This is a genomic window from Candidatus Bathyarchaeota archaeon (assembly GCA_026014805.1).
Classification (GTDB): domain Archaea; phylum Thermoproteota; class Bathyarchaeia; order Bathyarchaeales; family SOJC01; genus JAGLZW01.
This window is the reverse complement of sequence record JAOZHR010000025.1, coordinates 1-92584: the sequence shown is the minus strand read 5'-3', so window position 1 is coordinate 92584 and position 92584 is coordinate 1. Positions and strand designations below refer to the sequence as shown.

Sequence of the window (92584 nt, the reverse complement as noted above, 5' to 3'; positions counted from 1 at the left end):
AGGCTTAGGAACCTACGGACCGCGAAATATAACAGCAGTCGCGAAACAACTCGGCTTACCTGAAGCAACTCTGCGTAGAAGACTAAAACAGATGCTCCCCCAAATTTTTTTACGAGCCAACGTTTACCACACAAATATTGGCCTCAAAAAGGTAATTGTCTTTGCAGAAGCCTTTCAAGGCTATGAAAATCTTCTTTATCACTGCTTGGATGCTCATGATTATCTAATCTATATCTCTCGATGCTTTGGTGCATATGAAGGATGCGTTGCGATTTTTGCCGTTCCAACAGCGCATTGCGCTGATTTTGAGCAGTTTCTAGGAAAATTAGAAGACAAACGAGTTGCTACAAATATCCGATATCACTGGTCAACCTGCTTTCAAACCGTTAATCTAAAATGTGATTGGTACGACAACGATTCAAAAAGTTGGAAGTTTTACTGGAAAGGATGGATTGAAGAGGTCCTAACCGAAGGAACTGAATTGCCCTTCACATTAAAGGATCCCCCAGAGTACCCAATGAAGGCTGATAAGACCGACATTTTCATTTTAAAGGAACTTGAAGCAGACGCCACAATATCTCTCAAAGAGATGGCTTCCAAATTGAAGACCAGTGTACCTTTAATCAAATACCACTTCGACAAGCATATCATTGGTCGATGTTTACTTGAGGATTTCCAAGTCATCTATTACCCCTTTGACAAATCGATATCCAACGGTTTCTTTTTCATGTTCAGGTTTGACAACTTGGAAAAAATGTCAAAATTTGCGCGTTCATTGTTAGACAAGCCTTTTGCTCTTTCTATGGGCAAGGTTTTCGGAGAACCGTCACTATTCGCTTATATTTATCTGCCTTTAGCAGAACTCAGAAGGTTTTTAGATAGCTTAGGGGAATTAGTTAGGATGGGTTTCTTGCATAGATATGAATATGTACTTCAAGACATGAAAATGACCCAACGCTACTCGATACCTCACAAATTTTTCAAAAATAAGTCTTGGCAACATGAGCAAGAAAAATACTTGAAGAAAGTTGATGATCTGATAGCAATGGAAACATTTCCGGTAGAAGAGAAAAAACGCGGAATTGCTCCCTATCTTCGAAAAAATGTGTCATTTCATCAAGCGTACAGCTAACGAAGAGAAAAAAGTGAACTACATTGATTTCATTAGGTAGTTCAGTATAGTTAGTTTCTGCATTTCCGTGGTTCCTTCGTAAATCTCCATTATTTTCGCGCAGCGATGGAAACGTTCTAAGTGATAGTCTGCGAGATAACCGTATCCACCATAGACTTGCATAGCCTCGTCTGTAACTTCCATTGCAACTCTGCTGGCATAAGCCTTAGCCATAGACATAGCCATAGGACTAACCTTTCCTTGGTTATAAAGCCAAGCAGCCTCGTAAGTCAGCAGTCTTGCTTCTTCGATCGTCGTTGCCATATCCGTTAGTCTAAAGGATATTGCTTGAAACTTAATTATTGGAGCACCGAACTGTTTTCGGTTCTTGGAGTATTGGAGTACTTTAACTGTTTTGGAAGGCTTTCAGTTTTTCAACGATCTCTGAAGGGATATTAATTGCTTTTCGAATTTTTTTATCTGCAGTCGCCACCACCACGTAGCCCTCTGCCACCAAAACATCAGTATCTTTCTTCTTAACAACAAATCTATACTTTATCGTTTTTTCCTTGATTTCCTCCACCGATAACGAAATCTCCAGTACATCACCGAATCTGGAAGGTGTTTTATATTGGCAGAAGGCTTCAATTCTCGGAAGCCAATATCCACATTCTATGATATAATTAAAGCTTAAGCCTAGATGTTCGTAAAACTCTTCCTCTGTTCTCTCAAAGAGTCGAAAATAGTTTGAGTGATGGACAACTTGGGCGGCATCAGTGTCTGACCAAGTAACACGATAAGTTGTCTTGAATACAGCCATTGTTTTTCCCTTTATTACAGGATCAAGCACATGTGTTTACTCATGTAGAAGAACTCTGGCAATCACGTTTTTCTGCATCTCAGTGGTTCCTTCATATATTGTAGAGATTCGAATGTCACGATAGTAACGTTCAATATCATAGTCTGCAAGGTAGCCGTACCCACCGAAGATCTGCATTGCCTCACTTATCACCATTATGGCATTTGTTGTTGCTATTGTCTTCGCCATGCAAGCCCATTTAGGAATGATTTTTCCTTTGTCTACGTGCCACGCTGCCTTGTAAACTAAAAGTCTTGCAGATTCTATGTTAAGAGCCATGTCAACCAGTTTATGCTGAATTACCTGGAAATCAGCAATGCGTCGTCCAAATTGCTCCCTTTCTTTTGCGTACTTCAACGCGCGCTCAAAGGCTCCTTGAGCCATACCCACAGATTGTGCAGCAACGTTTATTCGACCGACATCTATGAATTCCATGAAGTGATAGAAACCCTTATTCTCCTCGCCAAGAAGTGCTTCCTTAGGCACGTGTACATTATCAAATACGTATTCTCCTAATGTCGATGCTCTAATCCCCATTTTCCCATGGAGTTCGTTGCTATCAAATCCTGGTGTCCCGTTTTTTACGATGAATAAACTTTGGCCTCGGTGTCTCGCTTCGGGATTTGTCTGACAAAGAACAACAGCGTAGTCGGCAATGGTGGCATTTGTTATCATTGTCTTTCCACCGTTTATTATGTATTCATCTCCATTTTGCACTGCGACTGTGTCAAGAGTTGTGATGTCGCTACCATGGGCTGGTTCGGTGAAGGCTCCTGAGGATACCCATTCACCTTGTGCTGTTTTTGGTAGGTATCCCATTTTTTGTTCCTCTGTACCGTATTCCATAATGAGGTCGCTACCAAAGAGGGCAGAGAACATGGCTGATCCTAGCGTTGAGTCTACTCTGCAGAATTCCTCTTCGATTAGCACATATTCGAGAAGACTTAATCCTTGACCTCCATACTTCTCGTCGAAATAGCAGCCAATGAAACCTAGTTTTGCCGCTTTTTTATATATTTCTTGAGGAAATTCGTGTTTTTGGTCAAATTCTCTTGCTATTTCTGGTTGGAATTCGCCTTCTGCAAATTCTTGGGCTGAGGTTTTGATGGCCTTCTGCTCTTGGGTTAATTCGAAATTCATTTCTACACCTCATTTTGACGTTTTAGCATTTTTTTTATCTGTTATTGTAACACAATCTTATATAGGTCTTCTAGTCCCTCTCATTCAATCACATGTGGGCATAGTCGGCACACGCTTCGCAAGGACTCTTCAATAACTAGGAAATTTTTATTATTGCCTAAGGCTATTCTATGCGAATAAGAGAGAGGAAGCATTATGTGGCTGAATCTGGGTGAAATCTTGAGGATTCACGCGAAGAAATTTCCTAAGAAGATCGCAGTTAAGGACTGGCGTGAAAAGACTAAGACTTACTCTGAGCTTGATTTGAGAACAAACAGACTCGCGAACAGCTTGTTGAGTACGGGTTTGCGTAAGGGTGACAGGCTTGCTGTTATGCTCTATAACAGTGTTGAGTTTGTGGAGGTCTGTTGTGCTTGTGCGAAGATTGGTGTGGTTGTTGTCACGGTTAATTGGCGTTTCGTTGGTCAAGAAGTTGAGTATGTGGTCAATAATTCTGACGCTAGAGCGATGATGTTGGATGAAGAATTTTTTGATTGTGTAAGCTCGGTTCGCTCCAACCTTCAAAACATTAGTGAAGAGAGTTTCATAGTGGTTGGTAAGACTGCTCCCGAGGGCTACATTAACTATGAAAAATTTATTGAAGGCTCTCTTGATAACAAGCCATATGTAAAGGTCGACAGCAAAAACACATGGTTTCAGATATACACCTCAGGAACTACCGGAATACCGAAAGGTGTTGTTCGCTCTCACGAATCATACATATCGTTTTTTCTAATTAACGCGGTTGAGTTCGGGTTTTCACAAGATGATAAGGGTATGATAGTCATGCCCTTGTATCATGTAAACTCAACTTTCTATGGTCTACTATTCCTATATATAGGTGCATCCCTTTATGTCGGTCGGGACAAGGGTTTTGATCCTGTTGATTTTCTGCGTGTGGTAGATGAGGAGAAGGTGACCTTCATCTCGCTGATACCAACCCATTATCATTTAATATTGAATGTTCCTGAGGATGTGAGGAAGAAGTTTGATTTGAGCTCTATGCGTAGCTTCTTGTGTTCTTCAGCGCCTGTCCGGAGCAAGATAAAGAAGGGGATTCTAGAATGTTTTCCCAACGTCAGGTTGTATGAGGCTTATGGCTCTACGGAGGCTGGGCTCGTCACAATTCTCAGACCTGAGGATCAGCTGAGGAAGCTGAGTTCAATGGGGCGAGAGGGTCTCGGAACCGATGTAATTAGGCTTCTAGATGAGAACGGGAATGAGGTGCCTGTTGGCGAAGTTGGAGAGTTATATTCTCGAGGCCCGATGATGTTTAATGAATATTACAAGATGCCTGAGAAGACGAAGGAATCATTCCGAGGGGATTTTTTCACTGCAAGGGACATGGTTAAGCGTGACGAGGAGGGCTACTACTACATCGTCGATAGGAAGGACAACATGATAATAACAGGCGGAGAACATGTTTATCCCTCAGAGATTGAGGAAGTTATTTCTAAGCATTCCAAGGTTTTCGATGTTGCTGTTGTTGGTGTGCCTGATGATAAGTGGGGTGAGGCTGTTAAGGCAGTTGTGATTTTGAAAGAGGGGCAGATAGCCACCGAAGAGGAGATTATTGAATGGTGTCGTGGAAGGATGGCTGGATATAAGAAGCCCAAGTCAGTAGATTTTATCTTACCGTCCGAGATGCCAAGGACTACAACTGGAAAGATACTGCACAGAAAACTTCGAGAAAGATATGCCAATAAACTTTGAAGCCGTATGCTTTATCCTCTTTATTTCTTCCCACTCAACACTTGAAGGAAAACCTCAACGTTTCTCTTGACATGAGCCTCATTGTAGTTTCTCCAATCTGAAGAATCTACATCAAGTATGAGGCTTGGGACCACAAGTTTCTCGTAGATTGTATCCTTCACTATTGTTTCGCCTATAGACATCATTCTGCAGCCCCAGTTGGTTGGCAAAATTACGCCATCAGCCTTGAACTCTTTCACGAGATTTTGTATCAAGTCAATTTTTCTGTCTATGCTGCAGTTCGCGAAGTTTGGCAGATACTTCTTAGCTAAGCTTTCCAAAGGTTTGGAAGAGTCTAGCCTTCCCATCCAAACATGAGAGAATGTTTCAGCGACAACAACTGCGCCTAAGCTGTTGAGGTATTCAAAGAATTTGAGGTTAAACCAAAGTGGCAAGTTGTCCCATAATAGTCTGTATTTTTCATTTTCTATTATGCCAAATTTGTTTTCTGCTCGTTTCTTAACTTCGTCGCGCAACTTCTCATAGAAGTCAACTGCCATCTGGGTACTTGGAATGCTAAGCATGAAGAAAACTGCAGAGAACGCATTGCGAGCACCCATCGGAGTAGGAATTGTTTTTCGATAATTCTGAATTTCTTCCCAAAGTTGACTTGTGCGGTCTGAAAGTGCTATTTTTTCCTTCAATTTGTCTTTATCCAGTTTTGTGCCAGTTTGCTTCTCTAGAAAGTCAATAAGCTCTTCTAGCTGTGAAATATAGAATTTTACGTGTGTCTTTTCAAGATGCTCCGAATCTGCTCCACTTATGTTGTATGGTACATCTAAAAGAAATAACGGAACTTTATATTGTCGACTAACAAACTGAAACCATTTAAAATGTGTGTCACAGGCACCTGTTGACGCAACGAGAAAATCAGGCTTAGGCATACCTCCTTCAGGCAAATTATCTGTTTTTTTAAACAGAGACCCAATCACAACTCTTGCATAAGAGCAGAGGTCTTTAGAAAACCCCTTGCCCTCGGCAATTTCGCAGAATTTTACTGAAACTTGTCTAGCTGCACAGAGAGAAGCGTAGTTTTCGGGCCAAACTGGAAAAACATCCATGGCAAGCAGCATTTCAACTGGAAAAGTTGAGGCAACCCATGCAACTGGTTTTCCCTCGGCCTTAGCTTTGTGGGCATCTTCGTAGAATTTCTTCACATAGTTTCTGTAAAAACCTCTGGTTGTTTGCAACCTTCTTTCTGGCTTAGCTTCTGTCATGCTTACTCTATTCCACCCACCATTTCTATGAAGGCTTCGATTCTCGTCTTCAGCTGGGCTAAGCCACTTAGAGAATGCTCCCACTCTAAATACAAAACTGGCAGACCCAGAGCCTTCAGCTCTTCCATAAGTTGGGGAGCATCAAATAGATGAGTGTCACAAAACTTCAGAACAAAAATTATCGCTGCCTCAACATCAAACCGTTTCGCCATCTCAGTTGTGTGCCCAAATCTTTCTTCACCCTCAACCATGAAAGACGACGGAATCTTGTTTAGATACCTTTCAGCAATGGTGTGCAACGGATCACCGTCAGAATCAACGAGATCCCAAAAATACCTTGAACCCGTACACCAATCATCGGCAACAACGCTGCCGCCCACAGCCTCAACAATCTTAAGCAGCTCTGAGTTATCCATAACGCTTCCAGAAACAAGCAGTCTTACGCCGCCTTTAGGCATCTCAGCACGATTGGAAACTTCAGTTAGCAGATGGTTCAGCAACTTGTTATGTTCCTCTTTTGACGTCACCATGCTGGAAAGGACAATTTCTAATGCTTCAACCCCAGAGATCAGCGGAGGATCATTCATCCTCAAATCATAAACTTTCTTCAAAAAAAGCCTGTTCTCGTTGTAAACTTGGATTGCATTCTTTAGCGCACCATCAGAAATTGTTTTTCCAAAAGCCTTTTCCAATGATGTCTTAAACCTCAAAATTTCTTCATAAAAGAAGTTGTGCGCCCTTTCGGTTCTCGTGTGCGGGGTGTTTATAAAGTGTATATATGGAATTTTAATATGGTATCTCCACATGTCAAAAATTTTGTTTCGGTTATCGCAGCTGCTTGATGCAACAAATCCGTCTAGATAGTCGTTGTCTCCTTTTAGAGATGAGTTGAAACAGCTACGTGCAAAAGAGCATGTGTTAATTGGCAGGTAGATATCAGCGAGTTTTGTGCTTTCAAGATCTCCAAAAACCATGACAGGTAGCGCATTTGCCGCGTAGATGAGCTCTTCTGGAGTATAGGTACAACTCCAGCCAATTACATGTTTGCCTTTGGTTTTCCAACTTTTCGCTATATCATGTCTTGTCAAAACCAAATTTCTGAAGGGACTTAGAACATTCATTAGTGATACTCCTTCGGCAGTATTGTTCTCAAACGGTTCGAACAGGAATGGACATTATCCTTTTATTTTAAGGATTTGGGTTTGATGCTGTCTAAACTTCATTGAACATACTTCTAACCATTTCAATATTGATTTTCTATGGTTTTCAGCAAGCTTGTGAATGTGGAATTGACAGGTGTTGGAATTCCATATTTTTCTCCATAGTGAGCTATTGCTCCGCTCATGAAATCAACTTCAGTTAGGTTTTTGTTCTCAACGTCTATAAGCATGGACGGCTTATGAGCTCCACCCTTTTCGAGATATGATGTAAACCGACTTAGGGAACCCTTGCCGAAGTCGTATCCATCTGTTTTTGCCACTTCTAGTCCTTCTTCGAGTATTTTTACTGCAAGATCGCGAGTATGTTCGAATTCTATTGCTTCTTTCATGGTTTGTCCAGTTACGGCGCAGATTGAGCAAAGAGCAGAGTTCAAGATGGTTTTTTCCCACACGTTTTTTTTGATGTCAGGTGCTTCATGTGTTGTCAGTCCAGAGCATGTCATCATGTTGGAAATGTATTTGGTTGTCTCATCAGTGGTGTATTCTCCCTTGCAGAAAGCACCGACATAATTTGGCGGTTGGAACCAGTTCATCTTAACATTTCCGAGACCTATCGTATTTCCAGCATAATTGATGACCACCCGATATGCGGTATCGATTCCTAGACTTTTAGTGATGAATTGTTCATTGTCGAGTCCGTTTTCGAAACTAACTATCTTCATTTCAGGTTTGTATATTTGTTTAATTTCTGGGAGAATTACTTTCAAAATGCAAGCTTTTGTTGCTATAAAAATTATGTCTGGGTTTAACTTGGAAAATTCAGACATTGAACTAGTAGTTTTATCTATTTTAGCGGTTAGTTCTTTGATTCCAGATATATGCAACCCTTCCTGTTTTATTGTGAGTAGAAGCTTTTGCACAATGTCTTCAACAATAATGTCTTCTCCGGCTTTAGCTAGGTGAGCAGCTAGAATAGAGCCCGCAGGACCTAAACCGATAATTCCAATTGTTGGCTTTTTCCCTTCCATACTGAGACCACAAAATAGAGTACTTGAAGTAAGATTTATTTCTAACCTATTGAGACGAGGATTCCATTTTTAATTTGAGGCCACTTCCTAACATTTTATGGTTAAGACGTTTGCACATGCATTTTTTCTACATATTTCATAACGCCTTCCACGCTTTGAGCTAACACAGTTTTGCTTAAAATTGGATGGTTTTTGATGTGTTCCCTAGCTTTCTGAAGAGCTGTATCGCTTTCTATTAGTCTTTTACTTATCGCCTCAAGGTTTTCACCTTTTTCTATACTTTGCTTTGCAATTTCTTCCCAAAGTTTAAGCTGTTTTACGTAGGCTCGAAGTTTTTCGGTAGAATTGTATGCTTTTCCAAAGTGGCTATAATACAAGAACCTAGATTTCAAGTTAACTAGCTTTTTCAAGGATGCTAAAGCTATGTCTAAACGGTAGGGCGAAGGTGTTGTTGGCACAACCACGTCAAATTTATTTAGGTAAATACCAGCAGCGTCTCCTGGGAAAATCCCTTGACTTAGTGTTTCATAATAAGCCAAGTGATGCGAAGCATGTCCAAGAGTTTCGATAACCTTTAGCTTAACATTGTTTCCCATATCAAAGGTCATACCATCAGTTGCCGCAATAATCCTTTCTTTCGGAACGGGTTCAGGTTTACCATACATTTGGGCTAGTCTTCCAAGGGCTTTTCTTGATTGAGTCCAAAGATTTTCCGGATTTGCTGCGTGGGGGGTCCCTCTTTTATGGACAATAAGCTTAGCTTTCGGCAAATGCTTCACCAGGGTTCCAACGGCTCCGCCATGGTCCAGATGAATGTGTGAAACCGCAACGTAGGCGACTTCCTCAGGTTTAACATTTAGTTTCTTTAGGCTGAATAGCAAGTTCTGCACTGTTGATACAGGACCCGCTTCAACTATTGCTGTATTCTTTCCCGTCAAAACGTAGCTGGCTATGAAATTCTTAATTCCAGCAGGTTCAAGGTCTATCAAATTAATGTGTTCGTCAACTTTTGTAATGCGCATTCTTTGCACCATTTGTTGCGTCAAGTGAATTGTTAAGGTCGTTGGTTACTGCTTTAAACATTTTCATCTCTAAGATTATTTTGCGCATTTGCATGTAGTCTTCTACTACTGAACAAGTCTCATCTCATAAAGAACATTGAACTTAAATACGGCGAATGTAGAAATAGACTTCTTTAAAATTGTAGAGAGTGATGGACAATGGAAATTAAAAAGGTGTCAGTTTTAGGTGCTGGATTGATGGGGCATGGAATTGCTCAGGTGTCGGCGCAGATGGCAAAATATGAGGTTACGATTAGAGACGTGAAGCAAGAGTTTCTGGACAAAGGCATGGGAATGATAAGAAACAGCTTGCAGAAATTCACACAAAAACAAGTGATATCCGAACAAGACATGAGCGATACATTGAGGAGAATCCATACAACGCTCGATATGAAGGAGGCTGTAGAAGACGCCAATCTCATAATCGAAGCCGTCCCAGAAAAGCTCCAAATCAAAAAAGCTGTCCTCGCAGAAGCCGACAAATATGCAAAAGGAGACGCCATAATGGCTTCCAACACCTCTTCTATCAGCATAACTGAACTCGCCTCAAGCACTCAAAGACCTGAAAAGTTCTGCGGCATGCACTTCTTCAACCCGCCACAACTAATGAAGCTGGTGGAGATTATCCGCGGGGCAAAAACGTCAGACGAAACTATTGACACGATAGTTGCTGTTTCCCAAAAAATGGGGAAAGAAACAGTTGTTGTCAAGAAAGATTCCGCTGGTTTCATTGTGAACAGAATTCTCGTTCCTGCCTTGAATGAAGCTTTCAATCTTGTATGGGAAGGAGTTGCAGAACCAGAAGACATAGACAAAGCGATAAAGCTTGGATTGAACTGGCCGATGGGTCCGTTGACCTTAGTTGACTATCTTGGCATTGACACGACATTAGCTATTGCGGAAGTCTTGCAGAAAGAACTAGGTCCGAAGTATAGCCCCTGTCCCTTGTTGCGGCAGATGACAAGAGCGAACTTGTTGGGAAGGAAAAGTGGAAAGGGCTTTTACGATTGGAGAAAGAAGTAGAAACATAGGAGAGGCATTTGATGGAATTCAAAAACACACTCTACGAGAAGAGTGAAGGAATAGCCACTATTACTATCAATAGACCACAGGCACTCAACGCTCTAAACGAGGAAACGCTTCTAGAGATTTCGTCAAGGATAGCCGACGCGAGACAAGACAAAAACACAAAAGTGGTGGTCATCACGGGAGCGGGAGACCGAGCATTCTGCGCAGGCGCCGACTTAAACGTGATGAAAGGCGCAGGCGCGTATAAGGGAATGCACCTTTCACAGGTCGGACAAAAACTAACCTTGGAAATAGAAGAACTTGAAAAGCCTGTCATTGCCGCCATAAACGGTTACGCTCTTGGAGGCGGCTTAGAATTAGCCATGGCATGTGACCTCCGGATTGCCTCAGAAAACGCGAAATTGGGGCAACCGGAAGTAAACGTTGGCTTAATTCCAGGATGGGGCGGTACACAACGTCTTCCACGACTTGTAGGAAAGGGAAAAGCGAAAGAAATGATATTTACAGGAAAAAGAATTGACGCAAAGACTGCTGAACAACTCGGCCTAGTGAACAAAGTTGTGCCCCTTGAACAGTTGAAATCGACTGTCAAAGAACTTGCCTCCGAACTCATGAACAAGCCACCAATAGCCATCGAGTTAGCCAAACAGTTGATTAACAACAGTACAGAAACCGACTTGAAGATAGGATTAACAAACGAAGCAGAAGCATTCGGCGTTCTCGCCTCCACAGAAGACTTCAAGGAAGGAGTAAGTGCGTTCCTCGAGAAGAGAAAACCCCGATATAAAGGAAAGTAAACTCTATCCTTAAATAATGACACTTGATTCTCTTCCCCTTAAATAACTGAGGTGTTCTGGTGAAGAAAGTTGCCATCGTAGGCGGAGGAACCACAAAATGTGGCAAACGCGAAGCTACATGGAGAGAACTGGTACAAGAAGCGGGAAAGGCGATGTTCGACAACATTGACAATATCTCTCCAAAAGATGTTGAAGCACTCCTTGTTGGAGCCGCTCAACCCGAAAGATTTACGTTTCAAGTTCACGTCGCCCCTATGGTTGCTGAGTACCTAGGTATGACTCCGAGGAAAGTTATTGCAACCACTGAGCTTATGTGTGCATCTGGGCAAGCAGCTATTCGGTATGCATGGGCTTGCATTGCGAGTGGCATGGCTGATGTGGCGGTTGCCCTTGGCGTGGAGAAGATGTTTATGCCAGACATGGCTGAGGCTCAGACGAATATGACATGTGTGTTGGATCGAGAGTGGGATGGTGTCAACGCAATGTCGGCCCCACCGTTCTTTGCGATGACAGCTCAGAGACATATGTACGAGTTTGGAACTACGAAGGAGCAGATGGCGCTCGTTTCTGTGAAGAATCATCATTATTCAACAATGAACCCTATAGCTCAGTTTCAAAAAGAGTTCACAGTTGAGAAAGTGCTTCAGTCACCGATGATCTCTCCTCCACTAAACTTGTTCGATTGCAGCGGAATAACCGATGGGGCTGCAGGGATTGTTTTGGTTCCTGCTGAAGACGCGAAAAAATACACAGACACTCCCATGTACATTATTGGATCAGGACAAGCCAGCGTAGGAAATGCAGTAAATAACTTAGCAAGCATCACCGAGTGGGTTCCCCTTAAAATGGCTTTCAAAGAAGCTTTGAGAACAGCAAAAATCACGATAAACGAAATTGACATCGCCGAGTTACACGACTGTTTCACGATATCAGAAATAATGGAATACGAAGCATTTGGCTGGTGTGAAAAAGGTAAAGGCGGAAAATTCATCGAAAACGGCGAACCCTACATAGGCGGAAAGATAGCTGTGAACCCAAGAGGAGGACTACTCGGTTGCGGGCACCCATTAGGCGCCACGGCAATTCTCCAATCCATAGACATACTGCAACAGTTCCGTGGAGAAGTACCCAAAGGAAGATACGTTAAAGGCGCAGAAACAGCTGTCGCCCATAACTTGAGTGGAGCAGCTAATGTGCACAGTCTCATGGTTTATTCGAGGGACTAAAGTATGGGAAACGTAGAGTTTGAGAAGATAAAAAGACCAGAGAACATAAAACTTCCGTACATTCTGGATTTCTATCCGCTGGAAGACGAGAAAAACACAAGAATCAGTCAGTTTTTCAAGAATCTCAAAGAAGGCCGTTTAACAACAACGAAATGCAAAGAATGCGGCGAACTTTTGTGGCCTCCCAGAGTTGTCTGTTCAGGTTGTCTGTCGGACGAGCTGGAGTGGGTAGACTTGGGTGTTGAGGGCGAGCTTTACGCTTTTACAGAGATGAGGGCGGGGGCTCCCTTAGGCTTCGTTCAGGATGTGCCGTTCTGCATTGGCATGGTTAAGATAGGTGGTTTACTGATATCGGCACGAATTGACAATGCGAAATATGAGGATTTGAAGATCAGCGAAAAGGTTCAACTGAAGATTGTGGAACTTGAGGACGAAAGAGTCTTCTATCGGTTTCAGAGAATTAGCTAAGCTTTTGTGAAGATGTTCTGAAACAGTTTGCCTATAGTCTTCTGCGGTTAGTAGAGATCGTCAATATCTACATTCTGCCTCGGTAGCTTCCCATGTCTCTTGAGGAATTGCTGAAGAAGCTCGCTTTCTCTCGCGGTAAACATCTTTGCTTCTTCGTAAAGGAAATGCGTTGCTTCACGGCTAGTGGTTAATTGCTCCTGAAGTTCTTTTCTTAGTTTCATCGTTCCCTTTATGTAAATAATCTCTTTTTTCTCGTTTAAGAGTTGGTAAACACCTTCTCCTTCTGGAACAACTTTTAAGCCTTCTTCCGTTAATGGCAACCATTTTTCTGGAGGCTGGGGGGCTTGCTGAATGCTTAATCTCAAATCGCATCTTAGACATCGACTTGCCTCCTCTCGAGCCATTTTCTCGTTGTATCCGAGTTCGACCTCAAAGAAGTTTCTCCTCCGCTCTTTAACAGGCAAGTTAGGAATTTGAGCAGACTTTTTGTAAGCGAACTTCTCCACCTTCCCAAGCCAAGGATTTGGTTTTTCAACTTCCACAAATCTATCATCAATTACTCCTGTTCCCCCAAGGTACTTGTCAATGGCGAAGGCGCCCTGCCTACCCGATGCCAAAGCCTCGACTATTGAGGTCGGACCTATCGCAATATCCCCACATGTAAACACGCTTGGAATGCTGGTTTCCATTGTAGATTGGTTCACCTCAACTAACCCAGATTCTGACATCTTCAATGGATTTGCTGGCTGCCATGAAAAATCTGGGGCTTGCCCTATTGCAAGTACAAGCATGTCAGTTTCGATTGGCATTGTTTCTTCTTCAACGAAGGATGGATTAAATTTTCCTTCCTCATCAAAAACTGAGAGACAACACATAAGTTCAACTGCAGCCACTTTACCGTCCTTGCCTAAAATTCTCTTGACCCCGTAGGAATTGTGAATTTTCACTCCTTCTTCAAGTGCTTGCTGAACTTCCCATGGAAAGGCTGGCATTTCTTCGGTTTTCTCTAGACAAGCAGCTTGTACGTCGCTAGCTCCAAGCCTCAAGGCTGTTAAGGCAACGTCCATTGCCACATTACCGCCGCCGATCACCAGGACTCTTCCTTTTAGGCTTGTGGTTTTACCAAGTCTGACATCCCTTAAAAAGTCGAGTCCACCAATTATACGTGCTAAGTTGGCGCCTTCAACTTTCAGCTTTCTGCTTGCTTGCAAACCTACAGCCACAAGAACCGCTTCATAGCCTTCCTTTTTGAGAGCTTTGAGTGTTAAATCTTTTCCAAAAGCAACACCAGTCTTTATTTCTACACCTAAATTGACGATTTCTCGAATGTCTTTTTCAATGATTTCTTTTGGTAGACGGTATTCTTGAACACCGTAGCACATCATGCCGCCTGGTTCAGGCATAGCTTCGAAGATGGTAACTGAATGTCCCAGTCTAACCGAGTAGTAGGCTGCGCTCAGTCCTGCTGGGCCAGCGCCTATTATGGCGACTTTTTTTCCCGTTGGCTTTGCAGTCTCTAATTTTTCTTTCCATATTTCTGTGTCATTTTCCATTGCAAAACGTTTTAGGCTGCAAATTGAAACAGCTTGGTTGACCTCTTGGCGTCTACAAACGTTCTCGCATGGACGGGAGCAAGCGTGGGCTAGAACATTGGGTAAAGGCAACTTCTCTCTTATGACAGCCGCAGCTTCAGCAAATCTGCCTTCGGAGATTAGTTGGATATATCTTGGAACATCAACGTTTGCTGGACAAGCATATTTACATGGAACTAAATCGGCTTCACGTCTTGCGGTCTTTAGTTCTTTATCCCTTAACGCTCCTGTGGGGCAAACCTCTACACAGGCCCCGCAGAACCGGCAATCAGAATCCATAAGCGTTGGCGCCACCGTTCCAACGAAAACCTCCCCATTTTTGTAGACGAAACCTAAGGCGCCAACACCGCGAAGCTCTTGGCATGCCCTGACACAGCGGGTGCATCCAATGCAGAGATTGTAGTCACGTGAGAAAAGGGGGTCATTCTTTATCACAGGAAGATTTTGCGGGATATACCTGGAGGTGTCCTCTCTGATTCCAATGTATTCCGCAATGCTTTCTAGTTCACAGTTGCCAAATTGCGGGCAGCAACGCTCCTCCACTGGAACGTTTGTTGAGCAAGGCTCTGTTGTACAGCCTTCCTTTTGAGCACAGATAAGACATGCATGTGGGTGCCTAGCTAAGATGCGCATTAACTGAACTTTTCTCTCTTCGCGAACTTGCTCTGTGTCAGTGAAGACTTTCATTCTATCGGAAACAGGTGTACAACATGCAGGAACGAGTTCTTCTTGACCCTTAACTTTGACTAGGCACAGTTTACAACCTTCAAATTGCCTATCAGAAAATTCACTTACAATTTTCTCGTTGCCACGACATATAGCTTCTATGGATTTAGCTTCGTTAGGTGGTGGCAAATCTGGATGATGACAAAGGGCGGGGATGTAAACATCTATTCTTATGGCAGCCTCAAGAATGGTTTCACCTTGTTCCGCCTTAACCTCGACGTCGTTGATGAAGAGCTTGACAGCTTCTGGGATAGGCTTTCCCTACCAAGAATGGGTTATCGCCTTAGGCTCACATGCTAAGACGCATGGAAGTCTTCTTTCTCCGCTTACTGGCTTGCAAGGTCCACAGCTATACTTAATTTTCTTGCGCTGTTCTTCGGTTACTGCTACCATTAATCCGCCTTCAAGGTCAAATTCGTTCTCGATTAACTCAAAAACGCCATTAGGACATGCATTGACACATTTTCCACATCCGTTACATTTGTCGGTGTCAATAATGATGAAGTAGTCTCCGGAACCGTCCTTATAGCCATAATGAGCTTGCATTTTGTCTTCTCCTTTTAACGTAAGCCTATTTCTTTTTCATAGAGCGCCTTAGCGAATAGTGCAGCTCCCATGGCTCCAGCTAGAATTGGATCTAACTTAGGCTCAAGGGGCTTTATTCCAAGGTTTCTCTCAAGCCTAGAAACTATCCCGGTGTTTTTCGCAACTCCTCCTGTGACTACGAAATCTTTTTCGATTCCAACTTTTATCAGGAGGTCAATTATTCGATTAACCATGGCGAGGTGGTAGGCTGCTGCAACCTTTTCTTTCGACCGTCCTTGCCGTAGTAGAGCCAGAGATTCAGCTTTTGCAAAAATTACACACGTGTTACTTACTGGTGGCGGCTCGTCTTCCACGTCTAACGAAGTTTTTCCAAGCTCTTCGATTGGCACTCTAATTAGATCAGCGAAAACCTCGAGTCCCCTCCCTGTCCCGGCTGCACACTTGTCGTTCATGAGGAACGACATGACCTTTCCCTTTTCGTCACATCTGATAGCCTTGCAGTCTTGTCCTCCAATGTCAAGCACTGTTCGAACAGTTGGTCCGTAGATGTAATGGGCTCCTCTTGCGTGACAAGCAATCTCTGTTATTGTTCTCTTGGCGAAGGGAACATTCACTCTCCCATAGCCAGTTCCAACAACGTAAGGAACATTCTCAGTTTTTAACTCTGTTTCCTCAAGAGCCCAGTTCATGACTTTGATTGCTGTTTCTTCGCTCTCTCCACCTGTTCTCATAGCTGCGTAAGAGTAAAGCTCTCCGTCAAGCATAACTACGGCCTTGCTGCCTACGGATCCTATGTCAACGCCTGCTGTGACTACTTTTGTATCGTGCCAATCCATGTCGGGCATTGTGTACCTGTATTCTCGCCAACGCCAAAACTCTCTAGATTTTTCACTCATCTATTTGGCCTCCATTTCAAGTGCAAGCAAAGCTGCCCCAAGGGCACCCACATATTGGGGATGTTCAGGAACAATGATTTCTGTATTTAACTCCTTCTTCAGAGGTGGCAAGAAACCCGGGTTTAGCGCCACGCCTCCAATTAGAGCTACATCCTTTTCTACGCCGACTCTAAGAACCATTGAGGCTATTCTGCCAGCCATGGCATCATGTATTGCCTTCGATATGTCCTCCTTTGAAGTCTTTGAGTGAATGAGGGTCACGACCTCTGACTCTGCGAAAACACAGCATTGGGCGTTCATCGGTATGGCCTTCGTAGATTTTAGTGCAAGAGGGCCCATTTCTTCAACACCCACTTCTAACGCCCTAGCCATGGTTTCCATGAATGTTCCAGCCCCTGCAGCACATCTTTCATTGATGACGAAGTCTCTTACCTTTCCGTTTTCACCCACTTTTACTCCTCTTCCTTCTTCAGCTCCAACGTCAATTACTGTTTTCACTGTCGGAATTAGATGGTAAGCCCCTTTTGCGTCAGCGATGACCTCTGGAACTATTTCTCCGGCGTTTATCGGAGGTTTCATATGGATAGCTTTTCTTCCCATTCCCGTGGCTACGACGTGAACAATCTGGTCACGTTTTAGACTCGTGTTGTCCAAGGCTTTTTGAAAAACTTCAGTTGCTGATTTCAAGATATCAAATCCAACGATGCCGTTAGCATTTGCAAGAATGTTTTTCGCATCTTCAAGGAGCACTATTTTCGCGTATTTTGCTCCGACATCTACTCCGGCTGTTATCATTTTTTTATTCCCTCAGTTTTTTTAATCCCATACTTTCAAAGAAGGTGGTTAGGCGTGCTAGGGTTCCTGGAAGGTCGAATTCTCTTTCGTCGCCCATGTTCCCCTCAAAGGGGAAAACTGGCACGCCTGCTTCTACTAGGCCGTGACGGTTTTCAGCTATGTGAACGCTTAAACCTTCGCAGCCCCTATTGTAGTGCAGCAAGACTGCGTCAACCTTCCACTGTTTTACAATGCTTAATATCATCTTTGTCTTTGCTTCTGGTAAGTAGAAGTGCGCCCATTCCGGTCTGTCAACTGTCCATTCAACGATCATTCTTAGGGCCTCTTCCCTTGTTTGTGGCTTTCTTGGCGGAAGGTCTTTTGTCGCCCATGTTCCATCTGGGCGATACTTCCACATTCCAATCAGTCCATAAGTATAGAGGGACCCAAGCGAAACAACCCCGTATTTCTCCATTTCCCTGAAAATCCGTAGGAAACCCCATGGAGGCTGTGTGTCAGTGATCACTCGGAATCTCTCATTGGCCACGGCTGCTATTCCCCTTCTGACTCTGTCCTCAACCTCGGCTTTCAGCTTCTCGTAGAAGGTAACACATTCGGGGCGATGCTTCATAAGAGTTCCCATGACATATAGCGAATACATAGATTTTTCATCCAAAGGAGCTGGGACTGCTTGGTTTAAGGTGCAAATATCAGCCCAGAGTCTTGTTGCATTAATCTCGTTCCAAACAGCCTCACAAAGCAATTTATCGTCATACTCTCTTTCAGTAACTTTCTCTAACCATTCGACTCCATCATTTAGCTGCTGAAAAATGTAGTTTATCTTGTATTCTTCAAGAGGCTTATCCATCGGATAACCAACTGAAACATCTACACAATACATAGGTACTTTTTTGCCCTTCTTTTCCTCAAGCCACCTTGCAACTTGATACCATTTTCCGTGGCTGCAGCAGATGTGATCTTGCCAAATGAAGTCTGGAGCTGGATGCTCATCAATTACTTTTCCATCAGCAAGAATGTATTTGTCGAGTAGAATAGAGCCCCAATAGTTTCTCATGTAGGCGCAGAGGGTGCGTGGAAAGCCTGCTGCCTCGGTGGCTTCGTGGCATTTAGCTGTGAAGTCCTTGAAGAAGGCTATTGTTGCTCCGTAAGGTTCGCCCGTTAAGCTGTAGACATCTTCGCCGAGTCCAGCTGGTATGGAGCTGAAACTCCAAGCACCGCCAGCCCAGCGCACACCGCCTTTCTCATGAGCGTTTAGATAGTTCTCATAGTAGCTCTTTCTTAGGTTCTTGGCCTCATTCCAACACTTCAATTGTTCAGTTGGAAATTTTTTCATTGTTTCTACCATCCTTTTCACCTCTCAAGACAATTATTAAAACAAGTCCTCCAACCCCGTCAGCGTTTCTAGGAATGCTTCTACACGGGTTCTAAACTGTCCCCAAGGAACCGTCACATCAAATTCTAAGGGGTAGATGGGTACTCCTATGGACTTTAAGGCTTCTTTCAAAGGAGGAATTTCGATTCCATGTGGGTCGCAGAATTTGTTCTGTATTACGAGAGCCCCTTGAGCCTTGAATTCTTGAGCTAAGTTTACAACGTGTTTAACCCTTGTGAATTCTGGCCAGTCTTTGCTTGGACACGGCACCCTGTCTATGTAGCGTTCTGCGATCGCTCCTAGTCTGTCTTCTGAGGGACTTACATTGTTCCATAGGTATCTGCTTCCAGTACAATGCTCATCGATTACAAATGTTGCGCCTAGATTCTCCACGTTTTGCATGAAGATTCTGTCGTCGTCTTCGCTTCCAATTATCATCAGACGGGCACCGGGGTTTCGATTTAACTTTCGGTTTGGAAGTTCTCGCAGCAGTTGCTCCACAAGTTTGCTGTGCTCTTCTTTATCCACCATCTGGCTTGAAAGCACCATCTCCATGGCTTCAAGGCCGGTTATCTTCGGGTTGTCGAGTTTTCGGTATTCATAGATTTTCCGCATCAACTCCCTGTTTCTGTTCATTGTTCTTATTCCCCTGTCAAGATCGCTGTCGGTAACCTTCCTGCCAATCCACTCTTCTAGCGAATGCTTGAATTTTGCCAACTCTTGCGTAAAGTACGGTGTTGCATGAGGGTTTTGAACGCTGTGGGGAACATATATGTAATAAGCGTAGTCGACTGGTATGTGAAGCCGCCAAGCATTGAATGCCTGTCTCAGGTGAAGACAAGCTTGACCTTCAACGATTCCGTCCAAGTAATCGAATTTTCCCTTCAAACCTTGGGCTAAACAGTCACGGCACAGGTGGCAAAACATTGCGAATATGTAGGGTTCGGTAACGGTTGGTGGTTCATGGCTGCCAAGAATTCTGACATGTAGTATGTCGGCAGCATAGAGAATTTCTTCGGGCACATAGGTGCAAAAGTAACCTATGATCTTGCGATTGGTTCTCTCTTTCCATTCTTTCGCATATTCATGTCGATTATCTATCCAATCCTTAAACTTCTGGAATATTTCTTCGACCAAGCGAGCACTTCCAAGCACGTTATATAAATTGGAAGAGAAAAATATAAAATCTCCGCATTTATATTTTTCTGAACCCACAAACAGCCTCAGTTCTATACGAAGGCAAATCATATTAGGCAAACCAGCAAACTATTTTTCACAATTCGGAGGTTATACTTTGAGTCAAGACTTCAAAAACATCATTTATGAGGTAGAAGATGGAGTTGCCAGAATCACCATTAACAGGCCGCCACTCAACGTCCTAAACGTAGAGACAATTCAAGAAATAATTGCAGCGCTAGAAAACGCGGATGGTAACAAGAATGCATACGTAGTGGTCATTACTGGTGCTGGTGATCGCGCGTTTTCGGCAGGAGTTGATGTTAGTGCTCATCTTCCAGAAAAAATCGGTAGGACACTTGACCAGTTTCACAAGATGTTCCATCTACTAACTGATCTCCATAAACCAACAATAGCCATGGTTAATGGCTTCGCCTTGGGCGGCGGTTGCGAGTTGGCGATAGCTTGCGATATGGTTGTTGCTTCTGACAAGGCCCAGTTTGGACAACCTGAGATCAAAGTTGGAGCGATAGCCACAGTAGCAACGGTGTTACTACCCAAACTGATTGGAAGAAAACAGGCTTTGGAGTTGATATTCACTGGTGACACAATCAGCGCAACAGAAGCGCAGAAAATCGGTTTGGTAAACAAGGTTGTCCCACCTGAGAAATTGGCTGATGCGACTAATGAATTAGTAAATAAGTTGAAAAAAATGAGTCTAATAGTGCTACAGATGGTCAGAAGAGCGATTTATCAAGGAATCGATTCAGATTTTAAGGAGGCGTTAGATGGTGTAACTGATATTTATTTGAAGCAGCTGATACGGACGGAAGATGCCGTGGAAGGCTTGAAAGCTTTCTTAGAAAAAAGAAAGCCGGAATGGAAAGGAAAATAATAACATCTTTGTTGGCAGCACGCAACCCTTCGATCGTTGGTCTAGAAGTCGGGAGTGAGAACAACTCTCTTCATCAACTTTCTAGCGTGGGCTTCTTCAAAAACTTCTTTGATTCTGCTCATTGGCCGAGTTTCGGTGAAGGGTCTGATCTTGATAGTCTTGTTTAGGATCAACTTCAATACTTTCGGGTAGTATTCGGGCAAACAGCCCCAAGTGCCTATGATCTCGGCGTCGAACGCCATCAACCTTGAGATGCTATACTCGTTCTTCTGCATACCAAATCCTATTACAATGAGCTTACCGATGAAGGACAAGAAGTTGAGCGCTATTGCTTGTCCAGGAGCGGTTCCAGTCACCTCAAAGGTTATCCAACCATACTTGCTAGGAAGGTTATTGACTTTGCAAAGCTCTCGAAACTCGTCACGAACGATTTTTGCGTCTTTGCCCGTGGAGTTTATGACAAAGTCAGCACCGTACTGAAGGGCTCTTTTAAGCTTCTCAGGATTGCGAGCAATGCCAATTACGGTCTTGGCGCCAAAAGCTTTAGCCATCTGAGCCACGTAACTGCCAACCCCTCCTGTAACACCAACCACAACCACGTTGTCTCCCTGCTTAACCCCAGCTCTCATACACGCCTGATAAGGAGTTGTCACCGCATCAGCAATCACCGCTAACTCAGCCAGTTGAAAATCACCACGATCTTCTACCATGCACAAATCCGCAGAAGGAACGGGTACGTGGCTGGAGAATCCTCCGTAGATCCCTAAGCTGTTTCCAGGCATCCGCTGAGACAGACATCGATTTCCTCTTCCCGCAGCACAAATAGGACAGTTGTTGCAAGGCATAACGGCAGGCACGATAACCTCGTTTCCTATTAGCTTGTTATCGCCAGCCACCACAACACCGCTTATCTCATGCCCCAAGGTGAGAGGCGGCCTCGTGACCGTCGGAACGCCGTCATAAAAGTATCCAAGATCTGTGTGACAAACTCCACACCCCGCGATTTCTACTAATGCTCCACCTGGTTGAAGTTGTGGGACGGGGATCTCAGTAAGCTCCAGTTTGCCCTCAATAACTTCGCCAGTTTCTCTGTTTTTAGCCCATGGTCTTGTCATCTGCCAAGTCTGTATTTTGTCAGGTATTTCCATCATTTTTTCTTGTTCCTTCTTCATATTTAAAAAAGTTTGGAATCTTTATTTTTCTGCTGCTTTTTCGGTTGATTGACTCTTCGGCTTAGGCAGCACTGCCTCATACATTTCTTCGTCCGCAAGTTTTCCCTGTGCGAGCAGTTGGCGGAACTTGATGAAGTCGATCGTGTTCTTGCCCGTGATCTTTCTGGTGTTGAAAGCCTGGAAGCCTAGAAAAGCCTCGTAGTTCATGTTGGCGGCTAACCAGTGGCGGTTGTAGTCTTTTGTGTGATTCCAGAAGAACTTTTTCTTGGCTCGGATGCTGTCCATAGCTTTGATCAAGCAGCCCGGAAAAAGATTTGCAAAGGTCCAAACTATTTTGTTTACCTCTTCGTCCAAGAGCTCAAGGCTAATCTTGTTCTGTTCTCTTGCCTCTTTGATATAAGCCATAGCTTTCTTGTATTCTTCGCCTGTTTTGAACTCACCAAATACGATTTCGCCATCTCCCACGTACTTGTCTAGGATAACAGATGGGTTGCGAACCCATTTATCTCCGTCCTTGATTACTGGAACCACTTTGCTTATCAATCCAAGTCTTTTCATCTTATAGGCACTCCACATTTCACAGGAGACACAGTTCCACATGGCATCTTCAATGCTTAGATACCAAGGCAGGAAGTCTGAGGAGCCACCGTCTGGTGAAGAGCCGTGTCTAGGGCCAGCTTGTCCGAAAATTGCCAAGTCGGAAGTAACAGCCAAGTCACAAGCCATTCCGATTTCTTGTCCGCCAGCGACACGCATACCGTTTATTCGGTTAATGACAGGCTTTTTACACATCAGAATTGAATCTACCATGTGATTAAAAAGTTCCATGTATTCACCGTATTCGTTAGGCCGCATAGTGTAGTACTCAGCATATTCTTTGGTATTTCCGCCAGTACAGAACGCTGACGACCCAACTGCCGTGAAGACTATTGCCACGACGCTTCTGTCTAATGAAGCATTTTCAAAACCCGCTATGACTCCCTTCACCATCTCTGTCGTGTACGAGTTGTACTGTCGAGGATTGTCTAAGATAATCCAAGAGACAAATAAATCCTCGACTACCTTTCCTTCGGGGTCTTTTAAGGATCGCTTCTCGTATACAATGCGTGGAGCAGCATCTCCCCAATGCTGCGTGCCGTGGAGACCATGGTTCTTAAGTTCGCTTTCTCTGGGTAACCAATTCAATCCCAAATAATTCACTATCCCTTTTTCATTTAGTGGCTTATAACATTAGAAGGGTGTATATAAAAATTCAGTATTTATATTTGCGTTTCAAGGTTGAGGTTCAATCATCACGTTTCTTCCTGTTACCTAAACGGTTGGAGTAAGAACCCTGTTCATTCCATCATCTGCAATGGCGACCGAATAACCAGCTATTCTTCGCAGATCTCGGCATATCAATCCCATTGTAACAGCAGTATCAATATCCTTAACTTTTTTGATAACCTCTTTCAAAAGCTTCTTCTCCTTTTTTCTAACATCACCCATCTTGCGGAGAACGTGAACTGCAAGTTTCGTATCTTTCTTCAAAAAGGATTGAACAGCGTCTTTTTGCATGTTGTATGCTAGTTTAGATACTTCTTCTACCAAATTCAAGATCCCTCGGCTTACTTTTCTTTTGTGTTCAAGCGAAAGAACATGTCTGGCAATTTGGGAGCAATGATAAACCAGTCTGCTGAGATCTCTTGCCATCAGTGCAAAAGTGACACATTCCTGACAACCTCTTATCCCTATTTCTTTAGCAATTGCTTTACTTATGCTAGCCAGAGCAACTTGCCTTATCGTAAGCCTGTAATGCCTTAAGGCTTCTCCACTGCGCTCGATAACCTCTCTTGCAAGGGGAAAATCCCAATTTATCATTGATTTTACAACATCTTCTTGCAGGTGCAAAGAGAATGTAGAAGTCTTGCTTAGAAGTGATTCCAAGCGGAACGCAGCAGGATCAATCAAGACTTGAAAGCTTATCCTATTTGCTCCTTCTTCGGAAACCTCTACGCCAGGCATTGCGAGACGCAAAAGCTTCAGTTTTCTCTTCTGTTCGGCAGGAATAATTTCTTTAGAAACGATGTCAATTCGATCTGTTCCTTGGATGTAATAAGTGGCAATATTGTATTCTAGTGCCTTAATGTCAGGAAACTCTTCTAACTGAAGCATGACTTTCAACGGTTTTTCCGAAAGTGCAGTTACGGGATATACACTGAGAGATCCGTCATTTTCTTCTGAAATAACCATTTGCTGGCCTCTTTTCAGCCTTCTTGTATCTACCCATTTTTTGGGAATTGAGAGAGTGAAGCTACCTCCCTTTATTTTCTGTAATTTTCTAATTTCCAAATGTTCTACTACCCTCCGGGTTGCGTGTGCAATTCTATAAGTTATATAAATATGCTCTCAGTAATATTAATTCCGCAACAATTAAATTCAGCCCCACAACCCTAATACTTTTAGGATTCATCAACTTGTGAAGCTTATGAACGCTCATATTAAGATTCAGTTCTACGCCATGTTCAAGGAGATAGTGGGTAAAAAAGAAATCATCCATGACATTTACTCAGAGACCACTCTTGGAGAGGTTCTCACAATGTTGGCAAAGAAATATGGCAAAGACTTCGAAGAAACCATTGACAAAAAAACTGGGCAAGTTGATGTTAACACACTTGTAATGTTAAACGGTCAAAACATAAGAGATACAGATGTAAAATTGAAGGAGAACGATTTGATAATAATCACAATCCCTGTCGGTGGAGGTTGATAGGTGAGATAGAATGAGTGAGGTTAGATGCTTAAACTGCCTAAAGAGATTCCCTGTTCAATCAAAAGCAGAGACAGCAATATGCCCAAACTGCAAAACAAAATATCGAATATCTTGGCCGACGCTGAATCAAGCCAAAGTAAGAGGACTGGCCTAGGTTAACATCAGTCAGGTGATGAAAAATGGTTTGGAACAGAAAAGTAGCCTACGTAAACCTGTCAACAGGAAAAATTTCTCAAAAAACTGTGCCTAAAACAATGCGGACCTTGTATCTAGGCGGTAGAGGCATTGATATGTACATGCTCTACAATCATTTAAAGCCAAAAATTGACCCGTTGAGTCCTGAAAACGTGCTCTTGGTGGGAGCAGGACTGTTGGGAGGAATCCCATGTCTAGGTTCAGGACGATGCGACATCGCAACCAAGTCTCCCCTCACTGGGGCTGTCGGCGACTCCAACGTGGGCGGCTTCTTTGCACCCGAACTGAGATTCGCTGGCTTTGACCACCTTGCAATCACGGGAAAAGCTGACAAACCCGTTTATCTTCTAGTGAAGAACGATGAAATCAGAATAAAAGATGCCTCGCACCTTTGGGGAAAAGACACCTTTGAAACACAGACAATCATAAGACGAGATGAAGAAGATGAAAACATCAAATCTTTAGTCATCGGTGTTGCCGGCGAGAACTTGGTTAAATTCGCTAACGTGCGGACTGGAATGAAGAACTCTGCTGGGCGAACTGGCATAGGCTGTGTGATGGGCTCGAAGAATTTGAAGGCAATTGCGGCTCGAGGAATCATCCCGCTCGAGTTTCATTATCCTGACGAACTTCTTGAGTATTGCAGGCAAATGAATGACATGATAACGAGCACTCGATGGTCGAAAGCGCAGTCACGTTGGGGCACGATGATAATTTACAGCAACACAAACACCACAGGCTTGATCAGAACCAGAAACTTTCAACTCAACCGGCTGGAGGATGGTCAAGACTTGGAGCCTGAGAACATAGACCGATACTCCATTGGCACTTCTGGATGTTACGGATGCGCAGTGCACTGTCGACACCGCTACGTGCTCAGAGAAGGACCATACGCGCCCCTTTTTGGTGAAGGCCCAGAATACACGTCGTTAGGAGCCTTTGGAACGATGGTTGACTGCAAGAAAATGGAAACAATTCTCGTCGCAAATCACTTAGTCAATAAGCACGGTCTTGACACTTTGGAAACTGGAGGGCTAATAGCGTGGGCTATGGAACTTTACGAGAAAGGAATACTCGACGAAAAAGTGACTGATGGGCTGAAGTTGGAATGGGGTAACGAAGAAGCCATGTATGAGATGATACGTAAAATCGCCCACAGAGAAGGGTTCGGAAACACGCTGGCAGACGGATTTAAAGGAGCAATCGCCAAAATAGGAAAGGGTTCTGGGTACTATGCAATTCAAATAAAGGGTATGAGCAACCTCCACTCAGACGAACGTCCCACGCCAAGCTTTGCCTTAGGCATCGCAACCTCCACAAGGGGCGCCGACCACCTGCGAAGTCGCCCCGCAATAGATATGTACGGCTTACCAGAAGATCTTTTGAAAGAAACATACGGTGGCCCCGTGTCTGCAGACTATAATTCTTATGAAGGAAAAAGCCGAATGGTTTGGTGGCAAGAACTCCTCTATGCCGTCACAGACTCCATCGGAATATGCAAGTTCCAAACCGTTTTCTGCGCCGTGCACGCCCCCAAATGGAAAGAATTCTCGAAACTTATTCAACTGACAACTGGAATGGAAATTTCAAAGGCACAGCTAATGAAAATCGGAGAAAGAATCTACACGATCGAGAGATTGTTTAACCTGCGGGAAGGCTTCTCAAGGAAAGACGACGATCTGCCAGAACGTTACTTCAAAGAGCCCACACCAATCGGGCTACCCGTTGCAAGAAACAAGAAGATTAATAGAGAAAAGTTCAACAAAATGCTAGATGAATATTACGAACTCCACAGCTGGGATAACAACGGCGTTCCCACGACGGAAACGTTGAAAAAGCTTGGTCTTGACAAAGAACCGTCAAATCTTGTATGAGGTGGTTTAGTTTGCAAAAGATGTTAGCTATCGATCCTGAGAAATGCACTGGATGCAGACTTTGCGAAATAGCATGTTCGATTTATCATGAAAAAGCGTGTGCGCCCGAGAAGGCTAGGATTCACGTTACAAATTGGGAGAATGAAGGGATCTATATTCCGATGGTTTGTCAACAATGTGATGTCCCAATCTGCGAAATTGTTTGTCCTATGCATGCTGTAAAGAGGGATTCTGAAACTGGGGCGGTGGTTATAGATGATAATTTCTGTGTTGGATGCAGGTTGTGTGTGCAATTCTGCCCGTTTGGTAGCATTGGAGTGGATAATAAAACCAAGAAAATCACCAAGTGTGATCTATGCGGCGGTGAACCTGTCTGTGTCAAGTTCTGTCAACCCAAGGCTTTGCTGTATCTTGACCCAACCACACTGAGCATGAGAAAAAGAAGAGTGGCAGCCGAAAAATTCTCTGATTATCTAAAAAAGATGCTAACTATTATCTAAGAACCAACTTTAACTATGGCGTAGTCAACAATTTCGGCGAAGTCACAAATTCTGACTGGAATCAAGTTTCTAATCGACGCATAACGCAGATTCATTTGACACGTTGGACAAGCAGTTGCCAAAACATTTACGTTGAGCGGAACCACATCTTTTGCCAACCGGTTAAACGCTGAATTCATGCTAGCCCTATGGTTATACGACCAAAGCCCTCCGCCACCACCGCAGCACCTTGCAAGCTGCCTATTTAGTGACATTTCAGTAAGTGATAGGTCTGGTATTGCCTTCAAGACGTTGCGTGGAGCATCGAAAACCCCGCTGTGCCTGCCTAGAGAGCAAGGATCGTGATAGCTAACCCTAAAATCCAAACTTTTCAATTTAAGCTTTCCATTTTTTATCAAGTTTTCGATAAAGTGTGATGAGTGGAGGATTTCACATGGAAGTGAAATTCCCAAAATCTCTGGATAAAGCTTCGTGAAAGTGTAGTAGCATCCTGCACAAGGTGTAACAAGAGTCTCAACTCCTATTTTTTCAATTTTTGATAATACATCTTTTGCAACCTCTTTTGCCTCATCCCAAAGTCCTGTTGAAAACAGGACATATCCACAGCAGCCCTCCCTTTCCCCAAGCATCTTGAAATTAACGTTCGCATGGTTCAAAATTCTTAAAAAGGACTCAGCGGTTTTTGGGGTTCTGTCTGCCACCATGCATCCCACCCAGTATAGAACTTCGGCTTTTTCAGGCTGAGGTTGAAAAGCAAAGTCCTTCATCCATGAAAGGCGACGCTTAACAGAGACCGCTCCAGGGTCCCCAACTTCTATGATGTTTTTGGCTGTTTCGTGGAAAATGTCTGGCGCCAGTCCTTTTTCGGCGATTTGATGTCGGATTGCCAGTATGGCATCATTAAGTTCAAGGTCTTCAGAGCATTGGGCAAAACATAAACCACACTCAGTGCATGTGTATAGTATGTCAATCATCTTTTTGGAGATGGCGAGTTCTCCGTTTTGGAGACCTCTAATTATGATGGCTCTTCCCTTTGAAGACCACGTTTCAACTCCTTCAAAGGATGACGTGACTGTGCAATAACCGCTACAGGTTTTACATTCTTCGCATTTTGCGAAGTTTTTCTCCAAAAACAAGATTTTCAGGCCGAGGGCTAAATTTCTAGGGCTTCCATGCCCTCTCTCACGAATTTCATTTAAAATTTCTGCTGTCTCACTTATTTTTGATGGAACTCTTTTCAGTTCTGGAACTGGAACGTCATCTATTAAGATTAGCAGCTTCCTTATGCTTTGGGTATTAAGCGGTGCACCTCTCTTGACAACTGTGAAGCCCCTTTTCCCAGCTAGTTCGAGAATTCTTTGAGCTTCTTTAGATGAAAGTGTCTTAACAACTATGTCTGGCACTGGGTTTTGTTTCTCAAAGATTTTTTCAAAAGAATATACATAGAGGTCTTCAAGGTCTGTTAGAATCTGTTCTGGTTTCACTATCTGTTTTAAGTGTTCAATCACTTGCTGCGTGTCCATGTCTCCACTTTAAGCATGGCTTTTGATATAAATTCTCTTAGGATTGCGTTTACCTTGGGGTGTTCCTCTTCAGGAAGGCTTACTTCTCCTTGAAGTAGGGCATAACTTTCTCCGCGAAAAGCTGGCAGGTTTCCTTCAGAATCCTTGGTGAGACCTGAAAATTCATTACAAAGTGGCGACAACCAGCTTTAGCGAACTCGTCAAGCTTGTCTATGATATCATCGGGCGACCCAAAGAGGAAGGGTGACTTTTCAACGACATCATCTGGCAGCTCCCTAGACTTCGCCAGCCAAGATTTCCCGTCCCGCGGAAAAACAAGTTTAAATGTCATCTCAAAGTCGTATGTAGGAGGTTCGAATCCAATTTTTTCGAGTATCCTCGGCCTTGATAATAGCATCATCTTACCAGTCAGCATCATACTCTTTCTAGCGGTTTCTGCGTCCTTAGCAACTACTGCGTACATGAAATGGGCAGGCTCTATACTCGAAGGATCTCTCTCATACTTCTTCGCTGTTTCTCGTATTTTTTCGAGGTTATTCTTATACTCTTCAGGCACCAAGTTTGCAGGCAACCATCCGTCGCCATATTGGGCTGTCACCCTCATGGTTCTCGGTGAACTTGCAGCAATAAATATTGGAACAGTAGACCGATACTCTGTTTCAGAAATCGGTACCGCGGGTTTAGGTCGTAGGAAGGCTTTCTTCAACTCATAGTATTTCCCTTTGAAATCAACAAAATCTTCAGTAAACAATCTTCGGATAATCTGGATAGCCTCAATCGTTCTTCCCACTGGCTTGTCATAAGGAATGCCAAAAGGTACCAGGTTCATCGCCTCACCTAGGCCTATCCCAAGTATCGCCCGACCTTCTGATAAGACATCACAAGTCGCTGCCATTTGAGCTAAAGCAGCAGGATGATGCCGGTAGGTGTCGCTCACGCCAGTAGCCAGCTTGATTTTTTTCGTTTGTACAGCAAGGGCACAAAGAGTGCTCCAAGCGTGTAGAGCATCCCAACGCCTTACTCCGGTAGCCACAAGGTGATCAGGAATCCAATAGGAGTCGAATCCGATCTTCTCTGCCAACATGGCAGTATCGCGTATGACTTCCCAAGGATAGTTAGGGCATTCGACACCGAACTTTATTGATCCATAGGCTCTCATGTAAATACCCAGTCCATGATTTAATGCATTAAACTTAAACCTTTTTCAGCTCGTAGGTGATTCTGCCATTGGGTAATCGGAGTGGCGTGAGTCGGAGATCCATGCCGATGCGGATTTCGTCTCCATTTATGTCTTTGCTCAAAAGTGCATATACTTTTACACCTTCTTCACATTGTGCTAAGGCAATAGTATAAGGCAAATCGTCTTGGAAGCCAGTTGGTGCGAAATGAGCCAAGGTATATGTGAGTAGTTTACATCTTCCGCTTAACTCCTCCCACGTCATGTCCATTGACAAATCATCTGGGCAATCAGCTCTAGGAGGAAAGTAGAGTTTTCCACATTTGCTGCATCTGGTTGCCATGGTTTTTCCTTCCTCTAAGTACTTCACAAAATCCGCTACCTTAGTCTCTGAAACATAACTTATCTTCCCAAACTTGCTAAAACTCATGAAAATCACCTTCGCAGTATCGTCACATTTCCATACAATCCAATCCCACCAATGTTATGGACTAGACCGATTTCAGCGCCGTCAACCTGGGTTTTGCCGGCTATTCCTTGGAGTTGGAACACAATCGTTCTGATTTGCGAACCCCCGGTTGCACCTATTGGATGTCCTTTAGACAGCAACCCTCCATCAACATTCACAGGGATCTTGCCCCCAATGTACGTTTGTGATTCATCAATTAGCTTACCTCCCTCGCCAGGTTTGCAAAAGCCCAGGTTTTCATATGCCATCATTTCAGCTATCGTAAAGCAGTCATGCACCTCCGCCACATCCACATCCTTTGCCTCTACATGAGCCATCCTGTAAGCCTGCTTTCCAGCATTAATCGCACAGTCAAGACCAGTTAAATTAGTCCTACTCGTTGTGGATAGAGTATCGCTTGCAGCGCCTATCCCTGCCACCCAAACCGGGGTGTCCGTTATCTTCTTGGCCTTTTCTTCACTTGCCATGATCACGCACGAAGCGCCATCTGCGTTTGCGCAACAGTCAAACATCTTTAATGGGCTTGCTATAACTCTAGCTTCTAGACACTCTTCCAACGTTACTGCTCTTCGATACATAGCCAAGGGGTTTAAGAGCGAGTATTTTGCGCTTTTAATCTTAATCTTTGCCAGCTGCTCTTCAGTGGTTCCATATTTTTGCATGTGGGCGTGGGCGAACATTGCATAGCCAGCTGGCATCATGGTGCCGAAGGGTGACTCCCATTGTATATCTGCGCCTCTACCCATCCTTTCTTGGACTTCTGCTGAGGATATTTCTGACATCTTTTGGAAACCGATTACTGCAACTATATCGTGAAGTTTGGATTTTACGAAGCTGTACCCAACTTTTACCCCTGTACTGCTTGAAGAGCAAATAGACTCGGCGTAGAACGTTGGCTTGGGGGTTAGACCGAGATATTCAGATATCAGTCCAGCTGGGCTTCTCTGCTTATCATACTCTGGAGCGGAACAAATCACAGAGGTGTCTATCTCCTTAGGTGCGAGATTGATGTCTTCGAGAGCGTCCCTGAATGCCTTGAAGCACAGCTCTCGAATACTTGTCCCGCAACTTCTACTAAAAGGGGTTTGCCCCACTCCTACAATTGCAACACCCATTTCATATCTCCTCTAGTACTGATAAATTTGCTGAGTACATATGTGCGTGCATCTTAGATGTTGAGTTGCTTCTTAGCCCACTCAGGGAACCATTTATAATCTTCAAGCGGTTTTGCTTCTTTCAACCCTTTGTATGAGGCTTTTGCCAAAGCAATTCTTCTTTTTCTGTCACGATGGAGTTTAACGAGTCCTTTGGCTTCTAACGCGGTTATGATGCTGTCAAGCTTTTCATCTGTCACGCCTGTTAAGAGTGCTTTCATGTCGTTGCGGCTCATGTAAAGTCCTGGGTTTACTTTGTAGTCTTCTGCCAGCATTTCAAGCACAGTTTTTTCATTAATTTCTGTGATAGGTGAGAGGCTTAAGGTTGAGATAGGTACTCCTAATGTAGGATGCATGTGACGGTGCGGCATCTTCAGCTCCTCAGCCATTGTGCGTATTCCCTGTCTGAACAGAACCATTCTCATCACTTCGCTGGTTCCGGCGCCTAATTTGTTGACTTGGGTGTCTCTCATGAGTGCTTCAACTGGGTAGAACCGTGTCCAACCATCTCCGCCCATAACCTGCATCGCGTCAATCATATGTCTCTCGTAGGCTTCTGACGTGTAGAGCTTGGCGTTCGTTGCTTCCATCACGGCGTCTGCTTTCACGTCCATAAGATGTGCTGAGTGATACACAAGTAATCGTGCGGTCCGCAGTCTCGCAAACATGTCGGCAATTTTGAATTGATTAATCTCAAAATTAATTGACGGTTGTTTGAACTGAATACGTCTTTCTGAGTGACCAACAGCATATCGTATGGCTTCTCGCATAGGACCAAGCATCCCAGCTGCGAAAAGATTTCTCTCAAAGTTCAACCCGTCCACAAGAATCGTCCAACCCTCGCCTTCGGCTCCCAAACGAGAACTCATAGGCACCTTTGCATCATCAAAGTCCAAGTATCCATTGGGAAGTCCAATCCACCCTCCCAACTCGTTGATTCGCTCAAGGGAAAATCCTGGTGTATCTTTCTCAACGATAAATGCACTAAGATGCCTATACTTTGCTCTGTCTTCGGGATGGTCGCTGGTCCTAGCATACACACAATAAATGTCGCCCATACCTGCATTGGTAATAAAACGTTTCTTGCCATTAAACACATAGTGGTCGCCCTCCTGTGTCGCCGTCGTTTCGATGCTTGCCGCATCTGAACCCACACCGGGTTCGGTTATACAGATGCCTCCGAGCATGCCTTTTGCAACTTGGGGCAACCACTTTCGCTTTTGTTCTTCATTGCCAAACTTTATGGGTTGTTCTACACCGCCAAACATGGTTACCGAATAGGCCGCTGTCAGTGCAGCACATATGCGACCAAGTTCCTCCGCAATGATGCAAGAGCCCGTTACGCCAAGTTCTATACCACCATATTCTTTTGGAATGAGAGCACCGAACCACCCCTTCTCTGCTACTTCTTTAAGAAGGGTTGAAGGAAATTCTTGGGTCCAAGCGACTTCTTCTCCTTTCGACAAGTTCTTGTCGGCGAAAGTTTTTGCTTCTTCAGCCAGTTTCTTCTGCTTTTCATTCCACCATGGAAATATCTCCATCAAATTAAACACGACTTTTGGAGTATTAGAATGAAACATTGCTACACTTAAAACTTGCTAGACATCTGATGGCTTTTGAAACAAACTTTCGTTTCTTCCTCATGAAAAAACCCAAGAGAATGCTTGTGGTCAGGAATGCTGCTATGGCAGTGATTACGCCAACGGCCATTTCTGACCCCGTTTCAGGTATTGGTGGCGCCATTCAATCTCCTCCCAGTAGTAGCGGGTTTTTATGAAAACTGCTAGAACGGCCACTATTGCAAGCAAAGCATGCCCCCAATAAGCGTACCAGCCACCTAAGAAATAAGCGATTACTGGAATTAGAATAAAGCATAGCGCTATAATTAGTAAAAGCCCATAGATTTTTCTCATGCAGATTCCTTCACTTTTAAAAGAGTCATACTCTAATTATTTAATTCTTTAAAAGAGTAATCCTTCTCACAATAATTTTCTGACTAGTTGATTTGAACATATTGGCATGAAGAAGAGAAAGATGAATTGCGAATTCTGAAATCTTAAATCGACAAGTTTTCATACGACATAAATCAACTATTCCGGTGCCCACTTTGCCAAGAACTAGCTTTCAAGTTAGACGCTTTTGGGTAATGGAAATTCGTGCTTGCACTTTGGACACTTTGCACTGCTACATTGAACAACAGACGGGCATCCTGAACATGCAAAAGCTCTTCCATAACTAATGTCAAAGGTGAAACCGCATTTTGGACAACGAACTAACTGTTTGACTTTGGACAACCGTTTTTTCTCCTTTACGAAGCGCATATGAAAAAGCCTTATGCTGTTTTAAAAGTTTTCGCGTTGACACATCTATTCTCCAAAAAAGCAAAACCGAATGCTGGAAATGTTTAAGAGCGAAGTTAAGCAATCCTAAACTATCAGCAAATGGCGTGATGACAGGAAAAGTCAGGTAAGGGACAATGTCAAAAGCTTCCAAAGTAGAGAGGATGAATCTCTATAAAGATCATTTGGTTCAAGTGTTTCTGAGCAAGTTTCTAAGCGGAGAAATTGCAAAATTAGGCCCTGTTTTTGATCCAAATCGCGGTTACAAGTATCCTCTTATTGAAGCAATTTTAGGAGACTCTGCGAAAGTTGAAGACTTTTTGGCCGAATTAAGCAAATTTGGAATTCTAAAGAGAGAACTGTATGATAAAATCCTGTTTTGCCCCTATTGCAGCTCGCCAAAAGTCTCAATACATTATAATTGTCCCCATTGCAAATCGTTCAACATTAGAAAGAGCGCCTTGATAGAACATCTGCAATGTGGGTATATTGACACAGAAGAGCCCTTCAAAAGGGGAGACAAGCTTGTTTGCCCAAGATGCAGCAAAGAACTGGTTAAGCCAGATGTTGATTACAGAAAAGCTGGAATGTGGTGCACATGCAATGACTGCAAAAAGAGCTTTGACATTGCCGTTCCATCTCATTTCTGCCGAGACTGCCACAAAAATTTTACTTTTGAAGATGCTGTCTACGAAAACGTTTACTCATACAAATTAAGCGACGAATCAAAAAAAGAGGCTTCACTTGGATGGATTCTAGTCGCACCTATAAGAGAATTCTTGGAAAGTCATGGTTTCAAGGTGGAAACGCCTGGGTTTTTGAGAGGAAAGTCCGGTGCAAGTCACATGTTTGATATTACGGCTTTTAGGCAAGATGTTGCGAAAAACATGACAGTCATAGACCTTGCCACTTCGTCTGAGGATGTTATCTCTGAGCAGCCAGTAATCGCCATGTTTGCCAAAATCTATGACGTTACCCCTGACCACGCATGCTTAATTGCAATTCCTAAGACAACTGAAAACGGGAAGAAAATGGCAAAACTCTACAACATCACCTTGATTGAGGCGAAAAGCCCGAAAGAAGCAATAAAAGCTTTGGAAAGCAAATGCAATAAGCTAAAAAATAATTCTTAGCTTGGTGAGTAAACAGCGATATTTCCCCGCTCAGTTGTGACTTTTACGAAATAGGAATCATCTGGCAATGAAATATCTGTGCGGATGTAGTTTATTGATTCTCCTGCATTGATATAAATTTCTGTCACATATCTTGTGTGAATTGTGGAGTTAACAATCCATAATGAGATTATGTGACAGGTCAAAGCTCCTTCGCTCTTGAAGGAAAAACACGTTCCTTCAATAAGCACTCTAACAGCTAGAAAGTCTATATCGATAGTTGTTTGATTAATGTCAGCGCCTTCGTCGTGGAATTTGATGTTCATTATGCCATCTTCGCGTATATAACCCAGCCATTCGTCAGTAAGGTCTACGGTGTAATAGTCCCATGCTGTCGTAGATAGATGTCCTGCAGTAGAGTTGAATCCATTGTCGCTGTATTTTCCAGAGGTCCAGTTATATGCCTTTAGATACCACCTTTGCCCAGCATCACTTGCTCTATACCTTAACCTAACTTCTACACCTTTCACCTCTGTTAAGGAGTACGTAGAGATATCCATCGTGAAAATTCCATTTATGTCAACAATTGCACCATGGTTGACAACTACCCAAACCTTTGTTAGCCTGACGAATCTGTCTTCGAAACTTCTGGCAAAGGCTCCTGCTTGCAAAGAATTAACTTCATCCCAAGTCCATGGTGCCCCCGAAAGAGGGTTTGTATCGTACTGTGTGTTCAAATTCTGGTAAGATGTCGTCAGAGCTATGTTTTCAGACGTATGATCTGTGTCATGCGTTCTGATTAGTGTTCTGATGTAAGATGCAGGTCCTAGGACATTGTTGTGTTTTGCTCTTATGTACACTCTGACCCAATTGATGTTTCCAGAGCCTGCGATGTCCTTCAAGCTGTACACTTCTCTTCGCCAACTTTGAGTCGTTGTTTGGACATAGGAATTGTCGTCGTCAGGAGGGTCTTCGTTGCAGCAGTTCCAATGTGCCGTTTCTGTAGGAACTTCTGTGCCCCATTCTGCATAATGTCCAGCAGCATTTGGGTGGATTGTTGTCTGGTTTTCTTCTTGAAAAGTTTCGTATGAATTGTCAACAGCAGTTGTATCTTGGTAAGTGCTATTGATGTGGCTGCCAATGCTTACTGTATATTCGCTTTGCGTTGTGAACCATACTGAGCTGTTTATTCTCGCAACATCTGTGATTTTGAGCTTCTCTTGCATTTTTTCCCAGTCAAGCTGGTTCATCTGATAACTCCACAAGATGACGTTAGAGGCCACTATCACTAGAATGACAAGGCTTAGCACTATAACTATGATGTTGCTAATGCCACGCTTATTGCGTCTAAACCTATGAAGGTGCCTTATAATAGTCGACAATTTTCGTTCCTCTACTAGTCACTACGTTTATATGCTGCACGCCACCAGCATCCCAACTGAAAGTAACATTTAGCCATCCATGATCCCCAACTTCCAGCGTGAGCGGTGTAAAGGATTGGCTTGTGAAGTCCACATACACCGATGACACTTCAATCGCCACTTTTCCTATATTACGGAGATAAATCGAAATTCCATCAGGTGTAAACCATACATCCTCTGCGACAACGCGTTCTCCCATAATTTGATGCATGTTGTCGGTTATCACATAGGTAGCTGAAGCCGCCAAAGACATGGCCGCCACAGCCACAACAGTAAGTAGAACATTACTTAGAACAGGCGTAACTCCACGCTTATTCCTTAAAAATCGCCTCATCACAATCACCAAGTAAACAGTTTCAAAGTAGCATATCCAGTTGCCATGAGAATTACACTATGTTTCAACCCAGCGCTTACGGTTCCTTCACCCATTTTTCCAGCAACTAATCCGCCGAAAAACGCTTGCATAAGGCTCATGTGGAAGAAAATGCGCCACGCTTCTTCAGAAGTTAATGCGGAAAAACCGATGATTGGTGAACCGCCCATTTTTACGAAGAACGTTTTGAAAAGCAATACTATAGTAAAAACGAAGACAAAAAATGCAACATAAATTATTGCGATGTAAGGTCTTGTTTGAGCCTTTCGCTCCTTCTCCATGTTAAGAGTGGATTGAATAAAGCTTTCCATCGGAGCAAAGACCTTCTCCACGCGCCCTCCAGATCGGCTAGCCTCAATAATCAAAGGTACAGTCCTCTGCACTAGAGCAGTGTCAACACGCTTACCAAACTCTTGAAATGCCTCTTCAAAAGATAAACCCCAAGACATCTGATTCACCATTTTCCTTAACTCCGCAGTTAGGGGACCATAATTTCGTTTTGAGGCTTCTTCCAAGGCTTGAGGTAAAGGCATACCTGTCTGTTGAGCCTGAACAATGCTTCTAAACAAGTCGGGCAAGTGTTCGTCTATTGATTTTTGCCAGCGGTATTCTAAATAATTTAGCACTGCAGTAGGAAATACAGCAACTACTGTAGCGAAAAAAAGATACTCGTCAAAAAGGGGTTTTCCCGCTAATGTTATGACTGCTGTCGCTACTATAACGAGACCTAAACCGATAGAGACTGCCCAAGCGATTTTCTTTTCCCGTGTTTCAACTTTTAGCACTTTCACCACCGTGGCGTAAGAGCATCCAAGATTATTATGAAGATGACTGAGCCAACAGGTAGGACAATGTATGTTAAAAGCATCAACAGCAAGGTTGGATTCATTATTCCGAACCCGGCGCCTCCAAGCATAGCCATAACCGATAGCATCACAACGAAAATAAGCGGTCCTGCTACTAGTAATGTTACATAGAATTCCGAAAGCACTCCAAGAGTATCTGAAAACTTTCGCAAGGTAATATTTTTAAGCTTCATGTTTTGTCGCGATCTGTCCAACAAATAAGACATTAAATTGCCGCCAGAGTATATTGTTGCTATGAAGCCTTCAAGTAATTCTCTAAATCTCTCAGAAGGTGTGCGTCTTGACGCATTCTCTAAAGCAGTGATTATGTCTGCACCAAAAAGTTCCACATCTCGAACGATGATTCTTGACTCATCAACGACAGCCAATCTCTGAGGAATATTTGAGAGAGCGCGAAACATTTTGGCAGGCGGTATGCCTGCACCTGCTAGAATTGCCAAATAACCCGTTGCAAAAGACATGCTATCATCTAAGTTTCGTTTAATATTGTCGGCTCGGTAAACAGGATAAATGTAAAAGCAAATGATAGTTATAGCGCCCGCAAGCAAACCACCACCTACGCCAAAAAGAAGGGATGGAAAGAACTCTATCTGTAGGATAAGATGCAATGTTGAAGGAACAAAAAACATTGTGAAAACAGTAACTACTAGGCTAGTTAGAAGAGTAAGGCTGACGTAGGGCTTAAAACTTATCTTCATGCCAGATCTATGCAGACCAATAACCATGTCTCTGAATAAAGGTAAAAAACGATTTGTTCTTTCTCCCAAAAGATGGTAAGCGAAAAGTTCAGGCTTCCACTTTGTTTGCTCTATATTCTCCGTTGATTGGCCAAAGTGACTTAGGGGCGAAGAAATTTTTAAGCGAATTTTGTCCATAATGCGTTGGCGTATCTGGTTTACTGACTTCTTAAGACGAGTAAAGCTCATTAGCTGCCCATCCTTGCCTTTCTATACATTCGATCAGGGTTTGCGTAGTATTCTCGGATAACGTTGGCGACTTCGGTGTATTTTCGTATGTTTTTTCGAACCATCCACTCCAGAACAGCTTTTCTTCTTTCCAGTTCTCCACGAATCTCTTCTACACTAATTCCTGTTTTTTCCATGTTTCTTTCCAAAATATGACTTCGCCCTGTGTATTTGAAGGAGTCACTCCTAATGTCCCACTTGAACACGTCATTCGTAAGCAGTTCTTTTGTCCCAGGATCAAGAGCAACAACCTCGGTCACAGCTGAGGTTCGCCTTGCAGGCTTATCATCAATTTCTGTCCTTACCTGGATTGTCACAACGTCAATCATAGCCAGTAGAGACCTCGGTATGTTCATGGGCTCAGATTCCAGCCTGTGCACAACTGAGTCCACCGACTCAGCGTGGATTGTGCTCATACCCAGATGACCTGTCGCCATAGCTTGGAACAATGTATATGCTTCTGCACCTCTCACTTCACCTACGATTATGAAGTCGGGACGCTGACGTACTGCCGCTTTTAGAAGATCAAATAATGTTATGGCACCTGGGCCTTCCTCTCCACATCCAAAACTCGCTCGTACAATAGAGGGTATCCAATTTTCATGAGGTAAGTTAAGTTCAGCAGTGTCTTCTACACTTACAATTTTTAACTCTGGCTTAATAAACATAGATAGGCAGTTAAGAACAGTTGTTTTGCCGGAAGCCACCCCTCCCGCTACCAGAACAGATGCCCTATTTTCTATCGCATACCAAAAATAGGCAGCCATTCCAGACGATAACGTGTTGAAGCCTATTAGGTCCGAAATCGTGAGGGGGTCGACACGGAAGCGTCGTATTGTAAATGTTGAGCCACGTCTGGTGATTTCGTTTCCATATGTTAGTTGAATGCGACTTCCGTCTGGAAGAGACGCGTCTAGCATGGGAGATGCCATGGAGATGCTTTTGCCGGAAAGGTACGCTAATCTCACAATGAAAGAGTTTAACTCGCTTTCATCTTCGAAAATTATGTTGGTGGGTAGAGATTCGTATTCGCGATGCCAAACATAGATCGGAATATTGACGCCGTCTGCAGAAATATCTTCAACCATGCGGTCTTTCATTAAAGGGTCAATTTTTCCATAACAAACAAAGTCGCGTACAATGTAGTACATTAGTTTGTCTATAGCCTCTTCAGCAATTTTTAGGCGATAATTCTTGATGACTTCTTGGATTTTTTGTTTCAGATATTCTGAAGCTTTTTCTCTTGTGTCAATTTCTTTTAAGTTTACATCGATTTCTTCCATCAAAATGCCTTTTATTTCCTTAAGCATTTCAGCTTCTTCTTCAAGCAGTGTTGGTTCGATTACTTTATAGCTGATTTTATGGGTTTTGGGATCTTTTACTATGGCGGCGTATGCATATGGCTCTTGAACGGAGTAGACCTGTCTGAATACCGAAAGCTGTTTTTTTCTGATTTTTTGTTGTGTTTTTTCCACTGTTTTTTCACCTTTGTTTTTCAGCATGTGTTCTGCTTGAAGGAGGGTTCTTGGTTTTATTCGAATACTGACCATATAGTGTAGCAAGTCTTAATAAAGTATATGAATTCATGATAACCCGTTCCTCAAACACACACCAACTCCACAAAACTTTACAAGAACCAAAACACAGTGAACAAGCATGATGAAACCCTTGACAAGAAAAACAGGAGTTCACAAAAAGGGAACCATAAAACTCACAAACATCATTCAAACCGCAAAAGCAAACAAAAACTTCCACAAAGCAGGCGCCATCGCACTATTCATCGGCGTTGTCAGAGGCGAAACCAAAAACAAAGAAAAAGTCAAAACTCTTGAACTAGAAGCATACAAAGAAAAAGCCAACGAGGTCCTAGAAAACATCTGCAACGACCTAAACAAAAAAGAAGGAATAATCGACGTTCAAATCCATCACCTACTCGGCAACTTTGAAGTCAGCGAAGAACTCGTCTATGTCCTAGTCGCAGGAGCACACAGAAATAAAGTATTTCCCATCTTGCGGGAAGCGGTGGAACGGTACAAAAAAGAGGCCCCCATCTTCAAAAAAGAATACGTAATCAACAAAGAAGGAAGAACAAAATCCTACTGGGTCAGCGAACGAGAACACAAAATAAACAGTCACTGAGGATAAGACTAATGGCTTACAAAGCCTCCCCACGCTTTTACGGCCTCTTTGCCAGCGAAAACGATGTTCCCTACTACAAAGAGTTAGGACTGCAGTATGGAAACGCTTTAGAAGTAGGTGTAGGCACAGCCAGAGTAGCCTTAGAATTAGCAAGAGCACGTGTAGAAGTTTGGGGCATCGATAATTCGCTCCACATGCTGAAAGTAGCAAGAAATAAGCTGAAAAAAGAGACAGAGGCGGTGCGAAAACGATTAAACTCTTTGAAGCAGACATGAAAAACTTTAACTTAAATAAAACGTTCCCTCTAGCATATATTTCCTCATCAACCATCCAGCATTGTGCCAAACAAGAAAGCCAAATTGCTTGCTTAAAAGCAATAAACAAACACCTGTCAAGAAATGGCTTTTTGGCCTTCAACCTGATCTTGCCGTCAGCAACCTATAGCAATAATTTAAGATTCATCGGCAAAGCAAAATACAACGACACAACAGTAATGCGTTTCATCTCCTACCAGCCAAACTGGCAAGAACAACTTCTCGAAGTCTTGCTATTTTTTGAGGTCTACAAGAATGGTGAAATGACCAAACGTGTCTGCGACGCTTCTATCATAGCAATGATAAGCAAACGGGACATGTTGCTTCTGCTCGAAGAAGCATGGTTTAAAGTAGAGAACGTTTATGGAGATTACAGTAAATCAAAGAGAATAGTGAGCCAAGTTGTCATAGAGGCGAGAAAGATTTAGCATCATGAATCATTGCGTTTTTGCCAATCTGATCCATGAAGCGATTTCTTCCAAAGTGGGTTTTTCGTCTTCTTTGATTTTTCCCTCTTTCACGTAAAGCTCAACAGTCTTTGCTACTCTGGCGCCAAGACTAAAAGTATCCTGAAGCGCCAGTTCTTGCTTAGAATTTACTCCACTTTTTAAGAGAAGCACCGCATCTTCATGATGAACTCCTGGGATCATTAACAATTGCATTATACTTTGCAAGCTTTTTGCTTCACCCTCAGTCATAGTTTTTGTCAGCGCTATTTCGAGAGGGCTCTTCAATAGTAAGTCTTCGATTTTTTTTATGCCATTCAGCTTTAGCTGTCGAACTGTACCTGGTTTCAATATCTTTCCTTCGAGTACACGAATTTCGTTAGTGCTAGTTATATAAGGCTCAGGAATAGAATCAAATTTCGCTATAATCTCTTTTATGCTTTTCAAGTTTTTTTCTACAATCTCTATGGCTTGTAACTTCTTCCTTAACTTTGGCAACTCTTTTTGGGCAGTTTGAATTTTGCTTATTTTATGTTCCATTTTCAGGAGTTTCTTTTGCGTTGCTTTGAGGATTTTTTCGTGGGTTTCCATGCTTTCTTTCAGTTTATTGTCCAATTCTCCAAACTTCTTCTGCAGGACTTTCATACTCTCTTTCAATTGGAATTCTCTCAGCCCAAGCTTTGCTAGAGCCTCCTCGGTTGAAGTTTTGATTTCCTCACATTTCACATCAAGTTGTTCCTCAAAATCCTTGCTTAGTTGGTATAATGGCAACTCCATCGATTCGCCGCGAAAAACTACGTAGCACACTGCTCCGATGAAAAAGAAAGTGGTTGTTAGGGTTGCGATGAAGTAGGTAGTGACCTCTAATGAGAATGAAGAAAATGCGACAACATTGACGCCTTCAACCTGCCACAAGATCCACCCATGCAATGTGCCTAAGATGGCTAAGAAAGCGAATATAATAAGTATCCAAACTGCGAGGGCTTTTTTGGAAGTCAACGCTATCCCTTAAACAAACTAGCATATTTGACAATTTAACGTTATGAAGCAACAATAATTATTACTGCTACGCGTACGCGCTGTGATCGACATCTACGAAACATAGATGTCGCTCAAAAGAAATTGAGAAAGAATTGGATTAGATAAATTATAACCAAGAAGGCAATGAGCAACAGAATTGTAACGCTTAAGTTCTTTGCCCATTTACCTTTACTCAACGCTATGCCAAAAGGAATCCCTAGGAGGAAACCTGTGACATGAGCTATGTATCCTACATTCCCACCTAAGTTCATGCTCACCGCGAGAACATTAAGAATAAAGAACAAAATCGCTACCAAGCCTAGGGGCATGAAAAAGAAAAGCCATGACGATTTTAACGGTTTGATAAGCATTGCTGCAGCAGACAAGGTGAAGATGGCTCCAGAGGCTCCAATCATTGGAACGTTGAATCCATAGTAAAATGAGCTAATTATAAGAGAGCCAACTCCTCCTACGAGAAAAGCTGTCATTGTCAGTTTTGCACCTGCGTCTTCTTCGACTATCCTCCCGAAAACATAGAGAAAAACCATGTTACTTATCAGGTGTATTGGATCAAAATGTATAAAAAGAGATGTGACAGGAGTCCATAACGCACCTTGTGCCAATCTGCTTCCACTGTAAACTAGATATTCTTCTGCAAAGTTTGAATATACATCATACCAATAGAAGAGACTAACCAATGTGCAGATGATTATCAGGAAATTTGTCTTTTTCAAACTTTCATCAAACCTAGAGAATTGGTGACAATTTGCCCTTATATTAGGTTCCCAGTCTAGAGGACGGATCGCTGGCGTTCAACATCTTCTAGAGAGATGGATATCTCTTCAGTTTCTTGTTGATCGGTCTGTGCTTCCTGCGTCTTTATTGTTTCTTCAGGTTGCTTGATTTCTTCTCCGAGAAATTCTTCTCTCGATGCCTCTGTAATTTCTTCTTTCAGAGCCTCTGGTTTCTCTTTTTGTGGTTCAACATATTCGCTGAGTTTTCTCTGTTCTTTTTCTTCTCTAAGCTGGACTGCCTCTTCTATTTTCTTGGCTTGAAGAGCATTTTCAGAAACTATTGTGGATTTTCGACTTTTCTTAAAAATGTACAACGTAACAATTATTGACAGAAATATATTCACCCAAGACAGACCGAAAATTATTCCAGATAAAACCCAGTAAGGCATCGCCCATCTGTAGCTGAATTGCAAACCGTAATTGTAAAGGTCGCCGTGAACTATGTAGTTCATCTGGCTTAGGCTGAGCATGGTGAAAAGAGAGGCTGCCGCCATTAATATTAGAACTGTACTTATTGCTGACGGGTTGATATTAGTTTCCATATGGTGACCTTGATAGTTTAAGGCAGCGAAAAGGCCATTAAGTGTTGTGACTTTGAAATTAGATTCCGAAATTAATAGTGGAAATAAGCTGGGCAATGATTGCATAGGTCCTTTGAAATCGAATAAACTACAACAGATCTACCATTTTATCTTTTTTGACAATATTAATTCAAAATAAAGATAGATAGGTAGTAAATCAATTATGTCAGGACGAATTATCAATTTTTACTCGGTGTTCCAATTGGACGCAGAAAACTCCCGTACACAACTTCAGGCACCTATCGAAGGATACGCTGCCTTAGAAAGAGTTTCCCCGGTTGAGGAAACGAAAAGCCACCGGTTTTCTGCTCTTGTAGACGGAATTTGTATGGGAGTTGGTATGATTTTTATTCTTCTCGGCGTGCTTATGCCGATAACGAGTGTTGGAATGTTACTCCAAGGATTGATGTCAATCATCGGTGGACTCGTTGTTTTAGCTGTAGGAGTTGTTGTCGAAGTACACCATTGGGCTAAGCTCCACTAACTGCATTATGTCTGCAAACAATTTTTGAATTTAGAGCTTTAAAAACACAAGTGAAAAGTAATTAGTGTATACTTTCACATCTTTAAAGACCTATGAGCGAACTTGAATAGGATCATTTTTTGGAGAATAGTTAGGTGACCAAAGTATTATTTGTCTGCGTCGAGAATGCGGGCAGAAGTCAAATGGCTGAAGCCTTCGCAAACTTGCACGGTGAAGGAAAAGTCAAAGCGTTTAGCGCTGGAACTATGCCCTCGAATAACATCTATTCCTCAATCGTCAAAACAATGCAGGAAAAAGGAATCGGCATCTCTAAGAACAAGCCTAAACTTCTAACCACTGAAATGCTTCAAAACGCTGACATAGTTGTTGTCATGGGTTGTGAGGCAAAGGGATTTTGCCCTGCATGTCTACTTAAGAAAGTTGTTGATTGGGGATTGGAAGACCCAAAGGGCAGACCTATAGAGGAAGTTAGGCGAATCAGAGACGAAATAGAAAGAAAGGTTATTGAATTGGTTTTAGACCTCAAGATTCAAAAGAAGTTTGCAGATGAAGAGAGTGTGTCTTAAATGCAAGTTGGGCATCCAAAACTAATATCTGCAAGTGTTCCCTCGCTTTCAACAGGTCGCAGAACTTGTTTTTCTCGGCTACGGTGGCGATAAACGGTCACACCTTTGCATCCCGATTTGTATGCGAGCCAATAAGCTTCGTCAATGTGGTCAGGTGTAGCTCTGTTGGGAAAGTTTATGGTTTTTGAAACCGCGTTATCAGTGTACTTCTGGAAAGTTGCTTGCATTTGCACATGCCACTCTGCGCTCATGTCATGAGCCACCACAAAGAGTCTCCTTATACGTTCTGGGATCTCTTCCACATCTTGTATGGACATTTTTTTCGCGATTTTTTTTATCAGTTCCTCGTCGTAGAATCCCTCTTTCAAAGCTATACTTTCGAACAGTGGATTCACCTCAATAAGACTTCTTCCTAAGCTTTCGGCAACTTCGCGAACGTAGACAATTGCAAAGAGCGGCTCAATTCCCTGCGAGCAACCTGCAATTATGCTTATGGTACCAGTGGGAGCAATAGTTGTAACTGTGGCGTTTCTCATAGTTTTGAACTGTTTTTCCCAAATGCTTTCGTGGAAGTTTGGAAAGTTTCCCTTCTCTTCACCTAACTCTACACTCATCTTTTTTGCTTCAGTGTCTATGAATTTCATGAGTTTTTCTCCAGTTTGAAGGCCTTCTTTAGTGTCGTATCTTATACCCGTTTTAATCAACATGTCGGCAAGTCCCATTACTCCTAGGCCGATTTTCCTGTTTCCCTTAGTTACATTTTCTATTTCAGGCAACAAGTAAACATTAGCGTCGACTACATCATCTAAAAATCTTACAGCCAATCGTATAGTTTGCCTTAGTCGATTCCAGTTTATTTTGCCCTCATCAGACACGAACTTGCTTACGTCAATGCTTCCCAAATTGCAGGATTCATAAGGCAAAAGTGGTTGTTCACCACAGGGGTTGGTGGATTCGATTTGCCCTAAGCGAGGTGTCGGATTGTGTCTGTTTATCGTGTCTATGAAAACCACACCAGGCTCGCCGTTTTTCCACGCCATCATTATCATGAGGTTCCATATTGCTCTCGCCTTTAGGGTTTCAACTGTTTCACCATTTCGAGGGTTTATTAAATCAAAATCGCTGTCTTCTTCAACTGCCTTCATGAATTTGTCACTAACAGCCACAGAAATGTTGAAGTTTCTCAGCACTCCTTCCTTTTCTTTCGCAACGATAAAGTCCATGATTTCAGGATGGTTGACGAGAAGTATGCCCATATTAGCACCTCTACGTCGACCACCTTGTTTCATCACCTCGGTCGCAGTGTCGTATATTTTGGCAAACGATATTGCTCCTGAGGCTATGCCTCCCGTGGTTCTGACAACATCTCCCCTTGGTCTAAGTCGCGAGAACGAGAAGCCAGTTCCCCCTCCAGTTTTGTGAATTAGAGCAGCCGCTTTCAGCGTATCGAATATGCTTTCTATGGAGTCGTCTATGGGCAAGACGAAACAGGCGCTGAGTTGCCTGAACATTGTGCCTGCATTCATGAGCGTGGGAGAGTTGGGGATGAATTCGAGGTTTGTCATCATATGGTAAAATTCATTTTCATAATCGGCTACTTCGTCCTCACTTTTGCCGTATTGTTTTTCAACTTCAGCTAAGCTATTAGCGATTCGTCTGAACATTTGATTAGTAGATTCGACGACTTTGCCTTTCTCGTCTTTTTTAAGATAACGTCGCTCTAGCACAAGAATCGCGTTTAAAGGAAGTTTAAGCTCGTCGACGACACCCAGTAGAGCCTTCGTTCTCCTTATCTTAGCTCGTTTCTGTCGATAAAGAATATACGCCTTCGCCATGCTGGCTTGCCCGTTCTCTATAAGTGTTTTTTCCACAAGATCTTGAACTTGCTCCACGGTGGGCATCTGATTTGGTTCGAGTTGCTTCTCTAACTGGCTTACAACTTGCTCAGCAAGATTCACAGTAAGTGGCTTATCTTTCACTCCAACAGCCTTCGCAGTTTTCCAAATTGCTTCAGCGATCTTGTTGGAGTTGAATTCAACTATTCTACCGTCTCTTTTCTTGATTTTTTCAATCGTAGCCATATAAGACGTCCCAGTTATGAATACAGATTTTCTCTTTTAACTATTAGGTTCCAAGTATGTAATGTGACTTTTTCAGAAAAGGCTTTAAAATGCAACTGGTTCTCTTTCCTATCCTACCGCTAAATGTATACAGATGGTGATTGTGTGAGTCGGAAAGTGTTAGTGGCCTTAGGTGGAAACGCGATTTTGAAACATAAGGAGAGGGGAACTGCTGAAGAGCAGTTTGGGAATGTGAAAAGAGTTTGTAAACATCTTGTTGGGCTAATTAAAGACGGATATAAACTTGCAATAACTCACGGAAATGGTCCTCAAGTTGGCGATATTCTCCTTAAAAATGAGCGGTTGAGGGATGTTTTGCCCCCTATGCCATTGGACGTTTGTGGAGCCCAGAGTCAGGGCATGATAGGGTATATGTTGCAACAGTCAATGCGGAATGAAATGGACAGAGCTGGCATAAATATTCCGGTTGTATCTCTTGTAACCCAAACAGTAGTTGATGAGAACGATGTTGCTTTTAAAAACCCTACGAAGCCCATAGGGACATTTTACAATGCCAGAGAGGCTGAAATGCTGAGAAAAAGGGAAGGGTGGACGATGGTTGAAGATAGTGGGCGCGGATATAGACGGGTGGTGCCGTCGCCTAAACCTAAGGAGATATTGGAGAAAGACGCGATTAGAACGTTGTTTGAGAGCGGTGCAATAGTTATTGCTGTTGGCGGAGGAGGGATTCCTGTGGTGATCAGAGACGATGGTAGTTTAGAGGGTGTGGTGGCGGTGATTGACAAGGATTTGAGCGCGCGAATTTTTGCTAGTGACGTAGGAGCGGAGGTCCTTCTAATGTTAACTGATGTTGAGAAAGTTTTTCTTAATTACGGAAAATCGAGTCAGAGTGATCTTGACGAAATGAGTATTATTGAAGCTAAGAGGTTTCTGCGAGAGGGACATTTTGCAGCCGGGAGTATGGCGCCTAAAGTTGAGGCAGCTATAGAATTTGTGGAGACGGGGGGCGAAAAAGCTGTTATATCTTCTTTGGAAATGGGGCGGAAAGCCTTGGAGGGAAAAGCAGGCACAACAGTACACAGCTAATGTTTGCAAAAGTCTTATTCGGATTAGGATTCATTGTTGACAGTGTTCCTTAGAGAAGGCGCGCCCATCGAATCCTAGTCAGTTAGAGATGACGCGTATGAAAAACAGAAAAGTCATAATGTCAATGGTTTTAGTTGTAGAAAGCATGAGACGCAGAAGAAAAGATCGAAAAGGAAATATTTTTAAGAACTCTGAAAAGCTTGTCTTCCAATTCTATGGCTGAAAGGCGCTAAAATAGTCATAGTCATGGAAAACTACTTTTTGACCTCTCATTTCCTCAAGGCCAAAGGTTTACCTAGTTCGAAATCCAATGCTTACTCTAACAAGTTTTAAATAGAAAAAGCCTGAACACAGTGGATAGGTGATATCTTGAAAAAACTAGTTATAATTTTATTGGCTTTGGCGATGTTCTCTATGGTTTCGGTGCCCTCCGTTAGAGCGCAAGACATCGAAGGATGGGTGAGTGTTAACAAAAATACGTATGAACCAGGCGAACAAGGAGCAATTTACATCACTATTAGAAACACTGGGGACGATCCCATAGAAGTTAAGAATGTAACCATTGAATTCACAGACTGGATGATATACACAGAAGATGGCTGGGACCCACTGGGCAACAAGACAATTGTTTACGATCCAGTGATCATAGTAAGCAGCGAAACAGCAGTTGCGCTTGATGAGATTACCTTTACAATCCCCAATGACGCTAGAGGACACAGTACTTCCGTTGATCTTTCGATATACACAAACAAAGGTAAGCTGCATACGTATGCTATCAAAGGATGGAATAATCAGATCCAAGTTATGGACGCTTATAGCTTGCGTTATCTCAAAGCTATGGACAACATAGTGACGCTTCTAACAGTAGTCTCGATACTGGCGATCATCAGTGCCATCATTATAGCCGCAGCCATCTTTCTTTCGGGACGTAGACCGAGAGTTACGTGGCAGAAAGAGGAATAGCTCTCGTCCTCAAAACCTTTTTTTTCTTTTTATTCCGCTTTATTTAAGTATCTGCATATGCAAAATGTCTCTGGTACTATGTACTTTGGAGGTGCATTTCACTCGGCAAAGTTGTGGTCACCTGCGCGTGGCCTTACATTAATTATATGCCTCATTTAGGCACTCTAATAGGGTCAATTCTCTCAGCAGATGTTGTTGCTCGATACTACAGACTGCGTGGAGAAGACGTAGTTTTTGTGACAGGTTCCGATGAGCATGGAACGCCTGTGGAAGTAGAAGCCGTTAGATTAGGTATTCCACCAAGGCAGCTTACGGATAGAAACCACGCAAGGGTAGTTGACTTGTGGAAGAAGTGGGGAATTTCCTTTGACAATTATACACGAACAGAAAGCCCTGTGCATAAATCATTTGTAAAGAATGTTTTCTCGAAGATATACAAAAATGGCTACATATTTTCTCAAGAAACCGAATTACCCTATTGCTCAAACTGTGACCGCTTCTTGCCGGACAGGTTTATAGAAGGAATCTGTCCAGATTGTGGTGCTGAAGGGGCTCGAGGTGACCAGTGTAGCTCTTGTGGACATCTACTTGAACCAGCAGAGCTTGTTGATCCTTACTGTACAATCTGTAAATCTACACCCATTATAAAAAAAGTCGAGCACTGGTACTTTGACTTGCCAAAATTCACTGGTCAGCTTCGCCAATTCATAAAGAGTAACAGCAGATTGCCCTCTAACGCTAGAAAATTTAGCCTGAATATAATCAACGAAGGACTTAAGCCCCGAGCGTTAACCCGAGACAATAAATGGGGAATCCCTGCACCCTTTCCCGGAGCAGAAAACAAAACAATATATGTTTGGTTTGAGGCTGTTCTTGGCTATGTCTCAGCTACGATCGAATACTTCGAAAACCGTGAAGAGGGAGAAAAATGGAAGGAGTTTTGGTTCGATAAAGATGTCAAAACTTTGTATTTTATTGGTAAAGACAACATTCCCTTTCACACCATTATCCTTCCAGCTTTGCTTCTTGCTATAGAAGAAGAGTACAACCTGCCGTGGAATATTTCTTCAACTGAATTTTTGCAATTTAAAGGCGAAAGGTTCTCTAAAAGCCACAGAGTGGGTATCTGGATAGATGAAGCCCTAGAATTGTTCTCAGCAGACTATTGGCGTTACTTCCTCGTATCCACGCGCCCAGAAACAAAGGACACAAATTTTTCATGGGATATTTTCATAGAAAAGATAAATGCTGATCTTAATGATACTTTAGGTAACTTCATACACAGGACTTTAACATTCATTAATCAACATTTTGAGAGCTCGGTGCCTAAAACACACAACCTTGACGCCTACGACAAACGCGTTCTCAGAGCTGTGGAAAAAAGAGTAGCGGAGGCGGCGGAAAACTTGGAAAGCTGCAAGCTGCAGTCGGCCTTGCAGAAAATTATTGACATCAGCCGTATAGGAAACAAGTATTTCAACGAAAAGGAACCGTGGAACCTCCTCAAGGCCAATAGGCAAAAAGCCGCAAATACGCTCTACGTCGCTGTCCAAATTGTCAAAACTCTGGCAATAACTCTTGAGCCATTCATTCCGTTCACTTCTGAGAGGATTTCAGCTCTTCTCAATTTGTCATTCGAGACATGTTTGCAAAAGTGGGATGAAGCAACAAAGCTTTTACCCTCAAGTCATAAAGTAAAGAAGTCAAAACCGTTATTTAGCAAGATAGAGGTAAGCGGAGAGGAGTTGCAGAGCAAGTTGGAAAAGACGAAAACTACACCGTCCACCGTAACATTTGAAGAGTTCTCTAAGCTCGACTTACGAATAGGCAAGATTGTTAAGGCAGAAAACGTTCCTCAATCAAGGAATCTTGTGAAACTAACCATTGACATAGGTGCTGGAGAACTGAAACAGGCCGTAGCAGGCATCGCTCAGCATTATAAGCCAACACAGCTGGAAGGCAAAAACATTGCTGTTTTGACTAATCTTACACCTAAACGTGTTTTTGGCTTAGATTCTGAAGTAATGATTTTAGCGGCAGAGGATGGTAAAAGCATTTCAATCATTCAACCCGACAAGTCAGTCGAGGCTGGAAGCAAAATAAAGTGAAACCTCTTTGCCTTTAAGAATTGACATGCACGTTCACACAAAATATTCTTGTGACGCTTTTATTACACCCGAAGAGTTGGCCGTTTACTCGAAAAGGCGGCGTCTAGACGGAGTTGCCATAGCAGACCATGACACTGTCGGGGGATTACGGGAGTTCAGCAAAATTCGAAGTCTACTAATTATTCCTGGAATTGAGATTACGACGAAGCAAGGCCATGTTTTGGCACTAAACATCAACACTACTGTTAAGGCTGGTTTATCTTTTGCTGAAACTATCGACGAAATTCATGACGCTGACGGACTGGCAATAGTTGCTCATCCGACCGCGTTCTTTAAGGGAATCGAGGAGGAACAGCTTAATCGAAATTTCGATGCAATGGAAGTCATCAACTCTTCTGCAGTACCATTCTCTTTTTCAGTGCGTAAAAACCGGGAAATGGCGAATAAACTTAATCTTCCTCAAACAGGGGGGAGTGATGCTCATTATGCGCCTGAAGTTGGAATGGCCTATACTCTTGTTGACGCTGAAGCAGGTATTAACGAGATAGTTAAAGCGATAAAAAACGGAGCCGTGAAGCCTTTCGGTAGATCGATACCTTGGAGTATGAGGTTAAAAAGGGAATTTGCAAGCCTTAGGAGAATTTTATCTGGAAGGTTTTAGGATTCGAATTTTTCTAGCTGGTATAGGCCAAGATCTACGCGCAGTTTTTTCTCAGGTTCTGAATAAGGTTCTAGGTTGAAAAGCTGAGGGGCAATTGAACCAAACTTTGACACTATACGCGGTGAGTTAATGCCAGTCATCACCAGAGTGACTCTAATCCTCCCGTCCAGCTCTGGATCTACTCTGGCACCCCAAATCACCTGGGCGTTGTCATTCATCATTTCTGTTACAATCTCTCCGACACGATTAGCTTCTTCAATTGTCATTTGACTATCGCCGGTGACCTCGATGAGTGCGCCTGTAGCTTCAGCGTAGTCAACATCTCGCAATGGGCTTCTTAGCGCGTTATGTGTTGCTTCTTCGGCGCGATTCTGCGCGTCAGATTCGCCTATTCCTATCACTGCGACTCCGCCGTGTTTTACAATGTTCATAAAGTTGGCGAGGCCAAAATTGATGAGGCTGGGCGCTGAAATCATCTCTACTAGGCCTTTTATCACTTTGGCCAACACTTGGCCAGCAATTTTGAAAGCTTCGTTGATTGGAAGTTCAGGTGCGAGTTCTGTAAGTTGGTTGTTGTCAATTACTACAACTGTATCACATTCCCGTTGGAGTTCAGTGAGCATATAAGAAGCTGATTTCATTCGATCTTTTTCAATTTGGAAAGGCTTCGCAACTACTCCTATTGTGGTGGCACCTTTTTTCTTGGCGATTTCTGCGACGGCTGGGGCAACTCCTATTCCAGTTCCGCCGCTCAGATCTGTGGTGACAAATACGATGTCCACGTTTGTTAGGGTACTCTCTATTTGTTTCCGTGACTCTTCTATAGCAGCCCTTCCCGAAACAGGATTTCCGCTTGTGCCAGCGTCTTGAGTCAGTTTCTCTCCGATTAGTATTTTCTGATCTGCTTGTGACGCGTTAAGTTGGAGTGAGTCAGTGTTGATTGCAATTGTATGAGTATTTTTTATTCTCATTTTTGTTAGTTGTGTGACCGTGTTGTTGCCGGCTCCTCCGATTCCGATGACTACGATTTTGCATTGGTTAGATGGCTGTATGCTGTCAGTTGGTGCAAGGGTGCCTTGCCATGTGGGTTGAAGAGCTTTGTTAGTTGGTTTTTCGCCAGCCATTTTGTTTCCTCCCCCAAACCTCTACGGATAACATGTCTCGTATAGCTATGCGGATGGCTTCTGCACGGTTTGGATAGTATTGTTCGTTTACAAGGCTGTCTAGTGCTCGAATGTAGGGTTCGGGGAGATATAACGTAATGAGTTTCATTCTTTTTTGTGCCTCCTCCCTTCTGTGGGTATTAGAAAGGCATAGTGGTTTTAGGTTATAGCTCTATATAACATACTGCAAATATGATTCAAATATGTTGGCACATGTCTTTTTAAGCTTTTCTCTTGTTCTCTTTCGCATTTGTGTAAAAACTTCTCGTTTAAAGAATGTTTATGTTTTTGTTTGTGACTTAAACTTGTATATTTTAAATGATGGTGCTGCGATGCGAATATACGTGAAAGGCTTCGGTTGTTCCAGCAGCCTTGCAGACGCCGAGGTTCTTGCGGGTTGTCTCTCAAGCGCGGGTCATACAATAGTGAGCAGTCTCCAAGAAGCTGAGCTTGTGCTCTATAATACGTGTGCAGTTAAAGGTCCCACCGAGAATCGAATGATAAACTTGCTGAAAGGAATCCCAAAGGAAAAGAAGCTTATTGTGGCTGGATGTTTGCCACTCATAAACTTTGAAAGGCTGAGCAAAGAGGTTTGCTTTGACGGAGTTGTTGGACCGGCTTTAGGGGAAAAAATTGTTGATGTCGTATCGCGCGTTTCTAAGGGCGAGCGTGTTGCAGATTTAGAAGATGCTGCAATGAATATGCCGCGACTAGATTCGCCTCGCATGCGTTCCAATCCTAGAATAAGCATTATTCCCGTAAACTATGGATGCTTAGGCTCATGCTCATATTGCTGTGTTCGCTTTGCGCGTGGAAGGCTTAGAAGTTATAGCATCAAGGAAATCCTAAACAAGGTTGAAAGAGATGTTGCAGAAGGTGTTCGCGAATTTTGGTTGACCTCGCAAGATACGGCTGTGTATGGAAAGGACGTTGACACTGATCTGGCCGAGCTGCTGAAGGGTGTCTGCGGTGTTAAGGGGGACTTTTTTGTCCGTGTTGGAATGATGACGCTTGATAATCTCATGGACATCGTTGATGAGTTGATGGAAGCATTTCAAAACGAGAAAGTGTTTAAGTTTTTGCATTTGCCGGTGCAAAGTGGTGATGACAGTGTTTTGGGGTGGATGAACCGGTTTTATTCAACTAGGGACTTCATTGTGGCAGTTGGGAAGTTTAGAAGGGCGTTTCGGCAGTCAACTGTTGCTACTGATGTTATTGTTGGCTTTCCGGGAGAGGCTGAAGAAGCGTTTAAGAATACTTGTAAGTTGATTGAAGATGTCAGACCGGACATAGTAAATATTTCTAAGTTTTTTGCAAGGCCTAAGACTTCTGCGGTAGATTTGAAGCCGCAGGTTTCGCCTTTAGAAGTGAAGCATAGGAGTGCGTGTTTGGCAAGCTTAGTTCGCCGTATTGCTTTCGAGCGAAACAGTGAGTGGAATGGTTGGAGTGGGAGGGTGTTGGTTGATGAGGTGGGAAAGCAGGGGTCGGTTGTTGGGCGGAATTTTGCGTATAAACCTGTTGTGATTAGGAGCAGGTATGGGCGTGGTTTGTTGGGGCAGTTTGTCTCTGTGAAGGTGGTGGATGTCTTTCAGTCGTATTTGCTTGGTGAAATTGTGTAGATTTCTTTGGTTTTTTTCTTTTTTCAGCGTTTTTCCTTTGCTCGTCTGGCTGAAGAAGGTTTAAATTGTGGGATAGTTATGATTATATTGTTGGATGCGAGAAAGGAGTCTGGTGAGAGGATTTTTGGTTCAGACGGCAACTGAGACTAAGTCATCGCATAGAAGTCGATTAGATATAATTGCAAATATACTTTCTTCTGCTGCTGGTGGAGTGCGGAAAACTTCTATTATGTATAAATGTAACCTTAGTTTTAGTCAGTTGGAGGTTTACATGGGTTTTCTTTTGAATAAGGGTCTTTTGAAAGTGTTCACGAAGAGGCAGAGTGCAACTAGCTACTTTTTTGAGACTACTGGAAGGGGAAAGGATTTTTTGAGGGCTTACCGTAATCTGGCCGCTCTTATGTCAGCGTAACTTTTCATAATTGTTGTGTTTTTTTAAGGAATTCTAAGAACGTTTTGGACAGTTTTGCTTTTTTGTCTTTTCTGTTGAGTTTGAGGAAGGAGTAATCTGCGAGGAAATCGGCCAGAATTTCTATTTTAAACTCGTGCAGTCTGGTTTTTTGACTTATTTCTCTTAACGTGTGCCACTTGCCATCTCTGAGTAGTTCAATGGCGTTGTTGATTTGTGGCTGCATTCGGGTGATCCCCTTTATGATTGTTTCGCGGTGTGAGCTTAAATAATTTCTGAGGTATTGATTTAGAAGATTGTTCTAGAGGTGGAAGAGTGAAACACTTGGCTCGCTTGATCGTTAGATGGAGAGCTGCAGTTAGGTTTTTATAGTTTTAATATGCTGATACATATGTGGTTATTTGATAGTAATTAAACTCAGAGGTTGGTGTCGATGACTCGGAGAAGTAGGATGGAGGTTATAATTGATATCTTAACAGAATCTCTGGACGGAGCGAATAAGACTAGGATTATGTATCGTGCCAACTTGAATTTTCTACGTTTCAACTGTTATCTTTCTGAGATGCTTGAGAACGGCTTGCTACTAGAGGAGAATAATGGTGTTGGGGGAGTTGTGGTGTATAAAGTGACTGAAAGTGGTAAGGTTTTGTTGAGGACGTTGCGTAAGGCTCAGCGGTTTATGCCGATTTGATCGACTCTGTCGTGCCTACTAAGTTTTCTATTGTTGTGCCTGTGCTTTTTTTGGGCTTATTTTTCAGTAGAGACTTCTTTGTTTACCCCTCCCTCTCCCCTCCCCCCCTTTTTTTGGCCTTTTTAATCGCAGCGTTAGGGTAAGCACATGCATCTTGGTATATTTGGCCGAGTTTTGCACGTATAGGTTCCATGAAGAATAGACTTTAGTTCTATATTATTAGTCTAGAACACTCGTACGACTATGTTTATAAATTGCCGTTCAATGTTCTATTTTAAATTTGGTAATGCTGGAGGCTTTTCTGGAAGGGCGCTTTGTTTGGGAGAAAGGTGAGGTAATGACTGAGTCTTGTCTGCTTCCGTCAGGAAGGGATTGTATAGCAGGTGCTGTGGAGTGGAAGGGTTTTGTGGAGGAGCTTAGGCGGCAGTGGAAGCTTTTGTGGAGGGAGCGGATAGATGATAAGGTTAGGGCTGAAGGAATATCTAGTAAAGATTTTGAGTTGTTGTTTGTTGATCGTGGCACTGTAATTGCAGCAACAAGATGCTACAAACAGTTGGATTTCAAGGAGATTTTGGAGCAGTACGATACGCCTTATGAGGTTAGGGTTAAGCAAGAAACACCTTCTCCTTATGTTGGTGGTTGGAGAAAGTTTGGTAGGGAGATGGCTGCTGGGCGGGGTAGAATGATGAGGAGACGGAAGAGAACGTGGTCGGAAGATAAGGTGGAGAATGGTAAGATGCGGAGTTTGCAGTTGAAGAAGGGTGGAAGAGGCTGGCTGCACGTCAGAACTAAGTAGTAAAATAGTCTTTGTGTCTGTTTGATTTCTGAGTTTTCTTTCCTAGGTTAGATTTTTGAGGGTTTGGTTTGGCGAAGTATAGAACTAAGCTTCAGATCATAGCCGAGATTCTGGAAATAGTCAGGGAAGGTGCTAAGAAGACGCATATTATGTATAAGGCTAATCTTAGCTACAAGCTATTGTGTAAGTATCTTGACGAAGTGCTTGATTGTGGGTTGGTGCGTGTCAGTCATGACGACGCTTATTTGGTTGCTCCGAAGGGAGAAAAGTTTCTGCAGAGGTTTATTGATTATAAAAAGCTTCGTGAGCGTGTGAACAAAGAGGTAAGCGCTGTGGATAAAGAAAAGATTTTGCTTGAAAAGATGTACACGAATTCGAGGGCTAGGAATAATAGTGTGAAAGGGTTGTCAAGAAAAGGTTTGGATGTTGCATAAAGTAATGTCGTTTCGTGTCAAACCTTTGTTGACTTTTGCGGCTTTTATTCTGTTAGTTTTTGGCTCTTGTGCTCGATTTCGCGTTTTCGGGGCCAACGAGACTGATGCCGTAGCTGCCATTGCTGCGGCTGAGGAGAAAAATGTTCTTTGTTATGATGCTGTTGCGGAGGCAGATGGAGCTGGGGCGAATGTCACGGTTTTGCTGGTGACGCTTGGGGAGGCTGGGGGGTTGTTGTCTATGGCGGAGTGGTCGTATGCTAGGGGTGATTTTGATAATGCAGTTGATTTTGCTGGTCAAAGCCAAGGTAAGTTGAACGGTTTTGTTGTTGAGGCTGAGGCTTTGACGGAGACTGTGGTAAAGGAGAATTATTGGGGTTTTTTGGTTAATGTTGTGGGTTCTGTGGTTGGGTCGGTGGCTGTCGTTTGTGGCAGTTTTGTTGTTTGGCACTTTTTCAAGAAAAGGTACGGTGGGGGTGTTGGTGCGTGAGTTTGGAGGAGCATCGGGTTGTTTTTGTTGTTGTTACTGGTGTTTTGGTGTTGCTTGTAGCTTCGCCTGCACTTAGCAGATTGTTGGTTCTTCCGCGTACTGAGTTCTTTACTGAGCTTTGGCTTCTGGACTCTAATAATAGAGCTGAGGATTATCCTTTCAACGTGACAGTTAGCGAGGAGTATAATGTTTTCTTGGGGATAGGGAATCGTTTAGGGTATGCTGCGTACTATAAGGTTGCGGTGAAGTTTCGCAATCAAACGCAGTTAGCTCCAACAAGTTTTGGACCAGTTGGTAATCGCACTCCGAGCAGTTTGCCAGCGCTTTTCAACATTACTGCTTTTGTTGAGGATGAAGGTGTTTGGGAGTTGCCTTTGACGTTTTCTTTTGATTATGGGTATAATGAAACGCTTTCGCGGATTGCGTTTTATGGTTTGATGTTAAACGATGTTACGTTGGATATGAGGGGCTACGCAATAGCTTGGAATTCGACGAATAATGAGTTTCGTGGCTTCTTGTTTTTTGAACTTTGGATCTATGACAGGGCAATTGGCAACTTTCAGTATCATGAGCGTTTCGTTAGTTTGCGGCTGAACATGACTGGTTCCTAGTGTTGTTAGGTTGTTTGCGTTGTTTTCCCTCTTTATGGATGGAGAGAGACCATGTTGTGGTTTGTGTGGTTGAAATTGGTGACTTTTGGTTGTTTTTAGTTGTTTTTAGTTGCTTTTTGTTGCTTTTTGTTGTGACGGTTTTTAGGCATAATAAATGCTTTGTAGAATTTCGATGCCACGTCTTGGATGTTCTAGAAGAGTGCCGGGGTGGCTGAGGAGCCTAGGCAGCGGCTTGCAGAGCCGTTCACGTTGGTTCAAATCCGACCCCCAGCTTGAGTCTTATGAATAATGGTGTCTTGGAGAGTTGAAGCTATGAGAACTAAAGGAAATCTTGATTGGCTGGAGAAAAAACTTGGAGTTGCCCGTTCTTTCGACGGTTCGCTTCTGAAATATGTTGGGGCGTCTCCTAAGGTGGAGGAGTTGGCTGATGAACTTAAGATGGATGTTTCTGAGGTTTTAAAACTTGACTCGAACGAAAATTTCTTCGTTGACAACGATTTCTTACATGGAATTGCTTCAGAGGTTCTCAAAGAAATTGATTTGAGGCTTTATGATTCGCGGGTTATTGTCGGGGTTAAAGAGGCGTTAGGAGAATATTTGGGAGTAAAGCCTGAATGCATAACAGTGAGCAGTGGAAGTGAGCAACTCATTGATCTTATTGCTCATTTGTTTTTGGAAAAGGGAGATAATGCGGTTGTAGCTGTTCCGAGCTTTTTCATATATGAGAAGAGGGTGAAGTTAAAGGGTGCAACTCTTTTTGCTGTTCCTCTTAAGGCTGATCTTTCTTTAGATGTGGAGGCGATACTTGATAAGGTGAATTCAAGGACGAGGCTTGTTTTCATTTGTTCTCCTAACAATCCTACTGCAAACCAGTTTGAATGGGACCAGGTAGAGGCTGTTGCTGATGGTTGTTCATCGCTAATCGTGTTGGATGAGGCTTATGCAGAGTTTGCGGATTATTCTGCGGCTTCGTCAGCCGTGTCTAAGGATAACATAGTGGTTTTGAGGACGTTTTCGAAGGCTTTCGCGCTTGCTGGATTAAGGTTTGGATACGCTGTGTCTAATGAAGATTTAGCTTCGTTTCTCTCGGAAGTTATGCCATATACTGTGAATACGTTTACAGCGAAATTTGTTTCAAAAATGCTGAGTTGCGTGGATGTCATTGAAGCTTCTGCAGGTAAGGTTAAGGAAGAACGGGAAAGGCTGGTTGAAGGTTTTAGAGCCATAGATGGAATAGAGGTGTTTGAGTCGAAAACTAATTTTGTCACGTTTAAGCCTATGAAAGGTGCAGAACGAATCTATTCTGAGTTGCTTAAAAAGGGCATAATAGTCAAGAATCTCGGCAATTTGCCAGTAATCGGCCATTGCCTAAGAGTAACTGTTGGGCTTCCGGGTATGAATGACCGATTCTTGAAGACATTATCAGAAATTTTGGACATGGCAAGTTAGATTGGATGCGCCGCTTATTTCTGAGATTTGCTGGTTAAAATCTTGAAGGACAAAAATTGTGTTGACGATGTGGAAGTGAAAAAAGCCAACGTTCGCCATCATGATGTTGAAGCGGAAATTTTTGAACATGCACATCCTGAAGGTTCAAGCATTTATGAGAGATCTAAGGTTTTGAAAAGTATTGCATTTATAGCTGAAAATTCGGATGTTAGGGATCTGTGTGTTGATGTTGGCTGTGGAACAGGGTTTGTCACCAGTTTTGAATTACCGCTTTACACGACCCTTGTTGCCATGGACATTTCGAGACGAATGCTTGAAGTTGCTTGGAAAAGACATGGCCACTTTAAGTCACTGAATCTGGTACGTTGCGACGCGGAACATTTGCCTTTAAAAAGCGAAATCGCCGATTTAGTTTCTGTTTCCTCTGTCTTGCATCATTTGCCCAAACCTTTCAATTCGATGACAGAGATATCGCGTGTTCTAAAGGAAGGCGGTTTCTTGTACGTAACTCGTGAACCTAATTTTCAACGGTTAAGACGTTTCTTTGATTTTTTTGACCATATGATAGTTCAAAAATTTGTGAAGGTTTTACGACGGTTACCGCTTTTTAGGTCTGAGCTTTATCGTGAGCCTAATGTCGTTGTTGATGGGCTCGACTATGCCAAGGTTGATGTACATTACTCAACGGGTTTTCATGTGGGGCAGTTGGCTGAGTTTTTGCGTTATAGATCGTTTAAGCCAATCTTTGCTTATTCTTATCATTGGATTTATCCTGATTCTGATAGGGGTTTGCTGCAGCAATTGTTGACGAAAAGCAACTTTGTTATCGAAAAAATTCCACTGTCTAGAAAGTTTGGTAGGTATGTAAGTGTTATTGCAAGAAAACTCGAAAAGCAGATGTAGTTGGTTAAGGATGTGAAAGTTTGGTTATCAAGGATCATTTAAGCACAGGGGAGGATAATCACCTAACCCTTCACGGGGTAGATCTGGTTGATCTCTGTGGTAAATATGGGACTCCTCTTTTCGTCTTTGACGAAGTTAGTCTTGTGGAAGATTTTGAGAGGTTTCGCCGAGCATTTGAAAGCGTTTACCCTAAAATTATGGTTTGTTATTCGATAAAGACCAATAACAACTTGGCTATTTGTAGGACGCTCAGGAAAATAGGAGCATATGCAGAAGTCGCTTCTGAGTTGGACCTCTTCGTGGCGTTGAAATCTGGCTTTAATGGCAATAAGATAATTTATGACGGACCTTTCAAGCCTAAGACAGGCTTGCAGAAAGCATTAGAAGAGAAAGTTTTGCTGGTTAATGTGGAATCTTTTTCAGAAATGGAAAAGCTGAATAGTGTTGCTGGGGAAATGGGATTAGAACAAGCTATAGGCTTGAGAGTGAACCCCTTTAAACCACCTAGCTTCTTCAAAAGTTTGCACCCGAACAACCTTATTGAAGCTGGTTATTGTTATCCACGTTGCAGATTCGGTTTTTCACTTGAAGACGTTCACAAGGCCTTTGAGTATTTGAGGAAGATGAAGAATTTACGCCTTGAGTGTCTTATGATGCATCCTTATACTAAGGCGTTAAAAGTGCTTCTACCATTTATGAAGGAAGCAAACGAAAAATTCGGGTTCGAAATAAAATATCTCAATGTTGGCGGTGGGTTCGACCCTGGTGTATCTGGTTCTACGGGCGACTTTCCTCTCATGCTGGATTTTGTCAAGCAGAAGTTGGGCTTTAAATCTTCATTGGACAAGAGAAAAAACATTTCTAGCATAGAATCTGTTGCAAAATCAATTGCCGAAAACGTAAGGCAAAATCTTGGTAATTTATCTGAACCTACTTTGATTACGGAGCCCGGACGTTTCATCGCTGGGCCTTCAGGTATGTTACTTTTGAGCATTGACCATACAAAAATGGCTGGAGGCTACAAATGGATAGTGGTGAATGGTGGAACGAATATACTCCCACTAATATATGATCGCCGCACAACATTAATTGCCAACAGAGCCGTAGCATCCAACAAAGAATTGGTTAATATTGTTGGGCCTTTGCTCTATCCAAAAGACTTCATTGCAATCAAAATGTCCGTTCCACGAGTCAAAGAAGATGACATAATTGCTGTCCTCTACTGCGGAGCATACTCGCTTTCCAGTTCCACACAGTTCCTTTATCCACGGCCAACAGCTGTTTTAATCAACTCTCAGGGACAAGTAAAGGTCATCCGGGAAAAGGAAACTTTTGAAGACGTTTCGAGAAAAGATAAACTTCCATAATGCGGCATGCGTGACTAACGATGCTTAAAGTGGATGAACTGAACGATTTCAGCGAGTTCGAGGGTTTAGCAGGCGTTTGGAACCAGGTTTTGCAGAAGTCAAAGGATAACGACGTTTTTTCAACTTGGGAGTGGCTATGGTGTTGGTGGAAACACTTCGGGAAAGGAAGAACCCTAAGAATATTAACTGCACAAGAGAAAGATGAAATATTTGGCATCGCTCCACTCATGCTTTCGGAATATAGTTTTTTACGTTTAGGTAAGCTTCATAAGATAGAATTTATTGGAACTCCCCACTCTGATTACAACAACTTTATTCTTTTCAAGAAACCGGGCGAGTGTCTGAAGCTTTTTCTAGACCGTTTAATGAAGTTTTCCGATTGGAATTTGCTTGAGTTAAGAGAGATCCGGGATGGAAGCACTTCTGCCATTGCTCTACAACTATTGTGCAACAATGAAGCTTCAAACTTAGAGTTAAGATTAAGCACTCTGTGTCCTTACATTAATTTACCAAACTCCGTCAAAATTTTTACAAATCGCCTAAGCCGAAACATGAAAAAGAATCTGCGCAAAAGAATGCGAAAACTTGAAAGGGAATATGAGGTTGAGGTTAAAACCCAACGTGATTTCGATTCGGTTAAAGAGGCTATGGAGGTATTTTTTGAATTACACCAGAAAAGGTGGAGGGCAAAGGGGGAGCTAGGTGCATTTGTCTCTGAAGCGTTCCGTAATTTTCATCTCGAATTGGCTGACATCTTAGACAAGAAAGGTTGGCTGGGTCTGCATTTCTTGACTGCAAACGGTGAACCCGTAGCAGCTATTTACTCTTTTGATTATAATGGGAAGAAATATGGGTATTTAACGGGGTTTGACCCTGAATTTGAGCGTTATGGAGTTGGAAATCTGTTGAAAATGCATGTTGTTGAGTATTGCATTAAGAATGGTTTTGGAGAGTACGATTTGACTAGGGATTTTGAACCTTACAAGGCGGATTGGGCTACAGGAGTTAGAAAAAGCTTTGTTGTGAGAATGGTTTGTAAAGGTTGGTTTGCGAAAATGTATGCTTGGGCTATGCAAAACAGTTCTTCACGGTTTCTCATTAGCAAACTCGGGGGACACTTAACCATCAAACAAAGTTAACTCAACTTATTCGAACTTTGGAGGAGCTGTCTCCTTATGCTTGAATATTCGGTTATTGAAAATCCGCCGGCTGAAATGTGGCAATCCTTCTTAAACAGGTTTCACGAAGGAAACTTTGAACAGTGTTTTGAGTATGGCGAAATAGCTGAAATAGCATTTCCAAGGTCGAAAGCTGTTAGGCTAGCGGTTTCATGTAATGGGAAAATTGTTGGAACAGTTCAAGGAACTTATTCACGCTATTTCGGGTTTGGTATGAACCTTGGAGTAATGCATGGACCAATAGTAGACACGAAAAGCGAGAAAGGTTTGCAGTTTGTTGAAGCTCTCTTGAAAGAACTTGAGGGCTATGGAAAAAGAAACCGTATAATCCATGCACATGTATCAGTGTCTGAGGCTTGGCAACTGCAGGAAGTATTTCATAGAATGGGCTACACTTCAGTTGGTAGATCTAACGAGTACGTTGTGAATCTTGAAAAAGGGACAGATGAGCTCTGGAGGAGCATTACTCACAATAAGAGGAGAAATATAAAAAAAGCCAGAAAGGAAGGAGTTGAAGTCATTCAATCACGCAACCATGAAGATCTGCTGACTTTTTATTCGATGCTTGAAGCCGCCGAAAAAAGGGGAGGTTTTTCAAGTTATCCTCTTTCGTGGTTTGAGGCTGTCTGGAAAATATATGATCCAAAGCTATCAAGGGTTTTTTTGGCGCGCTGGAAGGGTGAGGACGTTTCTGGAGTCTTCACAGTAATTCATGGGAAAACTGTTTACGCGTTGGCAGCGGGTTCATTTAGAGGAGGGTGGAAAGTGAGACCAAACGATGTAATGCATTGGAAAATTATGGAATGGGCTTCCAAAAATGGCTATACAAAATATCAGATGGGAATAGTTTCTGAGCCGCCTCCAACTGAAGGGTCAAGTGCTTGGGGGATTTGGAGATGGAAACGAGAGTGGAATGGAAGACTGGAAAAAATCCGAATATTCGACAAAATGTTCTTGCCAAGATACAAACTCATACTCAAAACCAAAAGACTGATTGAACAAGGTTACACAAGCCTTAGAAGATTAAAATAATCTATGCTTCTGGAGGAAATATAGTTTGAATAATAAGGAAAAAATAATAGTATTTGCTCCTCACCCGGATGACGAAACATGGGGCTGCGGCGGAACAATAGCCAAGAGAATAAGTGAAGGATACGAAGTTACTATAGTTGTCATAACCGATGGCAGATATGCATTTTCCAAAGTGTTGGGTATAAACTCAGATCCCACACCTGACGAGTTAAAGGAAATTAGAAAAGAGGAGGTGAAAAGAGCGACAAGAATCTTGGGCGTGCCAGAAGAAAAATTGGTGTTTCTGGATTTTGAGGACGGGAAGCTTGAAAGAAATGAGATGGAAGCTCAAGAAAAGGTTATTGAAATATTAAGAGAAAATCCTGCTTCTGTAGAAGTCTATTTCCCTTACGAAAGAGATTATCATTTAGATCATCGTGTAACAAATCGCATAGTAAGAAAATCGATTAAGAAATTAGGTCTTCATGCAATGATATATCAATACTCAATTGCACAAAAGTATGGGCGGATCGGCCCACTGATAGATATTTTTCTTAATCTTTTTAGACACAACATGATTCGGGTTGATATTTCTGAGTTTCTGCCTTTGAAGGAGGCAGCAGTAAAAGAATTCAAGAGCGAGATATCGATTATATCGAGCAGACAAAAAAGACCTCTTGTGGATAAGATTGGAAAACTTCTGAAAAATGAAGAGATATTCTACATCGACAAGTAAACACGCGGGCCTCACGTGTATTCCTTAGTTCATAACATATCTGTTCTGATGAAAGTGAGTTTTGTCGTTATCCTCTCAAAATTCTTGGATTGCGAAATTGATCGCCTGGAGATAGTGATACAGAAAAGTGGGAGATGATAAAACATGTTAAAAGTAGGGGTAGTTGGTCTCGGGCATATGGGTAGGCTCCACATGATGAATTGTCGGCACATTGAGGGCATCAAAATAACTGCTGCAGCTGACCGATCAAAAATGGCGTTGAATAAGGCAAAATCCGTTGGTGTTAAAAATCTTTACACTGATTACCATGATTTGTTAAATGATTCCTCTAATATGGATGCAGTCATCATATCCTTGCCTAACTTTTTGCACTTTGACAGTATCCGATTAGCGTTAGAAGCCGGGTTCGATGTCTTTGTAGAAAAGCCGATGGCTAATACGGTGGAAGAATGCCAAAAAATCGTAAAGTTGGTGGAGAAGAGCGGCAAGAAATTTATGACTGGTCATTGTATGCGGTTTATCGATGCGACTGAAAAGATGAAAGCTATCGCAGATAAGGGTCAGATTGGGGATTTACAAGTTGTCACCATTGAGCAAATACTTAGCGGACCTTTTGCTCACGGAGCAGTTCCTACACCAGTGCCTGAATGGTGGTTTGACCCAAAGAAAGCTGGAGGAGGCGTCTTACTAGATCTGGGTTATCATCTGATCGACTTGTTCTGTTTCTTCACGGGGGAATACCCTGAGATATTATTTTCTTGCTTTGATCACAAGTTTAATCTTCCAATGGAGGATGGTGCAATCCTAATACTACGTTCTTCTGAATCCGATGTTAAAGGAATAATCAATGTTGGCTGGTACCAAAAATCCGTATTTCCTGAATATAACTTCCGAATGATTCTTCATGGTAACGCTGGGTACATTTCTAGTGACGATCTTGTGCCAAGGAACATTTATCTTCATGCCATTAAGGAAGGGACGAAGAATCTTTTGCGAAAAGTTGTCGGGAAAAAGATAAAGCCTTTATCGTATTCTTATTATTTCGAAGCATACTATAAAGAATTACAGCATTTTTTTGATTGCATAATTAACGATTCAAATCCGTCTGTTTCACCGATTGACGGATTAAAGACTATTCAACTCATTGAAGAAGCATACAAAAATCATGATAAAAATCAGTTTGCGCTGAAGGAAGCATAGAAGAATGGGCGATGTCGTCGGTCTAGTTCGCGCACAAAGTTCAGAAGAAATAAAAAACTCTATTGGAAAGGCATTAGACCTCATAAATTTTAAGCCAAAGGGTCCTGTGAAAGCTGTTGACATCAAGGCGAACTTGTGTTATTATTGGCATGCCGCTACAGGATATACCACTGATCCTCGAATTGTTGCTGGGATCATCGATTGTGTTCGCGAAAGGCACGGCGCAGACACGTACATTCGAGTTGTTGAAGCTGATGCCACGGCAATGCGAACAAAGCATGCTTTCTTAATGCTTGGGTATGAAAAGTTGGCGAAGGAAAAGAACGTCGAACTCTTTAATCTTTCCAAAGATGAGAAAAGCCAAGAAAAGGTTCGCGTAAACGGACATGAAATCGCCTTTCAAATTCCTCAATCACTCTTGAAATCTGACCTTTTCATTAACGTACCAAAATTGAAAATAATGCGAGATACCAAAATTACATGTGCACTCAAGAATGTTTTTGGTTGCATTGCTTCTCCAAGAAAAATAGTTTATCATCCCATCTTAAGTGAGGCTATCGTAGGCATAAACAAAATACTGCACCCACATCTTACAATAGTCGACGGACTTGTAGCACTTGGTCGCTTTCCCATTAAACTAGGACTAATTATGGTCAGCACAGATCCGTTCTCAATCGATTGGATTGCATCTCAAATAATGGGATACAACCCATCAGAAATCAAATTCTTAAAAATTGCAATGAAGGAAAAACTTGGAAATTTAGACGGCATTATGACACGTGGGGAGAACATAATTGCTTTTAAGAAAATCTTTCCTAAAGAAAATTTCTTTTCCTCAAAGCGTTGGTGGAATGTTCAACTAGGATTGTTTAAGTTATATAGCAAGGTTGTTAAGGATGTTGTTCCCCCTATGCTTGAAAAAGACATGAAGAGCTAAGCCACGCGTATTCATTGTTGGGATAGGGATGGTTTTATTGATCATTCTATGGTTGATATTTTTCATTCTCTCATTTGGTGCTGTAGGTTTCATCTATGTTTTAATGAGAAAGGTGGCATCGAGACCTTGGCGAATAAAGATTGACGAAAGTTACAAGCCGAAAGTGTCGATATTGGTTCCTACTTATAATGAATCAAGTGTCATCCGTTTTAAACTCGAGAATTTGAATAAGCTAGAATATCCAAAAGATTTGACACAGATAATTATCGTGGATAGCAACTCCAAGGATCAAACGATCAATATCGTAAATAATTTTGTTAAGCAACATCCAGAGACCAATATTCAAATTGTGACGGAGCGTGAGAGAAAGGGAAAATCCGCAGCTTTGAATTTTGCTTTGAAAAAGTGTGAAGGAGACATTGTAATAGTCTCGGACGCTGATTGTTTTTGGCCATCCGATATTTTAGACAAAGCGCTGCCTTTTCTAGCTGACCCAAATGTGGGGGCAATCTCTGGACCGAAGATTCTATTGAATTCCGGGCAGTCATGGGTGACGAAAACTGAAGATGCCTATATGAGCTCACACAACCAGATAAAACTTGGCGAATCGAAAGTTCACTCAACGGTCTTCTTTGAAGGCGGTTTCAGTGCCTACAAAAAAGCAGTTCTCGAGTCTTTTGATCCCTACAATACGGGTTCTGACGATTCTGGCACAATAATTAAGATCGTCGAGAAGAACCTTAGAGCTATACTTGTTCCTGAAGCAGAGTTTTTTACAACGTTCCCTGTGACTTGGAGGGGAAAAATTGGCATAAAGACAAGAAGAGCTAATCAGCTTGTGCGAGTCTTCGCCAAGTACGCTGTCTTGCTTCTTAGAAAACGCATCAAAAATTCGAAGAGAGTAATATTTCAGAACGTATTCATTTATCTCTTCAGTCCAACAATGTTTATTTTGCTTTTGGGAACAACAATCCTCTTGTTCGTGAACTTTCCGTATTTTGGATTGATTTTCCTAGCTCTTTTAGTCCCTAAAGTGAGATACTACTTGTTTGAGGTCATCCAGAGCTATTTCGTGCTTTTCCTCACCATTTTCTCGATAGCCTTGGGAAAGAAAACTGTATTTTGGGACAAACCCGAGGATAGAGCCTTGTTCACAGAAGACATGCTTCGTAAACGCATGCTTATCTAGACTGCTAGAAACTCGTTTCATTCGCACATGCATATAGAGGAGTAAGACCTCCGTAAATGACGGTTTGATCTACCCATGATTGAAGCCGATTTTCATATCCATTCAAAGTATTCACAAGATTCATTTCTTAGCCCGCGATCAATCATAAAAATGGCAAAAAGAAAGGGATTATCCGCAATAGCAGTGACCGATCACGAGACAGTCAAGGGCGCAATGGAAACAATAAGAGAAGCCCGCATTTCGAGTGATCTTCTCATCGTTTCAGGGATTGAAGTAAGAACAAACATTGGTGATCTTATCGGTTTATTCGTAGAGGAAGATATAGCAACAAGAGACTTCTATGAGGTAATTGACGAAGTCAGGGATCAGGACGGGTTAGTAGTTTTGTCCCATCCCTCTAGAGGCCATAAAAACATGTCAAAGCAGATGATGCTTGAGATCGATATAGTTGAGGCATTGAACGGAAGGAGTTCAGGTGCAAAGAACCTAGAAGCGAAAAAGTTGGCACTTTCACTCAATAAGCCTGTAGTTGGGGGCAGTGATGCACACTTCTCATTTGAAATAGGATCCATCAGAACGATCTTTTTTAGTTCAGTCACGAGCCTAGAGGACTTGAGAAAGTTGGTTGTCAGTGGCGAAAGAAAGTTAATTGGTAGAGAATCCCCAGCTATTGTACATGGGTTCAGCTTCGGTGTAGAGATCATCAAACGAGTTATTGGTTGACCATGGGGCTCTGGCTTGTCCAAAGTCTTAGTTACTGACGCTTCTAAAAGAGAGGCATTAGCTATCATAAGGTCACTGGGGAAGAAAGGAATAGAGGTAACGGCGGCCGATAGCACATGCTTCAACATAGGCTTTCTTTCGAGATACTGCAAACATAGGGTACTGTATTCACCGCCTGAAAAGAGCAAAACGAAGTTTGTTAGGTCAATGTTGGAGTTAGTGAAGAGGAAAAGATTCGACTTACTAATTCCTGTAACCGACTTTACAGTTATGCCTGTCTCTGAGCATAAAGAAGACTTTGAAAAATACGTGAGAGTTGCAACCCCAAAGTATGAAACAATATTAAAAGCATTTGATAAAGCGCTGACGATGCAAATAGCGACTGAGCATAACATACCGCATCCTAAGACGTTCATTATTGAAGATAAAAAATGCATCAGAAAAGTAGCTGAAGAGATTAACTACCCTGCAGTCATCAAGCCTAGAATGAGAGTGGTGTGGGCAAGCGATCAGGCGATTACGTTAAAGGTTACACATCGAAATTATGCTTATGATGAATTCGATTTGGTGGCCAAGTATTCCGAGATCGCAACAATGCTTGAAAAATTAGGAGCCAGTAGCTACTTGCCTATGGTGCAAGAGTATGTTGCAGGAGAAGGCTACGGTGTTGAGGTTTTGATGCACAACTCAGAGCCAAGGGCGATGTTTATGCACAGAAGGATTAGGGAATATCCAATATCAGGTGGAGCCAGCACTCTGAGGGAAAGTATAACAGATGAGAAACTCGGGAATTTGGGGGTCAAGTTGCTGAAAGCAATGAGATGGAACGGTGTGGCTATGGTTGAGTTCAAAGTCGACAAATTGAATTGCGAGCCGAAACTAATGGAGGTCAACGGTAGGTTCTGGGGTTCCTTGGCCCTTGCAATAGCCGCTGGAGTAGATTTCCCATATCTACTTTATCAAATTGCAGTGAAAGGAGAGCAGGTAAAACTGCCTAGTTACAGGGACAAAGTAAAGCAAAGATGGCTGATACCGGGTGACATACTCTGGCTAGTCTCTTCAATACTCTCTGCTAAGGACAAGTTTGGTTCAATTGAAAACTTCATAAAGACCTTCACTATACCTGATGATATAATAGCGTTGAACGATCCAGCACCAACTTTTGGAGCCATCGTGGGTATGCTGAGAGATTGCGTTGACGTTATAGCAGGTCGTCGTACTATGGAAGGAGAAATAGTCCCTGCGAAGAGTTCGCTCCAAACATAAATGTTATGGTTGATCTTCCGTTTATTGCGCGCGCAACGCAAGGGAAATGGAAAAAAGTTTGCCGCAACTCGCGCACGCTCTTAGTGTGCTTCTTTGTTTTGAACTGACAATGAGGAGTAGAAAAGGAATGCGGTGTCTATGGCATGACAGACGAATAAAACGAGATGAATTGAGAGGTCCCTTGTTTATTATGACGGTTGATGTTGATGGTTGGTCAAGCCTTCTAAACTTCTATTCAGTTAGTCATGATCCATCAATAGCGGATGCTCAAGTGAGTGTTGAAGAAGGTATTAGTAGACTTTTACAAGTGTTCGACAAACATGGAATAAGTGCTACATTTTTCGTTTCCGGTGAAATGACTAGAAGACACGGTCAAGTTGTCAGAAAAATTCATCAAGCTGGTCATGAAATAGCCTGTCACGGTCTTACTCATGGAAAGAACGAATTTTTGAAGACGAGACAGGAACAAGAGCAGAATATAAAAGAAGCTACACAAATCATTCATAAAACCATTGGGCATCGACCTGTGGGTTTTAGAGCCCCTTGTTTGAGAGCCAATGAAACCACGTTAGAGGTTCTTGATGAATATGATTATGTTTATGACTCTTCGGCTGTACCAACTTTCGTGCCTGGTTATTACGGTTACTTGTTTGCTCCCATAAAGCCGTACTATCCTTCATCTTTATTCATTGCAAAGGAAGGTTCGCGCAAACTTTTAGAAATACCCGTGTCAGTAAACCCGTTGATACCTCTTCCACTCAGCGCGGCGTGGATGAGAAACTTGGGGTCCTTATGGGTTAAGTTGGGGGTGAAAATGAATTATATCCTCAGTAATCCAGTTGTGTTCTATGTGCATCCAAGAGATGTGATTTCTCTTCCCAAGGTAAAAGGTGTCCCATGGCATTTGTACCGAAATGTTGGCTATTCTGGTGTTAGAATGTTAGATGAGATAATTGGATACGCGAAAAAATTGGGAGCAAGGTTCATGCGGGCAGTGGATTTTGCTCAATATTGGGAGTTTTACGTGGAAAGATCATAATATGGCTTTTTTGGGAGTCTTTCTTCTTAACAGCTCTGGAGGCTAAAAATGCGATGAAGCTTATTTTTGAGAAACAGTGCAATCGTCTAATGAAACCGATAGTTAGTATAGGGATTTGTGTTAAAAATTGTGAAACTTCTGTAAAAGAGGCTATTGACAGCGTTTGCATCCAAGATTTTCCGCATGAACTCATGGAGGTAATCATAGTAGACGACGGTAGCGAGGATAGGACACTACTAATGGTAGTAAATCTAGCCTCAAAAATGGACATTCAAGTTAAGGTATTTCATAGTGAATGGAGGGGCTTGGGGTTCGCAAGAAACTTGATAGTTGAGCAAGCAAGAGGTAAATACATTGTTTGGGTTGATGGTGACATGATATTGCCTATCGACCATGTGAGGAAGCAAGTAAGGTTTATGGAACAAAACCCAAAAGTAGGGATCGCTAAGGCGAAATATGGAATGGTGCCAAAAGAAAACATAGTTGCAACTTTGGAAAATGTCCCTTTCATGGTTTATGATACCAAACCCGGAATGGTAAACCTGAAACTCCCTGGAACTGGTGGAGCAATTTACCGTGTCAAAGCCATCAGACAAGTAGGAGGATTTGATAGTGGTTTAAAGGGTACTGGAGAAGATCAAGACGCAGCATATAGAGTTAGAGCTTCAGGCTGGTTTCTTGACCAAAGCCCCGCGGTCTTTTACGAAGAAAGGGTTAGGACTTGGAAGGGTTTATGGGATAAGTATTTTTGGTATGGCTACGGAGATCATGATCTTTATTGCAAAAACCGAAAAATATTTTCTCTTTATAGGATGAACCCTATTGCAGGTTTTATCGCGGGAACCATGTATGTTCTTGATACGCATAGACTAATAAGCTACAAAGGTGTCTTCTTGCTACCATTCCACTTCGCTTTTAAAATGGTTGCTTGGTGTTTAGGTTTTGCAAAAGCGCGTTTGGATTTCGCGCATGTAAATTATCCGTTGAGAGAGCAAAGCAAATGAAAATCTGTATTCTCAGTTTTTTTGGAGATTTGCTCTTGGGGGATACTGGCCCGACTGTACGTATTTATCATTTAGCAAAGAGTCTGGCATCCCTAGGTCATGAAGTTGATATATTGATTCCTGGAAATAATCCAGCTTGTAAGCACATTGATGGAATGACTGTGCATTATATAAACGGGGCTTGTCCACAAATTATTTTGAAAATTCTCAGCAAAATATTAGGGGTATCAAGGTCAACATCCCTTTTTTTTTATGATGTAGGTTTCATTTTAAAAGTTAGTCGAATGGTTCTCAAATTTGATATAGTTCAGATAGAAGAACAAGAGGGTGGCGGACTATTAATTCCTATTATATCGAAAATATTAAAAAAGACAATTGTAGTTGATTGTCATGATGTCTTTCAAACTCTAAGAATAAAACATACAGGCACAATACGGAGAATCCTAGGGACTTTTCTGGAGAAAATAGCTTACAAATACTCAAGTGCCATATTGACTGTTTCAGAAAAAGAAAGGGAACTTCTGGTTTTTTACGGAATCGAAAAGCGCAAAATTCATATCATACCTAATGGTGTAGATACTGAAGCTTTCAATCCTTCGATAGAGAAGAGCCGTGTTAAAGATCGTTTTGATTTGAGACATTCTCGTACGGTGATTTTTGTTGGAAATATGGAGTATCTACCTAACCGCGAAGCTTTGCAAGTAATAGCTTCAGAGATTGCCCCGCGAGTTCAGAAAGAGATCAGCGGCACAAAGTTTCTTATAGTAGGGAGAACTCCTGCAGAGGTGGAATGTCATAATTTAATCTTCACAGGAGTTGTTGAAAATGTTGCTGAGCTTCTTGCCACTTCTGATGTTGCTATTGCTCCGCTATCTCATGGATCGGGTACAAGGTTAAAGATACTTGAATATTTCTCATGCGGTCTTCCTGTCGTATCCACGAGCGTTGGCGTTGAAGGTTTAGATGTCAAGAGTGGAGTTCACGCTTTGATCAGAGACAACGTGGATAAATTTGCTATCGAAGTGATCAAGTTGTTGAAGGATAGAGCATTGGCGATTAGACTTGGGAAAGCTGCAAGGGAACTTGTTGTTAATAATTACGATTGGAAAAAAATTGTAAGGCATCAGACTAGAGTTTATCACAATTTGCTTTTGGGAATAAACAACAAACCGAGATTTGGCGATAAACTTTAGGTCGATTTAATCAGTGAAAACGCCTTTAATTTGGACCATTTCACTATGTCTTCAATGATCGCGTGCTATTTTAGCTTTGCCAAAGCGCACATTGACGGTTATGGACATATGTAGCTGGCGGATAATAGAGCATTTATGGCACGCGTGCTATTGATGCGATGAGAATGTCACCTGCTGCGTTTGGGCTTCTAGTTGTTCGAGAATCGAGAAGCCTGTATTTTCCGTCTGGACGCCACCACCAAGCGAGGTAGCTTAGTTCCCATTCATTGAATATTGTAAGGCTGTTGTTAAAACGTGCTAATCCAGTCTCGCCTTCATCAATGACGCATCCAATTTCTCCAATTAGAAGCGGCTTATTCCATTGTGTGACCATTTCTTCCATCTGTATATATTGAAATCCCGCTTTGAGGTCGTCGTAGGTATGACAAAGCTGCCATTCTGGCTCACTGCGATGTACTGAGTCTTCGTAAATGTGTGTGCTGTAGAGAATGTTAGTGCCTTGAACTCGTGGGTCGTTTACCCATGAGATGTCACCTCGGGTAGATTCAGGAACACTTATATTTACCCATGAGCCGTAACCCCACTGAACTATTATTATTTTGTCGGTGACTTCACGAATAGCCGTGATACATCTTTCCACCACATCAAACCAAGCTTCTTTGGCGGTTGCATCCCCAACAGGCTCGTTCCAAAGCTCAAAAATGACGTTCGGGTAGTCTTTTAGTTCGGTTGCTACACTAACCCACCAGTCCACGAAAGCTTGCTGAGAGGGAATAATCGTCTCTTCTTCTGGAGAGAGGTATGGCGGGAAAGGCATATGGGTTTGTGGATTATATTCGAGAACGCTATATCCTTCAAATATCACGTATATCCCTGCTTCGCTGAAGATTTCAATGGTGTCTTTAATGTTCTGCCTGTAGGATGGGTAATAGACACCTCTAAACGTGACTTCATCCTCGATCCACCATTCAATGTTTGTGTGAAACCTCACAGTATTGACGCCCCATTCTTTCATAGATGCCACATGCTCTCTTATTTCATCTGGGTACCATCCATCCAAAGTAGTCCACCATCCTCCCGGACTATCGGTGAAGCCAGCGTGATTGATTCCTCTAAGTATGACTGTGTTATTGAAGATGTCTTTGATGTATCTTCCTTCAGTATGCAATGATGAAATAGTTGCTATTGCACCGGAACTCCTCATTACTACACTATTTATCAGCGCCGAAAGAGCTGGAGAGAGAGAGAAAGCTCCGGTAAGCATTACTGAAACCAGAAGTATTGCATAAAACTTTGCGTTTCGCAATTCTTTCATACCTAATTTACTTATTTGCGATTTATAGGTTAAAGGTTTGCGATAGCCTTTGTTGTTCATGTGCACTTCACCAATACATGCGGGAATCGATGTAATAAATCTTATGTCTCACGATATACTTTTTAATCCTCTCATGGTTGGATTGGAGAGTTGGCTAGATGAGTTCTATGTTAGCTAAGTGGAAATCAAAAGATTTTCTACTGGTTATACTATTCTTGCAGTCTACAGTATATGCAACAGTGTTCTTCGATGTTCCAGTTGCTAGGCAAGTTATTGGATTTCTTTATCTCACCTTTGTTCCAGGATTCGTTATTATTAAGCTACTAAAATTGGATGAGCTTGGCGGATTGGAAACCATCCTTTTTTCGGTGGGGCTTAGTGTTGCTTTTCTGATGATTGCTGGACTTTTAATAAACGAATTTTGTTTTCTACTTGGCATTTCGCAGCCGCTTTCGCTGATGCCTTTAACGATAATTTTGAACAGCCTTATTCTCATAGGTGGAGTTTTAATTTATTTAAGAAGTGATGATGTTAACCTTTTTGGAGCTGAAACACTTGGGTTATCTCCCTTAGTGCTACTCCTTATAATTCCTCCTATTTTCAGCATTATGGGAGCAATATTGGTAAACACTTATGAAAATAACTTGATTTTACTCGTTATGATAATAGCAATCTCTCTGTTATTTATCGGGGTTATTTCTAAGAAACGATTGCCTCCAAAACTTTATCCCTTCGCTGTGCTCATGATTGCCATCTCTCTGCTCTTTCATTCTTCGCTCATATCCAACTACCTAGTTTCTTTCGGCTCAGATGTCCCCGTTGAATACTTTGTCTTAAAAACTACAGAAATCCGTGCGTATTGGAATTCATCTACTCCCGTCATTTGGGATATAGGGTATGGCAGAACTAATGCAATGTTAAGTGTTACTATTCTTCCAACAATTTACTCAACTTTTTTAAATATAGATCCCGCGTGGGTGTTCAAGATACTATTTCCTCTAATTTTTTCTTTCGTCCCCTTAGGTTTGTATCAAGTCTGGCGAGCGTATATAGGTAAAAAACTCGCTTTCATTTCGACTTTTCTATTCATGACGCAGTTGACATTCTATACTGAAATGTTGGGGTTGAATAGGCAGATAGTTGCGGAATTGTTTTTCGTTTTATTGCTACTTGTCATGTTGAACAAGAAAATGAAACCCGTTAACAGGATGATGTGTTTTATGATTTTAAGCTTTGCTTTGGTAACGTCACATTATGGGCTCGCAGAAATTTTCCTGTTCTTTATTTCTTTTAGTTTAATTTCCTTAGTTGTCTTAAAACGTCAAAGTAGAAATATGACTGTAAGTATGGTTGTTTTCTTTTTTGTAGTAATGTTTACATGGTATATTTACACATCAAGTTCAACTGTTTTCGATAGTTTCTTGTCATTCAGCGATTATGTTTACCGTCAATTAGGCGACTTTTTTAATCCAACATCACGAGGACAAACTGTATTGACGGGTTTGGGGCTGATAGAATCACCATCTATTTGGAATACAATTAGCAGAGCATTCGCGTATCTTACACAGGCCCTTATTGCTGTTGGTTTCGTTGGTTTGGTCACAAAACGCACAAGATTTCGTTTTGATAAAGAATACTTCGCAATTAGCATTGTAGCCATGGCGTTTTTAGCTGCACTCATACTGGTGCCGGGATTAGCTAATACAATGAATATGACGAGGTTCTACCATATACTATTATTTTTCTTAGCACCTTTCTGCATATTGGGCGGCGAGGTTATCGTTAACATAATATCCAAGCGAGAAAAAGAACTTGTTGTTTCTGTTTTATTGCTAACTGTGTTGGTGCCTTACTTTCTTTTTCAAACTGGCTTTATTTACGAGGTTACTGGAAGTGATAACTGGTCGGTACCTTTGAGCAAACATAGGATGACTGCTTTGAGATTATACGGCAACATTGGATACATGGACGGGAAAAGCGTGTCTGGCGCTCTTTGGCTGTCGAAAAACGTTGATGTTGAAAATTCGCGACTATATGCAGATGGCGTATCTCGAAACAATGTGTTAACCATTTATGGAATGGTTTACAGAGGGTACGTCTATGGGTTATCTAACACCACAATAGTGGCAGATAACGGCACTGTTTACTTGAGTACATTGAATGTTGTTGACGGAGTGATAGTGTCTGGAAGTCGTTTATGGAATTCCAGTGAACTTTCTTTTCGTTTTGATAGCCTAAACAGAATATATTCAAATGGTGCATGTGAGATTTATAGAAACATGCCAACCATGAAGGACAGTTGAAAAGCCGAATTTGCCATTTTCCAGCATATTTGAATGCAACAAAGTTTTCTCTACTATCGTTTGTGTGCGCGCGCGCAAAAATACGCCTCGAGAAGGTGCATGCATAATCTTGATGAGCCTCGACATAGGTTGTGGATCTAAAAATGAGTTCGACGTGAACATTGATTTGAATCGAAATTTCAAGCCTACCATTGTATGTGATGCCCACCATATGCCTTTCAAGCCCAAGGTCTTCGATCTCATCAATTGTTCGCATTTATTGGAACATCTAGACAAACCACGCCTTTGCCTTATGGAAATCAATCGGGTTTCAAAGAAGGGAGCAAAAATCATGGTCGGTTTTCCTTTAGAGAAGAATGCTTCCAACACAAGGTGCTATCTACGGATACTTCTGCTCAACTTGTTTATGCCCTCACTTCCATTTGTCATTTTAGAGATAATGGAAGGTTTGAATAAAATAAGAAACAAATCATACATCGTCTATCACAAATGGATTATAACACCGGAGTATGTATCTAGATTTTTACAAGTCAAAAAGTTGGAGAGACGAGGAAGCTATTGGCAAAGTCTTCTTGTCGGGAAGAAAGCTCGACTCCTAGGAAGCCTAACCTATGCACTCGAGCGGATTGAGCCATATCATTCTTATCTTCTGACCTGCTCACCGCGCCAGTAACACGCGCATTTGTACTGTCCATTAATAGATTTGAAAAACTTCGTTAACGCAACGAAAAACACATAGGCGGTTTCAAACGTGAAAGTTGGAGTTTTTCATCCAGCCTTAAACTTTTATGGTGGAGCAGAATTTGTAGCCGCTGTCATAGTCAACACTCTAGCCGAAAGCGGTTACGAAGTCGAGTTGTTTGTTAATAAAGAAGTTGATCAGAGGAAAACTGAGGAAATCTTAGGAGAAAGAATATCTTCTTCCGTGAAAATCATCGTTAAACCCATGTTTCTTCAGCCTAGAGGTATGCTAGACCTCTATCAAAACATGTTTAAAACATTAGCGTTCAAATCAAAATGCGACATACTAATAGACACATACTCGAACTGCATCTTTCCATGGACTAACATATGCTACATTCACTTCCCTTTCTTAAACCGTTATTACTTCAAACCACAATTCCCATATCTAAAAAGTCCACACCTTGCACAAGTGGTAGGTATCCCCTACGTATTTTTTGAAAAAAACTTCGAGAATTACAACGGAAAACTACTGCTTGCCAACAGCCATTACACAGCTGAGGCCATAAAAGACTTCTCCCGACTAGAGGCAGAAGTACTATATCCGCCCGTACCATCCTCTTTTTTCTCTAGGGATTCTGAAGACCGTGACAAGCGTCCCCGCAAAAATTCAGTAGTAACAGTGTCACGTTTTGGAGTTGGCAAAGGTCTGGAAAAAATTCCCTACATAGCCAACCTTACAGACCGCAACATAAATTTCGTTATAATAGGCCTAGTACACGACGAAAATGTACTTCAAACAGTGCTCAGAAGCATAAAGAAATTAGATCTTGCCAACAGAGTAAAAGTCTTAACGAACATTTCAAAACAAGACATGAAATTGATTCTGAACAGCGCAAAAATTTATTTACACACAACAGTTGAAGAACACTTCGGAATATCAATAGTCGAAGCCATGGCAATAGGCTGCCTGCCAATCGTCCACAACTCAGGAGGAGTAAAAGAATACTTACGCACAGACTATAGATACAAAAACGTCCACGAAGCTGCACAGAAAATAGAAAAATACATTTACGAATGGTCATCTAGCAAAGCGGATGAAATGATAAAAATCGCAGAAAGATTTAGTGAAGAGAACTTCTCCAAAGAATTCATGAAACTCTTCAAGCGATATGAAGAGAACATATTCTAAAATTTAGACAAGGAGACATTAGTTTGAGTTTAGTGAGTTTTGTTAAAGTTCAGAGTCAACAGCAATTAAAACAAGCCATCTTAGATTCTATAAACCTAATTCAATACAAATTTCCAACACAGATACGAAACATTGCTATTAAGCCAAACATGTGCTATTACTGGGATTATTCAACAGGTCAAACAACCGACCCTAAATTCGTAGCTGCATTAATCGACGTAATCCGCGACCAATCGCCAAACGTGAATATTTCTATCATAGAATCAGATGCTTCAGCCATGAAGTGCAAATATGCATTCAAAATACTTGGTTATGAGAAGTTGGCCGAAAAATGTAATGTAAAGTTGGTTAATCTTTCAGAGGATAAAGGCGAAAGAGTTGAAGTTTCAGCCGGTGGGCAACGTTTCCGGTTCGTGCTGCCCGAAACCGTCCGAAAAGCTGACTTGCGAATTAACGTCCCGAAAATCAAATACCTGCTACACACAAAAATTTCATGTGCGCTAAAGAACATTTTTGGTTGCAACCCAAACCCAGCCAAATTCAAATACCATCCAAGACTTGACGAAACCATAGTTGCCCTCAACAAAATCATGAAATTTAATCTCTGCATTCTGGATGGAATAATTGTCTCAGGAAGTCATCCCCGTAGACTTGGCTTAGTAATGACTAGTCAAGATCCCGTAGCTTTAGATGTTGCCGCCGCCAAAATAGCTGGCATAAATCCAAAATCAGTTCGACACATCACGTTAGCAAGCAAAGAAGGATTAGGAAACATTTCCCTCATTCCTAAGGGAACAAGCCCTAAATTTTTCGAGAAAACATACCCGAGAAAAAGATCTGCCGACAAGGTTATGTTGTCCGCTTACAAGCTCGCCACAAGAACAGGCTTATTGAACACAGAAATGATGTAAACGGAGCATACTTCAATGAACAAAATCAAATTAGGCTTAATCGGCCTAGGATACATCGGTAAAGTTCACCTCCGCAACTGCTTACACCTCAAATCCGCGAGTCTCGTAGCAGCTTCAGACATCTCAAAGAAAGCCTTAAACCTGGCAAAAAAAATGGGTGTCAAGAAAACCTACACTGACTATAAACAACTTTTAAAAGACAATAGCATAGACGCAGTCATAATTGCTTTGCCCACACATCTTCACACATCTTGCGCCAAAGAAGCCGCAGAAGCGGGCAAGCACATTTTTCTGGAGAAACCTTTTGCCAGGAATGTGGCAGAAGGAAATGAGATCCTATCCGAAGCTAGAAAGAACGGAATCAAACTAATGGTCGGTTACCCTTTCAGATTCTCTACTCGCTTCCAAGCTCTCAAAGAAAAAATCGAAGGCGGCGAGCTTGGAGAAGTACAAATTGCATGCGCCACCAACATAGCCTCAGGTCCCTTCCTCCACAGGGCAGAAGGAGACATACCGCGCCCAGTTCCAGAATGGTGGTTCAAAAAGGAATTAACAGGAGGCGGCGCCCTCATGGACCTTGGTTCTCATATGATAAATCTAGTTCGATGGTACCTTGGCGAAGTCTCTGACGCCAAAAGCTATCTAGGCTACAGATTTAATCTAGACCTCGAGGATCACGCAACATCCATATTCAAATTTAAATCTGGGCAAATGGCAATCGTCAACGTCGGCTGGTTCTCCCAACAGACCGAAATCAAAGTCGAACTACTAGGAACAGTGACACACGCATCCGCCACCCATACCGCCCCAAGCAAAATAAAAACAGCCATCCAACTCATGACTGGAAGAATCCCCGATTTCTACATATCGTACCTTCAAGAACTCTCACACTTTATACAATGCCTAAAACAAGACCTACCCCCATCCCCATCAGCAGAAGATGCACTCAAGGACCTAGAAGCAATCTCGCTAGCATACAAGAACCAGATACGCTTAGACTAATTATTAAGTTACATTAGAAAGTGCGCGCGCAACATAACTGACTTGGCAAGCAATTTTAATACGGGGAAAGATGCGCCTGTATGAAAAAAGAGAGGATATTTTTTGTTTAGCCGTTGTACGGAGCGAGTCCTGCTGCTGCGTTGAAATCATTAGCCAGGTCGAGCCACATATGGTTTAGTGCGGGATTGGTAAAGACTTCATAAGCCGAGACTAAGTCTATGCCATAGCTTTCCAGAGTTGCGCCGTCCACATGCGCATGACCTCTTCCAGTGATGTAAACTTTGACCTGATGCTTCCAGTATCCGGGCGAAAGTCCTGGCTCAAGTGGAGGCTCACAAGCAAATACTGGGGAAACCATTAGAACCGTCATCGCGAGCAGAGCCAAACCTAAAGCAACTTTGTTCAATCTCATTCTTAATTCTCCTTAATCCTAAAAACGATACAGACGAGCAATCTAATTAGGCTTGTGGAATTTACTTCTAGAACATAACATAAGGTCTGTTCCGTATAACGCGCGCGAAGTCTGCTTTTTAAGCTAGTTGGGTAGGCGCGCGCGCAACACGATATGTAAAAATGTAGCTTGTTTCACATCTCAAACGACACCTCATAATTCAAAAATTAACAAGTTTAATTCTCTAATGACGTTTCTACATGTGCGCGTATCGAAACAAGGGTAAACCATATATTCCAATTTTTTTGTAGTATAGAGTGGTGGTAATATTGGGTAGGTATGTCACCGTGTCTGTGAAAGTCCCCCTTGAAGTTAAGGAGAAGATGAAGCTGCTCAACATTAAGCCATCTACGCTGTTGCGAAGAGCCATTGAGGAAGAGGTGAGAAAGAGGGAGATTCAGAGGATTAAAGATGAGATAGAGAGTCTAAAGCCGATGCTTAACAGGATACGCACGGAAGCCATCGTACGAAGTATTAGAGAGGACAGAGACCAAAGATGAGCTACGTGTTCGACTCCTCTTCAATATTCAGGGCCATAAAAGAGAATTTAGTAGAAGTCCTGGCTGGAAACTACACTCTAGAATTGACAAGATACGAGTTAGGAAACGTCTTATGGAAAGAGAACACCTTGCATAGACGAGTTAATAGCAAAGAATTAACAAAGCTCGCTAAAGTAGTTAAAAAAGTGCTTAACTTGATGGAAATATCAACGGTAAGTAGCCGCGAGGAAGAAGTATTAAGCATAGCTGAAAAGTTAAAATTGACATTTTACGACGCATCCTACGTATGCCATGCTAAAGACAAAAAGCTGCCCTTAGCAACAGAAGATGCAAGCATAATAGATAAAGCAAAACCCTACATTAAGGTTTTGAAGCTCGACGATCTAATTTGACCCACGCTTTCATCATAGCAGCCTTGCTGGCACCATTCCCTTTTAATCACAGGGTCCGCTTTATTGTGATCTGACTGAACGCAACGACTTCTTAGTTGATTTGTGTATTTTCCTTCATGCGATATGACGTAAACATAATTTATACGAAGCCTTGGTTATGCTCCGGTGGCGGTATGGCCATGTGCACGTGTTTTTCTCTGCAGAACATGAAGAAGAACGCGCATAAGCAAAATTGAAATAGTTTTTTTTATTTACCTCTCTCGACATCTTATAAATGGATGCGCCCACGCAAAGACAAAGTAAATAGGTGGCTCAAAAATGAAAGCCAAATTCGATTCTCTCATAACGTTTCTGCGTTCTTCAAAGAAAACAATACTGCTGATAATAGTTGTTGCACTGATAACGATAGTCCTCAGCACTCTACTCGCTATATGGTTAAGCAAAATTTACGATCTACACGTTCCAAGCATTGGCACTATACACACGTTGGGCGTCAAAGCCTATTGGGATGCAAACCTTGAAAACGAAACAAAACAAGTCTACTGGGGAACCATCTACCCAGGATCATCAAACAACGTCACGCTTCACCTGCAAAGCATAAGCAACATCAATGCAACTCTCCACCTTAGCACTGCAAACTGGACCTTCCAAGAGTCAGATGGCAAAACTGTTAAAGGACCCACCGACACCTCACCTTACATGAACCTAACATGGAACTACAATGAAACTATCATTCAACAAAATGAAACTATTCAAGTGACACTAACCTTATCAGCTTCCTCCTCCCCCGATTTCATCCATTACCTCATCAACAACGATGTAAAGAACTTCAGCTTCGACATCATCATCAACACATCCAAATACAACAGCTAACCCTTTCTACACAGTAAATAAAAACTCAATGTTAAGAGCATCATACAAAGAAAAGAGTGCAAGCGTTTCCTAAGACAATTGCAAGCATAAGGCCCAATTATGACACAATCTTCTCCGCGACCCTAATAGCACTCACTATCTTGATCGTTTACTGGCAAGACCTATCAATCCTAACGAACGAAGCCCTACAAAGCGAATCGGTAAGCCACATACTTCTCGTCCCATTTCTCATCACATACATACTTTACCGAAAAAGAAATAACGCAAAGCATCAGTTTCACTTGAAAGGCCTCGACTAAAAACAAGACATGTTTCATTAGACGAAATCATCGGCTTAGCTCTATGTCTCTCCGCCTCAAAATCATTTCAAAACTGATGAAAGTCCCACTAGTTTTAGCAAAAGAGGCGTAGATATCCAGTCTACATGCACACGCGAAAAATAACACGTACATTTTTCCTGAAGCCTTGATGCGCACGCTAGAGTTACTCTATAACATTCCACTAATTGTTCTAGGTCATATTTCCACATAGTTTAAAAACTACATTTCGCTGTATGTCTTGAGAAACAAACTGAATAAGGGAGAAAGCGAGACACAGATGCAACCAGAAGCCAATCCGATGATTTCGGTAGTAATTCCTGCATTCAACGAGGAGAAGAACATAGCGGATATCATCGCGCAAACAGAAGACTCTTTGAACTCTCTAAACCTTACCTACGAAGTCATCGTCATTGATGACGGCTCCAAGGACAAAACGCGACATTATGCTTCAAACAATGGAGCCAAATTGATAAGCTACCTTACCAACCACGGCAAGGGTTATGCAATTAGAAAAGGACTGGCAAGTGCGAGAGGACAAATTCTGGTTACATTGGACGCTGATGGCTCTCACAGACCAGATGAGATACCAAAATTAATTAAGCCCCTGCTTTATGGCGTTGATGTTGTTATCGGATCGAGATTTCTTAGGAACCATGGAAAAGAAGTAACATCCAAACTTCACACATTCGGTAATCATTTGTTCAACATTCTAATACTGCTTCTAACAAAAAAGAAAATCACGGACAGCCAAACTGGTTTCAGAGCTTTCAAAAGAAAAGTGCTAAAAGGAATCGAATTATTCTCTAACGGTTATGAAATAGAAAGTGAACTTACCATTAAAACACTCAAGAATGGCTTCAAGGTTATAGAAGAGCCCATAACCTGCGACAAAAGAAAAAACGGTCTCTCGAAACTAAATACCTTTTCAGATGGCTTTACAATCCTCAAAACAATTCTCAAAGCAAACTTCATCTAAAACTACATCACTAATTACGCCTTACAATGCAAAGATAGAACTTCTGTTTTTATATTCTATAATAATGTTCATTATATGTTTATAAGGGGCGAAAACTTAGCTTATCGATGATCCAAAATGAAAGAAAGACAAATAATGCTTGTTTACTTATCCGTCATAATCCTTTTAGCCAGTACAGCAATTGGGCACACATTCGCAGATGAGTTGAAAGGAACTACTGGAGGCAGCCTCAACGCGCTAAATTCCGGGTACGCCATTACTAGATGGCCATGGGATGGTGGCGACCTTCTTCCAGGCGAAAGCGCCACAGTAAGAGCGTGCACAACAGATCCTCCTTACCCAGAAGCCACAGAGGTTGTATTCAGATGGATTCGACCAGATGGCAGTTACTGGGACGTGGGTCCAAAAGTCCTAGCGCTTAGCGGTGACACTTGGAACGGAAGTGACATATGGGACGCAAGTGACACTCAGACCATAGACATGATCGGGAATTGGGGTGTTCAAGCACTGTTCCTCGACGAAGAGGGAAATCTAAAGGGGCCAAGCGATCCGTATCCGATCGTAGCAATAAGGGCAATATCCTATCATGTTGTTCCAGAGGTGCCTTTAGGCGCAATCACGGCCGTGCTAAGCATGCTTGGAGCATTAGGTGTCTTTGCAATCGCTAGAAGAAAAACACCTATTCCAAAAATCCTTTAGGCTTGCTTAACTGACCCCCCTCCTTTTCAAGTTTGCACCAATAATGTGCAGAAAACGAAAAATTTGATAGAAGAAATTATCCCTACATTCAGCGCGTTTAAATCCTCCAATAATCTAAATTATGCATACGCATTTCTGACTGCAGTCAGTTTCAGACGGAGTCTTTATAGTCATGAAAAAAGTTGCAGTATTCGCAAAAGCAGCGGGGTACATTAGATTTTACCGCTTGTACATTCTCTCGGCATTTTTGATACTGTTAACTATTGTTATAGTGTATTGGCGTGACTTCGAAATCCTTGCAAATGAAGCTTTACGAAACGAAGCTACAAGCCACATCATTTTAGTTCCTTTCTTCGTAGGCTTTCTTCTGTACCAAAAGAAAGATTTGGTAAAGGCTTCATTTATCTTGGAAAAGTTTCGTAAAAAAACGGTGGCTAAGTATTTAGATGAAGTTGTAGGTGTAGCTTTGTGCCTTGTCGCCTTCCTCCTTTACTGGTATGGCTCTTACACCTTCTATCCGTTGGAGTATCATCTTTTTTCTCTTCCTATATTCATCGCAGGCACAATGTTGATCTTGTTCAGCTGGAAAACTTTCCTTGTACTAGTCTTCCCCATTCTCTTTCTATTATTTCTCATACCCGTCCCCGCAGAAATCACATACACCATTGGAGGAGTCATGGCTAACTTCAACACCCAAACATCCTACACGTTGCTAAGCGCTCTAGGTTTACCAGTTACCCTGCAATCTTCCTACGGGCCACCAACGATTGCAGTTGCCACTTCTTCAGGTCAACTCATCTATTTCGCAATAGATGTACCATGCTCAGGAATATACTCGCTAACCGCTTTCATAATGTTCGCCACTTTCTTGGCATACATCGTGATTGCCCCACTTTTCAAAAAAGCCGCTCTATTCGTACTCGGCTTTCTAGTCTTTGAAGCAACGAACATCTTTCGCATAACAACAATTGTCTCTATAGGATACTGGCTCGGCGAAGAAATCGCCATGATAGTATTCCACACTTTTACCGGATGGCTGCTAATTCTCGTTGGAATGCTCTTCATTCTCTTCGTAACAGAAAAACTCTGGAAAGTGCAAATCTTCCAATCGTCACAAGACCAACAAACATGTTCAATGTGTAACACAAGCCTGAAAAACCTTGAGACTTTCTGTTCGAACTGCGAAAGGTTTCTAGGCTCGACTTACTCAAAGATTTCTTCAAAGTTTTGGGCAAAACTCATCCTTCTCTTGCTCGGCACTTACCTCGTTACCCTGAGCATCCAAGCACCCACATTCGCCATTGCACAAGGAGTTATAGAAGTTACATCGAGTTCAAGCTGGGAAAACGCCACAAACGTCTTTCCAGAAATCCCAGATTATCAACTAAAGTTTCTCTACCGAGACACAAACTACGAAAAAATAGCCGGTCAAGATGCCTCACTTCTCTACGCCTACCTTCCAACCAACATATCAAACCCAACAATATACGTAGACTTAGGCGTTGCCAGCACCATCTCGAACCTCCACAGTTGGGAAGTATGCCTAATAACATGGCAAACCTCTCAGGGACGCTATCCTCTCGTATCAGTGCTAGATTCAAGAGACACTCAACTGCTGCAAGACGTCCCAATTATTGCACGCTATCTAGTTTTTAAAACCCCCGCCAACTATACTCAAGTTACTCTTTACTGGTACGAAAAAGCAACATTCAACACAGGCCTCACAGTAGAGCAAAAATATGTTCGAATCAGCTTAATCATCATGACACTCAACTCCACAATGTATCCGCAATTTGAAAACGAACTACTAACATTTGGACAATCCATCGCATCCTACTGGGAACCACTTAAAAGCCAATCTCTAATCTCCATAGGCATTCCCATGCAACAAACGCTCCTAGGTTTAGCAATTGCTTTTGTGGCAGTCACAAAAACTGCAGAATACACAAATGAATGGAGAAAGAAAAGCAACAACTTAAGAATCTTCAACAATTTTGCCTCAAAAGACGAAAAACTTGTGCTCCAGACAATACAAGAGTTATTCAAAGAGAAAAAAATCGTGCAAACCAAAACTATAGCTTCAACCTTAACTTCAAAGACTGAGACACCCATAGAGCGTAGCAATCTGATTAACATATTGAATCGACTAGAAGAATACGGACTTATCAGAAGAGACATCATTAACATTCGCGGCAAACCCGTCCTAGTATGGAAACCGTAAACCTTCTTCGAATCAATTAACGCCTAAAAGATCGAATGCACACATAAATGAATTAGAAACCTTAAAAGATAAAGCCACATTAATTGCTCACGAAAGAAATGGCGCCCAACAAATCCAGAAAATCACCAAAAGAACAAAAAACTGAAGACAAATCCGCAGAGCTATCAACTACTCAATACCTAGTAGAAACAGTCAAACAACTTCAAGCTGAAAACGAAAACCTCAAACTCGAACTAACAAAGTCCAGACGGATCCCTTCAGGCAAAATCGGAATAATCTTCCTAATTCCCGGCATACTATCCCTCGCCTTCTCAATATATGTAACCTCATCCGTACTGGCCTTCATCGGCTTAGGCCTCACCTTCTGGGGCGCCCTATTCTTCTTCGTCCGACCCATAAAATACGTCCAAAGCACCCTCCTAGACTCCACCGCAATCACATCATACTCAACAATCGACCGAATAATCAAGGACCTCAACTACAAAGGAAAAAGCTTCTACATACCACCCTACCCAAAAGACATCTACCTCCCAGAATACCTCAAAGGCCTCAAAAACATGATAGTCTTCATATCCGCCGACAGCAACGCCAGCATGCCCTCCATAGAAGAAATGGCAAAAAGCCGCTTTCTCCTCGAAAACCCGAAAGGAATAAGCATCGCCCCACCCGGCTTAGGCCTACTAACCCTCTTCGAAAAAGAACTAAAAACTGATTTAACAGGTCTCAACCTCAACGAACTATACGACAGCCTGTCAAACACAATCCTCGAACACTTCCAACTAGCCAAAGAAATCGAAATAAAACCCGAAAAAGACACAATCCACTTAAAAATCGTAGACTCAACCTACAAAGACCTCTACAGCAGAGAAGAAAACCTAAAAAGCATACACTTACTCGGATGCCCAATCGTAAGCGCCGTAGCATGCGCAATAGCCAAAGCCACCGGCAAAATGGTCACAATCGTAAAAGACGAAGTATCACTCGACAACCAAACCATTCAAGTTTGGCTTCAAATCCTAGGAGCCTAAAAATGAACTTTCCACTGTCAATGTCTGACATCGGACTCTGGCTAGCAATAACAGCAATAATCCTACTCGTGACCTCTGAGCTCTTATCTTCCCCCACAACATACCTCAGCGACATCGTCATCGAAAGAACCCGCCTAAGACTGATATCCATCGGAGTCGGCATGGCCTTCATGTTCACAGTATTGCTACGAATTTTTCAACCTTTCTAACTCGTCAAAACAACCCTACGCTGCAATAACCCTTCTTATCCTTAAAAACTGGACTCAACCGATTTCTGCAATAAAACATGCTTCGGTTGAATTCCCAGCGATAGCGTTTCAGGAATGCCCCCTATCAAAATTGCAACACACATTAACCAATGCGAAGACACCCACCAAATTCACGATATGCGCTAGCGTAGAATGCGAATAGTACTGTTCAACTACCCACGTGTTTCAATTATCACATCGAAGCTGAACGCCGTTATATCTCTAACATCCCAAGACAGAGACAAAATCAACGCAACGGGCAACGCATCACCAACTCCTATTGGTTGATCTTGATAATCACTAGTAAAATTCATATAATGCTCCACCTCAGGCGACGACCAGTTAGCAGCCCAAATCGACAAAACCAACTCCGAGTTTCCCTCATTCCTCACATAAACATCTATAGTCATATTTTCACCAGGTTCAATAATCCCCCAATCAATAGCTTCCACAGGGCTTGTACAGTCAACGTCCCGATAAACACCAATATTAATCGACTTTACAATGGCAGTGTTCCGAAAAACCACAAGCTGAGTGCTTGCAGTGTTTGCTATCAAAAATCCATTCACTATCGCTAATACAATAAGGAGTTTGAATATTGGAGGCCAAGCTGCGAACACGTCCCTTGCAGCGGACAACGAGAACCTTCCCAACAACTTTCTTCCAAAAACAACAATTATGCGAACCAAACTAATATGTTTTGCTCACATCTAAAGATGAAACAAGAAGTCAACCTCCCACTCGTACTCCTACTCTCAATGATACCCGACGTAGACCTACTAATCCCCGGCGTGGAACACCGAACCATAACCCACTCAATCATAACTGCAACAGTAATATTCACCCCACTCTTCATTCGATACAGAACAGAAATTACTTGAGCAAAAGCATCCTTCTATTCAAGACAAAAAAACCTGTTTACAGGTTACCAGAAAACATTTTTAAGTCCGGCAATCCAATACTTTCCTGGTGAACAGCCTTGAGTCTGACTATACAAACCCGAATCGGAAAAAAATACGCCATCTACATACCGAAGGCCGTGGTCAAAACCCTCGGACTAAAAGAAGGACAAAAAATATCACTAAGAATCGTTGGAAACACACTAGTCATAGAAAGCATCCAAGACCCTATTCACCTAGCCCTTTCAGGCGAAAGATTTGCATCCATAACCCACGATCAAATCGAGGAAATAAGCATTGAAGAACAAGCAACCCACACCAAGCATTCTCCTTGACACATCATTCATACTTCCAACCCTTGGAATAAACGTCGGCACAGAGGTTTCAAAAGGACTAAAAAAGCTTGATGAAACAAACGAAAAAATATACTATTCACAATTCAGCATTTTAGAATCACTATGGGTAACATCCAGATTTTTAACATCACAAACGTTCAACGAAGAACGCTTCAAAATCGGCCTCAAAAGCATAATGAAAGCTGACAGATACACGAAGGTTGATGAAAACCCTGAAATATTCAACGAAGCCTTGATACTACAGAAACTGGGCCACAAGGACATGATAGACAACATATTATACTCAACCTCGCTCCACCTCAACCTCAAACTCTTAACATTAGACACACAACTCAAAAAGTTCATCGGAGATAAAGGGCTGAAAGACACACTCATATCGCCCAACCAAATAACTAAACCATTATAACAAAAAACATTCCATCACACTTTTTCAGACATGCCTTCACTAAGTAACTGTCAGTAATCATACGCTTTATTAGGAAACAAAGATTATTTTAGCGAAAGCATTCTCTCGTTTGGAGCGTAAAGACCACGTTTGCAGTAGGCCACCTGTCACTAGGCTACTTATTCGCCAAGGCGTCAGCGAAGCTTCTCAAACAAAAAATCAATCTACCACTAATATTTCTATTCTCACTCCAATTGCAGCGGGGATAACAAAACGCGTTCCAAAAGAAAAGCATGCATATACTGATCGAAATATGGATAGTATTCCTAAGTACTGGAATGCTTCTAAAATCTGTGGATATACCCATACCTTGATGGTATTACGCGAGCCATTGCACCCATGTTAGCTTGATCTTCTCGTTGGAACTATCTTGATGGTGTCAAACTTTACAACGCTCTTGAAGCTGTGGGATTGTGACTTAATATAATGTCTAGAGATATGAAAGTCTTTAAATGCGAGAGGCATTTCCAGTAATTATATATAATTAAGAGGAAACCAGCATGACCAAGAAAAAAGAGCAAGAAAGAAAGAAATTCACCACAGTCTCTATTCCAATACCCCTCTTCAAAAAAGTCGAAGAAAGAATCAAAGACACAGGCTTCACATCAGTTTCAAGCTACGTCGCCTACGTGCTGCGAGAAATAATAGCTGAAGAAGAAGATGAAGAACCCTTCAGCGAAGAAGACAAAGAAAGAGTCAAGGAAAGATTGAGAGCACTAGGCTACATTGACTAGACGGGGAGAATCAAATGCCAAAACCACACGGTGGCAAGCTAATAAACAGGGTTCTAAGAGAACGAGAAAGGGAAAAAGCGTTAGAAACGGCTGTAAGATTAGAGAAAATTGAAGTTTCAGATGCAGTTGCAAGCGATATCGAAAATATTGCTAAAGGAGTTTTTAGTCCTCTTGAGGGTTTTATGAACCGAGAAGAACTTGAAGCAGTATTGCATTTGATGCGGCTTCCCAGCGATTTAGCGTGGACAATTCCAGTTTTACTTGACGTTTCAAAGAGCAGAGCTGAGAGATTTGATGAAGGAGACGAGATGGCACTATACTTCCATGGCAAGCCTTTGGCGTTGATGCATCTTGAGGAGAAATACAGTTTTGACAAAGATGAACTGGCAAACCACACATTTGGCACACTAGATTTGGCTCATCCAGGAGTGGTAATGACTAAAGGCTTAGGAGAAATTTTTCTGGGAGGCAAAATAGACTTAATCAACGAACCAGAGGGACCCTATGACCAGTACAAGCTGGAACCTTTGGAGACAAGAGTGTTATTCGAAGAGAAAGGTTGGAAGACCGTTGTGGGGTTTCAGACGCGGAATCCGCCGCATCTCGGGCACGAGTACGTGCAGAAGACTGCGCTTGCTTTTGTTGACGGCGTTTTCATAAATCCTGTGATTGGTAAGAAGAAGAAAGGCGATTTCAAAGACGAAGTAATCCTTGAAGCTTATAATGCTTTGATGAAAAACTACTACCTTAAAAAGTCAGTAGTAATGTCTATTTTACCTTTCGAAATGCGCTATGCAGGTCCGAGAGAAGCCATCTTTCATGCCATTGTTAGGAAAAACTTCGGCTGCACCCACTTTATTGTTGGCAGAGACCATGCGGGTGTAGGTAATTTCTATGGTCCTTATGATGCTCAAAAAATCTTTGACGAGTTTCCAGATCTCGGCATTTCACTGTTGTTTTTCAAGTCGTTCTTCTACTGCAAACGATGCAGCGCCGTCACCAACGAGAAAGCATGTCCTCATGGCGAAAAAGAGCACATTAATTTTAGTGGGACAAAGATACGGAAAATGTTTTCAGAAGGACAGATTCCACCGAAGAAGTTGATGCGTCCTGAAGTTGCTGAAGTAATTGCGAGGCACCCAAATCCATTTGTTGAATAGGAGTGCAGAGAGATGAAAGCTAAACGGGTTTTGGTAATTGGCTTGGATTGTGCTCCGCCTGAACTGCTGTTTGACCAATTTGCAGATGAACTGCCGAACATAAGAAGAATGCTTGACGATGGCGTGCATGCAAGGATGGAGAGTTCGAATCCGCCCATAACGATTCCCGCTTGGATGGTCATGGCTACAAGCAAAAACGCGGGAAAACTTGGAATTTATGGCTTTCGCCACCGCAAACCCGGAACCTACAACGACATTTGGCTCGCCGACTCCCATTCTATCAAGGAAAAAACTGTTTGGGACATTTTAGGAGGGCATGACAAGAAAGTGGCGGTTATCGGCGTACCACCAGCTTATCCTCCAAAGCCAGTCAACGGCTTTTTAATATCAGGTTTCATGACCCCTAGCGTTGACAAAAACTTCACCTATCCGCGGGCGTTAAAGCAGGAGATT

Annotated in this window: 98 protein-coding genes, 1 tRNA gene and 1 pseudogene; 62 read left to right on the top strand and 38 right to left on the bottom strand. The window is 42.3% G+C overall.

Annotated elements, in window-relative coordinates; all coding sequences use genetic code 11:
- On the top strand, window positions 1–1132 hold a 1132-nt coding region (locus NWE91_06810), incomplete at its 5' end, for a hypothetical protein (GenBank protein MCW3986100.1).
- An 18-nt stretch (window positions 1133–1150) separates the two neighbouring features.
- Here the strand turns inward: NWE91_06810 and NWE91_06805 are convergent.
- The 3 genes and pseudogenes from NWE91_06805 to NWE91_06795 all read right to left on the bottom strand — a co-directional run bounded on the left by NWE91_06805 (window position 1151) and on the right by NWE91_06795 (window position 3110).
- Window positions 1151–1504, bottom strand: a pseudogene (locus tag NWE91_06805) (acyl-CoA dehydrogenase family protein).
- A 13-nt stretch (window positions 1505–1517) separates the two neighbouring features.
- A complete protein-coding gene (locus tag NWE91_06800) occupies window positions 1518–1961 on the bottom strand; it encodes an acyl-CoA thioesterase (protein ID MCW3986099.1) in 444 nt (147 codons plus the stop codon).
- Between the two features lie 6 nt (window positions 1962–1967).
- Window positions 1968–3110 carry an acyl-CoA dehydrogenase family protein gene (locus tag NWE91_06795; protein ID MCW3986098.1) on the bottom strand — a complete coding sequence of 381 codons (1143 nt, stop codon included), beginning with the start codon at window positions 3108–3110 and terminating at the stop codon, window positions 1968–1970.
- 195 nt (window positions 3111–3305) lie between these two features.
- Between NWE91_06795 and NWE91_06790 the strand changes: the two genes are divergently transcribed.
- On the top strand, window positions 3306–4862 hold the full coding sequence (locus tag NWE91_06790) for an AMP-binding protein (GenBank protein MCW3986097.1): 1557 nt from the start codon (window positions 3306–3308) through the stop codon (window positions 4860–4862).
- Between the two features lie 20 nt (window positions 4863–4882).
- Here the strand turns inward: NWE91_06790 and NWE91_06785 are convergent, their stop codons facing one another.
- The 4 genes from NWE91_06785 to NWE91_06770 form a co-directional block, all read right to left on the bottom strand.
- A complete protein-coding gene (locus NWE91_06785; GenBank protein ID MCW3986096.1) occupies window positions 4883–6118 on the bottom strand; it encodes a 2-hydroxyacyl-CoA dehydratase family protein in 1236 nt (411 codons plus the stop codon).
- A gap of 2 nt (window positions 6119–6120) precedes the next feature.
- Window positions 6121–7239 carry a 2-hydroxyacyl-CoA dehydratase family protein gene (locus NWE91_06780; protein MCW3986095.1) on the bottom strand — a complete coding sequence of 373 codons (1119 nt, stop codon included), beginning with the start codon at window positions 7237–7239 and terminating at the stop codon, window positions 6121–6123.
- A gap of 122 nt (window positions 7240–7361) precedes the next feature.
- Window positions 7362–8306, bottom strand: a complete 945-nt coding sequence (locus tag NWE91_06775) for a 2-dehydropantoate 2-reductase (protein MCW3986094.1) — start codon at window positions 8304–8306, stop codon at window positions 7362–7364.
- A gap of 101 nt (window positions 8307–8407) precedes the next feature.
- Window positions 8408–9328, bottom strand: a complete 921-nt coding sequence (locus NWE91_06770) for an MBL fold metallo-hydrolase (GenBank protein MCW3986093.1) — start codon at window positions 9326–9328, stop codon at window positions 8408–8410.
- A gap of 198 nt (window positions 9329–9526) precedes the next feature.
- Here NWE91_06770 and NWE91_06765 point away from each other — a divergent pair, with 198 nt between their 5' ends.
- Genes NWE91_06765 through NWE91_06750 form a run of 4 tightly spaced genes read left to right on the top strand, consistent with a single transcriptional unit; the run spans window position 9527 to window position 12887 of the window.
- On the top strand, window positions 9527–10390 hold the full coding sequence (locus NWE91_06765; GenBank protein MCW3986092.1) for a 3-hydroxyacyl-CoA dehydrogenase family protein: 864 nt from the start codon (window positions 9527–9529) through the stop codon (window positions 10388–10390).
- 20 nt (window positions 10391–10410) lie between these two features.
- Window positions 10411–11193: an enoyl-CoA hydratase-related protein gene (locus tag NWE91_06760; GenBank protein ID MCW3986091.1), complete on the top strand. Its 783-nt coding sequence runs from the start codon at window positions 10411–10413 to the stop codon at window positions 11191–11193.
- 56 nt (window positions 11194–11249) lie between these two features.
- Window positions 11250–12419 (top strand): 3-ketoacyl-CoA thiolase, encoded by a 1170-nt coding sequence (locus NWE91_06755; protein ID MCW3986090.1) that lies wholly within the window; start codon window positions 11250–11252, stop codon window positions 12417–12419.
- Window positions 12420–12422: 3 nt separating this feature from the next.
- Complete coding sequence (locus tag NWE91_06750; GenBank protein MCW3986089.1) at window positions 12423–12887, top strand: zinc ribbon domain-containing protein; 465 nt, start codon at window positions 12423–12425, stop codon at window positions 12885–12887.
- A 47-nt stretch (window positions 12888–12934) separates the two neighbouring features.
- On the opposite strand, the gene NWE91_06745 is transcribed toward NWE91_06750, so the two are convergent.
- Complete coding sequence (locus NWE91_06745) at window positions 12935–15394, bottom strand: FAD-dependent oxidoreductase (protein ID MCW3986088.1); 2460 nt, start codon at window positions 15392–15394, stop codon at window positions 12935–12937.
- Here NWE91_06745 and NWE91_06740 point away from each other — a divergent pair.
- Window positions 15341–15505, top strand: coding sequence for a hypothetical protein (locus tag NWE91_06740; protein ID MCW3986087.1), 165 nt, complete (start codon window positions 15341–15343; stop codon window positions 15503–15505). The genes NWE91_06745 and NWE91_06740 overlap by 54 nt on opposite strands.
- Here the strand turns inward: NWE91_06740 and NWE91_06735 are convergent.
- From NWE91_06735 to NWE91_06715, 5 genes are read right to left on the bottom strand one after another with little or no spacing between them, the layout of a single operon-like run.
- A complete protein-coding gene (locus NWE91_06735; protein ID MCW3986086.1) occupies window positions 15467–15751 on the bottom strand; it encodes a 4Fe-4S binding protein in 285 nt (94 codons plus the stop codon). The two genes, NWE91_06740 and NWE91_06735, sit on opposite strands and share 39 nt — an antisense overlap.
- A 14-nt stretch (window positions 15752–15765) precedes the next feature.
- Window positions 15766–16647 (bottom strand): benzoyl-CoA reductase, bzd-type, subunit Q, encoded by an 882-nt coding sequence (gene bzdQ / locus NWE91_06730; protein ID MCW3986085.1) that lies wholly within the window; start codon window positions 16645–16647, stop codon window positions 15766–15768.
- A complete protein-coding gene (locus tag NWE91_06725; GenBank protein MCW3986084.1) occupies window positions 16648–17442 on the bottom strand; it encodes an acyl-CoA dehydratase activase in 795 nt (264 codons plus the stop codon).
- 4 nt (window positions 17443–17446) lie between these two features.
- Window positions 17447–18787: a benzoyl-CoA reductase, bzd-type, subunit O gene (gene bzdO / locus NWE91_06720; protein ID MCW3986083.1), complete on the bottom strand. Its 1341-nt coding sequence runs from the start codon at window positions 18785–18787 to the stop codon at window positions 17447–17449.
- Between the two features lie 24 nt (window positions 18788–18811).
- Entirely contained in the window at window positions 18812–19951 is a 1140-nt protein-coding gene (locus NWE91_06715; GenBank protein MCW3986082.1) for a 2-hydroxyacyl-CoA dehydratase, read from the bottom strand.
- A gap of 157 nt (window positions 19952–20108) precedes the next feature.
- Here NWE91_06715 and NWE91_06710 point away from each other — a divergent pair, with 157 nt between their 5' ends.
- Window positions 20109–20885 (top strand): enoyl-CoA hydratase/isomerase family protein, encoded by a 777-nt coding sequence (locus tag NWE91_06710; protein ID MCW3986081.1) that lies wholly within the window; start codon window positions 20109–20111, stop codon window positions 20883–20885.
- Between the two features lie 41 nt (window positions 20886–20926).
- Here the strand turns inward: NWE91_06710 and had are convergent, their stop codons facing one another.
- From had to NWE91_06695, 3 genes are all read right to left on the bottom strand, one after another.
- On the bottom strand, window positions 20927–22033 hold the full coding sequence (gene had, locus NWE91_06705) for a 6-hydroxycyclohex-1-ene-1-carbonyl-CoA dehydrogenase (GenBank protein ID MCW3986080.1): 1107 nt from the start codon (window positions 22031–22033) through the stop codon (window positions 20927–20929).
- Window positions 22034–22078: 45 nt separating this feature from the next.
- Window positions 22079–23248: a 6-oxocyclohex-1-ene-1-carbonyl-CoA hydratase gene (oah, locus tag NWE91_06700; protein MCW3986079.1), complete on the bottom strand. Its 1170-nt coding sequence runs from the start codon at window positions 23246–23248 to the stop codon at window positions 22079–22081.
- A gap of 120 nt (window positions 23249–23368) precedes the next feature.
- Entirely contained in the window at window positions 23369–24388 is a 1020-nt protein-coding gene (locus NWE91_06695) for a phosphate uptake regulator PhoU (GenBank protein MCW3986078.1), read from the bottom strand.
- Window positions 24389–24524: 136 nt separating this feature from the next.
- On the opposite strand from NWE91_06695, the gene NWE91_06690 reads away from it, so the two are divergent.
- From NWE91_06690 to NWE91_06675, 4 genes are read left to right on the top strand one after another with little or no spacing between them, the layout of a single operon-like run.
- A complete protein-coding gene (locus NWE91_06690) occupies window positions 24525–24806 on the top strand; it encodes a MoaD/ThiS family protein (protein ID MCW3986077.1) in 282 nt (93 codons plus the stop codon).
- Window positions 24807–24819: 13 nt separating this feature from the next.
- A complete protein-coding gene (locus tag NWE91_06685) occupies window positions 24820–24963 on the top strand; it encodes a hypothetical protein (protein ID MCW3986076.1) in 144 nt (47 codons plus the stop codon).
- 25 nt (window positions 24964–24988) lie between these two features.
- Window positions 24989–26878 carry an aldehyde ferredoxin oxidoreductase family protein gene (locus NWE91_06680; GenBank protein ID MCW3986075.1) on the top strand — a complete coding sequence of 630 codons (1890 nt, stop codon included), beginning with the start codon at window positions 24989–24991 and terminating at the stop codon, window positions 26876–26878.
- Window positions 26879–26898: 20 nt separating this feature from the next.
- Window positions 26899–27378, top strand: coding sequence for a 4Fe-4S dicluster domain-containing protein (locus NWE91_06675; protein MCW3986074.1), 480 nt, complete (start codon window positions 26899–26901; stop codon window positions 27376–27378).
- Here the strand turns inward: NWE91_06675 and NWE91_06670 are convergent.
- The 7 genes from NWE91_06670 to NWE91_06640 all read right to left on the bottom strand — a co-directional run bounded on the left by NWE91_06670 (window position 27375) and on the right by NWE91_06640 (window position 33995).
- Window positions 27375–28901 carry a (Fe-S)-binding protein gene (locus tag NWE91_06670; GenBank protein ID MCW3986073.1) on the bottom strand — a complete coding sequence of 509 codons (1527 nt, stop codon included), beginning with the start codon at window positions 28899–28901 and terminating at the stop codon, window positions 27375–27377. The genes NWE91_06675 and NWE91_06670 overlap by 4 nt on opposite strands.
- A gap of 79 nt (window positions 28902–28980) precedes the next feature.
- Window positions 28981–30060, bottom strand: coding sequence for an LLM class flavin-dependent oxidoreductase (locus tag NWE91_06665; protein ID MCW3986072.1), 1080 nt, complete (start codon window positions 30058–30060; stop codon window positions 28981–28983).
- Window positions 30061–30094: 34 nt separating this feature from the next.
- Complete coding sequence (locus tag NWE91_06660) at window positions 30095–30508, bottom strand: Zn-ribbon domain-containing OB-fold protein (GenBank protein ID MCW3986071.1); 414 nt, start codon at window positions 30506–30508, stop codon at window positions 30095–30097.
- Window positions 30509–30513: 5 nt separating this feature from the next.
- On the bottom strand, window positions 30514–31662 hold the full coding sequence (locus NWE91_06655) for a thiolase domain-containing protein (GenBank protein ID MCW3986070.1): 1149 nt from the start codon (window positions 31660–31662) through the stop codon (window positions 30514–30516).
- A 53-nt stretch (window positions 31663–31715) separates the two neighbouring features.
- Complete coding sequence (locus tag NWE91_06650; GenBank protein ID MCW3986069.1) at window positions 31716–33281, bottom strand: acyl-CoA dehydrogenase family protein; 1566 nt, start codon at window positions 33279–33281, stop codon at window positions 31716–31718.
- Between the two features lie 114 nt (window positions 33282–33395).
- On the bottom strand, window positions 33396–33614 hold the full coding sequence (locus NWE91_06645; protein MCW3986068.1) for a hypothetical protein: 219 nt from the start codon (window positions 33612–33614) through the stop codon (window positions 33396–33398).
- Window positions 33615–33830: 216 nt separating this feature from the next.
- Window positions 33831–33995, bottom strand: a complete 165-nt coding sequence (locus NWE91_06640; GenBank protein ID MCW3986067.1) for a hypothetical protein — start codon at window positions 33993–33995, stop codon at window positions 33831–33833.
- Window positions 33996–34177: 182 nt separating this feature from the next.
- On the opposite strand from NWE91_06640, the gene NWE91_06635 reads away from it, so the two are divergent.
- Window positions 34178–35173 carry a hypothetical protein gene (locus NWE91_06635; GenBank protein ID MCW3986066.1) on the top strand — a complete coding sequence of 332 codons (996 nt, stop codon included), beginning with the start codon at window positions 34178–34180 and terminating at the stop codon, window positions 35171–35173.
- Here the strand turns inward: NWE91_06635 and NWE91_06630 are convergent.
- The 5 genes from NWE91_06630 to NWE91_06610 are packed head-to-tail and all read right to left on the bottom strand — an operon-like array spanning window position 35170 to window position 40279.
- Window positions 35170–36534 (bottom strand): hypothetical protein, encoded by a 1365-nt coding sequence (locus NWE91_06630; GenBank protein MCW3986065.1) that lies wholly within the window; start codon window positions 36532–36534, stop codon window positions 35170–35172. The genes NWE91_06635 and NWE91_06630 overlap by 4 nt on opposite strands.
- Window positions 36506–36907 (bottom strand): hypothetical protein, encoded by a 402-nt coding sequence (locus NWE91_06625; GenBank protein ID MCW3986064.1) that lies wholly within the window; start codon window positions 36905–36907, stop codon window positions 36506–36508. Before NWE91_06625 ends, NWE91_06630 begins: the two co-directional genes overlap by 29 nt.
- 5 nt (window positions 36908–36912) lie before the next feature.
- Window positions 36913–37731, bottom strand: coding sequence for a type II secretion system F family protein (locus NWE91_06620; GenBank protein ID MCW3986063.1), 819 nt, complete (start codon window positions 37729–37731; stop codon window positions 36913–36915).
- Window positions 37732–37733: 2 nt separating this feature from the next.
- A complete protein-coding gene (locus tag NWE91_06615) occupies window positions 37734–38738 on the bottom strand; it encodes a type II secretion system F family protein (protein ID MCW3986062.1) in 1005 nt (334 codons plus the stop codon).
- Entirely contained in the window at window positions 38738–40279 is a 1542-nt protein-coding gene (locus NWE91_06610; GenBank protein ID MCW3986061.1) for a type II/IV secretion system ATPase subunit, read from the bottom strand. The genes NWE91_06615 and NWE91_06610 overlap by 1 nt, the downstream gene beginning before the upstream one ends.
- 166 nt (window positions 40280–40445) lie before the next feature.
- Here NWE91_06610 and NWE91_06605 point away from each other — a divergent pair, with 166 nt between their 5' ends.
- The 3 genes from NWE91_06605 (at window position 40446) to NWE91_06595 (ending at window position 41658) form a co-directional block, all read left to right on the top strand.
- Window positions 40446–40916: a molybdenum cofactor biosynthesis protein MoaE gene (locus NWE91_06605; GenBank protein ID MCW3986060.1), complete on the top strand. Its 471-nt coding sequence runs from the start codon at window positions 40446–40448 to the stop codon at window positions 40914–40916.
- A gap of 11 nt (window positions 40917–40927) precedes the next feature.
- The gene (locus tag NWE91_06600; protein ID MCW3986059.1) at window positions 40928–41191 is read left to right on the top strand and encodes a class I SAM-dependent methyltransferase; all 264 of its coding nucleotides are present in this window, start codon (window positions 40928–40930) and stop codon (window positions 41189–41191) included.
- 131 nt (window positions 41192–41322) lie between these two features.
- Window positions 41323–41658 (top strand): hypothetical protein, encoded by a 336-nt coding sequence (locus tag NWE91_06595; GenBank protein ID MCW3986058.1) that lies wholly within the window; start codon window positions 41323–41325, stop codon window positions 41656–41658.
- Window positions 41659–41667: 9 nt separating this feature from the next.
- Here NWE91_06595 and NWE91_06590 read toward each other — a convergent pair whose 3' ends face one another.
- The 3 genes from NWE91_06590 to NWE91_06580 all read right to left on the bottom strand — a co-directional run bounded on the left by NWE91_06590 (window position 41668) and on the right by NWE91_06580 (window position 44032).
- Window positions 41668–42675 carry a DUF4332 domain-containing protein gene (locus NWE91_06590; protein ID MCW3986057.1) on the bottom strand — a complete coding sequence of 336 codons (1008 nt, stop codon included), beginning with the start codon at window positions 42673–42675 and terminating at the stop codon, window positions 41668–41670.
- 113 nt (window positions 42676–42788) lie between these two features.
- Window positions 42789–43430 (bottom strand): rhomboid family intramembrane serine protease, encoded by a 642-nt coding sequence (locus tag NWE91_06585; protein ID MCW3986056.1) that lies wholly within the window; start codon window positions 43428–43430, stop codon window positions 42789–42791.
- A gap of 56 nt (window positions 43431–43486) precedes the next feature.
- Window positions 43487–44032, bottom strand: a complete 546-nt coding sequence (locus NWE91_06580) for a hypothetical protein (protein ID MCW3986055.1) — start codon at window positions 44030–44032, stop codon at window positions 43487–43489.
- A gap of 202 nt (window positions 44033–44234) precedes the next feature.
- Here NWE91_06580 and NWE91_06575 point away from each other — a divergent pair, with 202 nt between their 5' ends.
- On the top strand, window positions 44235–44555 hold the full coding sequence (locus NWE91_06575; protein MCW3986054.1) for a hypothetical protein: 321 nt from the start codon (window positions 44235–44237) through the stop codon (window positions 44553–44555).
- 134 nt (window positions 44556–44689) lie between these two features.
- A complete protein-coding gene (locus NWE91_06570; GenBank protein MCW3986053.1) occupies window positions 44690–45121 on the top strand; it encodes an arsenate reductase ArsC in 432 nt (143 codons plus the stop codon).
- Here NWE91_06570 and NWE91_06565 read toward each other — a convergent pair.
- Complete coding sequence (locus NWE91_06565) at window positions 45118–47202, bottom strand: adenosylcobalamin-dependent ribonucleoside-diphosphate reductase (GenBank protein MCW3986052.1); 2085 nt, start codon at window positions 47200–47202, stop codon at window positions 45118–45120. The two genes, NWE91_06570 and NWE91_06565, sit on opposite strands and share 4 nt — an antisense overlap.
- Window positions 47203–47346: 144 nt before the next feature.
- Here NWE91_06565 and arcC point away from each other — a divergent pair, with 144 nt between their 5' ends.
- The 4 genes from arcC (at window position 47347) to NWE91_06545 (ending at window position 52020) form a co-directional block, all read left to right on the top strand.
- Window positions 47347–48288 (top strand): carbamate kinase, encoded by a 942-nt coding sequence (arcC, locus tag NWE91_06560; GenBank protein MCW3986051.1) that lies wholly within the window; start codon window positions 47347–47349, stop codon window positions 48286–48288.
- A 369-nt stretch (window positions 48289–48657) separates the two neighbouring features.
- Window positions 48658–49251 (top strand): hypothetical protein, encoded by a 594-nt coding sequence (locus tag NWE91_06555; protein ID MCW3986050.1) that lies wholly within the window; start codon window positions 48658–48660, stop codon window positions 49249–49251.
- Between the two features lie 113 nt (window positions 49252–49364).
- Window positions 49365–51359, top strand: coding sequence for a methionine--tRNA ligase (metG, locus tag NWE91_06550; GenBank protein MCW3986049.1), 1995 nt, complete (start codon window positions 49365–49367; stop codon window positions 51357–51359).
- A gap of 7 nt (window positions 51360–51366) precedes the next feature.
- Entirely contained in the window at window positions 51367–52020 is a 654-nt protein-coding gene (locus tag NWE91_06545) for a CehA/McbA family metallohydrolase (GenBank protein ID MCW3986048.1), read from the top strand.
- On the opposite strand, the gene ftsZ is transcribed toward NWE91_06545, so the two are convergent.
- The gene (gene ftsZ / locus NWE91_06540) at window positions 52017–53144 is read right to left on the bottom strand and encodes a cell division protein FtsZ (GenBank protein MCW3986047.1); all 1128 of its coding nucleotides are present in this window, start codon (window positions 53142–53144) and stop codon (window positions 52017–52019) included. The genes NWE91_06545 and ftsZ overlap by 4 nt on opposite strands.
- Complete coding sequence (locus NWE91_06535) at window positions 53122–53292, bottom strand: ribbon-helix-helix domain-containing protein (protein ID MCW3986046.1); 171 nt, start codon at window positions 53290–53292, stop codon at window positions 53122–53124. Before NWE91_06535 ends, ftsZ begins: the two co-directional genes overlap by 23 nt.
- A 196-nt stretch (window positions 53293–53488) precedes the next feature.
- On the opposite strand from NWE91_06535, the gene NWE91_06530 reads away from it, so the two are divergent.
- Together NWE91_06530 and NWE91_06525 are read left to right on the top strand one after the other, a co-directional pair.
- Window positions 53489–54802, top strand: coding sequence for a tRNA (N(6)-L-threonylcarbamoyladenosine(37)-C(2))-methylthiotransferase (locus tag NWE91_06530; protein MCW3986045.1), 1314 nt, complete (start codon window positions 53489–53491; stop codon window positions 54800–54802).
- 94 nt (window positions 54803–54896) lie between these two features.
- Window positions 54897–55214, top strand: a complete 318-nt coding sequence (locus NWE91_06525; GenBank protein MCW3986044.1) for a winged helix-turn-helix domain-containing protein — start codon at window positions 54897–54899, stop codon at window positions 55212–55214.
- A 4-nt stretch (window positions 55215–55218) separates the two neighbouring features.
- Here the strand turns inward: NWE91_06525 and NWE91_06520 are convergent, their stop codons facing one another.
- Window positions 55219–55437 (bottom strand): hypothetical protein, encoded by a 219-nt coding sequence (locus NWE91_06520; GenBank protein MCW3986043.1) that lies wholly within the window; start codon window positions 55435–55437, stop codon window positions 55219–55221.
- A 225-nt stretch (window positions 55438–55662) separates the two neighbouring features.
- On the opposite strand from NWE91_06520, the gene NWE91_06515 reads away from it, so the two are divergent.
- The 20 genes from NWE91_06515 to NWE91_06420 all read left to right on the top strand — a co-directional run bounded on the left by NWE91_06515 (window position 55663) and on the right by NWE91_06420 (window position 73425).
- The gene (locus tag NWE91_06515) at window positions 55663–55902 is read left to right on the top strand and encodes a winged helix-turn-helix domain-containing protein (protein MCW3986042.1); all 240 of its coding nucleotides are present in this window, start codon (window positions 55663–55665) and stop codon (window positions 55900–55902) included.
- Window positions 55903–56239: 337 nt separating this feature from the next.
- Window positions 56240–56698 (top strand): hypothetical protein, encoded by a 459-nt coding sequence (locus NWE91_06510; protein ID MCW3986041.1) that lies wholly within the window; start codon window positions 56240–56242, stop codon window positions 56696–56698.
- Between the two features lie 68 nt (window positions 56699–56766).
- Window positions 56767–57132, top strand: a complete 366-nt coding sequence (locus NWE91_06505; protein MCW3986040.1) for a winged helix-turn-helix domain-containing protein — start codon at window positions 56767–56769, stop codon at window positions 57130–57132.
- Window positions 57133–57136: 4 nt separating this feature from the next.
- A complete protein-coding gene (locus NWE91_06500) occupies window positions 57137–57619 on the top strand; it encodes a hypothetical protein (protein MCW3986039.1) in 483 nt (160 codons plus the stop codon).
- A 2-nt stretch (window positions 57620–57621) separates the two neighbouring features.
- Complete coding sequence (locus NWE91_06495) at window positions 57622–58230, top strand: DUF1616 domain-containing protein (protein MCW3986038.1); 609 nt, start codon at window positions 57622–57624, stop codon at window positions 58228–58230.
- A 201-nt stretch (window positions 58231–58431) separates the two neighbouring features.
- Window positions 58432–58503, top strand: a tRNA-Cys gene (locus NWE91_06490).
- 39 nt (window positions 58504–58542) lie between these two features.
- Window positions 58543–59679 carry a histidinol-phosphate transaminase gene (gene hisC / locus NWE91_06485; GenBank protein MCW3986037.1) on the top strand — a complete coding sequence of 379 codons (1137 nt, stop codon included), beginning with the start codon at window positions 58543–58545 and terminating at the stop codon, window positions 59677–59679.
- 42 nt (window positions 59680–59721) lie between these two features.
- The gene (locus NWE91_06480; protein ID MCW3986036.1) at window positions 59722–60582 is read left to right on the top strand and encodes a class I SAM-dependent methyltransferase; all 861 of its coding nucleotides are present in this window, start codon (window positions 59722–59724) and stop codon (window positions 60580–60582) included.
- Window positions 60583–60602: 20 nt separating this feature from the next.
- Window positions 60603–61949 carry a hypothetical protein gene (locus NWE91_06475; protein ID MCW3986035.1) on the top strand — a complete coding sequence of 449 codons (1347 nt, stop codon included), beginning with the start codon at window positions 60603–60605 and terminating at the stop codon, window positions 61947–61949.
- Window positions 61950–61969: 20 nt separating this feature from the next.
- Window positions 61970–63088, top strand: coding sequence for a GNAT family N-acetyltransferase (locus NWE91_06470; GenBank protein ID MCW3986034.1), 1119 nt, complete (start codon window positions 61970–61972; stop codon window positions 63086–63088).
- Window positions 63089–63124: 36 nt separating this feature from the next.
- Window positions 63125–64159 carry a peptidoglycan bridge formation glycyltransferase FemA/FemB family protein gene (locus tag NWE91_06465; GenBank protein ID MCW3986033.1) on the top strand — a complete coding sequence of 345 codons (1035 nt, stop codon included), beginning with the start codon at window positions 63125–63127 and terminating at the stop codon, window positions 64157–64159.
- A gap of 25 nt (window positions 64160–64184) precedes the next feature.
- Window positions 64185–64874, top strand: coding sequence for a PIG-L family deacetylase (locus tag NWE91_06460; protein MCW3986032.1), 690 nt, complete (start codon window positions 64185–64187; stop codon window positions 64872–64874).
- A gap of 144 nt (window positions 64875–65018) precedes the next feature.
- Window positions 65019–66074: a Gfo/Idh/MocA family oxidoreductase gene (locus NWE91_06455; GenBank protein ID MCW3986031.1), complete on the top strand. Its 1056-nt coding sequence runs from the start codon at window positions 65019–65021 to the stop codon at window positions 66072–66074.
- A gap of 4 nt (window positions 66075–66078) precedes the next feature.
- Window positions 66079–67011 carry a DUF362 domain-containing protein gene (locus NWE91_06450; GenBank protein ID MCW3986030.1) on the top strand — a complete coding sequence of 311 codons (933 nt, stop codon included), beginning with the start codon at window positions 66079–66081 and terminating at the stop codon, window positions 67009–67011.
- 37 nt (window positions 67012–67048) lie between these two features.
- Window positions 67049–68200 (top strand): glycosyltransferase, encoded by a 1152-nt coding sequence (locus tag NWE91_06445; GenBank protein ID MCW3986029.1) that lies wholly within the window; start codon window positions 67049–67051, stop codon window positions 68198–68200.
- Window positions 68201–68275: 75 nt separating this feature from the next.
- Window positions 68276–68923, top strand: a complete 648-nt coding sequence (locus NWE91_06440; GenBank protein MCW3986028.1) for a PHP domain-containing protein — start codon at window positions 68276–68278, stop codon at window positions 68921–68923.
- A gap of 15 nt (window positions 68924–68938) precedes the next feature.
- Window positions 68939–70189 carry an ATP-grasp domain-containing protein gene (locus NWE91_06435; GenBank protein ID MCW3986027.1) on the top strand — a complete coding sequence of 417 codons (1251 nt, stop codon included), beginning with the start codon at window positions 68939–68941 and terminating at the stop codon, window positions 70187–70189.
- A 127-nt stretch (window positions 70190–70316) separates the two neighbouring features.
- A complete protein-coding gene (locus tag NWE91_06430; GenBank protein MCW3986026.1) occupies window positions 70317–71228 on the top strand; it encodes a polysaccharide deacetylase family protein in 912 nt (303 codons plus the stop codon).
- Between the two features lie 53 nt (window positions 71229–71281).
- A complete protein-coding gene (locus NWE91_06425) occupies window positions 71282–72232 on the top strand; it encodes a glycosyltransferase (GenBank protein MCW3986025.1) in 951 nt (316 codons plus the stop codon).
- Window positions 72233–72267: 35 nt separating this feature from the next.
- A complete protein-coding gene (locus NWE91_06420) occupies window positions 72268–73425 on the top strand; it encodes a glycosyltransferase family 4 protein (GenBank protein ID MCW3986024.1) in 1158 nt (385 codons plus the stop codon).
- Between the two features lie 133 nt (window positions 73426–73558).
- Here the strand turns inward: NWE91_06420 and NWE91_06415 are convergent, their stop codons facing one another.
- On the bottom strand, window positions 73559–74800 hold the full coding sequence (locus NWE91_06415) for a glycoside hydrolase family 5 protein (GenBank protein ID MCW3986023.1): 1242 nt from the start codon (window positions 74798–74800) through the stop codon (window positions 73559–73561).
- 98 nt (window positions 74801–74898) lie between these two features.
- On the opposite strand from NWE91_06415, the gene NWE91_06410 reads away from it, so the two are divergent.
- The 4 genes from NWE91_06410 to NWE91_06395 all read left to right on the top strand — a co-directional run bounded on the left by NWE91_06410 (window position 74899) and on the right by NWE91_06395 (window position 80829).
- The gene (locus tag NWE91_06410) at window positions 74899–77043 is read left to right on the top strand and encodes a DUF2206 domain-containing protein (GenBank protein ID MCW3986022.1); all 2145 of its coding nucleotides are present in this window, start codon (window positions 74899–74901) and stop codon (window positions 77041–77043) included.
- 751 nt (window positions 77044–77794) lie between these two features.
- Window positions 77795–78916, top strand: a complete 1122-nt coding sequence (locus NWE91_06405) for a glycosyltransferase (GenBank protein MCW3986021.1) — start codon at window positions 77795–77797, stop codon at window positions 78914–78916.
- Between the two features lie 32 nt (window positions 78917–78948).
- On the top strand, window positions 78949–79827 hold the full coding sequence (locus NWE91_06400; GenBank protein ID MCW3986020.1) for a DUF362 domain-containing protein: 879 nt from the start codon (window positions 78949–78951) through the stop codon (window positions 79825–79827).
- Between the two features lie 15 nt (window positions 79828–79842).
- Window positions 79843–80829 (top strand): Gfo/Idh/MocA family oxidoreductase, encoded by a 987-nt coding sequence (locus NWE91_06395; protein ID MCW3986019.1) that lies wholly within the window; start codon window positions 79843–79845, stop codon window positions 80827–80829.
- Between the two features lie 106 nt (window positions 80830–80935).
- On the opposite strand, the gene NWE91_06390 is transcribed toward NWE91_06395, so the two are convergent.
- Window positions 80936–81241, bottom strand: a complete 306-nt coding sequence (locus tag NWE91_06390; protein MCW3986018.1) for a hypothetical protein — start codon at window positions 81239–81241, stop codon at window positions 80936–80938.
- A 308-nt stretch (window positions 81242–81549) separates the two neighbouring features.
- Here NWE91_06390 and NWE91_06385 point away from each other — a divergent pair, with 308 nt between their 5' ends.
- The 8 genes from NWE91_06385 (at window position 81550) to NWE91_06350 (ending at window position 88498) form a co-directional block, all read left to right on the top strand.
- Window positions 81550–81780, top strand: a complete 231-nt coding sequence (locus NWE91_06385) for a hypothetical protein (GenBank protein MCW3986017.1) — start codon at window positions 81550–81552, stop codon at window positions 81778–81780.
- Window positions 81777–82172, top strand: coding sequence for a type II toxin-antitoxin system VapC family toxin (locus NWE91_06380; GenBank protein ID MCW3986016.1), 396 nt, complete (start codon window positions 81777–81779; stop codon window positions 82170–82172). The genes NWE91_06385 and NWE91_06380 overlap by 4 nt, the downstream gene beginning before the upstream one ends.
- Before the next feature lie 318 nt (window positions 82173–82490).
- Entirely contained in the window at window positions 82491–83045 is a 555-nt protein-coding gene (locus NWE91_06375) for a hypothetical protein (protein ID MCW3986015.1), read from the top strand.
- Between the two features lie 558 nt (window positions 83046–83603).
- Window positions 83604–84341: a glycosyltransferase family 2 protein gene (locus NWE91_06370; GenBank protein MCW3986014.1), complete on the top strand. Its 738-nt coding sequence runs from the start codon at window positions 83604–83606 to the stop codon at window positions 84339–84341.
- A 117-nt stretch (window positions 84342–84458) separates the two neighbouring features.
- On the top strand, window positions 84459–85040 hold the full coding sequence (locus NWE91_06365; GenBank protein MCW3986013.1) for a hypothetical protein: 582 nt from the start codon (window positions 84459–84461) through the stop codon (window positions 85038–85040).
- A 172-nt stretch (window positions 85041–85212) separates the two neighbouring features.
- Window positions 85213–87261: an exosortase/archaeosortase family protein gene (locus tag NWE91_06360; protein ID MCW3986012.1), complete on the top strand. Its 2049-nt coding sequence runs from the start codon at window positions 85213–85215 to the stop codon at window positions 87259–87261.
- Window positions 87262–87344: 83 nt separating this feature from the next.
- Window positions 87345–88289 (top strand): hypothetical protein, encoded by a 945-nt coding sequence (locus tag NWE91_06355; protein MCW3986011.1) that lies wholly within the window; start codon window positions 87345–87347, stop codon window positions 88287–88289.
- A 2-nt stretch (window positions 88290–88291) separates the two neighbouring features.
- The gene (locus NWE91_06350) at window positions 88292–88498 is read left to right on the top strand and encodes a hypothetical protein (protein MCW3986010.1); all 207 of its coding nucleotides are present in this window, start codon (window positions 88292–88294) and stop codon (window positions 88496–88498) included.
- A 212-nt stretch (window positions 88499–88710) separates the two neighbouring features.
- Here the strand turns inward: NWE91_06350 and NWE91_06345 are convergent, their stop codons facing one another.
- Window positions 88711–89175 (bottom strand): hypothetical protein, encoded by a 465-nt coding sequence (locus tag NWE91_06345; GenBank protein ID MCW3986009.1) that lies wholly within the window; start codon window positions 89173–89175, stop codon window positions 88711–88713.
- Between the two features lie 78 nt (window positions 89176–89253).
- Here NWE91_06345 and NWE91_06340 point away from each other — a divergent pair, with 78 nt between their 5' ends.
- From NWE91_06340 to NWE91_06315, 6 genes are all read left to right on the top strand, one after another.
- Window positions 89254–89418: a hypothetical protein gene (locus tag NWE91_06340; GenBank protein MCW3986008.1), complete on the top strand. Its 165-nt coding sequence runs from the start codon at window positions 89254–89256 to the stop codon at window positions 89416–89418.
- Between the two features lie 98 nt (window positions 89419–89516).
- A complete protein-coding gene (locus NWE91_06335) occupies window positions 89517–89771 on the top strand; it encodes an AbrB/MazE/SpoVT family DNA-binding domain-containing protein (GenBank protein ID MCW3986007.1) in 255 nt (84 codons plus the stop codon).
- A complete protein-coding gene (locus NWE91_06330; GenBank protein ID MCW3986006.1) occupies window positions 89734–90198 on the top strand; it encodes a PIN domain-containing protein in 465 nt (154 codons plus the stop codon). The genes NWE91_06335 and NWE91_06330 overlap by 38 nt, the downstream gene beginning before the upstream one ends.
- Before the next feature lie 539 nt (window positions 90199–90737).
- Window positions 90738–90971: a CopG family transcriptional regulator gene (locus tag NWE91_06325; protein MCW3986005.1), complete on the top strand. Its 234-nt coding sequence runs from the start codon at window positions 90738–90740 to the stop codon at window positions 90969–90971.
- 14 nt (window positions 90972–90985) lie between these two features.
- Window positions 90986–92131: a sulfate adenylyltransferase gene (gene sat, locus NWE91_06320; protein MCW3986004.1), complete on the top strand. Its 1146-nt coding sequence runs from the start codon at window positions 90986–90988 to the stop codon at window positions 92129–92131.
- A gap of 12 nt (window positions 92132–92143) precedes the next feature.
- The coding region (locus NWE91_06315; GenBank protein ID MCW3986003.1) for an alkaline phosphatase family protein at window positions 92144–92584 on the top strand (441 nt) is incomplete at its 3' end.

What these genes read in the sequence shown, in the direction of transcription:
- NWE91_06795 (MCW3986098.1), bottom strand. Translation starts at nt 3,110, where the DNA reads ATGAATTTCGAATTAACCCAAGAGCAGAAGGCCATCAAAACCTCAGCC.
- NWE91_06790 (MCW3986097.1), top strand. Translation starts at nt 3,306, where the DNA reads ATGTGGCTGAATCTGGGTGAAATCTTGAGGATTCACGCGAAGAAATTT.
- NWE91_06785 (MCW3986096.1), bottom strand. Translation starts at nt 6,118, where the DNA reads ATGACAGAAGCTAAGCCAGAAAGAAGGTTGCAAACAACCAGAGGTTTT.
- NWE91_06780 (MCW3986095.1), bottom strand. Translation starts at nt 7,239, where the DNA reads ATGAATGTTCTAAGTCCCTTCAGAAATTTGGTTTTGACAAGACATGAT.
- NWE91_06775 (MCW3986094.1), bottom strand. Translation starts at nt 8,306, where the DNA reads ATGGAAGGGAAAAAGCCAACAATTGGAATTATCGGTTTAGGTCCTGCG.
- NWE91_06770 (MCW3986093.1), bottom strand. Translation starts at nt 9,328, where the DNA reads ATGCGCATTACAAAAGTTGACGAACACATTAATTTGATAGACCTTGAA.
- NWE91_06765 (MCW3986092.1), top strand. Translation starts at nt 9,527, where the DNA reads ATGGAAATTAAAAAGGTGTCAGTTTTAGGTGCTGGATTGATGGGGCAT.
- NWE91_06760 (MCW3986091.1), top strand. Translation starts at nt 10,411, where the DNA reads ATGGAATTCAAAAACACACTCTACGAGAAGAGTGAAGGAATAGCCACT.
- NWE91_06750 (MCW3986089.1), top strand. Translation starts at nt 12,423, where the DNA reads ATGGGAAACGTAGAGTTTGAGAAGATAAAAAGACCAGAGAACATAAAA.
- NWE91_06740 (MCW3986087.1), top strand. Translation starts at nt 15,341, where the DNA reads ATGATGACAAAGGGCGGGGATGTAAACATCTATTCTTATGGCAGCCTC.
- NWE91_06735 (MCW3986086.1), bottom strand. Translation starts at nt 15,751, where the DNA reads ATGCAAGCTCATTATGGCTATAAGGACGGTTCCGGAGACTACTTCATC.
- bzdQ (MCW3986085.1), bottom strand. Translation starts at nt 16,647, where the DNA reads ATGAGTGAAAAATCTAGAGAGTTTTGGCGTTGGCGAGAATACAGGTAC.
- NWE91_06725 (MCW3986084.1), bottom strand. Translation starts at nt 17,442, where the DNA reads ATGATAACAGCCGGAGTAGATGTCGGAGCAAAATACGCGAAAATAGTG.
- bzdO (MCW3986083.1), bottom strand. Translation starts at nt 18,787, where the DNA reads ATGGTAGAAACAATGAAAAAATTTCCAACTGAACAATTGAAGTGTTGG.
- had (MCW3986080.1), bottom strand. Translation starts at nt 22,033, where the DNA reads ATGGAAATACCTGACAAAATACAGACTTGGCAGATGACAAGACCATGG.
- NWE91_06690 (MCW3986077.1), top strand. Translation starts at nt 24,525, where the DNA reads ATGAACGCTCATATTAAGATTCAGTTCTACGCCATGTTCAAGGAGATA.
- NWE91_06685 (MCW3986076.1), top strand. Translation starts at nt 24,820, where the DNA reads ATGAGTGAGGTTAGATGCTTAAACTGCCTAAAGAGATTCCCTGTTCAA.
- NWE91_06680 (MCW3986075.1), top strand. Translation starts at nt 24,989, where the DNA reads ATGGTTTGGAACAGAAAAGTAGCCTACGTAAACCTGTCAACAGGAAAA.
- NWE91_06675 (MCW3986074.1), top strand. Translation starts at nt 26,899, where the DNA reads ATGTTAGCTATCGATCCTGAGAAATGCACTGGATGCAGACTTTGCGAA.
- NWE91_06670 (MCW3986073.1), bottom strand. Translation starts at nt 28,901, where the DNA reads ATGGACACGCAGCAAGTGATTGAACACTTAAAACAGATAGTGAAACCA.
- NWE91_06665 (MCW3986072.1), bottom strand. Translation starts at nt 30,060, where the DNA reads ATGAGAGCCTATGGATCAATAAAGTTCGGTGTCGAATGCCCTAACTAT.
- NWE91_06660 (MCW3986071.1), bottom strand. Translation starts at nt 30,508, where the DNA reads ATGAGTTTTAGCAAGTTTGGGAAGATAAGTTATGTTTCAGAGACTAAG.
- NWE91_06655 (MCW3986070.1), bottom strand. Translation starts at nt 31,662, where the DNA reads ATGGGTGTTGCAATTGTAGGAGTGGGGCAAACCCCTTTTAGTAGAAGT.
- NWE91_06650 (MCW3986069.1), bottom strand. Translation starts at nt 33,281, where the DNA reads ATGTTTCATTCTAATACTCCAAAAGTCGTGTTTAATTTGATGGAGATA.
- NWE91_06645 (MCW3986068.1), bottom strand. Translation starts at nt 33,614, where the DNA reads ATGAGAAAAATCTATGGGCTTTTACTAATTATAGCGCTATGCTTTATT.
- NWE91_06635 (MCW3986066.1), top strand. Translation starts at nt 34,178, where the DNA reads ATGTCAAAAGCTTCCAAAGTAGAGAGGATGAATCTCTATAAAGATCAT.
- NWE91_06625 (MCW3986064.1), bottom strand. Translation starts at nt 36,907, where the DNA reads ATGAGGCGATTTTTAAGGAATAAGCGTGGAGTTACGCCTGTTCTAAGT.
- NWE91_06615 (MCW3986062.1), bottom strand. Translation starts at nt 38,738, where the DNA reads ATGAGCTTTACTCGTCTTAAGAAGTCAGTAAACCAGATACGCCAACGC.
- NWE91_06610 (MCW3986061.1), bottom strand. Translation starts at nt 40,279, where the DNA reads ATGCTGAAAAACAAAGGTGAAAAAACAGTGGAAAAAACACAACAAAAA.
- NWE91_06600 (MCW3986059.1), top strand. Translation starts at nt 40,928, where the DNA reads ATGGCTTACAAAGCCTCCCCACGCTTTTACGGCCTCTTTGCCAGCGAA.
- NWE91_06580 (MCW3986055.1), bottom strand. Translation starts at nt 44,032, where the DNA reads ATGGAAACTAATATCAACCCGTCAGCAATAAGTACAGTTCTAATATTA.
- NWE91_06575 (MCW3986054.1), top strand. Translation starts at nt 44,235, where the DNA reads ATGTCAGGACGAATTATCAATTTTTACTCGGTGTTCCAATTGGACGCA.
- NWE91_06565 (MCW3986052.1), bottom strand. Translation starts at nt 47,202, where the DNA reads ATGGCTACGATTGAAAAAATCAAGAAAAGAGACGGTAGAATAGTTGAA.
- ftsZ (MCW3986047.1), bottom strand. Translation starts at nt 53,144, where the DNA reads ATGGCTGGCGAAAAACCAACTAACAAAGCTCTTCAACCCACATGGCAA.
- NWE91_06535 (MCW3986046.1), bottom strand. Translation starts at nt 53,292, where the DNA reads ATGAAACTCATTACGTTATATCTCCCCGAACCCTACATTCGAGCACTA.
- NWE91_06525 (MCW3986044.1), top strand. Translation starts at nt 54,897, where the DNA reads ATGCGAGAAAGGAGTCTGGTGAGAGGATTTTTGGTTCAGACGGCAACT.
- NWE91_06520 (MCW3986043.1), bottom strand. Translation starts at nt 55,437, where the DNA reads ATGCAGCCACAAATCAACAACGCCATTGAACTACTCAGAGATGGCAAG.
- NWE91_06515 (MCW3986042.1), top strand. Translation starts at nt 55,663, where the DNA reads ATGGAGGTTATAATTGATATCTTAACAGAATCTCTGGACGGAGCGAAT.
- NWE91_06510 (MCW3986041.1), top strand. Translation starts at nt 56,240, where the DNA reads ATGACTGAGTCTTGTCTGCTTCCGTCAGGAAGGGATTGTATAGCAGGT.
- NWE91_06500 (MCW3986039.1), top strand. Translation starts at nt 57,137, where the DNA reads ATGTCGTTTCGTGTCAAACCTTTGTTGACTTTTGCGGCTTTTATTCTG.
- hisC (MCW3986037.1), top strand. Translation starts at nt 58,543, where the DNA reads ATGAGAACTAAAGGAAATCTTGATTGGCTGGAGAAAAAACTTGGAGTT.
- NWE91_06470 (MCW3986034.1), top strand. Translation starts at nt 61,970, where the DNA reads ATGCTTAAAGTGGATGAACTGAACGATTTCAGCGAGTTCGAGGGTTTA.
- NWE91_06465 (MCW3986033.1), top strand. Translation starts at nt 63,125, where the DNA reads ATGCTTGAATATTCGGTTATTGAAAATCCGCCGGCTGAAATGTGGCAA.
- NWE91_06455 (MCW3986031.1), top strand. Translation starts at nt 65,019, where the DNA reads ATGTTAAAAGTAGGGGTAGTTGGTCTCGGGCATATGGGTAGGCTCCAC.
- NWE91_06450 (MCW3986030.1), top strand. Translation starts at nt 66,079, where the DNA reads ATGGGCGATGTCGTCGGTCTAGTTCGCGCACAAAGTTCAGAAGAAATA.
- NWE91_06440 (MCW3986028.1), top strand. Translation starts at nt 68,276, where the DNA reads ATGATTGAAGCCGATTTTCATATCCATTCAAAGTATTCACAAGATTCA.
- NWE91_06430 (MCW3986026.1), top strand. Translation starts at nt 70,317, where the DNA reads ATGCGGTGTCTATGGCATGACAGACGAATAAAACGAGATGAATTGAGA.
- NWE91_06425 (MCW3986025.1), top strand. Translation starts at nt 71,282, where the DNA reads ATGAAGCTTATTTTTGAGAAACAGTGCAATCGTCTAATGAAACCGATA.
- NWE91_06415 (MCW3986023.1), bottom strand. Translation starts at nt 74,800, where the DNA reads ATGAACAACAAAGGCTATCGCAAACCTTTAACCTATAAATCGCAAATA.
- NWE91_06410 (MCW3986022.1), top strand. Translation starts at nt 74,899, where the DNA reads ATGAGTTCTATGTTAGCTAAGTGGAAATCAAAAGATTTTCTACTGGTT.
- NWE91_06395 (MCW3986019.1), top strand. Translation starts at nt 79,843, where the DNA reads ATGAACAAAATCAAATTAGGCTTAATCGGCCTAGGATACATCGGTAAA.
- NWE91_06390 (MCW3986018.1), bottom strand. Translation starts at nt 81,241, where the DNA reads ATGAGATTGAACAAAGTTGCTTTAGGTTTGGCTCTGCTCGCGATGACG.
- NWE91_06380 (MCW3986016.1), top strand. Translation starts at nt 81,777, where the DNA reads ATGAGCTACGTGTTCGACTCCTCTTCAATATTCAGGGCCATAAAAGAG.
- NWE91_06375 (MCW3986015.1), top strand. Translation starts at nt 82,491, where the DNA reads ATGAAAGCCAAATTCGATTCTCTCATAACGTTTCTGCGTTCTTCAAAG.
- NWE91_06365 (MCW3986013.1), top strand. Translation starts at nt 84,459, where the DNA reads ATGAAAGAAAGACAAATAATGCTTGTTTACTTATCCGTCATAATCCTT.
- NWE91_06360 (MCW3986012.1), top strand. Translation starts at nt 85,213, where the DNA reads ATGAAAAAAGTTGCAGTATTCGCAAAAGCAGCGGGGTACATTAGATTT.
- NWE91_06350 (MCW3986010.1), top strand. Translation starts at nt 88,292, where the DNA reads ATGAACTTTCCACTGTCAATGTCTGACATCGGACTCTGGCTAGCAATA.
- NWE91_06340 (MCW3986008.1), top strand. Translation starts at nt 89,254, where the DNA reads ATGAAACAAGAAGTCAACCTCCCACTCGTACTCCTACTCTCAATGATA.
- NWE91_06325 (MCW3986005.1), top strand. Translation starts at nt 90,738, where the DNA reads ATGACCAAGAAAAAAGAGCAAGAAAGAAAGAAATTCACCACAGTCTCT.
- sat (MCW3986004.1), top strand. Translation starts at nt 90,986, where the DNA reads ATGCCAAAACCACACGGTGGCAAGCTAATAAACAGGGTTCTAAGAGAA.